The organism is Flavobacterium psychraerolatum (assembly GCF_025960985.1).
GTDB lineage: Bacteria > Bacteroidota > Bacteroidia > Flavobacteriales > Flavobacteriaceae > Flavobacterium.
This window is the reverse complement of the sequence record NZ_JAOQMX010000006.1, coordinates 1-115,343: the sequence shown is the minus strand read 5'-3', so window position 1 is coordinate 115,343 and position 115,343 is coordinate 1. Positions and strand designations below refer to the sequence as shown.

General features: G+C 34.0%; 101 protein-coding genes, 1 tRNA gene and 3 pseudogenes (1 of these 105 running past the window's edge). 62 read left to right on the top strand and 43 right to left on the bottom strand.

Annotated elements, in window-relative coordinates; genetic code table 11:
• Positions 1–10 (top strand): annotated as a pseudogene (locus M2326_RS17625) (IS30 family transposase) (its annotated part extends 111 nt beyond the left edge of the window); the annotation flags it as partial.
• 120 nt (positions 11–130) lie between these two features.
• Here M2326_RS17625 and M2326_RS04305 read toward each other — a convergent pair.
• The 4 genes from M2326_RS04305 to M2326_RS04290 all read right to left on the bottom strand — a co-directional run bounded on the left by M2326_RS04305 (position 131) and on the right by M2326_RS04290 (position 2,901).
• On the bottom strand, positions 131–607 hold the full coding sequence (locus tag M2326_RS04305) for a Dps family protein (RefSeq protein WP_264618320.1): 477 nt from the start codon (positions 605–607) through the stop codon (positions 131–133).
• 236 nt (positions 608–843) lie between these two features.
• Positions 844–1,344 carry a hypothetical protein gene (locus M2326_RS04300; RefSeq protein WP_264618319.1) on the bottom strand — a complete coding sequence of 167 codons (501 nt, stop codon included), beginning with the start codon at positions 1,342–1,344 and terminating at the stop codon, positions 844–846.
• Positions 1,345–1,355: 11 nt separating this feature from the next.
• Positions 1,356–2,060 (bottom strand): 2,3-bisphosphoglycerate-dependent phosphoglycerate mutase, encoded by a 705-nt coding sequence (locus M2326_RS04295; RefSeq protein WP_264618318.1) that lies wholly within the window; start codon positions 2,058–2,060, stop codon positions 1,356–1,358.
• Positions 2,061–2,094: 34 nt separating this feature from the next.
• Entirely contained in the window at positions 2,095–2,901 is an 807-nt protein-coding gene (locus M2326_RS04290; protein ID WP_264618317.1) for a DUF1269 domain-containing protein, read from the bottom strand.
• Positions 2,902–3,309: 408 nt separating this feature from the next.
• Between M2326_RS04290 and M2326_RS04285 the strand changes: the two genes are divergently transcribed.
• Complete coding sequence (locus tag M2326_RS04285) at positions 3,310–5,643, top strand: TonB-dependent receptor (protein WP_264618316.1); 2,334 nt, start codon at positions 3,310–3,312, stop codon at positions 5,641–5,643.
• 13 nt (positions 5,644–5,656) lie between these two features.
• Entirely contained in the window at positions 5,657–6,694 is a 1,038-nt protein-coding gene (locus M2326_RS04280) for a PepSY-associated TM helix domain-containing protein (RefSeq protein WP_264618315.1), read from the top strand.
• Between the two features lie 428 nt (positions 6,695–7,122).
• On the opposite strand, the gene M2326_RS04275 is transcribed toward M2326_RS04280, so the two are convergent.
• Positions 7,123–7,509, bottom strand: a complete 387-nt coding sequence (locus M2326_RS04275; protein ID WP_264618314.1) for a hypothetical protein — start codon at positions 7,507–7,509, stop codon at positions 7,123–7,125.
• A 327-nt stretch (positions 7,510–7,836) separates the two neighbouring features.
• Here M2326_RS04275 and M2326_RS04270 point away from each other — a divergent pair, with 327 nt between their 5' ends.
• The 12 genes from M2326_RS04270 (at position 7,837) to M2326_RS04215 (ending at position 21,023) form a co-directional block, all read left to right on the top strand.
• A complete protein-coding gene (locus M2326_RS04270) occupies positions 7,837–8,412 on the top strand; it encodes a hypothetical protein (RefSeq protein WP_264618313.1) in 576 nt (191 codons plus the stop codon).
• Positions 8,413–9,029: 617 nt separating this feature from the next.
• Positions 9,030–10,352, top strand: a complete 1,323-nt coding sequence (locus M2326_RS04265; protein ID WP_264618312.1) for a TolC family protein — start codon at positions 9,030–9,032, stop codon at positions 10,350–10,352.
• An 11-nt stretch (positions 10,353–10,363) separates the two neighbouring features.
• Positions 10,364–11,560: an efflux RND transporter periplasmic adaptor subunit gene (locus M2326_RS04260; RefSeq protein WP_264618311.1), complete on the top strand. Its 1,197-nt coding sequence runs from the start codon at positions 10,364–10,366 to the stop codon at positions 11,558–11,560.
• A gap of 19 nt (positions 11,561–11,579) precedes the next feature.
• Positions 11,580–12,323, top strand: coding sequence for an ABC transporter ATP-binding protein (locus M2326_RS04255; RefSeq protein ID WP_264618310.1), 744 nt, complete (start codon positions 11,580–11,582; stop codon positions 12,321–12,323).
• Between the two features lie 2 nt (positions 12,324–12,325).
• Positions 12,326–13,546 carry an ABC transporter permease gene (locus tag M2326_RS04250; RefSeq protein WP_264618309.1) on the top strand — a complete coding sequence of 407 codons (1,221 nt, stop codon included), beginning with the start codon at positions 12,326–12,328 and terminating at the stop codon, positions 13,544–13,546.
• Between the two features lie 4 nt (positions 13,547–13,550).
• Positions 13,551–14,585: a sensor histidine kinase gene (locus tag M2326_RS04245; protein WP_264618308.1), complete on the top strand. Its 1,035-nt coding sequence runs from the start codon at positions 13,551–13,553 to the stop codon at positions 14,583–14,585.
• A 3-nt stretch (positions 14,586–14,588) separates the two neighbouring features.
• A complete protein-coding gene (locus M2326_RS04240) occupies positions 14,589–15,323 on the top strand; it encodes a LytR/AlgR family response regulator transcription factor (protein ID WP_264618307.1) in 735 nt (244 codons plus the stop codon).
• Between the two features lie 70 nt (positions 15,324–15,393).
• A complete protein-coding gene (locus tag M2326_RS04235; RefSeq protein ID WP_264618306.1) occupies positions 15,394–15,543 on the top strand; it encodes a hypothetical protein in 150 nt (49 codons plus the stop codon).
• A gap of 546 nt (positions 15,544–16,089) precedes the next feature.
• Entirely contained in the window at positions 16,090–16,902 is an 813-nt protein-coding gene (locus tag M2326_RS04230) for an SDR family oxidoreductase (RefSeq protein ID WP_264618305.1), read from the top strand.
• Between the two features lie 54 nt (positions 16,903–16,956).
• On the top strand, positions 16,957–18,114 hold the full coding sequence (gene uxuA, locus M2326_RS04225; protein ID WP_264618304.1) for a mannonate dehydratase: 1,158 nt from the start codon (positions 16,957–16,959) through the stop codon (positions 18,112–18,114).
• A gap of 8 nt (positions 18,115–18,122) precedes the next feature.
• Positions 18,123–19,535 carry a glucuronate isomerase gene (gene uxaC / locus M2326_RS04220; RefSeq protein ID WP_264618303.1) on the top strand — a complete coding sequence of 471 codons (1,413 nt, stop codon included), beginning with the start codon at positions 18,123–18,125 and terminating at the stop codon, positions 19,533–19,535.
• Between the two features lie 42 nt (positions 19,536–19,577).
• Complete coding sequence (locus M2326_RS04215) at positions 19,578–21,023, top strand: MFS transporter (RefSeq protein WP_264618302.1); 1,446 nt, start codon at positions 19,578–19,580, stop codon at positions 21,021–21,023.
• A 438-nt stretch (positions 21,024–21,461) separates the two neighbouring features.
• Here the strand turns inward: M2326_RS04215 and M2326_RS04210 are convergent, their stop codons facing one another.
• Both M2326_RS04210 and M2326_RS04205 read right to left on the bottom strand, forming a co-directional pair.
• Complete coding sequence (locus M2326_RS04210) at positions 21,462–23,042, bottom strand: NADP-dependent glyceraldehyde-3-phosphate dehydrogenase (RefSeq protein WP_264618301.1); 1,581 nt, start codon at positions 23,040–23,042, stop codon at positions 21,462–21,464.
• A gap of 70 nt (positions 23,043–23,112) precedes the next feature.
• Positions 23,113–23,418 (bottom strand): rhodanese-like domain-containing protein, encoded by a 306-nt coding sequence (locus tag M2326_RS04205; protein ID WP_264618300.1) that lies wholly within the window; start codon positions 23,416–23,418, stop codon positions 23,113–23,115.
• 209 nt (positions 23,419–23,627) lie between these two features.
• Between M2326_RS04205 and M2326_RS04200 the strand changes: the two genes are divergently transcribed.
• Positions 23,628–24,260 (top strand): Crp/Fnr family transcriptional regulator, encoded by a 633-nt coding sequence (locus M2326_RS04200; RefSeq protein WP_264618299.1) that lies wholly within the window; start codon positions 23,628–23,630, stop codon positions 24,258–24,260.
• A 62-nt stretch (positions 24,261–24,322) separates the two neighbouring features.
• Positions 24,323–25,108: a sulfite exporter TauE/SafE family protein gene (locus M2326_RS04195; protein WP_264618298.1), complete on the top strand. Its 786-nt coding sequence runs from the start codon at positions 24,323–24,325 to the stop codon at positions 25,106–25,108.
• A gap of 256 nt (positions 25,109–25,364) precedes the next feature.
• Here the strand turns inward: M2326_RS04195 and M2326_RS04190 are convergent, their stop codons facing one another.
• From M2326_RS04190 to M2326_RS04180, 3 genes are all read right to left on the bottom strand, one after another.
• Positions 25,365–25,913, bottom strand: coding sequence for a hypothetical protein (locus M2326_RS04190; RefSeq protein WP_264618297.1), 549 nt, complete (start codon positions 25,911–25,913; stop codon positions 25,365–25,367).
• Positions 25,914–26,002: 89 nt separating this feature from the next.
• Positions 26,003–27,079, bottom strand: coding sequence for a cytochrome d ubiquinol oxidase subunit II (gene cydB, locus M2326_RS04185; protein ID WP_264618296.1), 1,077 nt, complete (start codon positions 27,077–27,079; stop codon positions 26,003–26,005).
• A 70-nt stretch (positions 27,080–27,149) separates the two neighbouring features.
• On the bottom strand, positions 27,150–28,481 hold the full coding sequence (locus tag M2326_RS04180) for a cytochrome ubiquinol oxidase subunit I (protein ID WP_264618295.1): 1,332 nt from the start codon (positions 28,479–28,481) through the stop codon (positions 27,150–27,152).
• 179 nt (positions 28,482–28,660) lie between these two features.
• Between M2326_RS04180 and M2326_RS04175 the strand changes: the two genes are divergently transcribed.
• From M2326_RS04175 to M2326_RS04125, 12 genes are all read left to right on the top strand, one after another.
• A complete protein-coding gene (locus M2326_RS04175) occupies positions 28,661–30,082 on the top strand; it encodes an MBL fold metallo-hydrolase (protein ID WP_264618294.1) in 1,422 nt (473 codons plus the stop codon).
• A gap of 67 nt (positions 30,083–30,149) precedes the next feature.
• The gene (locus M2326_RS17580) at positions 30,150–30,320 is read left to right on the top strand and encodes a DUF2892 domain-containing protein (RefSeq protein WP_413603257.1); all 171 of its coding nucleotides are present in this window, start codon (positions 30,150–30,152) and stop codon (positions 30,318–30,320) included.
• Between the two features lie 272 nt (positions 30,321–30,592).
• The gene (locus M2326_RS04170) at positions 30,593–31,411 is read left to right on the top strand and encodes a TPMT family class I SAM-dependent methyltransferase (RefSeq protein ID WP_264618293.1); all 819 of its coding nucleotides are present in this window, start codon (positions 30,593–30,595) and stop codon (positions 31,409–31,411) included.
• A complete protein-coding gene (locus M2326_RS04165; RefSeq protein ID WP_264618292.1) occupies positions 31,389–31,595 on the top strand; it encodes a hypothetical protein in 207 nt (68 codons plus the stop codon). Before M2326_RS04170 ends, M2326_RS04165 begins: the two co-directional genes overlap by 23 nt.
• Entirely contained in the window at positions 31,588–31,890 is a 303-nt protein-coding gene (gene trxA / locus M2326_RS04160) for a thioredoxin (protein ID WP_264618291.1), read from the top strand. Before M2326_RS04165 ends, trxA begins: the two co-directional genes overlap by 8 nt.
• 246 nt (positions 31,891–32,136) lie before the next feature.
• Positions 32,137–32,730: a TetR/AcrR family transcriptional regulator gene (locus M2326_RS04155; protein WP_264618290.1), complete on the top strand. Its 594-nt coding sequence runs from the start codon at positions 32,137–32,139 to the stop codon at positions 32,728–32,730.
• Entirely contained in the window at positions 32,727–33,980 is a 1,254-nt protein-coding gene (locus M2326_RS04150; RefSeq protein WP_264618289.1) for a TolC family protein, read from the top strand. The genes M2326_RS04155 and M2326_RS04150 overlap by 4 nt, the downstream gene beginning before the upstream one ends.
• 44 nt (positions 33,981–34,024) lie before the next feature.
• The gene (locus tag M2326_RS04145) at positions 34,025–34,897 is read left to right on the top strand and encodes an HlyD family secretion protein (protein WP_264618288.1); all 873 of its coding nucleotides are present in this window, start codon (positions 34,025–34,027) and stop codon (positions 34,895–34,897) included.
• Between the two features lie 264 nt (positions 34,898–35,161).
• Complete coding sequence (locus M2326_RS04140; protein WP_264618287.1) at positions 35,162–36,058, top strand: ABC transporter ATP-binding protein; 897 nt, start codon at positions 35,162–35,164, stop codon at positions 36,056–36,058.
• A gap of 122 nt (positions 36,059–36,180) precedes the next feature.
• Positions 36,181–36,915, top strand: a complete 735-nt coding sequence (locus M2326_RS04135) for an ABC transporter ATP-binding protein (protein WP_264618286.1) — start codon at positions 36,181–36,183, stop codon at positions 36,913–36,915.
• A 161-nt stretch (positions 36,916–37,076) separates the two neighbouring features.
• Positions 37,077–38,183: an ABC transporter permease gene (locus tag M2326_RS04130; protein WP_264618285.1), complete on the top strand. Its 1,107-nt coding sequence runs from the start codon at positions 37,077–37,079 to the stop codon at positions 38,181–38,183.
• Between the two features lie 184 nt (positions 38,184–38,367).
• Positions 38,368–39,492 (top strand): ABC transporter permease, encoded by a 1,125-nt coding sequence (locus M2326_RS04125; RefSeq protein ID WP_264618284.1) that lies wholly within the window; start codon positions 38,368–38,370, stop codon positions 39,490–39,492.
• Here the strand turns inward: M2326_RS04125 and M2326_RS04120 are convergent.
• Positions 39,489–44,033, bottom strand: coding sequence for a PAS domain S-box protein (locus M2326_RS04120; protein ID WP_264618283.1), 4,545 nt, complete (start codon positions 44,031–44,033; stop codon positions 39,489–39,491). The two genes, M2326_RS04125 and M2326_RS04120, sit on opposite strands and share 4 nt — an antisense overlap.
• A gap of 149 nt (positions 44,034–44,182) precedes the next feature.
• Between M2326_RS04120 and M2326_RS04115 the strand changes: the two genes are divergently transcribed.
• The 32 genes from M2326_RS04115 to M2326_RS03960 all read left to right on the top strand — a co-directional run bounded on the left by M2326_RS04115 (position 44,183) and on the right by M2326_RS03960 (position 77,283).
• Positions 44,183–44,638, top strand: a complete 456-nt coding sequence (locus M2326_RS04115; protein WP_264618282.1) for a MarR family winged helix-turn-helix transcriptional regulator — start codon at positions 44,183–44,185, stop codon at positions 44,636–44,638.
• 9 nt (positions 44,639–44,647) lie between these two features.
• Positions 44,648–45,280 (top strand): NAD(P)H-dependent oxidoreductase, encoded by a 633-nt coding sequence (locus M2326_RS04110; RefSeq protein WP_264618281.1) that lies wholly within the window; start codon positions 44,648–44,650, stop codon positions 45,278–45,280.
• A gap of 26 nt (positions 45,281–45,306) precedes the next feature.
• Positions 45,307–45,873: a YceI family protein gene (locus M2326_RS04105; protein WP_264618280.1), complete on the top strand. Its 567-nt coding sequence runs from the start codon at positions 45,307–45,309 to the stop codon at positions 45,871–45,873.
• A gap of 528 nt (positions 45,874–46,401) precedes the next feature.
• The gene (locus tag M2326_RS04100; RefSeq protein ID WP_264618279.1) at positions 46,402–46,968 is read left to right on the top strand and encodes a YceI family protein; all 567 of its coding nucleotides are present in this window, start codon (positions 46,402–46,404) and stop codon (positions 46,966–46,968) included.
• A gap of 329 nt (positions 46,969–47,297) precedes the next feature.
• Complete coding sequence (locus tag M2326_RS04095) at positions 47,298–48,698, top strand: anthranilate synthase component I family protein (RefSeq protein ID WP_264618278.1); 1,401 nt, start codon at positions 47,298–47,300, stop codon at positions 48,696–48,698.
• Positions 48,699–48,767: 69 nt separating this feature from the next.
• The gene (locus tag M2326_RS04090; protein ID WP_264618277.1) at positions 48,768–49,334 is read left to right on the top strand and encodes an anthranilate synthase component II; all 567 of its coding nucleotides are present in this window, start codon (positions 48,768–48,770) and stop codon (positions 49,332–49,334) included.
• Positions 49,335–49,495: 161 nt separating this feature from the next.
• Positions 49,496–50,233: a c-type cytochrome gene (locus M2326_RS04085; RefSeq protein WP_264618276.1), complete on the top strand. Its 738-nt coding sequence runs from the start codon at positions 49,496–49,498 to the stop codon at positions 50,231–50,233.
• Positions 50,234–50,307: 74 nt separating this feature from the next.
• Positions 50,308–51,300 carry an anthranilate phosphoribosyltransferase gene (trpD, locus tag M2326_RS04080; protein WP_264618275.1) on the top strand — a complete coding sequence of 331 codons (993 nt, stop codon included), beginning with the start codon at positions 50,308–50,310 and terminating at the stop codon, positions 51,298–51,300.
• 10 nt (positions 51,301–51,310) lie between these two features.
• A complete protein-coding gene (locus tag M2326_RS04075; RefSeq protein WP_264618274.1) occupies positions 51,311–51,991 on the top strand; it encodes a hypothetical protein in 681 nt (226 codons plus the stop codon).
• Between the two features lie 42 nt (positions 51,992–52,033).
• Complete coding sequence (locus tag M2326_RS04070) at positions 52,034–53,269, top strand: cation:proton antiporter (RefSeq protein WP_264618273.1); 1,236 nt, start codon at positions 52,034–52,036, stop codon at positions 53,267–53,269.
• Positions 53,270–53,345: 76 nt separating this feature from the next.
• Positions 53,346–54,137 carry an indole-3-glycerol phosphate synthase TrpC gene (trpC, locus tag M2326_RS04065; RefSeq protein ID WP_264618272.1) on the top strand — a complete coding sequence of 264 codons (792 nt, stop codon included), beginning with the start codon at positions 53,346–53,348 and terminating at the stop codon, positions 54,135–54,137.
• Positions 54,138–54,224: 87 nt separating this feature from the next.
• Positions 54,225–54,842, top strand: coding sequence for a phosphoribosylanthranilate isomerase (locus M2326_RS04060; protein ID WP_463671342.1), 618 nt, complete (start codon positions 54,225–54,227; stop codon positions 54,840–54,842).
• Positions 54,843–54,880: 38 nt separating this feature from the next.
• On the top strand, positions 54,881–56,065 hold the full coding sequence (gene trpB, locus M2326_RS04055; protein WP_264618270.1) for a tryptophan synthase subunit beta: 1,185 nt from the start codon (positions 54,881–54,883) through the stop codon (positions 56,063–56,065).
• Between the two features lie 135 nt (positions 56,066–56,200).
• Complete coding sequence (locus M2326_RS04050; protein WP_264618269.1) at positions 56,201–56,521, top strand: gamma-glutamylcyclotransferase family protein; 321 nt, start codon at positions 56,201–56,203, stop codon at positions 56,519–56,521.
• A gap of 40 nt (positions 56,522–56,561) precedes the next feature.
• Positions 56,562–57,323: a tryptophan synthase subunit alpha gene (gene trpA, locus M2326_RS04045; protein ID WP_264618268.1), complete on the top strand. Its 762-nt coding sequence runs from the start codon at positions 56,562–56,564 to the stop codon at positions 57,321–57,323.
• A gap of 578 nt (positions 57,324–57,901) precedes the next feature.
• On the top strand, positions 57,902–58,564 hold the full coding sequence (locus M2326_RS04040; RefSeq protein WP_264618267.1) for a hypothetical protein: 663 nt from the start codon (positions 57,902–57,904) through the stop codon (positions 58,562–58,564).
• A gap of 439 nt (positions 58,565–59,003) precedes the next feature.
• The gene (locus tag M2326_RS04035) at positions 59,004–61,328 is read left to right on the top strand and encodes a type IA DNA topoisomerase (RefSeq protein ID WP_264618266.1); all 2,325 of its coding nucleotides are present in this window, start codon (positions 59,004–59,006) and stop codon (positions 61,326–61,328) included.
• Between the two features lie 174 nt (positions 61,329–61,502).
• Complete coding sequence (locus M2326_RS04030) at positions 61,503–62,033, top strand: hypothetical protein (protein ID WP_264618265.1); 531 nt, start codon at positions 61,503–61,505, stop codon at positions 62,031–62,033.
• A 374-nt stretch (positions 62,034–62,407) separates the two neighbouring features.
• Positions 62,408–63,985: a glycoside hydrolase family 10-like protein gene (locus tag M2326_RS04025; protein ID WP_264618264.1), complete on the top strand. Its 1,578-nt coding sequence runs from the start codon at positions 62,408–62,410 to the stop codon at positions 63,983–63,985.
• The gene (locus tag M2326_RS04020) at positions 63,975–65,249 is read left to right on the top strand and encodes an MFS transporter (RefSeq protein WP_264618263.1); all 1,275 of its coding nucleotides are present in this window, start codon (positions 63,975–63,977) and stop codon (positions 65,247–65,249) included. The genes M2326_RS04025 and M2326_RS04020 overlap by 11 nt, the downstream gene beginning before the upstream one ends.
• 28 nt (positions 65,250–65,277) lie before the next feature.
• Positions 65,278–66,876, top strand: coding sequence for a glycoside hydrolase family 3 protein (locus tag M2326_RS04015; RefSeq protein ID WP_264618262.1), 1,599 nt, complete (start codon positions 65,278–65,280; stop codon positions 66,874–66,876).
• A 22-nt stretch (positions 66,877–66,898) separates the two neighbouring features.
• Positions 66,899–68,362 (top strand): Na+/H+ antiporter NhaC, encoded by a 1,464-nt coding sequence (gene nhaC, locus M2326_RS04010; protein ID WP_264618261.1) that lies wholly within the window; start codon positions 66,899–66,901, stop codon positions 68,360–68,362.
• Positions 68,363–68,719: 357 nt separating this feature from the next.
• Complete coding sequence (locus tag M2326_RS04005; RefSeq protein WP_264618260.1) at positions 68,720–69,358, top strand: peroxiredoxin; 639 nt, start codon at positions 68,720–68,722, stop codon at positions 69,356–69,358.
• Between the two features lie 190 nt (positions 69,359–69,548).
• Positions 69,549–69,857, top strand: a complete 309-nt coding sequence (locus M2326_RS04000; protein WP_264618259.1) for a thioredoxin family protein — start codon at positions 69,549–69,551, stop codon at positions 69,855–69,857.
• A gap of 147 nt (positions 69,858–70,004) precedes the next feature.
• Complete coding sequence (locus M2326_RS03995; RefSeq protein ID WP_264618258.1) at positions 70,005–70,262, top strand: DUF6952 family protein; 258 nt, start codon at positions 70,005–70,007, stop codon at positions 70,260–70,262.
• 120 nt (positions 70,263–70,382) lie between these two features.
• Entirely contained in the window at positions 70,383–70,880 is a 498-nt protein-coding gene (gene tpx / locus M2326_RS03990; RefSeq protein ID WP_264618257.1) for a thiol peroxidase, read from the top strand.
• Positions 70,881–70,890: 10 nt separating this feature from the next.
• Positions 70,891–71,265, top strand: a complete 375-nt coding sequence (locus M2326_RS03985) for a diacylglycerol kinase family protein (RefSeq protein WP_264618256.1) — start codon at positions 70,891–70,893, stop codon at positions 71,263–71,265.
• A gap of 18 nt (positions 71,266–71,283) precedes the next feature.
• The gene (locus M2326_RS03980) at positions 71,284–73,722 is read left to right on the top strand and encodes a DNA translocase FtsK (protein WP_264618255.1); all 2,439 of its coding nucleotides are present in this window, start codon (positions 71,284–71,286) and stop codon (positions 73,720–73,722) included.
• Between the two features lie 49 nt (positions 73,723–73,771).
• Entirely contained in the window at positions 73,772–74,416 is a 645-nt protein-coding gene (gene lolA1, locus M2326_RS03975; protein ID WP_264618322.1) for an outer membrane lipoprotein periplasmic chaperone LolA1, read from the top strand.
• 9 nt (positions 74,417–74,425) lie between these two features.
• A complete protein-coding gene (locus M2326_RS03970) occupies positions 74,426–75,907 on the top strand; it encodes an LptF/LptG family permease (protein WP_264618254.1) in 1,482 nt (493 codons plus the stop codon).
• On the top strand, positions 75,894–77,027 hold the full coding sequence (gene ribB, locus M2326_RS03965; RefSeq protein WP_264618253.1) for a 3,4-dihydroxy-2-butanone-4-phosphate synthase: 1,134 nt from the start codon (positions 75,894–75,896) through the stop codon (positions 77,025–77,027). Before M2326_RS03970 ends, ribB begins: the two co-directional genes overlap by 14 nt.
• A 168-nt stretch (positions 77,028–77,195) precedes the next feature.
• Positions 77,196–77,283 (top strand) — tRNA-Ser (locus M2326_RS03960).
• Positions 77,284–77,543: 260 nt separating this feature from the next.
• Here M2326_RS03960 and M2326_RS03955 read toward each other — a convergent pair.
• Positions 77,544–78,197, bottom strand: a pseudogene (locus M2326_RS03955) (ISAon1 family transposase).
• A 361-nt stretch (positions 78,198–78,558) separates the two neighbouring features.
• A complete protein-coding gene (locus M2326_RS17620; RefSeq protein ID WP_463671341.1) occupies positions 78,559–78,801 on the bottom strand; it encodes an ISAon1 family transposase N-terminal region protein in 243 nt (80 codons plus the stop codon).
• Positions 78,802–78,855: 54 nt separating this feature from the next.
• Here M2326_RS17620 and M2326_RS03945 point away from each other — a divergent pair.
• A pseudogene (locus M2326_RS03945) lies at positions 78,856–79,748 on the top strand (IS1595 family transposase).
• A 90-nt stretch (positions 79,749–79,838) separates the two neighbouring features.
• Here the strand turns inward: M2326_RS03945 and M2326_RS03940 are convergent.
• The 30 genes from M2326_RS03940 to M2326_RS03795 form a co-directional block, all read right to left on the bottom strand.
• Positions 79,839–80,042 carry a hypothetical protein gene (locus tag M2326_RS03940; RefSeq protein ID WP_264618252.1) on the bottom strand — a complete coding sequence of 68 codons (204 nt, stop codon included), beginning with the start codon at positions 80,040–80,042 and terminating at the stop codon, positions 79,839–79,841.
• Between the two features lie 18 nt (positions 80,043–80,060).
• On the bottom strand, positions 80,061–81,434 hold the full coding sequence (locus M2326_RS03935) for an exopolysaccharide biosynthesis polyprenyl glycosylphosphotransferase (protein WP_264618251.1): 1,374 nt from the start codon (positions 81,432–81,434) through the stop codon (positions 80,061–80,063).
• 492 nt (positions 81,435–81,926) lie between these two features.
• Complete coding sequence (locus M2326_RS03930) at positions 81,927–84,233, bottom strand: polysaccharide biosynthesis tyrosine autokinase (protein WP_264618250.1); 2,307 nt, start codon at positions 84,231–84,233, stop codon at positions 81,927–81,929.
• Positions 84,234–84,235: 2 nt separating this feature from the next.
• Entirely contained in the window at positions 84,236–85,003 is a 768-nt protein-coding gene (locus M2326_RS03925; protein ID WP_264618249.1) for a polysaccharide biosynthesis/export family protein, read from the bottom strand.
• Positions 85,004–85,082: 79 nt separating this feature from the next.
• On the bottom strand, positions 85,083–85,829 hold the full coding sequence (locus M2326_RS03920) for a glycosyltransferase family 2 protein (RefSeq protein WP_264618248.1): 747 nt from the start codon (positions 85,827–85,829) through the stop codon (positions 85,083–85,085).
• 226 nt (positions 85,830–86,055) lie between these two features.
• Positions 86,056–87,000, bottom strand: a complete 945-nt coding sequence (locus M2326_RS03915; RefSeq protein ID WP_264618247.1) for a UDP-glucuronic acid decarboxylase family protein — start codon at positions 86,998–87,000, stop codon at positions 86,056–86,058.
• A gap of 11 nt (positions 87,001–87,011) precedes the next feature.
• Positions 87,012–87,833: a glycosyltransferase family 2 protein gene (locus M2326_RS03910; protein WP_264618246.1), complete on the bottom strand. Its 822-nt coding sequence runs from the start codon at positions 87,831–87,833 to the stop codon at positions 87,012–87,014.
• Positions 87,826–88,371 (bottom strand): DapH/DapD/GlmU-related protein, encoded by a 546-nt coding sequence (locus M2326_RS03905; RefSeq protein WP_264618245.1) that lies wholly within the window; start codon positions 88,369–88,371, stop codon positions 87,826–87,828. The genes M2326_RS03910 and M2326_RS03905 overlap by 8 nt, the downstream gene beginning before the upstream one ends.
• Before the next feature lie 2 nt (positions 88,372–88,373).
• Entirely contained in the window at positions 88,374–89,489 is a 1,116-nt protein-coding gene (locus M2326_RS03900) for a glycosyltransferase (RefSeq protein WP_264618244.1), read from the bottom strand.
• A gap of 10 nt (positions 89,490–89,499) precedes the next feature.
• The gene (gene glf, locus M2326_RS03895; RefSeq protein ID WP_264618243.1) at positions 89,500–90,606 is read right to left on the bottom strand and encodes a UDP-galactopyranose mutase; all 1,107 of its coding nucleotides are present in this window, start codon (positions 90,604–90,606) and stop codon (positions 89,500–89,502) included.
• Between the two features lie 4 nt (positions 90,607–90,610).
• Positions 90,611–91,684, bottom strand: coding sequence for a glycosyltransferase (locus tag M2326_RS03890; protein WP_264618242.1), 1,074 nt, complete (start codon positions 91,682–91,684; stop codon positions 90,611–90,613).
• Positions 91,681–92,853: a glycosyltransferase gene (locus M2326_RS03885; protein WP_264618241.1), complete on the bottom strand. Its 1,173-nt coding sequence runs from the start codon at positions 92,851–92,853 to the stop codon at positions 91,681–91,683. Before M2326_RS03885 ends, M2326_RS03890 begins: the two co-directional genes overlap by 4 nt.
• 72 nt (positions 92,854–92,925) lie before the next feature.
• Positions 92,926–94,254 carry a hypothetical protein gene (locus M2326_RS03880; protein ID WP_264618240.1) on the bottom strand — a complete coding sequence of 443 codons (1,329 nt, stop codon included), beginning with the start codon at positions 94,252–94,254 and terminating at the stop codon, positions 92,926–92,928.
• A complete protein-coding gene (locus M2326_RS03875; RefSeq protein ID WP_264618239.1) occupies positions 94,251–95,510 on the bottom strand; it encodes a glycosyltransferase family 4 protein in 1,260 nt (419 codons plus the stop codon). Before M2326_RS03875 ends, M2326_RS03880 begins: the two co-directional genes overlap by 4 nt.
• A gap of 2 nt (positions 95,511–95,512) precedes the next feature.
• Complete coding sequence (locus M2326_RS03870) at positions 95,513–96,589, bottom strand: hypothetical protein (protein ID WP_264618238.1); 1,077 nt, start codon at positions 96,587–96,589, stop codon at positions 95,513–95,515.
• 140 nt (positions 96,590–96,729) lie between these two features.
• A complete protein-coding gene (locus tag M2326_RS03865) occupies positions 96,730–97,749 on the bottom strand; it encodes a glycosyltransferase family 4 protein (RefSeq protein ID WP_264618237.1) in 1,020 nt (339 codons plus the stop codon).
• A gap of 1 nt (position 97,750) precedes the next feature.
• Positions 97,751–98,809 carry an acyltransferase family protein gene (locus M2326_RS03860; RefSeq protein WP_264618236.1) on the bottom strand — a complete coding sequence of 353 codons (1,059 nt, stop codon included), beginning with the start codon at positions 98,807–98,809 and terminating at the stop codon, positions 97,751–97,753.
• A 6-nt stretch (positions 98,810–98,815) separates the two neighbouring features.
• Positions 98,816–99,904 carry a glycosyltransferase family protein gene (locus M2326_RS03855; protein ID WP_264618235.1) on the bottom strand — a complete coding sequence of 363 codons (1,089 nt, stop codon included), beginning with the start codon at positions 99,902–99,904 and terminating at the stop codon, positions 98,816–98,818.
• Positions 99,905–100,169: 265 nt separating this feature from the next.
• A complete protein-coding gene (locus M2326_RS03850) occupies positions 100,170–101,144 on the bottom strand; it encodes a hypothetical protein (protein WP_264618234.1) in 975 nt (324 codons plus the stop codon).
• 16 nt (positions 101,145–101,160) lie between these two features.
• Positions 101,161–102,153: an alpha-1,3-mannosyltransferase family protein gene (locus M2326_RS03845; protein WP_264618233.1), complete on the bottom strand. Its 993-nt coding sequence runs from the start codon at positions 102,151–102,153 to the stop codon at positions 101,161–101,163.
• A gap of 144 nt (positions 102,154–102,297) precedes the next feature.
• Positions 102,298–103,341 (bottom strand): acyltransferase family protein, encoded by a 1,044-nt coding sequence (locus tag M2326_RS03840; RefSeq protein WP_264618232.1) that lies wholly within the window; start codon positions 103,339–103,341, stop codon positions 102,298–102,300.
• A gap of 18 nt (positions 103,342–103,359) precedes the next feature.
• A complete protein-coding gene (locus tag M2326_RS03835) occupies positions 103,360–104,160 on the bottom strand; it encodes a glycosyltransferase family 2 protein (protein WP_264618231.1) in 801 nt (266 codons plus the stop codon).
• Positions 104,161–104,179: 19 nt separating this feature from the next.
• Positions 104,180–105,472 (bottom strand): lipopolysaccharide biosynthesis protein, encoded by a 1,293-nt coding sequence (locus M2326_RS03830; protein ID WP_264618230.1) that lies wholly within the window; start codon positions 105,470–105,472, stop codon positions 104,180–104,182.
• Between the two features lie 48 nt (positions 105,473–105,520).
• Positions 105,521–106,933: a UDP-glucose 6-dehydrogenase gene (locus tag M2326_RS03825; RefSeq protein WP_413603256.1), complete on the bottom strand. Its 1,413-nt coding sequence runs from the start codon at positions 106,931–106,933 to the stop codon at positions 105,521–105,523.
• A gap of 25 nt (positions 106,934–106,958) precedes the next feature.
• Positions 106,959–108,083: a GDP-mannose 4,6-dehydratase gene (gene gmd, locus M2326_RS03820; RefSeq protein ID WP_264618229.1), complete on the bottom strand. Its 1,125-nt coding sequence runs from the start codon at positions 108,081–108,083 to the stop codon at positions 106,959–106,961.
• Positions 108,084–108,546: 463 nt separating this feature from the next.
• Positions 108,547–109,503, bottom strand: coding sequence for a GDP-L-fucose synthase family protein (locus M2326_RS03815; protein WP_264618228.1), 957 nt, complete (start codon positions 109,501–109,503; stop codon positions 108,547–108,549).
• 714 nt (positions 109,504–110,217) lie between these two features.
• Positions 110,218–110,424 (bottom strand): helix-turn-helix domain-containing protein, encoded by a 207-nt coding sequence (locus tag M2326_RS03810; protein ID WP_264618227.1) that lies wholly within the window; start codon positions 110,422–110,424, stop codon positions 110,218–110,220.
• A gap of 289 nt (positions 110,425–110,713) precedes the next feature.
• Positions 110,714–112,957: a hypothetical protein gene (locus tag M2326_RS03805; protein ID WP_264618226.1), complete on the bottom strand. Its 2,244-nt coding sequence runs from the start codon at positions 112,955–112,957 to the stop codon at positions 110,714–110,716.
• Entirely contained in the window at positions 112,954–113,700 is a 747-nt protein-coding gene (locus M2326_RS03800) for a hypothetical protein (RefSeq protein WP_264618225.1), read from the bottom strand. The genes M2326_RS03805 and M2326_RS03800 overlap by 4 nt, the downstream gene beginning before the upstream one ends.
• A 12-nt stretch (positions 113,701–113,712) precedes the next feature.
• Entirely contained in the window at positions 113,713–114,216 is a 504-nt protein-coding gene (locus M2326_RS03795; protein ID WP_264618224.1) for a T9SS type A sorting domain-containing protein, read from the bottom strand.
• Positions 114,217–115,343 lie beyond the last annotated feature (1,127 nt).

Here is a 115,343-nt window from a genome sequence, read left to right as displayed (position 1 = left end):
ATGTGCATAAGGTTGCATTTGTTAATTGAATCCACCAATTATACCACTGTTGAATATCAAAAAACCCAAACAGAGTACATCCATTTGGGTTTAAAAATAACCATTATTAGTAAGCATTAAGGCAGCCTTATTATTTTAAATGAGAACGCAACATCCAAGCTGTTTTTTCATGATGCTCCATTAATCCTGTAATATAATCGCTAATTCCATCAGCCATCATTTTGTCGGCAATCGGTTTTATCTGTTCTCTGATAAAAATTATAATGCTTTCGTGATCTTCTAATAATTCAGCGAATATACTTTGACTATCATTCTTTCCCTTTGTTTCTTCCGTAAGATGTGTCAATTCTAAATATTTCTTCAAAGTGGCAGGTACAAAATGACCTAATGCACGTATTCTTTCGGCTACGGTATCAACAGTCTCTTGTTGTTCTTGATATAACGTTTCTAAATATAAGTGTACGGAGTGAAAATCAGCTCCTTCAATGTTCCAATGGAAATTAAGTGTTTTTGAATACAATATAAATTCATCTGCCAATATCTTTGACAATTGGTCTGCTATTGCTTGTCTGTTTTCAGTTGAAATTCCGATGTTTGGAGTTTTCATTATTTTTCGTTTTAAATTTATAATTACTTAAAGGTAATGCACATCTAAAACCTGTAAAATGACTTAGGTCAGTATCCTCTATTTTATGATTTTTTTATAGAAATAATTATACACAACCTACCATAAAAACCCTTATTAAGTAGTGCGCACTGAATTAATCACCAGAGTTATATTCTATTATTACGGTAGATACCATTGCCTGTAAGATTAAAATTGGTATTATTATAAATATTAATTTATTTTATATTGTCTTTAAAAAAATCATTTAAAGAAGTTCCCATTTCATCCATATCGTGTTGGAACTCTCTCTCAAATTGAACTTCTTTATCTTTGGCAGCTTGGTCCATTTCTTGAACGTTTTCTTTCAATTCTTTTCCTTTTAAATCTAATTTTTCTTTTAATTCTTTATTCTTTTGCTCTAATTTATCTAGATTTTCACTCAATTTTGTTTTTCCTTCTTTGTCTGCTGTTGCTATTTTTGTTCTAAGCTCTTTAATCTGATAATTATAACTTTTGATCGTTAATTTTGATGACGCTTCAAACTTTTGCCAATCTTCACTCACGGTTTCTTTCGCATCTGTACCAGTATTCATTGCTCCTTTTTCTAAATCTTTATTCATCTCTGTCACATCAGCTTTGACAGCTTCTGCATCTTCTTTATTTTTTTTCCCACAACTTATTACAATTGTTCCAGCTAAAAGGGTGATTATGGCTAAGGATAAAATTTTTATTTTCATAATATATCGTATTAAATATTACTTTTTTGTTCTAATTTGTATTGTTTTTTCAAAATCATATTAGTGTCAAATTCGTACACTTGGAGCACTCCTGTTCCAACATTTACTTTGGGAATGGCAGAAGAGCTAATATTCTCAATATGTGCCATTAATCCTCTGATTGAATTTCCATGTGCAGCCACCAATACGGTTTTCCCTTTGACCAATTGTGGTACAATCACTTCAAAAAAATATTGTACTACACGCACTTCTGTATCTTCTAAGGACTCACTAGCTGGCAAGTATTTCTTATTGACATTCTTGTATAAAGGATCAAATTTTGGGTGCCTTTGATCTGTGATTGGCAAGATTGGAGGCGGAGTGCTAAATCCTCTTCGCACCTTTAAAAATAATTCTTCGCCAACGGCTGACTTTACCTCCTCTTTATTTAATCCTTGCCATGCACCATAATTCCGCTCATTGAGTTTCCAACTTTTGATGAAATCGATGTGCATCAGATTGGCATTTTCCAAAATAATTAATCCTGTCCGGATGGCTCTTTTTAAAAAAGAAGAATAACAAATATCAATAGAAATATGATGCTCCTTAATAATTTCACCCGCTTTATTTGCCTCCTCTATTCCTTCGAGAGCAAGGTCAACATCAGTCCAGCCTGTAAATATATTGGCTACATTCCATAAGCTTTTTCCATGTCTTACCAGTATGAGTTTGCCCATTTAATATTGGTTTAATATTAGATTAATCTGTAATTTATAGTACCAAATCACCTAGTAAGTGCGCTAATTTTTCTTGTTGCTTTTTTAACCTTCTTTTTATTCTGTTTATTTTGGCTTTGGCAAATGCATCTTCTATAGCGTTTTCATAATCTTCCAGACGGGATTTCAGCTTTTTAATTCTAGTTTTTGTTTGCTCTTCTACTTCTTTTAAAGTCGATTTCCTTTTTTCTTCAAAATCTGTAATTTTTGATTTTCTTTTTTCTTTTAAATCTGCAATCTTAGTTTTTATTTTAGTTTTTTCCTCGGCAGTAGCTTTTCGTAGTTTTGCACGCTGTCTTTCAATTTTAACTTCGAGATCTTCGATATGGTCATCAATATAATCGTCAAATTCAATTCCAGCCTCACTTCGTATAATCTCAGAGGCAAACGGTTTTAGCGCATCATCAATAAAGATAGTACTGTCTTCTCCTACCTCGGCAATTATTGCTATGGTTCCTACAACCATTTTATTGCTCACGCGTTCTACAAGTTCGTTTTCAAAATCATGACGGCTCACATCCCAAGCTGCTCCTGCAACTATACCTGTGTACATACCCACAAAAAAACCTATTGGACCAGCAAAAGCACCAAGCAGACCTCCAAGTGCCATACCTGTCAATGTTCTCCAACCTTCACCTTCTTCTTTATAGAACAAAACTTCGTAGAGATCATGGTCTTTTTTACGAATCATCATGTGTTCATAGAGTGTTATATCTCCATATCCATCCAATTCTTTTATTTTGTGTAAAGCTGCTATTGCATTTTCTTCTTCTGTAAACGGAATCACTATTATGTTTGCCATGATTGTTGATATTAAATATTACTTTTTTTTATAAATCACTTATTAAAACATTGATAAACAACTATTATTCAGTAGTTACTATTATTTTTTAGATAATAAAATAGCATGTTTCCAAACTTTCAATAACAAAAGTAGGTCGTAATAATGATTGTCACACTGACCTAGATCAGCCTCACAAAAAAGAAAAATTTAATGCGTATCTCATTAAAATTAGGACGATAAAGATTGAAGTAAAAATCCTCTTTCCTTTTCCATTTTTTTGGATTCGAAATGCATTATACAGTTAATCAATCTATAAAACTTACTAAAAAAAACAGTAAATAAAAAATGATAAAAAATACTATTTATTATTAGTCTAAATTAAAATAATTTCTATTTTTGCAAAATAAACATATAAATTATTTCAAAATGAACTTTAAATTATTAATTATAATACTTAGTTTATCTAGCACTTTTGCTTATTCTCAAACAAATTTGAGAGGTACTGTCAAAGATGAAAAGGGAAATCTATTAACTGGTGTTACAGTGGTATTAAGTGCCACCCAAGGAACAATAACAGATGCTTATGGTATATATAGTATTACAATTTTACAAAAAGGAAAATATACAATTAAAACCTCTTTCAATGGATTAAATCCACAATCTAAAACGATCAATGTTCTAGACCAGAAAGAAATAGTTATTGATTTTATGTTATCGCGCTCAAACCAAGAATTGAATGAAGTTGTAATTACTTCTAACAGAATGCGTGAAACAATAGACGAAGTACCCTCTTCAGTTTCCGTAATACCATTAAAGCAAATTGAAAATTTAGCTCAAACAAGTAATTCTGTTGCCGATGTATTAATGGAGATTCCTGGTATGGCGTTAAGTTCAAATCAAACGAGTAGTACAGGACAAACATTAAGAGGAAGAAACATGCTTATTTTAATTGACGGTATTCCCCAATCTACTCCGCTACGTTCAGGTGGAAGAGATGTAAATACTATTGATCCAAGTAGTTTAGAAAGAATTGAAATAATTAAGGGAGCTACTGCTATTTATGGAAATGGTGCCGATGGTGGAATTGTAAACTACATTACAAAAAAACCGAATACAACAAAAAAATTTGAAAGTACAACCTCAATAGGATCAGAAGGTTCACTGGTAGGCATTGCAAATACTGTAGGATCAAAAATAACACAAAATTTCTCAGGTAAACTTAATAAATTAGGATATGTTGTAAGTGGAACCTTTAGACAAATAGGTGTATATAAAGATGCTAACGGACTAGTGATTTCACCAAGTTATGGTTTAGGTGAAACCAGTCAATATACTTTATTCGGTAAAGCAAACTATGACATTAATGAGAAACAACAAATTGAATTAATGTACAATTATTTCAGTAGTAATCAAGATTCTAAATATACACCACAGGTTGGAGTTTATGGAGAAAGTCCAACTATAGGAATTTTAGGAGAGCAAATTGGTGTAGATCAAGGAAATAAATACAACCACAATGCACAGCTAACTTATAAATATGATGCAATTTTTGGTAAAACCGATTTTAGGTTGAATTTATACATGCAAGATTTTAAGACAATATACGGTTATTCTGATACTTTTTATGATCCTAACTTAGGTTATGATGGTGGTCAATCATTGATTGTTTCTTCTAAAAGAGGAGCGCGATTTAATTTTTCATCTCCCTACTCTTTTGGTAAGGTCGAAGGAAATGTACTTTATGGGATAGATATTTTAAATGATAAAACTTCTCAAGATTTAGTAGATGGAAGAAAGTGGACACCAGACATGAAAATGACCAACTTTGCTCCTTATGCACAAGTAAAAACACTTTACAAAAACGTTGTGCTAAAAGCAGGAATTCGATTTGAAAATATAAATATTGATATTCCAAATTATACTACAATCACCACATACAACTTGGGAGAAACTACCCCAAATGGCGGTGGTATTGCTATAAATGGTGGTACTTTAGATTACAATGCTACTACATTTAATGCCGGTTTACGTTATAATAAATGGTACTTTTTCAAACCTTTCGTTAGTTTTTCACAAAGTTTTTCAATAGCAGATTTAGGAAGAACACTTCGTTCTGCAACAGAAAATACGGTAAATAATATTAATTCAAAATCTGTTATTGCTAATAATTACGAAGTTGGTTTTAATAGCCATATTGGCAAAATTAATTTGAGTGGAGCATACTTTATTAGTACTTCTGATTTGGGTTCTACCTATAGTGAAACAGCGAGTGGTACTTTTATCATTCTCCGCCAACCAGAAAAAGTATATGGATACGAGCTTTCTTTTGATACAAAATTAACTAGATATGTAACTTTTGGAACTTCTATATCGCATACCGAAGGTAAGTTAGATAGTAAAGACAATGGAAATTATGATACATATATGGGAGGAGATAGAATTCCGCCAGTAAAATTAGTTTCATTTCTATCTTACAATTGGGATCGCAAATTTGATGCTCGCTTATCTATGATATATAGTGGGAATAGAGACCGATTTAATGCGCCTTATAGCTATGGAAGAGGCCCAGTAAACAATTTTACTACTGTAAATTTATCTACAAATTATCATATTACGCCATCTACTAAACTTAGTTTAGGAATTCGAAACTTATTAAACAAAGATTACTACACCTTGACATCACAATGGAATGCAAGGAGTTCAAATTATGTAAAGGCAAATGGAGCCCAGTTTAATGTTACACTAACTGCAAACTTATAAATCATTGAAGACTATGAATAACAGAATCCTATTACGATATCATTCTTTTTTAGGTCTTATTGCAGGAGTTTTTTTGTTTACTTTGGGTATTACGGGTTCTGTTTTAGTCTTTTCAGAAGATATTGATCTTTTGCTCTTTGATAAATATACAGCTACCATAAGTACTAATGAACTTCAGTTAGACAAGGCTATTAGTGAAGTTCAGAAAAATTTTCCTGGTTGGAGTACAAGAATTATCAATTTTGAAAGAGGGAAAATAATACAATTTGATTTAAGAAAACTTGATGTTAAGCAATATGTATTCTTGAATCCCATTTCAGGAAAAATAACAGCCGTTATTGACGCAAATAGTCAATTGACAAAGTGGCTTTTAAAATTTCACTATTCTTTACAAATAGGTATACTAGGAAAAATATTTATGTTTTTAGCGGGCATTGCTTTTTTCTTATCCTTAATTACAGGAATCGTTATTTATCGAAAAGTTATATTGAAAACACTGTTGTTCCAGAAAAAATTAAATAGAAGTAGTAAACAACGCTACTACTCTACTTTGCATCGCTATGTGGGTGTTTGGGCATTAATGTTAAATCTGCTCATTGTTCTTACAGGAATTATATTGTCATTTAATGTTGTTGCCTCAGGTTTACAAGAAACTTCGAAACCTACTGTTCCACTAATTAGAATATCAATCGAAAAGGTATTAGAAAAAGTCAAAAAAGAGTATCCAGATTTCACAGCCACATATATTAAACTTCCGTCTTCTGAAGATGGAAAAGTTATTTTGAATGGAAGATTTGCTGGAGATTCTTTTTATTTAAGTAAGTATTACAATAAAATTGCAATCGAATTCAAAACAGGCAAAATAGTGTCTGTCAGTAAAATTTCTGAATCTGATTTTATAAGTAAACTATTGAGCAGTATTTTACCAATTCATTCTGGTCATTATGGAAATTGGTTTATCAAAATAATCTATTGTTTCATTGGTCTTTCTGGACCTTTTTTATCAATAACAGGGTATTTTATATGGCTGAAAAGAAAAAAGGTAGTTTGATACAATTACTTTATCTATCGGTTAATTATTTTCATATATTTCTACTGTCAACAAGTCTCCCAGACTTAAATAGTTTTTAAAACTTTATTTTACAATATAAAAATGGAATATTTAATGCAGAATAAAATTATGGTAATCCTATTATATGAATTTAGGTCAATTGTTTTGGAATTATACAATTGTTTTACATAGGTCACACTGACCTAGATCAGCCTCACAAAAAAGAAAAATTTAATTTAATGCAGCATCTCGACAGTACTGCTGCATGGGGAATTATAGCGAACATACCCAATCGATTGAATAATATCACCATTAGAGCTCATAAATACAAACAGTATTCTTACTTGAAAAGGTTGACTACTAAATTAAAAATGGTAGTCAACCTTTTTTTTCTTCATTTTCGAAAAATAAAATACTTATTTTTTGAATTACATGTACTTTTCAAGGAATCTAAAAAACTCTTTTTTGAGTTCAGCATAAATATGTCTTTGGGTTTCTATTTTATCTCTAAATTCCAGATGTTCTTTTGTTGATTGAATATCTAAACCATCCTCATTTAAGGCACTTTGTCCAGCGATACGCTCCTCATGCTTTTCGATAATTTCTTGTAGATCCTCGATTACACCACCGTGCAACACAAATTCATTTTGATAATGCTCTAATTGAGCCAAAACATCCTTGTCTGTCCAGCGTGTCACGAGTTCACTTAATTTATTATTGAAGCACAGTAATTCATCTTTCCAAAAGGTTAGTTCCCCATTCCATTGTTCGTGTTCAAAGTGCATATTGGGGTTGTATAAAACTTCTTTTTCCATGATCTAGGTTTTAATTTACTATTTATCAAAAGTATCTCAATATTGCATTGTTGCAAATGACCTAGGTCAGCTATGAAATAGTAGTTTACGCTTTTGGAACTTGAAAAGATAGGGATCACGAAATGATGGGTACTGACTACCAACTAAATATGATAGTATTGAAACGGATAGTTTTGCACTTGCTTGGAAATATTGATTACAATTAAGAGGGTATTTATGGTTACCATTGCATAGCAATCACCAAATTGATTTGTCTCATGTGGGTACGAAATAAAATAATAAAAATAGCATATGATTTGCTATCTTCACTTCGAATAAATAAATACCATGTCCAAAATAAAAATAAACACATTTGGTGAAGGAATAGAAATCAGAAAACTGCATTTGGATTCCGAAACTTATTACAATTGGATAGCTATTGCAAAGAGGAAAAATCGTCCTTTGACAGATTTATTACTAGATCCCTTTTTTTATCACCAAGTTAAGGATGCAAGGTTTAAAGGCTTAAATGATATCAAAGCTACTCTAGTAACCGGTATGCAGAATACCACAAAAAGTCAGATTGAAATTTGGCACAACCGCAAAAAAGTATTAAAAATACAATCACATGAGTTATTCAATGAAATTGTATTGTTCCCATTATTTAAATTAGCCAAGAGTCAAAATTTCATTGACCATGATCTCGAAAATGGAATTTATGTAGTTCAAAAAACAATTGGACTGCTTCGCTTAGAACAATTTTCAACGGATACCCAGCAATTGAAGATGGACGATTTTACATTTTCTGTTTCTGAATGGGAGAATTCCAAATTTTTGACCGAAATAAAATATAAAAACCAAACATTAAATACTGTAAAAACCGACACTACGATTATAAATCAAACGGCTTTTGAGATCCAATAGATTGTGTATGACTTTTTACTTTTCGAAAAACTAAACCTTGAAAAAATATTCTAATGCTACTTATTTTATCAAATAGTGCTGTAACTATTGTCTGTTTTCATAATTAGGACAACCAAAGCATTCTACATTCAACTCAAATTGATAGGTTGCCGAAAGTTCATAAATACCTCCCGATTTTCCTATTTTTGAAGTACTAAAATCATGTGATAACCCAAATTTAAAATGTTCATACTGCAGTCCTCCAAAAACATTGACTGAGGTTATGAGATGACTATTACCCTATTTCCTCCATGGATTGGCAGCTGTAGAAACTCCAAACTATAGCGTTTTAAACATCAACTTACAACCAAAATCGAGTCGGTTGTACGATCCTTGGTTCCTATAATTAGCAGAGATTAAAAACTTGGTATCGTACGGAAAACCTCAACCGTAAACTGAAATTTAATCTATTTTCGAAAAAAACAAAATAGGCGATCTGATTTAACCACGACCAAAGTCCAATTTCTCATCGATAAATAAAGGCTAAACATATAGGGAAAGACCGCAAACATCTATTGCAATTTTAGTTAGGCTTCTGTTTTATGTTCTTTGCTGCATAGAAAACAAACTTTATCTGCATGAAACTATACCTAACACTATTGAGTCTCTTTTTTTTACAACTAAATTTTGCTCAGGTGATACCATCTCCAAAAATATGGACCTTGAACGATTGCATTACTTATGCGATTGAAAATAATATTACCATTAAAGAAGCCGCATTGAGTCGTAGCAGTTCTCAAGTGGACTATGAAAAATCAAAATCGTCTCGCCTACCCAACTTGTTTGGAACAGCAGTGCAAAATTTCTCGAATGGTAACGCCATCGATCCAATTACTAGTGCTTTTGTATCCAATCAAATAAACAGTACCAATTTTGGAATCAATAGCGCAATGACCCTCTACCAAGGTAACACAATAAACAATCAAATTAAGCAAAATGAACTGTTGCTCAATCAAAGTATTTTGCAAGAAGAGGTCGAAAAAAACAATATCGTTTTGAATTTATTAGAAACCTACCTGCAAGCCCTTTACAGCAAAGAAAGTATCGACATCGCACAAAATAATTTGACCGCCTCCCAAAAAGAGGTTTTGAGAGCCAAATCTAGACTTGATGCAGGATCCATTGCGATCAACGACTATACTGAAGCGCAAAGTCAAGCGGCTACAAACAAATATACTTTGATCACTGCCAAGAACACTTATCAACAATACATCATTAGCTTGAAACAATTGCTGGAATTGGGACCCAACGAAACTATGGAAATCGCAACGGTGACCGACTCGATTTTACGATCAGACAGTGAACAAAATAAAGCATCAGTTTATGAAAATGCTATAATTTTTTTGCCTGAGTTAGGCGTTAGCAGCCTCAATATAGCCGTAAATGAGAAAAAATTGGATATTGCAAAAGGTGCTTATCTACCCACCTTATCATTAACCAGTAGCTTAGGGACGGGATATACAAGTACAAATCTAAGTTCCTATTCTGATCAATTGAACCTGAATTTCAACCAGAGAGTGGGTGTATCACTTAGTGTTCCAATTTTTAATCGAAATGCTACCAAAGCCGCTGTAAAAACAGCAACAATCAATATTGAAAAGGCAAAATTACAAAAGCAAACTACCGAAAAAGCGGTGTATAAGAAAATAGAAACAGCCTATCAAAATGCAATGTCGGCTCAAGAACAAATTGCAGCGGCCGAAGCGGCACAAACAGCAGCAGAATCTTCTTTTAAATTGGCACAAAAAAAGTACAAATTAGGCGCACTGAGTACCACCGATTTGGTCATCAGTCAAAATACGTACACCAATGCACAACAAACCTTTTTACAAGCAAAATACTTACAAATTTTATACAATCAATTACTAGAATTTTACCAAGGAAACGAAATTAAACTTTAATCTACACGAACATGAATAAAAAGAAACTAATAATAAGCAGCCTATTAGTACTAGTAGCAGCTGTGATTGCCTTCATCTTTATAAAAAATGATAAGGCCGTTCTGATCGAAGCCAAAACTACTGCTGCAACAACTGGTACTGTAACTACCATGATTACTGCAACAGGAACAATTGAACCCATAACACAAGTTGAGGTAGGGACACAGGTATCTGGTGTGGTCGAAAAAATATACGTTGACTACAATAGCCCTGTAAAAGAAGGTCAGCTTATTGCAGAATTAGACAAGACGAATTTGAAAGCCGCTCTCACACAAGCACAAGCCGCTTATGACAATGCGCTTGGACAACGCACCTATTTGCAATCTGTTTTTTCGAGACAAAAAACATTGTATGACAACAAGGTGATTAGTAGAGTCGATTATGACGAAGCCTTCTATAACTTACAAACAGCCAAAAGTACGGTAACAGAGAAATTATCGGCTTTGCAACAATCCAAAACCAATTTGAGTTACGCCAATATTTACTCACCAATTGACGGTGTTATTCTATCAAAAGCAATTGACGAAGGGCAAACCGTGGCAGCAAGCTTTAGCACACCTACCCTATTTACTATTGCACAAGATTTAAAAGAAATGCAAGTGGAGGCCGATGTGGACGAAGCCGATATTGGAGATGTAAAAGTGGGACAAAGAGTAACATTTACTGTTGATGCCTATCAAGGACAAATTTTTAATGGTAAAGTGACACAAGTACGACTTGACCCTACTGTAACCTCAAATGTAGTTACTTATACCGTTGTCATAAAAGCCGAGAATCCAGATTTGAAATTAAAACCTGGATTGACTGCAACAATTTCTATCTACACCTTGGAGCTTAGCAATATCCTAACCACAGAGGCAAAAGCAATCAACTATTCCCCAGCAGATGAAACTTTGATGGCCTATTACAGACAACAAAATATAGCTCCCAAGCCCCAAAATAAAAACACAACAGCCAAGGGTACCGATCAAGTATGGGTTTATGGAGCCAACGGCGAAATTACTCAAAAACAAGTAACCTTGGGGGCAAATGATGGTGTTCATGTTCAAATTATATCAGGCGTTCAACTGGGTGACAAGCTGTTGTATAGTTTGAAAAAAAGTGTGGTAGCTGATGGTCAAAAAGATGCCGCAGGCGAAAGTCCGTTTATGCAAAAACGATCTAGGTAAGTAAAAAAAATAACACACTATGAGCAAAGACATTATAAAAATCGAAAACCTAAAACGCGAATTCACCATGGGTACCGAAACGGTTCATGCCCTCAAAGGCATATCGTTTACAATTCAGGAAGGAGAATTTGTGACCATTATGGGATCTAGTGGTTCTGGAAAAAGTACCATGTTAAACATTTTAGGTTGTTTGGACCAACCCACATCAGGATTGTATCAAATTGATGGTGTTCAAGTAAAGAATTTAAGTCGAAATGAATTGGCTACCATTCGAAATGAAAAAATAGGATTCATTTTTCAGTCCTATAATTTACTAGCTCGAACCTCAGCAATCGAAAATGTAGAATTGCCCTTGCTGTACAACAGTAAAGTCTCAACATCAGAACGCAGAGAACGCGCAATAAAGGCGCTACAAATGGTAGGTCTTGGTGATCGAATACACCATACTCCTTCTCAATTATCTGGAGGTCAACAACAACGAGTAGCCATTGCCAGATCACTGGTTAACAACCCCGTTATGATTCTTGCAGATGAGGCCACAGGAAACCTAGACACCCGCACCTCATACGAAATTATGTCGTTGTTTCAGGATTTAAACAAACAAGGTATCACCATTACATTTGTAACACATGAGCCAGATATCGCAGCATTTAGCAATCGTACAATTGTTTTGAAAGACGGAAACGTTATTCAAGATTTCCAAAATAAAAATGTCTTATCTGCTGCAGAGCAATTAGCCAAGTTACCACCCGAAAAGCATTAATTATGAGACTACTAAATTTATTCAAAATCGCTCTCAAAGCCATTGTACTCAACAAGGTTCGAACATTGTTGACCATGCTCGGTATCATTATTGGTGTAGCATCTGTAATCGCAATGTTGGCAATTGGAGAAGGATCGAAAGAAAGTATTCGTACTACAATATCCAACATGGGGTCGAATATGATCACCGTTAAACCAGGAGCTGATGAACGTGGAGGTGTTCGCCAAGAAGGAAGCACTATGGAGACCCTCACACTCAAAGATTATCTTGCCATAAAAGAACAATCAACTTTGTTGAGCAATATCACACCACTAGTAAACAGTAGCGGACAAGTGATTAATGGATCCAAAAACTGGCCATCTACCATTTATGGTATCAATACCGAGTACCTAGCCATAAAAACAACGGATTTAAAAAGCGGAAGTATGTTCACAGAGGATGAAGTGCAAACTGCTGCAAAAGTAGTCTTGTTAGGACAAACCGTGGTTGACAATGCCTTTGGAGAAGGAGTTGATCCCGTAGGTCAAATGATCCGCTTTAACAAAATTCCGTTTAAAGTAATAGGTGTACTCGAGGAAAAAGGAGAAAACACATTTGGACAAGATCAAGATGATGTGGTGATAGCGCCTTATACTACGGTACAAAAACGTATCTTGGCAATCGATTATATCAACCAAGTTGTGGCCTCTGCCATTAGTGAAGACGATGCGCCTGCTGCCGTAATACAGGTCACAGACATCCTACGTACACAACACAAACTTACCGAAAATGAAGATAACGACTTTGATGTAAAATCAATGGAAGAATTAATTTCAACCTTTAGTTCAACTAGTGAGATGCTAACGTTACTACTTGTTGCAGTAGCAAGTATCTCCTTGCTTATTGGAGGTATAGGGATTATGAATATTATGTACGTTTCGGTCAAAGAACGAACCAAAGAAATCGGTTTGCGTATGGCCGTAGGCGGTAAAGGATCGGATATTTTGATGCAATTTTTGATCGAAGCCGTTCTAATTAGTATTACAGGTGGACTACTTGGGGTTATTTTAGGTCTTGGAACAACCGTATTTATCGAAAAATTCTTAAATTGGCCCACTAGTGTGGCTTTATACTCTATCGTTGTTTCCTTTTTGGTATGTGCCGTTACCGGAATATTCTTCGGCTATTATCCTGCAAAAAAAGCTGCTGCTTTAGATCCCATAACCGCCTTACGATACGAATAAAATCATGTACAAGAACAACAAAATAAACATCTTTTCGCACCTACTAATTTGGTTTATCCTTTTTAGTATGCCCTATGTACTATCTCTTGGCAAGTCATCTGATTTGATTAGAACAATTGCTCATTTTTGGATTCCGATAGGGTTTTATGCTGTTATATTCTACCTCAATTATTTTGTGATTATCGATCGGTTTCTTTTTACTCGACGTACATTAGTATTTATTGGTGTCAATATGCTACTTATTACTTTTTTTATAATTTTAAAAGATCAAATAGATGATTCATTTTATCGTGAATTAATAAAAAAAAATGAATTTAATAAATCCGAAGGACCACCTTTTAGAATGTTTATGTATATTCAGATGCTATCTTATCTGGCTCCTTTGTTATTTGCAATAGCTATCAAAACTACCCAACGCTACATTAAAACTGAGGCAGATCACCAAGAAGCTGCGCAGTTCAAATTACAATCAGAGCTACAACATTTGCACTACCAGCTTCAGCCACATTTCTTTTTTAATTCTTTGAATAACATCTATTCTATGGTGGATATTTCACCAGATGAAGCCAAAAAAGCGATACATAGTTTAAGCAAATTAATGCGTTATATGTTGTATGAAACCAATTCTGAACTCGTTCCTTTGTCCAAAGAAACTGATTTTTTGAAGAAGTACATTGATCTTATGAAACTTCGGGTTTCCGAAAAAACGTCTGTATCATACCAATTCCCTACCGAAGCAAACTCGATTCAAGTCGCTCCTTTGCTTTTTATTTCTTTAATCGAAAACGCCTTTAAACATGGTGTCTCTGCTAATAAAGAAAGTCACATTAAAATTCAAATGACAACGCACCAAAAAACAATTTTATTTAGTATCGAAAACCAGAATTTCCCTAAACAATCGGATGATAAAAGTGGTTCAGGTATAGGCTTGACAAATCTTGAGCAGCGTTTGAAATTATTATACCCCAACAAACACACATTCAATACTTTAATAAAAGACGACTTATTTATCGTACAACTAGAAATCGAAACAACTTAGAAAATGAATAATCTAAAAATTAGCTGTATGATCGTAGATGACGAACCTATGGCGCTCAATTTGGTCGAAAGTTATGTAAACAAAACACCTTTTTTGGTACTCAAAAAAAAGTGCTCAAATGCAATTGATGCACTAGAATTTATAAAAGAAGAAACCGTTGATCTTTTATTTTTGGATATTCAGATGCCCGATCTAAGTGGAATAGAATTTTCAAAAATGATTCCGAAAACCACTAGGATTATATTCACTACCGCCTTTGATCAATATGCGCTTGAAGGTTTTAAGGTAGAAGCGCTTGACTATTTATTGAAGCCGTTTGACTATGCCGAGTTTTTGGCTGCAGCCAAAAAAGCAAGCACTTGGTTTTCCATGATAAACGGATCTAAATTAGCAGCAGCATCCGTCTCTGAGGAAAAAGAATTCTTGTTTGTCAAAAGTGAATACAAGCAGTTGCGCATTACACTTGCCGATGTATTGTATTTTGAAGGTTTAAAGGACTATATCAAAATTTGGTTGGTCAATAATCCTAAACCTATTTTAACGCTCATGAGTCTCAAATCATTGCAGGAAGAACTCCCAGAGAACACTTTTATGAGAGTACATCGTTCTTTTATTATCGCTTTGAAACATATTGAAGTGGTCGAAAGAAGTCAAATCATCATCAATAACCAACGAATTACGATTGCAGAACAATACAAACCTGGTTTTTTAGAATATATTAATTCAAATTCACTCTAAACGGATTTTATGTAGAACAAAAACCATCGGATTAATTCGTTCAGAACAACTACAAATTAGCGAGCAAAAATTGAATAGGAATGATTTTACTTTTACAACTGCCGAATGGGAAAGTGCTACATTCGAAACCGAAATAAAATATAAAAAACAAACATTGAATCCTGTAAAAACTGACACAAAAATTACACATCAAAGTGCTTTTGAAGTAATGTCATATTAGTTGATTAGAATACCCTCTTATTATATTGTATTGTATCATTCCCTACTATAAATTATAACCTCATATTATCTAATTTGTGGCACTATGATTAATTTCTTGTTAGATGAAAATCAACTCTTAATTTAGTAACATTATCCTTTTTATAAATTAAAAAAGGATTGTCAGGCTAGTATAACTTTGCGAATCCAAAACATACTCGCGGGTATTTAATTTCTAAATTAAGTCTACTAGAACTTACTCGACAATACCTATACATAGATCTCCTTTTCTATTTAAATAAAAGTTAGGATACCTTATTAAACACTAATAAGTACCTCAACCAATAGTAATTACTATTATCAAGTACTTAAAGCCAAATTATTGTAATATCTTTAAAAATTGAGTTTTTTTATTTCATATACCATAATTTACCTAACTTTTTACATATATTCGCAACAACCGTGTGCGTACACATAATAAGTAATTATTATAATTTTTATTTTAAAATGATGAATAATAATAGTAATACAAAAAAGTGCAATCAATTGAATACAAAAAACAATCACTATGAATAAAACATTCGATCTCAACGGAAAAATAGCATTGGTCACCGGCGGCGGTGGCGTTTTGGGTGGAAATATGGCACAAGCATTGGCACAAAATGGAGCAATCGTAGGCGTTATGGGTAGAACTCCCGAAAAACTTGATCAAATGGTTGCTACCATTCAAGCAAACGGAGGGCAAGCATTTGCAATTGTTACCGATGTTTTGAACGAAAGTGATTTAGAAAAAGCAAAACAGCATATCGTTACTACTTATGGCAAACTAGACATTCTTATCAATGCTGCTGGCGGAAATATGCCTGGTGCAACCATAATGCCTGATCAAGATTTCTTTAATGCAAAACAAGAAGATTTACAAAAAGTACTAGATCTAAATGTCATGGGAACAATGCTTCCATCAAAAGTTTTTGCTGAATTGTTTGCCAACCAAAAAAATGGCGTAATCATAAATATCTCATCGGCTGCAGCAGATCGTCCTCTGACTCGTGTTGTAGGCTACTCCGCATCCAAGGCAGCAATTGATAATTTTACCCGTTGGATGGCGGTTGAAATGGCTACAAAATACGGCGAAGGAATCCGCGTAAATGCCATTGCTCCCGGTTTTTTTATTGGCGAACAAAACAAGGCGCTCCTACTTGCTCCTGACGGAAGTCTAACTTCCCGAGGTGAAACAATTATCTCAAAAACCCCAATGGGACGTTTTGGGAATCCTGAAGACCTTAACGGTACATTAATATGGTTGTGCAGCGAAGCATCCAAATTTGTTACCGGCATAGTCGTACACGTGGATGGAGGTTTTGGAGCTAAAAGCATCTAATCAAATTAAAAGTGGAATTGAAAATAGAGGTTATCATTAAACATAAATAACACAATGGAACAAACATGGAGATGGTACGGACCAAATGACCCCGTAAAATTATCAGATGCAAGACAAGCTGGTGCTACCGGAATTGTTACTGCTTTACATCATATCAAAAACGGACAAGTATGGGAAGTGGATGAAATCATGAAACGCAAAAACGAAGTCGAAGCTGCTGGATTGACTTTGTCTGTGGTAGAAAGTATTCCCGTTCATGAAGACATCAAAAAACAATCTGGAGATTATTTAAAATATATAGAGAACTACAAGCAAAGTATCAAAAACTTAGCAACTTGTGGAATTGATATCGTTTGTTATAATTTTATGCCTGTTTTGGATTGGTCAAGAACTGACTTGTCGTACGAAGTAGAAGATGGTTCCAAAGCATTGCGTTTTGATGTAAATGAATTTGCCGCTTTTGAATTGTTTATTCTAAAAAGACCAGGAGCAGAAGAAACGTATACCGAAGCTCAAAAAGTAAAAGCTAAAGCTACTTTCGAAAAACTGACAGATGCTGATAAAATTAAATTACAACAAAATATTATCGCAGGTTTACCTGGTGCAGAAGAATCCTATTCTGTAGAAGACTTCTTGAAAGTGCTACAAGGATATGATGGAATTGATGCAGCCAAATTAAAAGAAAATTTATACTATTTTTTACGCGAAATCATCCCTGTGGCGGAGAGTGCCGGTGTAAAAATGGCCATACACCCTGATGATCCACCCTACCCTATTTTAGGTTTACCAAGAGTGGTAAGTACCGAAGCGGATTTGAAACAATTATTAGAAGCTATTGATTCTCCTTCCAACGGATTCACAATGTGTACGGGTTCGTACGGAGTTATTGCTGAGAATGACCTACCCGGAATTGTAGACCGTCATGGTGCTAAAATGAACTTTATCCATTTGAGAAGTACACAACGCGATGCTGAAGGGAATTTCTATGAAGCCAATCATCTAGAAGGTGACGTTGATATGTACGAAGTGGTAAAATCAATTATCAAAAAAGAAAAAGAAACTGGCCGAATTATTCCGATGCGTCCCGATCACGGACACCAGATGTTGGATGATTTGAACAAAAAAACAAACCCAGGTTATTCAGGAATTGGTCGCTTACGTGGTCTTGCTGAATTACGTGGTCTTGAAGTAGGAATTAAAAGAAGTTTATAAAAATAATTATGTCACAAACATTCATCACCGAAGATTTTTTACTGCATAATGAGGTTGCCAAAAAGTTGTACCATGAATACGCTAAACAGCAACCCATTTATGATTATCACAATCATTTATCCCCAAAGGACATAGCCGAAGATCGTCAGTTTGAAAACATTACCCAATTGTGGATCGAAGGCGATCACTATAAATATAGAGCTATGCGTGCCAATGGTATTGACGAAAAATACATCACTGGTGATGCTTCCGATTTGGAAAAATTCAAAAAATATGCCGAAACCCTTCCCTACACTTTAAGGAATCCGTTATATCAATGGACACATTTAGAACTAAAAAATTATTTTGGAATTACCGAATTACTAAACGCCGAATCTGCCGAAAGAATTTTTCATACTTGCAACGAGCTTTTAAAAACACCTGAATATAGTGTTCGAAATTTATTGCTGAAAATGAATGTCAAAATGGTGGGAACTACAGATGATCCTACAGATAATTTAGCCTACCACAAACAATTAAAAGAAGAAGGTTTTGGAATCGCTGTTCTACCAACATTCAGACCTGATAAAGCTACTGAAATCGAGAAAGGACAAGCTTTTGTAGATTGGATTTATAAATTAGAAGCGGTCGTTGGGTATTCGATTCAAAATTATTTGACCTTGGTAAAAGCGATAGCAGAACGTCACGATTATTTTCATGAAGTGGGTAGTCGCATATCCGATCACGGACATTCTAATTATTATGGAGCCGATTTCTCAGAAGAAGAAGTCGACACTATTTTCAAAAAAGGATTGCAATTGGAATCATTAACTTCTTTGGAAATCGAAAAATACAAATCGGCATTACTCAACAAAATTGCGACTATGAACCACAGTAAATCGTGGGTGCAGCAATTTCACGTAGGTACCATTCGAAACAACAATGCCAAAATGATGGAGGCTTTAGGACCAGACCAAGGATTCGATTCTATCGGAGACCAAATTATGGCCGAAAACATGAGTCGCTTTTTTGGTCGATTAAGCATCGAAAACGCCTTGGCCAAAACGATTGTCTACAACCTCAACCCTCGTGACAACGAAATGATTGCAGCAATGGTAGCCAACTTTAACGATGGTTCTGTCGCTGGAAAAATGCAATACGGTGCCGCTTGGTGGTTCTTGGACCAAAAAGACGGCATGGAAAAACAATTAAACGTCCTTTCTAACTTTGGGTTACTAGGTCGTTTTGTCGGAATGTTGACCGATTCTAGAAGCTTTCTATCGTTCCCGCGTCACGAATATTTCCGACGCATTCTGTGTAATGTTTTGGGTGAAGAAGTCGAAAAAGGAGAACTACCAAATGATATGCAACTCATCGGTAATCTCGTAACCAACATCTGCAGTCAAAATGCAGTCCAGTATTTTAATTTTTCAAAAGAATAATTTCTTTTAAAAATTGTAAACTATTAAATTAAAAAAAAAATTATGATTAACCAAAACCAAAACGTTGGAAAGTACCGCTGGTCCATTTGTGGATTGCTGTTTTTTGCAACCACCATCAATTACCTTGACCGACAAGTACTATCCTTGACATGGAGCGATTTTATTGCTCCCGAATTTCATTGGACCAATAATGATTACGGAAACATAACAGCCTTGTTTTCTATATTTTACGCTGTATCTTTATTATTTGCAGGACGATTTGTAGATTGGCTAGATACCAAAAAAGGATTTCTATGGGCAATTGGTATCTGGTCTATAGGTGCTTGTTTGCACGCCTTTTGCGGAATTGCAACTTCTGGAATCATCACTGGTAATTGGTTTGTGAGTTTTGGTGGTGCCAAAGAAATCATTGAAAATATCAACGATACCGGAATGGTAATCAATGTGAGTGTTACCCTATTTATCTTTGCCCGTTTTGTGTTAGCCTTAGGTGAAGCCGGAAATTTCCCTGCTTCCATCAAAACAACAGCCGAATATTTTCCTAAAAAAGACAGGGCCTTCTCTACCAGTATTTTCAATGCTGGAGCAACAGTAGGAGCTTTGGCAGCACCCATTACAATTCCGTTTATCGCCAAAGCTTATGGGTGGGAAATGGCTTTTATCATCATTGGAGCCTTAGGTTTTGGATGGATGGGATTTTGGATTTTCATGTATGACAAACCCGAAAAACATCCAAAAGTAACTGCTGCCGAATTAGAATACATTCAACAAGACGATATTGCAGCTAGCAAACTAGAGGGATACATACCTGAGACAACCGCAAAAGTATCCCTGAAACAATGCTTAAAATACAGACAAACTTGGGCGTTTGCCTTTGGTAAGTTCATGACCGATGGTGTGTGGTGGTTCTTTTTATACTGGACACCTGCTTATTTGAGTTCTGTTTATGGCATGAATTCAACTGATGCTGCTTTCCCATTATTTGTATTATATATGATTACTTTACTTTCTATTGTTGGAGGATGGTTACCTACCTATTTTGTAGAAAAAAAAGGAATGGATCCGTATGCTGGTAGAATGCGATCCATGTTAATTTTCGCCTTTTTCCCATTATTAGCATTAATTGCACAGCCATTAGGACACATTACCTACTGGATACCCGTTATCATCATTGGTATCGCAGGAGCGGCTCACCAAGCGTGGTCTGCCAATATATTTACCACTGTTGGTGATATGTTTCCCAAAAAAGCCATTGCAACCATCACCGGAATTGGTGGTTTGGCCGGAGGAGTAGGTTCTACTATAATCAACAAAAGCTCGGGACTTTTATTTGATTATGCAACCGTAACCGAAATGGATTTCATGGGCTTTCACGGCATCGAAGCAGGATATTTTATCATTTTCTCTGCTTGTGCCGTTTGTTATTTAGTCGGTTGGTCTGTGATGAAAATCTTAGTTCCAAAATATGCTCCTATCACTGATTTATAATCTACTTGGGCTTACCAATTTATTAAAAAGGTATTAATTATTACAATCGTATTATTAGCTCCTTTTATCTTCCGTTGGACTTACTCTCTGTAGCAGTAGATAGTGTTAGAAATAGACATCCTCATTTTATCAAATACTGATCCTGAAATTTTAATTTTATTAGTCTGAACATTTATAGTAGAGGTGTAAACTATGAGAAACAGTAAAATAAGTTTTTCATAAATTAAAGCGCTTGTTATTTTTTTTAAAGTATTCAATCTACAGCTATACTATTGGTTAATTAAAAATTGATTCATAATTAGTTAAGAAAAAAACATAAATAGCATGACTAATTTTAAAGAAAGAGATCAAGTGTAAAATATAAAAATTAGGACATAAAAAAACCTCCTTACTATAATAATAATAAGGAGGTACCAGAAATGGATATAGAATATTTAATTACAAAATGTAATCGGTATTAATGAAATTAGATTCTTTACTATCTAGTAATTCTTGTAAAATAGCATTATTATAACTATTATCTTTTGAAGCTACAAAAGTTCTAATAGAGAAAGAACGCAACGCATCATGAATACTTAATGTTCCTACAGCAGAATCCTTACGACCTGTAAAAGGGAAAACATCTGGTCCTCTTTGACAAGAACTATTCAAATTCACTCGGCTTACTAAATTTACTAAGGAATCTATAAGTGGCGCTATCGTTTTGGCATTTTTCCCAAACAAACTTACTTGTTGTCCATAATTTGATTCTGCCATATCTTTTAAAGGCTCTTGAATATCTTTAAAGGTCATAATAGGCACAACGGGTCCAAATTGTTCTTCCTTATACACTCTCATTTCTTTATTGATAGGAAATAAGACGGCAGGAAAGATATAATTGTCTGAATGTTGACCTCCTTTTGCATTAATTATTTTTGCCCCTTTGCTAGTTGCATCATCAATTAATTCTTGAATATATGCAGGTTTTTCTTTTTCAGGAAGAGGTGTCAAAGAAACTCCTTTTTCCCAAGGATTACCAAAAACTAAATTATCTACTTTTTCAGAGAAACGCTTGTTGAACTCTTCTGCAATCGATTCATGAACATACAATACTTTTAATGCTGTACAACGTTGTCCGTTAAAAGACAATGTTCCTGCAAGACATTCGCTAATGGCTAAATCTAAATCTGCTTCGGGTAAAATAATTGCTGGGTTTTTTGCTTCTAATCCTAATACCAAACGCAAACGGTTTTTATTAGGGTGTTGATCTTGTAAAGCAATAGCCGACTTACTGTTACCAATCAATGCTAATATATCCACTTTACCTGATTGCATTACTGGAGCAGCTACTTCTCTACCTCTACCGTATAATATATTGATAGCTCCTTTTGGAAAACTATTTCTAAACGCTTCTAATAATGGAGAAATTAACAATACGCCATGTTTAGCAGGCTTAAAAATTACAGGGTTTCCCATAATCAAAGCTGGAATCAACAAAGAGAAAGTCTCATTCAATGGATAATTGTAAGGCCCTAGACACAATACTACTCCAAGCGGACTTCTACGTACCATAGCGTTTACACCTTGTACTTTGGAAAAATGTGCGCTACGACTGTTCAATTCTTTGTAACTATCAATGGTATCATTAATGTACTCAACTGTTCTATCAAATTCTTTTTCAGAATCTCCAAGTGATTTTCCAATTTCCCACATAAGCAACTTCACCACTTCCGTACGCGTTTCTTTCATTTGTTTCACAAAATTCTGCATACATTTGATACGATCTACTACTTTCATAGTTGGCCATTTACCTTGACCGTGATCAAAAGCAGCCGCGGCAGCATCAACAGCTTCATGCGCTTCTTTCTCTCCCATAAACGGAATAGATCCTAATAAGGTAGGTCCATAAACAGCCGTTGAAGATATGGTAGAAAAAACCGCTGTAGTTTGTCCTGTCCATTTTTTTAATTCACCATTGACTAAATAAGTGTCTTGGTTTAAAATTTCTTTAATTTGATATTCTTCTGGAATTGCGTTCATCTTTTTTTGTTGTTTTTTGTAGTGTTTATATAAAACTAAAAAAAGAGGAATTACCCTCTTTTTTTAATACTTATTCAATTTCTCCATTCCACTCTAGCATTCCGCCAAGCAGATTGTATGCGTATTCAAATCCCAATTCATTCATTATTTCACAAGCTTTTCCGCTTCTTGCTCCTGAACGACAATACACATAATACTTTTTATTTTTGTCCAATGCCTCTATTTCTGTAATAAAGTCTTGACCTCTATGAATGTCAATGTTAATGGCATTTGGAATCATACCTTCATTAACCTCATCATCAGTTCGTACATCAAGAATTACAACATTCTCGTCTGATTCTAACTGAGCAACCCAATCTTCTTGTGATAAATTCATAATTAGCTGTTTTTCTCAAAAATACAACGTTTTTACAAAATAAAAAACATTTATTTTATGACATTATGAATAACGAAAACGACTTAGTAACTACAAGTCATTACTAATCAACAACTAATAAACTTAAAATTTATATGCGCCTTTTTAATTTTGATACTTAATTATAAAAAAAGTAATAAGTTCATTATATTTGAATAAAATACTTTTAGATGTCTACGTCAATGCAAAATCTCTTCCCTTCCTTTTCAAGTGAACTTCTTCTTTCAGTAGAACATAATGCAACTATAAAGAATATTCCCGCTGGCGAAGTAATCATGAGAACGGGTCAATACATCAAAAATACTGTTTTGGTTACCAAAGGACAAGTCAAAGTCTATCGTGAAGGCGATAACGGCGAAGAATTTTTCATGTATTATTTACAACCTGGTCAAGCTTGTGCCATATCAATGATTTGCGCCACCCGAAACAAAACCAGTCAAATCATGGCCAAAGTAGTCGAGGATGCTGAATTGATTATGATTCCGCTTTCGCTAATGGACCAATGGATGATGGAATACCGTTCTTGGTACGAATTTGTTATCGAAACCTACCGCAGTCGTTTTGAAGAAGTGTTGGAAGTAGTAGACAGCATCGCTTTTAGAGCCATGGACGAACGTTTGGAGTTTTACCTCAAGCGTCACCAAGAAGCTTGCGGTTGTAACATGTTAAAAATATCGCATCAAGAAATTGGTACAGAACTCAACACATCACGTGAAGTAATTTCTCGATTATTAAAAAAAATGGAACAGAGAGGACTAGTAAAATTACACCGCAATAATATCGAACTCATAGCTATTAAGTAATGCAATGTGATAAATGTTACTGTACACCTTTATAATAAATTTGAACTTTGTAAAAAAAACAAATGGAATATTTAGGATACTTTGCATCGATCATAATCGGACTTTCATTAGGGCTCATTGGAGGTGGTGGATCCATTTTAACTATACCTATTTTAGTTTACTTGTTTAAAGTTGATCCTGAGCTAGCTACCAGTTACTCCTTATTTATTGTAGGTGCTACATCCTTATTTGGGGGATATAGCCATTATAAATTAGGAAACCTCAACCTCAAAACAGCAATCTACTTTGCGTTGCCTTCCATTGTTTCCATCTTAATCATCCGTGAAGTTATTTTTCCGCAAATTGCATCGACTCTCTTTACCGTAGCTTCTTACGCAGTATCCAAGAATTTACTCATTATGATTGTATTCTCAATCTTAATGATTGCTGCCGCACTTTCGATGATAAAAGATAAAAATATGATTGTTAATAATCCTAAAACCAACTTTTCACAACTAGCATTGATTGGTTTTCTGGTAGGTATTGTTACTGGATTCTTAGGAGCTGGAGGTGGTTTTTTGATTATTCCTGCTCTACTTTTTTTTGCTAATCTACCTATGAAGCAAGCCGTTGGAACTTCATTACTAATTATTTTTATTAATTCGGCCATTGGTTTCGCAGGTGATTTATACATCGGCACACCCGTAGATTACACTTTTTTACTCGAAATATCTTGCATCGCCTTTATCGGTCTTTTAATTGGTGTTCAACTCTCCAAAAAGATTGATGGTAATAAACTCAAACCAATTTTTGGATGGTTTGTACTTCTAATGGGAGTTTACATCATCACAAAGGAACTTTTCTTTTAGTTAAAATAATTTGCTGCTAAGGTCCTGTCTATTAAAAACCCGAAATTGTGAAGATTCAGCATATCTTTCCATTAATACTAAAAAAAATTGTTTGTTATTTATAAAAACCGCAAGTATTTTAAAACAATTAAAACACTTTAGTCTATCTGAAATTTAAGTCACTTAGATGAGTTCCTTCATAATGAAAAAGCCTCATTTTTTTAAAAAATGAGGCTTTTTTATCTTATTAATTTTGGTATAATGTACTATGCCACTATTATTTCCAAGTAATATTTAAATTTTCAAACTTCCCACTAATTTTTTTAGCAAACTGACCATTAGAATACACATCTAAAGAAAATAGTCTAATCAAGGGAATATCAGTATCAAAATCTTTAAAAGTTATCGTAAATTTCATTGGTATATCTGTATAGACATTTTCAACTCTCACACTTTCATTGGCTAAAGAAACAATATAAGTTTCATGCTGAATACCTTTAGGGTCGATTGCTGCAGCGCCCACAACTTGTAATGCTTTAAGCGCTTCTCCCTGATTCGTAAATAATCCTTCGATTACTAGCATTTTATTTTGCTTATCTCCAATAACCGAATTAATTTGATATCTAATACTTTCAATTTCTGTTTGTATAGTGCTTTGGGTTAAATTTAGAGCCTCTTTATAATATATATTTTCTTTTGTTAAAGCAGAAATTTGTTGCTCCTGAATCACTAATTTTTCTTTTAGTTTTGGTAAATCTATTTGCGCATTAACACTGGTTATTGTAAAGACTGCTATTACTGCAATCGTATTTCTTATTGTTTTCATAATTAAAGTTATTACAATCTATAATTTCATTTTTGTGTTTTTTTTGTAAAGCCTGACTCTTAATTTTTACGAAAAGGTGGACGCTAAAATTAATGTTCACCATATCCAACATCATCCATTTTACCACTAAATACTTTATACTGTATTATAAAATAAGCGATGACCAAAACAAAGGCAACGGCAAACCAATACACGCCAACAGACAGCGCGTAAGGTTCATTGGCAACGTTGTAAATCGTTAAGGATGGATTGACACTATTGGTCGAAGGCAATACCTCTGGAAAAATTGAAGCGGTAGTTGATGTAAATCCACCAACTAGGAAAAGAGTTGAAAATACAAATCCAGTACCATCTTTTTTGAAAGATTTGACCTTGAACAACCCAAACAATCCCACAAACGTAATTAGTGGAAAAATGAAAAGAATGGGGTTTTCGATAAAGTTATGAAAGGGTTCTTTCTCGATAATGTGCCAAACGGAAAGTGAAACAATTACAAGTCCAAGCAAAACAAAGTTCAGTTTGTAGATAACGTCTTTCAACTTTGGATTAAGGTCTGAACTCGTTTTATAAATTATCCAATTGGCTCCGTGAATCATCAAAGCAACTACGCTCACAACACCTAAAAAGAGGGTAAACCAGTCTATAATTCCGAGTTGAGGACTTTGTGGGCTCAAACTGTCGTTCCATAAAGGCAAAAAGAAAAAGTGCGGTTCTTGAGTGGAAACTCCATTGACCACCATGCCTAAATTTACTCCTCGAACAACATTTCCTAACGCCATACCGAAGAATAAGGCTAATAATAAACTCGCGATACCGAAGGCTTTGTCCCAAACGGCTTCCCACATGTGGTGGTGGAACTGCCCACGCAATTCTAAACCGATTGCTCTAAAAATAAGCAACCATAAAATCATAATTAGCGGGAGGTAAAACCCACTAAATGAAGCTGCGTACAAGGTTGGAAAAGCATAAAATAAGATTCCACCTCCTGCAATTAACCAAACTTCATTGGCGTCCCAAAATGGGCCAATAGAGTTGGTAATTGCTTTTTTCTGTTTTTCTGTTTTGGCAAAAAATAAGTGAATAATTCCTGCCCCAAAATCATAGCCATCGAGAACTACATAAGTCCCCAAAATAACGATTAATACTATATACCAAAAGAATTCCATATCAATATGTTTATATCATTAACGATTTTTGATTGGCGATTTCCTCCAATCTGCAATCAAAAATCAGTTTTTATTTTTCTGTAGGTTCCGGCCCTGCATAAATTATTTTACCTACTAGAATAGCAAACAACATTCCGAGTAAGGCGTACAAACCTACAAATCCCATCAAGGTAAACAAGGTATTCCCTGAAGAAACTGTTGGCGAAGCACCATCTGCGGTGCGTAATAAATTATAAACCAACCAAGGCTGACGGCCCAATTCAGCCGTATACCATCCTGTGATATTGGCAATATAAGGAAACGGCATCATGAACATAAATGACCACAACAACCATTTGGTTTGAAACAACTTCCCTCTACTTAATTGAACGATAGCCAACAATGTCATTCCAATAAATAGTGTACCTAATCCTACCATAATATGATAAGCATAATATAGTCCCGAAATATTTGTAGGATGCGTATCTTCTGGATATTGATCGAGACCTTTTACTTCTGTATCCCAGTTTCCGTATGTTAGGAAGCTCAAAACATTGGGAACGGCAATTTTATTATCTAGTTTTTTGTCTTTTACATCGGGTTGTCCAATTAGGACAATCTCTGCTCCTTTTTTTTCGGTATGAAAAATACCCTCCATGGCCGCAAAAGTTACGGGCTGGTGTTTTACTACATTTTTGGCTAGTAAATCTCCTGTTGGCATAGCTACGATTAAACTCGAAATCAATCCAAAAACAACCCCAGTTTTCAAGAATAATTTTCCGTAGGATACGTTACGATTGTTCAATATATAAAAAGCTCCAATTCCAGCAACTACAAACGAGCTCGTCACCATCGATGCAGCTTGATTATGAAAATACGATGGCCAAACCCACACATTGGTAAACAAAGCACTAAAATTTGTAAGGACAAATTTCCCGTTTTCTAGCACCTCATATCCTACAGGATGCTGCATCCAGGAGTGTGTGGCAATGATTAAATACCCACTTGCCCACGAACCCAAGCAAATTAATAATCCGGTGACGAAATGCCAACGATGCCCTAGGATTTTTTCACCAAAGAGAAACATTCCCAAAAAGGAAGATTCCAAAAAGAACGAAAACATTCCTTCCATGGCTAATGTCTGTCCGATGATACCACCTGTAAGTTCTGAAAATTTGGCCCAGTTGGTTCCAAACTGAAACTCCATTGGAATTCCTGTGACCACACCCATAGCAAAATTGATTGCAAAAATACGCATCCAAAAATGGGTTGCTTTGTTATAATGTGGATCATTAGTTTTTAAAAATCTCCATTTAAAATAGACCACGATTAACGAGAGTCCCATTGTAAGCTGCGGAAATAAGTAGTGAAAAGTTATGGTAAACGCAAATTGCATTCGGTCGTAAAAGAGCATTTCTTCCATTGGAAAGTTTTTTATTTATGCTGCAAATTTAGCCTTTAGAGTTAAAAAACCCTACTTAAACAACTCCTAAATTTCATTTATTTTCACTTTAAAAAGTATTTAAGCTTATGTAACATTAGTCACTATAATCCTGAAAATCATGCTGTATCTTTGTTGTAACAATTCTAAAAAACAATACAATGCAAATTGAACAAATATATACCGGTTGTTTAGCGCAAGGAGCTTATTACATCACCTCAAATGGAGAAGCGGCAATCATTGACCCGTTAAGAGAAACACAACCCTACCTTGATCGTCTAGAGCGTGATAAAGTAACTTTGAAATATGTTTTCGAAACTCATTTTCATGCAGACTTTGTATCTGGGCATGTAGATTTGAGCAAAAAAACAGGGGCTCCTATTGTTTATGGTCCCAATGCAAATCCAGAATTTGAAGCTATTATTGCTACTGACGGTCAAGAATTCAAAATAGGTGATATCACCATCAAAGTAGTGCATACACCAGGTCATACGATGGAAAGTAGTACTTATTTACTATTGGATAAAAATGGAAAAGAACATGCTATATTTTCAGGTGACACCTTATTTATTGGCGATGTAGGTCGTCCCGATTTGGCCCAAAAAGCCGCTTCGATGACACAAGAAGAATTGGCTGGAATTCTTTTTCACTCCTTACGTGATAAAATCATGACTTTGCCAGACGATGTAATTGTTTATCCTGCACACGGAGCCGGAAGTGCCTGCGGAAAAAATATGAGCAAAGAAACTATTTCGACCATTGGTAACCAAAAAGAAACCAATTATGCGTTGAGAGCCAACATGACAGAAGCCGAATTCATCAAAGAAGTTACCGATGGCTTACTACCTCCTCCTGCTTATTTTGGAATGAATGTAGCCATGAACAAACAAGGATACGAGAGTTTTGACTCTGTACTTAATAACGGAATGCAAGCCATCAACGTAGCCGATTTTGAAGCTATTGTAGACAATACCGATGCTTTGATACTGGACAGTCGTGATAGCCAAAATTTTTCAGAAGGCTATATCCCACAATCTATAAATATTGGTATTGACGGAAGCTTTGCGCTTTGGGTTGGTGAATTGATCATCGACGTTAAACAACCAATTATCTTAGTTACAGATGCCGGAAGAGAAGAAGAAACCGTTACCCGTTTGAGTCGCGTAGGTTTTGACAATTTACTTGGACATCTTGAAGGAGGATTTGAAGCTTGGAAAAAAGCAGATAAAGAAATTGATACCGTACACAGAATTACAGCCAATACATTTGAAAAAGAAGTCAAAATAGGCAAAAGCAAAGTAATTGATATTCGTAAAGAGAGCGAATACAAAGCTGAACATCTCGAAGATGCTTACTTGCGACCATTGGCAAGTATCAATGACTGGATTGAAAATATCAACCCAAAAGAACATTTTTACCTGCATTGTGGTGGTGGTTACCGTTCTATGATCGCCGCTTCCATTTTACAAGCTCGTGGTTTCAGAAATTTTACCGAAATTCAAGGTGGTTTTGCAGCAATTGCCAAAACAGAATTACCAAAAACTGATTTTGTATGCCAATCTAAGGTATTTAAAAACAATTAAAATAAATGATTGTACTTACCTCTTTAGAAAAAAATTATCATAAAAAAGCAGTTGAACTACCGACAAAATTATTCAAATCACTATAGCAGTAGTACTTGTAGGATTGTATTTCACCAATGAAATCACTACTATAATCACATTTTTTTTATTAAGCTTGTCTAGAATATTTATGCTCTATAACTTCATCAGTTTTTGTCTGCTTAATACGTCATTCAAAATAAACACAGATAAGAACTAAAATTAGACAAGCAGTAATAAAGGGATGATCTTACAATGAAACTTTTTTGTGTATTAAAGCATATTTTATTTATTTACGAAGGACAATGTATTTCTCTATAATTACTTTTAGTACTTATAATTTATTCTAATTCGAAAAAAATCTGTTCATGGAAACTCTCTTTTATGTAAATTTGATATTTATCTTATTATTCTCAAAAGTAAATTTCTTGCATCATCGAAAAATCGATTAATTAATATAAAATCATATTGCTAACCAACAACTAGAATATCATGAGTAAAACATTAGACCAAAAATATTGGGATACACAATATAAAACAAATTGTACTGGTTGGGATTTGGGATGTATTTCTCCTCCTATAAAAACTATTATAGACAAACTTGAGGATAAAAATATAGCTGTTTTAATTCCAGGTTGTGGAAATACTTATGAAGCCGAATACCTTTTACAACAAGGATTTACCAATATTACAGTTATTGATATAGCACCTACATTGGTTTCCATGCTTCAATTAAAATTTGCAAATAATGATAATATCACTATCGTATTAGGGGATTTTTACAGTCATCAAGGACAATACGATTTGATTTTGGAGCAAACTTTTTTCTGTGCACTTGCACCCCATTTACGACAACATTATGTCTTTATCATGCACCAATTATTAATTCCTAATGGAACTTTATCGGGGTTACTTTTCAATAAAACATTCGAATCGGGTCCACCGTTTGGTGGCAACAAAAAAGAATACGAATTGTTGTTTAAAAATGCATTTAATATCACTTCTTTGGAGATTTCCTGTAATTCGGTTCTACCAAGATCAGAAAGTGAATTGGCTTTTACTTTCGTAAAAGATAATACTGTTACGGTCAAATTGTACGAACTCGAAAATACAACAGGTACAGAGGAAATTAAGAGTATCAAAGAAAACATATCTCAAATAAATACAGTTTTAAATGTCAGTATAAGCACCAATGGAACGACTATTCTACTAGTCACGGAAAAGGAAATTCCACTTTTGGATTTACAGTTTGCCCTCCCGAATCACGTAAAATTAAAAATTGCAACTTATGAAAAATGTACTCTTTACTAATTGGCATGCCATGCGCTGGATTCGTCTTGCCATCTCTGCTTTTATGATATTACAAGCTATTCAGCATCACGAAATATTTTTTGGATTTATAGGTGCTTTTTTCCTATTTCAAGCCGGTTTCAATAGCGGTTGTAGCTTAAACGGATGTACAGTACCAACATATAAAAATAATAAAAATGAGTAATTTTAAAACAATCATCAATTCAGAGAAACCTGTGTTAGTCGATTTTTTTGCTACTTGGTGTGGTCCTTGTAAAATTTTAGGTCCAATATTGAAAGAAGTAAAGGACAATTTAGGTGATGGAATTTCGATAATAAAAATTGATGTAGACAAAAACCAACCACTAGCAACTCAATATCAAGTGAGAGGTGTTCCCACGATGATTTTATTCCAAAACGGAAAACAATTATGGAGGCAATCAGGTGTTTTACAAAAAAATGAAATTATGAAAATTATAGTAGAGAATAGTAATAAATAATGAAAATATAATTACATCTATAGTAATATTGGTAGGTATCTTAGAAAGCTAGTATATTTACTACTTGTAGGTTATTAATCTGGAAGTTGAGTCTTCAATTAAAATTACTTAAATCAATCTATAAGGAGTTAAATTAATAACTGAACTAATAATCAATATATTTGTAAAAGAAGAAAAAAGCAAGACCAATTGCTTTTTTTTTCTACCTTTACTAACCAAATGGTTAAACCGAATAGTTAATTTAAAATGACAACAGAAGAAAAAATATTTGAAGCTGCCAAAATAATCTTCCATAAAAAAGGATTTGCTGGCGCACGCATGCAAGAAATAGCAGATGAAGCTGGCATCAACAAAGCCATGCTACACTACTGTTTTAAAAACAAGCAAGTACTGTTTGAAGCCGTTTTCAAGAAAGCATTTGGTCAACTAGCACCACAAATCAATCAAATATTTACCTCAGAGAAAAGCTTGTTTGACAAGATTACCGACTTTACTCAAAATTACATTTCATTTATAATCGAAAATCCCTTTTTACCTGCCTTTATCATTCAGGAAATGAATAGCAATCCTGAATTTGTTATGTCATTTATGAATACCGATAATAGACCAAATCCAACCATTTTAATCGCGCAAATTGAACGTGAAATTAAAGCGGGCATCATTAACCCCATTCCACCCAAACAACTTTTACTTACTATATTCTCATTAACCATTTTTCCTTTTGCAGCGCACATGTTAGTCAAAAGCATGTTGCATCTTTCTCCTGAAGAGTTCCTTCAAATGATGGAAGAACGCAAAACGACCATTGCACAACAAATTATTAATTCGATAAAAAAATGAAAAAAACACTCCTCCTTTACCTGTTCATTTTTCCGTTTTTCTCTTTCGGACAACAAATTTTAACGTTGGAAAACTGTTACGTTTTGGCTACTAAAAATTATCCAACGGCCAAACAGAATGATTTACTTTCGAAAAAAACATCTTTGGAAATCGAAGCCTTAAACACTGGAAAAAGGCCTAAAATTGATTTGAATGCGCAGGCAACTTATCAATCAGAGGTTACACAATTGCCAATCAAAATTCCCAACCTGACCGTTACACCGCCCAACAAAGACCAATACAAAGCAACCTTGGACGTGCAGCAATTGATTTACAACGGTGGCTTGATTCAGGCCAATACCGACATCAAAAATGCACAAACCAAAACCCAACAGCAACAACTAGAAGTGAGTTTGTACCAACTAAAACCAAGAATCAATCAATTGTATTTTTCGGTTTTACTATTGCAGGAGAAATATCAAATTCTAAAAGCCAAGCAAGACCAACTTTTGATAAAAATCAAAGAGATCAAAACGGGAGTTAAATTTGGTGCACTTCTTCCTACCTCTGAACAAGTGGTAGAAGCCGAAAATTTAAAAATAAAACAACAATTGATTGAGATTGATTTTGACCGAAAAAAAGGACTCGAAAACCTAGCATCACTCACCTACTCGACAATTGATAAAAACACCCAACTGGCTTCTCCTTCAATAAAAATAAATAGTGTAGCCGAAAATAATCGTCCCGAATTGAAATTATTCGATTTCCAGACAGAACAACTAACGGCTGCCAAAAACGGAATTACAAAAAGCAACTTACCCAAAGTAAATGCTTTTGGACAAGCAGGCTACGGAAACCCTGGTTTGAATATGCTTGATAACTCTTTTCAGCCATTTTATATTGTGGGTGTAAAAGCCAATTGGAATGTTTTTGACTGGAACAAATCCAAAACCGAGAAACTAGCATTGACCGTTTCTGAGTCCATTATTGCTACCGAAAAAGAGACTTTTCTACTCAATACGCAATTGCAATTGCAAGAAATCGATTCAGATAGCAACAAACTAGCAGCGATTATCGAAACGGATAAAGAAATTATTCTATTACGAGAATCCATCCTAAAAACCACCGATGCGCAATTGCGAAATGGTGTCATAACTAGTGCCGATTACATTACCGAAATCACCAATCTATTCGAAGCAAAAACACTTCAAAAAACGCATGAAATTCAGCTCGCACTAGCACAAGCCAATTATAAATTAGTAAAAGGATAAAATCCCCATACCTCCGCCGCAGCGGGGAATAAAACAAAAACAAAATGAAAAAAATATTAACAATACTAGCTTTCGTAAGTATATTTTCGTGTTCCAAAAAAGAAGAGGAAGCCGATGCTTTCGGGAATTTTGAAGCGACTGAAGTTACGATTTCGGCAGAAGCTAACGGGCAAATTAATTACCTCAACCTAGAAGAAGGTGCTATTCTAGAAGCCAACGCCATTGTAGGCCAAATTGACACCACACAACTCTACTTTAGCAAGCAACAATTGCGAGCATCTATTGCGATGATCAACTCCAAATCGGCCAATGTATTGTCTCAAAACAGCATTTTGCAACAACAACTGAACACTACCAAAATTGAGCAAAAGCGAATCCAAAATATGTTTAACGAAAATGCCGCTACCCAAAGGCAAGTAGACGAAATCAATGGTCGTGTTAAAGTTTTGCTGGAGCAAATGAAAAGTATTGGAACCCAAAATGCACCAATAGCCAACGAAACTAAATCTGTGGCGGTACAAATTGAAAAAATCAATGACCAAATTGAAAAAAGTAAAATCATAAACCCGATAAAAGGAACGGTTTTGGCAAAATATGCCGAAGCAAAAGAAATTACCGCTTTTGGAAAACCGATCTATAAAATCGCCGATTTATCCGAAATGAATTTACGCGTATATTTTAGCGAAACCCAATTATCAGCGATAAAAGTTGGTCAGGAAGTTACCGTTTCTATAGATGAAAAGGAAGGCACAAAACCATACAAAGGGAAAATTTCATGGATTTCGTCATCAGCAGAATTTACCCCAAAAATCATCCAAACCAAAGAAGAAAGAGTGAATTTGGTTTATGCCGCAAAAGTAATCGTTAAAAATGATGGTAGTTTGAAAATCGGAATGCCAGCGGAGGTTAAGCTTTAAGATTTTTGATTAACGATTGTCGATTAACGATTTTTGAAGTTGACTTTTGAAGTTGATTTTGAAGTTGATTTTTGAACTATTTCAATTAACGATTGATGATTAACGATTGATGATTAACGATTAACGATTTTTGATTTAAAAAGAACATCGAACAAAATCCTTGATTATCGACAAAATTGATTTTTGAACTTGACTTTTGAACTTGACTTTTGAATTTGATTTTTGAAATTGATTTTTTACCTTATAATTCATAACTATAAAGAAATGAGCATTTCTGTCCAAAACATATCCAAATCCTACAACACAATCAAGGCAATTGATTCGGTTTCTTTTGAAGTTAATTCAGGGGAATTGTTTGGATTGATTGGTCCCGATGGAGCAGGGAAAACAACCCTTTTTAGGATTCTAACCACACTTTTGATCGCTGATGAAGGCAAAGCCAGTGTCGACAATTGGGATGTGATCGATGATTACAAAACTATTCGGAATTCTGTTGGATACATGCCGGGTAAATTTTCGTTGTACCAAGATTTGACCGTAGAAGAAAACTTGACGTTTTTTGCCACGATTTTCGGAACAACAATCGAAGAAAACTACGAATTAATCGAAGATATTTACATTCAAATCGAACCTTTCAAAAAACGAAGAGCAGGTGCTTTATCGGGTGGGATGAAACAAAAACTAGCGTTGTGTTGCGCCTTGATTCATGCTCCAAAAGTATTATTCTTGGACGAACCTACCACAGGAGTTGACCCTGTTTCCCGTAAAGAATTTTGGCAAATGCTCAAACGTTTACAGCAAAAGGGAATTACGATTTTGGTTTCTACTCCCTACATGGACGAAGCTTCACTTTGTGATAGAATTGCATTAATTCAAAAAGGAAAAGTGTTGAAAATAGATACACCACAAGCCATTACGGCCAAATACGAAAAAGTAATTTATGATATTCAATCCAAAAACACACACGGACTCATTCATGATTTAAAAAATCATCCAAGTCATTATAGTGTGTACGCTTTTGGAGAATTCATTCATTACATTGACAAAAAAGCGGATTTCAATCCAGAGAATTTAAAGCTTTATTTAGAAAGTAAAAATCATAGTGACGTCATTATAAAAAAGGCAGTAACAACCATTGAAGATGTGTTTATGGACCTGTAAAATAGTTATAAGTTATAAAATAGGAGTTATGAGTTGCTTCATTTCTACAAATTTAAAATTCGTGACATAATTCAAAGAAAATCAATTCGTGCTAATTAGTGAAATTCGTGGCTAAAAACAAAATGAAACAAGAAAAAATCATACAAGTCGAAAACCTTACCAAGCAATTTGGAGACTTCACAGCGGTCAAAGGAATCACTTTTGACGTTTATAAAGGCGAAATTTTCGGGTTTCTAGGTGCTAATGGTGCAGGAAAAACCACGGCTATGAAAATGCTAATCGGAATTTCAAAACCAACTTCTGGCAGTGCGGTTGTGGCTGGTTTGGATGTAGCAACGCAAGCCGATTTGGTCAAAAGAAACATTGGCTATATGAGTCAAAAATTTTCTTTGTATGACGATTTGACTATCAAAGAAAATATTACTTTTTTTGGCGGAATATATGGTTTGTCCCGCAAACAAATCAAAGCAAAAACAGAACAATTGGTTGCCGAATTACAAATGGAAACCGTAGCTGATAATTTGGTCGCATCATTACCATTGGGTTGGAAACAAAAATTATCGTTCTCGGTTGCTTTACTCCACGAACCTAAAATCGTTTTTCTAGACGAACCCACAGGTGGAGTTGACCCAATTACAAGACGACAGTTTTGGGAAATGATTTACACCCAAGCCCACAAAGGCACTACCATATTTGTAACCACGCATTATATGGACGAAGCCGAATATTGTGACCGAGTGTCCATCATGGTAGACGGCGTTATCGAAGCACTGGATTCACCAAAAAAACTAAAGGAACAATTCAAAGTCGATTCTATGAATGATGTGTTTTTGAAATTGGCGAGGAATATAGAGTAATCCCCCTAGCCCCCGAAGGGGGAACTACCTATATTGTAGCTATAGATACTTTAACAAAATGTGTGTTTTTTGCAGTTAAATAAAATAGTGAAAAGATTAAAAAATCAGTTTATCGGGTTCACAACTTGAAACTTTAAACCTGAAACTTTAAATAAACATAAATGAAAAGATTTATCGGTTTTATAAAAAAAGAATTCTATCACATTTTTCGTGACAAGCGTTCTATGTTTATACTTTTCGGAATGCCCATTGCGCAAATTATGCTGTTTGGATTCGCAATTACTAATGAAATCAACAACGTCAAAATCGCTATTCTAGACAAGTCAAAAGATACCGAAACGCAACAAATTATCCAAAAAATAAGCAATTCTAGTTATTTTAATATTGAGCAAGAAATAGCCACCGAATCACAAATCGAAGCAGTGTTTAAAAAGGGAAAAGTCAAAGCGGTTTTAGTTTTCGAAAAAGACTTTATCAAAAATTTGCAAACCCTCAAAAACGGAAAAGTACAAGTCATTACCGATGCCACCGATCCCAATATGGCCAACACTATATCCAATTATATCAGTTCTATTTTGCAAAATTATATTCAAGAAAAAAATCAAATTGCCAAGCCAATTTACCAAATTCAAACGCAAACACAACTGTTTTACAATCCCGCTATGAAAAGCGTTTTTACCTTTGTACCCGGAGTAATGACCGTAATCTTGATGCTCGTTTCTGCCATGATGACCTCTATATCCATCACACGTGAAAAAGAACTGGGAACCATGGAAATCCTATTAGTTTCGCCACTCAAACCCATTCAGGTAATCATCGGCAAGGTATTTCCATATATCTTTTTGTCCATCATCAACGCAACAATTATCTTGCTATTGGGCTTTTTTGTATTCGAAATGCCCATCGAAGGAAGCTTATTTTTACTAGCAATCGAGACTGTTTTATTCATAGTTTGCGCCTTGGCATTGGGGATTTTAATCTCGACTTTGGCAGACTCACAACAAACCGCCATGATGATGTCGCTCTTTGGCCTTATGCTGCCCGTCATACTACTTTCGGGCTTCATCTTCCCCATTTCGTCAATGCCGTTGCCGCTTCAAGTCATCAGCAACATCATACCCGCCAAATGGTTTATTATCATCATCAAAGCCATTATGCTCAAAGGTGCTAGTTTTACCCTAATCTGGAAAGAAACCCTAATCTTAATCGGAATGACACTTTTATACATAGGACTAAGTATCAAAAAATACAAAATTCGATTGGAATGATTATTTCTTGGAGCTATTTCCTGCTTTCCATTGCAATCTTTTGTTTTTTAAAGAAAAAAACAAAAGGATTTTCATTACAATCAGGGCTAGGCTATCAGTAAAAATAGTACCTCTTTTAAAATTAGTCCCCATCAGTATTCATATGAAATTAAAATTTGCGCCTTTGCGCCTTAGCGGTAAAATCATGAAAACAATCCTCTTCATCATACAAAAAGAATTCAAGCAAATCTTCAGAAATAAAGGGATGTTGCCCATCATTTTCATTTTGCCCTTAATGCAATTGGTAATATTATCGAATGCAGCGAGTTTTGAAGTCAAAAACATCAAATTCTCATATGTGGACCACGACCACTCGGCTGCCTCACGCGAACTAGTCAGTAAATTTGAAGCTTCCAACTATTTCAATATAATTACCGCTTTTCAGTCCAAAAAAGAAGCGAATCTCGAAATGCAAAAAGGCAAAGTAGATGTCATTCTCGAAATTCCGATTGCGTTTGAGAGCAATTTAATCAAGCAGCAAACCACGAGTCTCTCGGTGAGCATCAATGCTATTGACGGCGCAGCGGCGGGAGTTTCCAACGTTTACATTACCCAAATTATTTCAGGTTTCAATCAATCCATTCAAACCAAATTACAAACGTACAACCAAGGAATCGTAGTACAACCTGAGAGAATAACCACTATTCCTTCCTTTTGGTATAACAAAACATTGAACTACAAAACCTTTATGGTTCCAGGTATTTTAGTTTTATTGGTAACGATGCTCTCCTTGTTTCTATCATCTATGAATATTGTTCGGGAAAAAGAAGTGGGAACCTTAGAGCAAATAAATGTAACACCCATCAAAAAATACCAGTTCATTATTGGCAAATTATTTCCGTTTTGGGTTTTAGGATTGGTAATTTTAACAGTTGGATTAATTATTGCCAAAGTAATTTTTAACGTACCAATTCTGGGAAATATTTTCTTGGTTTATGGGTTTACAGCAATTTACCTCATCTTGATTTTGGGCATCGGATTGTTTATTTCGAACCATACCGAAACCCAACAGCAAGCCATGTTTATTGCGTGGTTTTTCACTGTGATTTTCATCCTTATGAGCGGTTTATTCACACCTATTGAAAGCATGCCTACTTGGGCTCAAAACATTACGCTATTGAATCCTATACGGTATTTTGTAGAAGTTATCAGGATGGTGATGCTCAAAGGAGCTGGTTTCAATGACATAAAAATACAACTAACTATAATCGCTTTTTATGCTTTTATCATCAACGGTTTTGCAGTTTGGAGTTATAAGAAAATTAATTAAACACTACACCATTTCAAAATCACTCCCTCCAAATCTTTAAAAATAATAGGTTTGGATAAGTAATCATCCATGCCTACTTGAAAGCATTTTTCCTTTTCTCCTTCTAATATTCCGGCGGTCAAAGCAATAATTGGAACTTTTGAATAACCTTCCATTTTTCTGATTTCTGTTGTAGCTTCATAACCATTTTTCACTGGCATTTGTATGTCCATAAAAATTACATCAATAGGTATCTCTTTGCATTTCTTTATTCCTAATTCGCCGTTTAAAGCTTCGTGGATTTCACAGTTGGGAATGATTTTTTTGATTAAAGTTTTAGCCAAAAGCATATTAATCTTATTGTCTTCAACGAGTAATATTCTTTTAAAATTTAAAAGGTTTATTCCAGTCTTTGGAGTGATAGTTTCATGACCTAAAGTCAAAATTTCTTTTTGATAAACTTTCTTAAATTGAACAGTAAAATAGAACTCACTCCCTTCTCCTGTCTTAGATTTAAGTTCTAAACGGCTTCCCATTAAGTCTAGTAATTGGTTCGAAATACTTAAGCCCAATCCTGTACCTCCAAACTTCCTACTTGTTGAATTATCTTCTTGAACAAACGATTGAAAAATCTTAAGATTACTATTTGATTTTATTCCAATTCCAGTATCTTTTACAGAGAAGAGAATTTGTACATAGCCTATTTTTTGTGATGGCACTTCTTTAATCGATAATTTCACTTGACCGTTTTCGGTAAACTTCAATGCATTACCTACCAAATTAACCAATACTTGCTTTAATTTGATAGCATCTGTAAACACAAGGGTTGGAATCTTCTTATCAAATTTACTTTTTAACTCTATTTTTTTTTGAACTGCTTGATGTTTAAATAGATCAATAGTCTTATGGCATAGTTCTGCTAGATCCACCTGTTCCATATCTAACTCAACAGTACCCGATTCAATTTTAGAAAAATCAAGTACATCATTCACTATTCGCATTAAGCTATTCGCAGATTCATTTACAGTATTGATATATTTTGCTTGAATTTCTTTGGTATTTGCCTCTCGTAACAAAGAAGAAAAACCAATAATTCCATTTAACGGTGTGCGTATTTCATGACTCATATTGGCCAAGAATTGTGTTTTTGCTTTATTTGCAAACTCTGCTTGTTCCTTGGCTTTCTTAAGTGCAATTTGCAACATTCTTTGCTCTGTGATATCAATGATACTAAAAACAAGTTCAATGATTTTCCCTAACTCATCCCATAAAGGAAATGCATTTACCATAACCCAAATTATATTTTTACTTTTAGGTTTCTGGATTCCAACTGTTAAATTTTTAATCGGTTGGTTTGTTTTCAATATTTGATTGACCAAATGGCTATCTTCTAGAATACCATTCCTATTCTCATCAAAAAATTTTAAACCTTCAATAATTTCTTTTAATTCAACCTTATTTTCCGGATTTATACTTAACAATTCCATGAGTTTACTATTACTCGTAATAATAGATTTATCTGGGCGATAAACTATAATTGCTGCTTCAAGATTGCTCAATAATCCTCTGTATCTCTTTTTACTCCTTAATAATGAGTCTTCTGTTTTTTTGGATGCAGTAATATCTCTTGATAAACATATAAAAAGTGTTTCATGGAACTCTTTCCCTTCTAATTTTGAGAGTGACAGTTCGAACCAGTGTATGCCTGATTCCAATTCTAACCAATACTTTTGCCCAGTTGATATCCCTTTTTCATACGTTTCCTTCATCGCAGTTTCTATAATTTCAGTAGCATGAATGGGTAATACATCTTGATATAATTTATCTATAAAATGTTCTGAGGGTACTGTAAGCAAATGATCACTATGTGAATGATAACTTTTAATTATCCCATCTCCTCTTATTTCAAAGAATAAATCTGGTAGTGCATCAAAAATACCGTTCAATCTTATATTAACTTTTTTAATTTCTTCCTCCGTTTTTTTGATTTCCGTGATTTCCATCATAGACCCCACAATCTTGATAGCAGTACCACTTTCATCTCTTATAACTACATCTCTTTCATAAAAAACACCGTAGCTCCCATCATTTTTCAAAAATCTAAATTCTGCTGCCCAATAACTCAAATTTTGATTGAGTATAGCTTCAAATGAATTGATTACTTTTTCTCTATCATCTGGATGTAGCCTAGAACGCCACAATCTTTGATTTTCTATAGGTCCAAAACTATCATCATAAAAACCTAAAATTTCATTATAGCTTTTATTATGCCAACTAGTACCATTTATCAAATCTAACTCAAAAACAATATCGTTTGTTGTTGCAGCAATCTTTTCAAATCGTTCATTTGATCTTCTTAAATTTTGCTCACTAATTTTGTGAATTGTAATATCAGTCATTGTACCTATATAGCCCACTACTTTTCCACTAGTATCTCTTTCGGCTACGGCAGTCCCCAAAACCCAGATTATATTTTGATTTGGCTGTACAAATCTAAATTCAATAGTTTGTTCCAAACCTGTACGAATTAGCTCGTCCCAAAGCACTTGCAAATTAGTACGATCCCCTTCATGTACAGCATGAAACCAACCTTGTTCAATAATTTCGGCATGACTCAACCCCAAAATTCTAACTGTATTCGAATTGACAAACGTTATATTACCATAATAATCAGAACGAAATATTCCAACTGGAGACACCTCTGCTAGAGTGTGATACCTTCGTTCACTCTCCTTCAGTTCCCTTTCCGTTTTATTTCTTAATTTTTCTTTTTTCAACAATTCTAATGCAAAACCAACATCTCCTGCAGCTTCTTTTAATAAATCTTCTTCTTCTTTGTCAAAAAAGTAAATCTCGTCTGAAAAAAACATAAAAAGTCCTGTAGTGATCTCGAATTGTTTTAATGGAACTATCATCACAGAACGGAAACCTCGCTTTAAAGGCTCAACTTTCCAAGGAGCAATAGCAAGATCTGCTGCAATATCATTACAGATTACAAGACGACCTGCTTTTAAGTCCTCACAAATAGTGCCTGAGCAGGATGGAATATCATCAATTGCCATATGTGACTTTAATATTTCTAGATATCCATCATCACTACCAGCTGACATAACAGGAATAAACTTAGTACTAACCTCTTCTAAAACAGCAATACACGCCATTTTAAACTTCCCTTGATTAACTGCAATTTCACATGCTTCTTTAAATAAAGTAGCCTCATCTGTTGTTTGCACAATCATTTGGTTGATTTGACTTATAAATAAATAAAGTCTGCTTAGCTTTAGAATTTTTTCTTTCGCGATAACTTTTTCAGTGATGTCAGTGATTACTCCATGACAAACAACAGTACCTTCTGCTTCTAAAACGGGTAATGAGTTTACTTCATGCCAAATCAATCCTTTTTGTGGATGAATATATCGGTATTCGTGTTTGAGAGAAATTAGTTTTGCTTTTGCGTTCAATGTTTTGGTCATTATTCCTTCAATATCATCTGGATGAACTTGATTGAAAATTAAGTTAGGATCAATAATTATTTCTTCAAAACTAAAACCACATATGTTATTAATAGCACTACTAGCATATGGAAAACTAAGTGAACCATCTATATTGAGCCTCATTGAGAAAATCATTCCCGGTGATGTAGAGGCTATTTTCATAATCTTATCACGCTCTAAGGTCAAAGCAGCGTTTGTCTTTATTTTTTCGGTAACATCTCTCATATTGATAATCACTCCTTTTATAGCAGGATCATTCAATTTATTAACAAAAGAACCTTCAAGCCAAATATAATGGCCTTCTTTATGTTTAACTTGAATTAATACAGAAATCAATAAGTTTGGCGTATTGACAATTTCTTCAATTTTTTCTTTCCAATAATCTAAATAATCGGGATGAACATAATCCACAACAGGAATCTTTTTTCGTTCATCATTACTCCAACCCGTTATTTTTTTTGCTGCAGCACTACGAAAAATAACATTTTGATCTTTATCTAGAATCGAAATGATCTCGTCATTGTACTCTACTAATGCTCTAAATCTTTTATTATCAAAATTCAATAGACTTTCATTCTCTTTCTTAATTGTAATATCATTGAATAAAACTGATATTCCGTCTGGGGATGGATAAATATGATTTACAAACCATAAACCATAGGTTGGATAGTATTGTTCTAGACATACATATTCTTGATTTTGTAACGATTGATGATAAGCATCATAAAAAGAAAACTCTTTAGCAGATGGAAAAACGTCCCAAATACATTTCCCTATTACTTCTCTCGGATTTAATCCTAATAATTCTGCTGCCTTTTGATTCATATACGTGTAACACCAATTGACATCTAATGCAATATAAGGATCTGTAATGCGATCAAAAAAAGAATTTTTAAGGTCCTCAACAATAGTTACCGTTTGTTGATCAAAATCAGAATTTAGGATTAAATTATCACTTTCCAAGCGTGAAATCACCAATTTTAAGGCAGCGATTTCGTTTTTCAATTCTTCATAAGTAGGCTTTTGTCCTTTCATAGTCTCATATATAGACGATACTGAATATCTCATTTAGTAACAAGTTAAATATAGTCAATCTTTTAAATACAGTCACTATTGTTTTCAAAAAGTTCCATATAAAATGTTAAAATTCAAAACATTTGTATATACAACTAAAATAAGTGATATATTTGTACCTACAAACATCAAAGGAATTAGCGATGAAAATTGAAGACATAACAAAAACAACAGGAAAACTAAATGATACAACCAAAATCATTTTGAATATTCTATACACAGAGAAAGTTATTTCGGAGCAATTCACAGAAATCTTAAAACCATATGAACTGTCTAGCGAACAATATAATGTTTTAAGAATATTGAGAGGACAAAAAGGAAAACCCGCCAATATGTTTCTTATTCAAGAACGTATGGTTGCCAAAACGAGTAACACGACTAGATTGGTTGACAAACTTTTATTGAAAGCATTTGTTACACGACAAGTTTGCCCAGAAAACAGACGGAAAATTGAGGTTTTGATTACACAAAAAGGATTAGACACGCTGACTGAATTGGAACCAAAAGTAAAAGTGCATGAAGAAACTTTTACAAATAATCTTACTGTTGAAGAATTACAGCAATTAAATTATTTATTAGAAAAATACCGAAATATATAAATACAAATTATGAGTACATTTTTAGAAAATCAAAATTGGAGATACGCTACAAAGAAATTTGATGCTACAAAAAAAATAACCACTGAAGACTTAAACTTCCTTAAAGAAGCGATTCGATTGAGCTCCTCTTCTTATGGATTACAACCTTACAAAGTATTTGTCATCGATAATCCTGAATTAAGAGCAAAAATCCAACCAGTGGCTTGGGGACAAAGTCAGATTATTGATGCCTCACACCTTCTTGTATTTGCAAACGTTACTAGTATATCTGAAGAGGAAATTGATAGTTACATAAAAAATATCTCCACAACAAGAAGCTTACCGCTTGATACCATCGTAGGACTTGGAGACTTCATGAAGTCTAAAATTCTAACATTATCAGAAGAAACAAAAAATATTTGGTCTGCAAAACAAGTGTACCTTGCAATGGGGAATTTACTTAATGCGGCAGCAGAAAAACAAATTGATGTAACACCAATGGAAGGATTTGCTCCAGAACAAGTAAATGAAATTCTTGGTTTGAATGAACTGGGCTTAAACGCGACACTGATAGCAACAATTGGTTACAGACATACTGAAGATGATACTCAGCATTACAAAAAAGTTAGAAAATCACACGAAGAATTATTTATAACTCTATAATTATTATTACTTAAAATTAAACAAAAATGAAAAATCTAAAATCAATTGCATTATCTCTAGTAGTTTTATTCTCTACTGCAACTATCAACGCACAAGCCAAAAAAATCGATGTTTCTAAAAGTAATATCAGCTGGGTTGGTAAAAAAGTTACTGGAAAGCACAACGGAGTTGTTAACTTTAAAGATGGTTTAATTATTTTGAAAGCAAACAAAGTAGTTGGTGGAAAATTCACAGTAGACATGACCTCACTAACAGCAACAGATCTAACGGGTGAATACCAAGCTAAATTAAATGGTCACTTAAAATCAGAAGACTTTTTTGCAACTGATAAATTTACAACTTCTACATTGGTAATCAAAAAAATAGCTGCTACTAGTAAAGATGTTTATGCTGTAACAGCTGATTTGACTATAAAAGGGAAAACAAATCCTGTAACTTTTGATTTGATTGTAAAAGGAAATACAGCATCTGCAAAATTTAATGTGGACAGAACCAAATACGACATTAAATATGGTTCTGGAAGCTTTTTTGACAACTTAGGAGACAAAGCGATTTCTAATGAATTTGAATTAGCAGTAGATTTGAAATTCTAATCCTTTTCAAAACAATAACATGATTTTGTCATTACAATACATAGCGTTTTGATGCCGCCAATATATTTAATCGATTAAAATCAATACTATTTTACAATTTATATTTGACTCTAACCCCAACAGTTTCTGTTGGGGTTATTTTGTTTAAAAAAACATATCTATCTCATTACATAATCATTAAGATTATTCAACCTCCTATTTTTATTATTATTTCTCGTAAAAACTAGCGTTTTAATTGTAACTTTGAGAGAAGAACGTTTTATTCGATGCATAATATCATATTAATTAGTACTATTCAGTAGAAGTATTCATACTGTAATTACAGGATTGGGTGCTTTGCGTGAAACATAGAAGAGAAAAGCAAGGAAACAAGTATAGCCGATAGCGAAACTTATTGAAGACTTATAAAGAGATGAGGGCAACCCATTTTTTTTTAGTCCCGATCGCTATCAGAAACCCAAAAGTCTAACGTTCTATTTTTTATTTGCATCTAAGTAAAAACTATTAATAATCAAAAACAACCTCACTATGAAAAATTTAAAACTACTATCACTGGCACTACTTGTCATTTTCTCGTTTACTACTGTCGAAGCACAAAACAAGAAAATAGATGTAACAAAAAGTAATATTATTTGGACGGGTAAAAAGATAACCGGACAACATGAAGGAACTATTAAATTTAAAGATGGTAGCATCATTTTTAAAGATAACAAAGTGATTGGCGGAAATTTTGTTGCAGACATGACAAGCTTAAACAACACAGATCAAACTGGAAGCTCGAAAGCAAAACTAGAAGGTCATTTGAAATCGGATGACTTCTTTGGAGTTTACAACTTTGACACTGCGCTTCTAGTTTTTAAAACTGTGACAGACAAAGGAAACAACATGTACACCATTATTGCAAATTTGACCATTAAAGGACAGACACATCCTATCATTTTTGATTTGGCTTTGAACGGCAATACAGCTACCGCAAATTTGAGTGTAGACCGAACTAAATATGACATCCGATATGGTTCCGGAAGCTTTTTTGACGATTTGGGAGATAAAACAATTTATGATGAATTTGAACTTAAAGTAAATTTGGTGTTTTAAATAGTAATTCTGATTCAATTGTTAATTTTATATACTATCATAGAGGACGTTATTTTGCTTCCAATTCAAATGAAAAAAATTCGCAAAATTTTCACACTTTATTATTTGAAAAATCAAAATTCATTTATATATTTGTAATAAGAAAAACAATTATGATCGCAATTACAAACAATACTTGGTGGTGGAACAATTTACGTCAGTCGTCGTGAACAAAGCTCCTATAGTATTTAGTAAACTATACATATAAAAAGGCTTGTCATCACGACAAGCCTTTTTTACGTTAATTTCATTACTGTTTTTACAACTATTAATCTTTAAATTTTTTTCTATTGAAACCTTTTAATCTCAAAACTCACTATAAGCAAATTTTAGCCGATACGATAACTCCTGTTAGCGTATATTTAAAAATTAGAGATAAATTTCCCAATAGTCTTTTACTAGAAAGTAGTGACTATCACGGAAATGACAATAGCTTCTCTTATATCTGTTGCAATCCGATCGCTACGTTTAAGATTGAAAACGAAACGATTTACAAAAATTATCCTGATGGAACTACAGAAACTATCGCTATTGACGCTACAACTGATATTCCGCACATTATTCAGGAATTTTCGGGGCAGTTCAAATCTGATAAAAATGATTTTAAATTCATAAATAATGGTTTGTTTGGCTATCTATCCTATGATGCAGTACGATATTTTGAAAAAGTAACGATTTCGAAAAAAGAAAATAGTAATACTATTCCTGATGTATATTATGCCGTTTATCAAAACATTATTGCGATAAACCATTTTAAAAATCAGGCCTATATATTTTGTCACAGCTTGGACGGTCGTAACAATATTCCGGAATTGGAACAATTGTTACAAACTCGCAACCTAGCTACTTATAGTTTTTCTAGAGACGGCGAAGGATATTCCAACTTGACGGATGACGAATTCAAACAAAATGTTGCCTTGGCTAAGAAACATTGCTTCCGCGGTGATGTATTTCAATTGGTTTTGTCGCGCCGTTTTACACAAGGGTTCAAAGGGGATGAATTTAATGTCTATAGAGCGTTAAGAAGTATCAATCCTTCTCCTTACCTTTTCTTTTTCGATTATGGAGATTTCAAAATTTTTGGTTCTTCACCCGAAGCTCAAATTATTGTAAAAGACCGTAAAGCCGAAATTCATCCAATCGCAGGGACCTTCAAGCGTACTGGTGACGATGAGAAAGATGCGGTATTGGCTAAACAATTGTCTGAAGATAAAAAAGAAATTAGTGAACATGTAATGCTTGTCGATTTGGCTCGAAATGACCTAAGTCGCCACGGACATGACGTGAAGGTAGACCGTTACAGAGAAGTACAGTTCTTCTCTCATGTGATTCATTTAGTTTCTAAAGTTACAGGCCATTTACACGAAAGTGCTACTTCTATGCAAGTAGTCGCTGATACGTTTCCAGCTGGAACATTGAGCGGTGCACCAAAACACAGGGCGATGCAATTGATTGAAGAGTACGAAAAAACAAATCGTAATTTTTATGGTGGGGCAATTGGTTTTATGGATTTTGAAGGAAACTTTAACCATGCCATTATGATTCGTACGTTCTTGAGTAAAAACCACGAACTACATTCGCAAGCCGGTGCCGGAATTGTAGCAAGCTCTGACGAAGAAAGTGAAATGCAAGAAGTATATAATAAACTAAGAGCCTTGAATACGGCTTTAGATTTGGCAGAAACAATATAGAATAGTAGTCAGTTTTGAATATTCAGTCGCAGCAGACCGACTCTAAAGTCTTAAATAAAAAACAATAAAATGAAAAAAATACTAGTTATAGACAATTACGATAGTTTCACTTACAACTTAGTGCATTATCTTGAAGATTTGAATTGTGAGGTTACCGTTTATCGTAATGACGAATTTGATATAGACGAAATTGCACATTTTGATAAAATAGTCTTATCGCCAGGTCCTGGAATTCCAGATGAAGCAGGATTACTAAAAGCAGTAATTGCAAAATACGGTCCTACCAAAAGTATTTTTGGAGTGTGTCTTGGTCAACAAGCCATTGGTGAAGTTTATGGTGGAACGTTATCCAATCTTGATAAAGTATATCATGGTGTAGCTACGAATATAAAAACGGTAGTGGATGACGAAATTTTATTTAAAGGGCTTGAAAAAGATATTGAAGTGGGGCGTTACCACTCATGGGTTGTAGACCCTACCCTACCAGAGGTTCTAGAGGCTACATCATTTGATGAAAATGGACAAGTGATGTCTTTGCGCCACAAGACGTATGATGTAAGAGGCGTACAATTTCACCCAGAAAGTGTTTTAACACCCAACGGAAAAAAAATGTTAGAAAATTGGGTAAACTCATAGTCATCAGTATTTAGCCTTATTACTTTGTAACTTAATACCTTAATGGCAAAAAAAATAATAAAATGAAATTTTCAATAATTCGTTTTTTTATACTTATCATATTTGTTTTTAGCTTCTTTTCTTGTCAACAAAAAAAGGAACAAAAAACAAATGAGACAATTATGTCTCAAACAGAAGCTACCCTAGATTTAGTCGCTTTATTTGAACAAAACAAACAAGGCAAAGACACTATTATCACTGTAGTTGACGACCCCGTTTATCACAAAACCAAAAAATACAAAGCTATTAATGCTGCATATTTAGTGCAAAATGAAACTAATCTTTCAAAAATTGACATACAAAATACCAAAATAGTATTTGAATGCAAAGACGGCTACAAACCTGAAATGCCTTTAGAATTATTTCTAAAAGCAAAGCCTTATATCGCATTTCAAGATATAGAGGCACCCGAAGGAGCAAATTGGGAATCTATTTTGAAAAATGGGATTCAAATGGATGCTGCTCCTTTTTATTTAATTTATCCTAGTATTTCAACAAAAGATCAGCAATACAAGTGGCCTTATAATTTGATAAAAATAATGTTGGAACCACTAGATAAAACCAAAGTTGCTTTATTCCCAAAAAACAGTAAAAAAGCAGTAACGGGATATGAGTTGTTTGAAAAAAACTGTATTACTTGTCACGCCCTAAATGGCATTGGTGGAACTATGGGACCAGAATTGAATTATCCCAAAAGTGTGACCGACTATTGGATTGAAAAGCAATTAGTAGAATACATCATTAATCCAGCTGCTTTTCGACATAATGTAAAAATGCCCACCCTAGGAATTACAAATCATGATGCGAAAGAAATTGTAGTATATTTAAAATACATGTCTAAATATAAAAAAGCAGACTAATGTAGAAATACTTTTAAAAGAGCTAAAAATAAAACTTTGTGCCTTAGCGCCTAAAAGGCAAAATATCAAAAAAAATGAAAAATACATTAAATCGATTAATCAATCACGAAATACTATCCAAAGAAGAAGCCAAAAATATTTTGGTAAATATCTCTAATGGTAGTTATAATACAAGTCAAATAGCCGCATTTTTAACTGTTTATATGATGCGAAGCGTTACCATCGATGAGTTGGCAGGTTTTAGAGAAGCATTACTAGAACTTTGCGTTCGGGTAGATTTATCGGACTTTAACACAATCGATTTATGCGGAACAGGTGGCGACGGCAAAGACACTTTCAATATTTCGACCTTAGCTTCTTTTGTTACAGCTGGTGCCGGTGTCAAAGTGGCAAAACATGGGAATTATGGTGTATCGTCAATATCTGGTTCGAGCAATGTGATGGAAAAATTGGGAATAAAATTTAGTAGCGATAAAGATTACTTAAAAAAATCAATTGACCAAGCTGGAATTTGCATATTACATGCACCTCTTTTTCACCCTGCGATGAAAAACGTAGGTCCTATTCGAAAAGAACTAGCCGTAAAAACTTTCTTTAATATGTTGGGGCCAATGGTAAACCCTTCTTTTCCTCAAAATCAATTGGTGGGTGTTTTTAATCTAGAACTAGCGAGAATGTATGGCTATTTATACCAAAATACAAATGCAAACTTCACTATCCTACATGCCCTGGATGGGTATGATGAAGTATCTTTGACATGCCCAACCAAATTTATCACCCATACCAAAGAAGGTATTTTGAACCCTTCTGATTTCGGGGTGAGCTTACTAAAACAATCCGAAATTGCAGGTGGAACAACTATTGACGAATCTGCGCAACTGTTTACAGACATCATTTCTGGTAGCGGAAACGAAGCTCAAAACAATGTTGTCTGTGCCAATGCAGCCATGGCAATTGCTACTGTTACAGGTTGCACGCCACTAGAAGGATTTGAAAAAGCCAAAGAGAGTTTGCTTTCTGGAAAAGGATTGAATGCTTTGAAAAAGCTACAGGAATTGAGTCTTTAAATTATAAATTATGGCTTTTGAATTAGACAAAGTAGTTCCCTGGGGACGCAGTTTAGCAGAATACATCCAACTATTTAACTTAACTAATTCTGATTTAGATAAAAAAATTATTAGTTTTGGTGATGGGCCTGCAAGTTTTAATTCGGAGATGTATGCACTTAATAAGACGATCATATCATTAGACCCACTCTATCAATTTACAAAAAATAGTATCGAAGATAGGATCTCAGAAACCAAAGTTGCCGTTATGGAACAAATGAAAGCCAATCAGGATAATTACATTTGGACAACCATAAAAAACACAGAAGAACTAGAGCAAATCCGGATGCAAGCTATGAGTACTTTTATCAAGGATTTTGAAGTAGGAAAAAGGCAACGACGATATATAAATCACGAGTTACCAAATCCAACAAATTACATGGATTTGGAATTTGAGTTAGGTTTAAGTTCTCATTTTTTAATACTGTATTCACAACTTGGTTTGGATTTTCATTTAAAAGCAATTTCAGAAATGCTCCGAATATCCAAAGAAATTAGAATATTCCCAATACTCGATTTGAACGGAGGAGTACCTGATATTTTGTATGAAATTATAAAACATTTCAATAATGATTTCTGTATTAGAATAGATACTTGTGAATATGAATTTCAAAAAAATGGTAATAGAATGCTGGTTATACTACATAAATAACAAAAACAACAATAATAATACAATTAAACATACAGTCAAAAAATGGAGTTATTCCCGCTTATATCCTTACTTATCGTTTTATCGGCAAGTTTTGCATACATTAATTTTAGGTACTTAAAACTCCCTAACGCCATTGGGTTAATGCTCGTTTCTTTATTATTTTCTCTAGGGATTATTGGCATAAGTTTCATCTTTCCGTCTTTAAAAGAAAATGTAGCCGAAATACTTAACGGAATTAATTTCAGTGAATTACTGCTTGAGGTGATGTTGAGTTTTATGCTTTTCGCAGGAGCAATTCATATTAAATTCAAAGATTTAAAAGCTGAAAAATTGAGTATTATGCTCTTTTCTACGCTCAGTGTAATCATCAGTACCTTTATTGTTGGTTACAGTAGTTTTTGGTTGTTGAATGCTTTTAATCTAGAGGTAAACCTTATCCAGTGTTTACTTTTTGGAGCCTTAATTTCTCCAACAGACCCTATTGCGGTCTTGAGTATTTTGAAAACAGCAGGAGTCACCAAGTCACTAGAAACAAAAATTGCAGGAGAGTCACTCTTTAATGATGGTGTTGCCGTAGTTGTTTTTATTACCATTCTACAACTTGCAAAGCCCAATGCAGATGTCTCTATACTAAGCATCGCAACTGTTTTTGGCCAAGAAGCTATAGGCGGAATCATACTTGGTGGAATTGTAGGCTGGATTGGTTATAAATTGATTGCCAGTATTGATAGCTATAACGTAGAGGTTTTAATCACACTAGCTATAGTAATGGGTGGTTATTCTTTAGCACATTACACCCATGTCTCTGGTCCTTTGGCTATGGTTATAGCTGGTCTTATTACTGGAAACCAAGGAAAAAGATTAGGAATGTCTGATATCACTGCAGAGTATGTAGATAAATTTTGGGAATTGGCAGACGAAATTTTAAATGCCTTATTATTTGTCTTAATTGGTCTTGAACTTCTGGTTATCAATACAGATAAAACCATTTTAATAATTGGTTTGATTCTAATTTTTATTGTGTTGGTAACCCGTTATGTATCTGTTTTAATCCCTTCCCTTTTTATTCGATTAAAAGAAGAAATTAGTCCCAAAACAGTATTGATATTAACTTGGGGCGGATTAAGAGGTGGAATTTCTATTGCTTTAGCTTTGTCAATACCAACCGAACTAGGAAAAGACGTCTGGGTAACAATTACCTACGTTATTGTTTGTTTTTCTATCTTAATTCAAGGGCTCACAATTGGTAAATTCGTAAATTTGCTTAAAAATAAATAGTTTAAAGTTCTGGGTAATGGTTGTTTGATTATAAATAAATCAACCTTTAACTATTTTAAATCTTAAATTAAAAACAATGAATATTCTAGATAAAATTATTTTCGATAAAAAGAAAGAAGTAGTTCTCAAAAAATCAATCATTCCGGTTTCACAATTAGAAGCTTCTGTATTTTTTTCGAAAGAAACCATTTCGCTAAGCCAAAATTTAAAGAACAGTAATTCGGGAATTATAGCAGAACACAAACGCCGCTCTCCATCCAAATCAGTCATCAACCAAGGGTTTACGGTAGAAGAAGTGGTAAAAGGATATGAAAAAGCAGGTGCTTGCGGAATTTCTGTTTTAACTGATGGAAAGTATTTTGGTGGGTCACTCGATGATTTATTATTGGCCAGAGCATCCGTAAATATTCCGCTATTGCGAAAAGAATTTGTTGTCGACGAATACCAAATTCTTGAAGCCAAAGCACATGGAGCCGATTTGATTTTACTTATCGCAGCAGTTCTTACCCGTGACGAAATAAAAGCTTTATCAGAATTTGCTAAAAGCCTTGGATTAGAAGTGTTACTAGAAGTCCACAACCTAGAGGAATTAGAGAAATCAATAATGCCGTCTTTAAACATGATAGGCGTTAATAATAGAAACCTAAAAACATTTGAGGTTAATTTGGATTTCAGTAAACAATTGGCCGATAAGATTCCAAATGAGTTCGTAAAAGTTTCCGAAAGTGGTATCAGCTCGATTGAAGCTATTACTGAATTAAAGCCTTACGGATATAAAGGGTTTTTAATTGGTGAAAATTTCATGAAAACCGATGATGCCGGAAAAGCAGCAACAGAGTTTATAGATGAGCTTATGGCTATTGGATAATAGCCTTCTATTCTGACTATAATAAAAATATTTTTAGCAAAGGGCAGTTTGTCAAAAGCTAAAAGCCAACAGTTAAAAGCCATGAAAATAAAAATAAAAATCTGCGGTATGAAATACCCTGACAATATACTCGAAGTAGCTGCGCTCCTACCCGATTATATGGGATTTATCTTTTGGGAACGGTCAGCACGTTATTTTGATGGTGTGATTCCAAAATTACCTCAGAGCATTAAGAAAACCGGTGTATTCGTAAATGAAACCATCGAGGGGATTTTACATAAAGTTGCCCTCCATGATTTACAAGCCATACAATTGCACGGAAAAGAATCTGTAGATTTTTGTACCGAATTACAAAGCAAATTACAAAACAAGATAGAAGTAATTAAAGTTTTTTCTATCTTAGACGACTTCAACTTCGAAGTACTAAAACCTTATGAATCAATATGTGACTACTTCCTTTTTGATACCAAAGGAAAGCTTCCTGGCGGAAACGGTACCACATTTGACTGGAAAGTACTCGAAAGTTACCCTTCTAGTAAACCTTTTTTTCTAAGTGGAGGAATTGGTTTGGACGAATTAGAAGCTGCAAATGAAATAATGAAAATCAATTTACCACTATACGCCATTGACGTAAACAGTAAATTTGAAATAGAACCAGGATTAAAAAACATAGAGGCATTACAAAATCTCTCAACAATAAAGTAAAGTTGCGATTTATCGCGTCACTTAACACAAACAAGAAAATGACATCATATAATGTAGACGAAAAAGGATATTATGGCGAATTTGGTGGTGCTTACATCCCCGAAATGTTATATCCAAACGTAGAAGAATTGCGTCAAAACTACCTTAAAATTACGGCTGAACCTGATTTTCAAGCAGAGTTTGACCAATTGCTTAAGGATTACGTAGGACGCCCTACTCCTTTGTTTCACGCAAAGCGATTATCCGAAAAATACAATGCCAAGATTTACCTCAAAAGAGAAGATCTTAACCACACCGGTGCACACAAAATCAACAATACTATTGGTCAAATTCTAGTCGCCAAGAAACTAGGTAAACACCGTATCATTGCAGAAACAGGAGCAGGTCAGCACGGCGTTGCAACAGCAACCGTATGTGCATTAATGGGCTTGAAGTGCATTGTATATATGGGCGAAATTGACATCAAACGTCAAGCACCAAACGTAGCCCGTATGAAAATGTTGGGGGCCGAAGTACGCCCTGCATTATCAGGTTCTCGTACTTTGAAAGACGCTACTAACGAAGCCATTCGCGACTGGATCAATAATCCAGTAGATACACATTACATCATAGGATCGGCAATTGGACCCCATCCATACCCAGACATGGTAACGCGTTTTCAAAGCATCGTTTCCGAAGAAATCAAATGGCAACTAAAAGAAAAAGAAGGACGTGAAAACCCCGATTATGTAGTCGCTTGTATTGGTGGCGGGAGTAATGCAGCTGGTACATATTACCACTTTTTGCATGAACCAGAAGTAGGTATTATAGCAGTAGAAGCCGCTGGAAAGGGAGTAAATAGTGGTCACAGTGCAGCTACCAGCAAACTAGGAAAAGTAGGTGTTATTCACGGTTGCAAAACTTTATTAATGCAATCACTAGACGGACAAATCACAGAGCCCTACTCCATTTCAGCAGGATTAGACTACCCCGGAGTTGGCCCAATGCACGCGCATTTGGCAACCACAGGACGTGGTGAATTCTACTCCATGACCGATGACGAAGCAATGAAGGCAGGATATGAATTATCCCAACTAGAAGGAATCATTCCTGCAATAGAGTCTTCACATGCCTTGGCAGTATTAAAAGAAAAAAAATTCAAACCCGAAGACATTGTAGTCATTTGCCTTTCGGGGCGTGGTGACAAAGATTTGGACACCTATATCGATTATTTTAAATTATAGTTGGGCGTTCCCGCAAAAAAAGCGGGCGGGCTGTACGCTATATCTTTTTTGGGGCAAAAAAAGCCCCAAAAAAGGATACCGCTTCCATCCCTAACGCAGACACAAAACATTTGATTTTACATTAAAAAATTCATCATGGCAAAATTATTCGCATACGGATCACTACAAGAAACTGATGTTCAGCAAACAATTTTCGGTCGTACCTTAAAAGGAGATGCCGATTCCTTAATTGGATATACTGTTACCAAAATCGAAATCGAAGAAGAATTTGGAATGGCATCCTATCCAATCATTACCTCTACCGAAAAACTTCAAGATATTATCGTAGGTTTACTTTACGAAATAACTGATGATGAATTGCTACAAGCAGACACCTATGAAGGAGTACATTACAAACGCATGGAAGTGTTATTGGAATCCAATCAAATTGCATGGACTTTTACCGCAACCAACTAAACCTAATTGCAACCACTCCCTATTGGACAAATAAAACACCATGAACAGAATACAACAAAAATTACAAGAAGATAAAAAAATACTATCCATCTACTTTTCAGCTGGGTACCCACATCTTACCGATACCGTTTCTATAATAGAAGATTTAGAAAAAAATGGTATTGATTTAATCGAAATAGGCTTACCCTTTAGTGACCCTTTGGCCGATGGACCAACCATCCAAGAAAGTTCTACCAAAGCATTACAAAATGGTATGACCACCGATGTACTTTTTAATCAATTAAAAGACATTCGTAAAACAGTATCAATTCCGTTAATCATCATGGGGTATTTCAATCCAATGATGCAATATGGTGTAGAAGCTTTTTGTGCCAAATGTGCCGAAATAGGAATAGATGGATTGATTATCCCCGATTTACCAGTAGATGTGTACGCAAATGAATATCAAGCTGTTTTTGAAAAATACGGTTTGTTTAATGTATTGCTAATCACTCCACAAACAGGAGACGAGCGCATCCGTTTTATTGATAGTGTTTCAACCGGGTTTATCTATATGGTAAGCTCTGCAAGTGTCACAGGATCACAATCAGGATTTGGTAGTACACAAGAAGACTACTTCAAACGCATTGCCGACATGAATCTCAAAAACCAACAAATTGTAGGTTTCGGAATTAACAATGCAGCAACCTTCAATCAAGCGACTCAATATGCCAAAGGAGCGATTATTGGAAGCGCCTTCATCAAACACTTAACCGAAGAAGGAACTGGTAAAATCTCAGATTTTGTGAAAGCAATTCGATAGAGTTTATTTTTTTTATAAAATTTAGTAAGCGTTTAATCTCGATTTAAAAGGAGATTAAACGCTTTTTTTTATGTTTGAAATGAATTATAAGGGTATCAAAATCGATATTCGATTTTATGCGAAAAGTATTCGGTAAAAATTACTTATTGCTTAACTTGACTACAATTTTTCTTATTTTTGAACCATCGCAAAAATATGCTATCATAAAAATCGCAAAACTTGTTTTGTGTTGTGAAAATAAATAATTAAAAACCAACTCCGTTATTAGAAGTCTTCATCTATCTAATAGAGATAATTAGGATTGCTGTGATAAGTCTCCTAACTCCCTACCCCTTTCCAATTATTACAGTATATATCAACTTATTAGACAACATACGAAACTTTGGAACCATGCCCGAAAAATTGTCTCGTCCTAAAATAAATAGTATTTGGATGTTCCGTGAAGTCATAGGTATTTCTGTGAAATATAGGATATCTAAACATACATATTATATGTATAATACTTCAATTATTTATTTATATTTAAGTCAAATAAAAGGAGATTTTTTCACAGACTGACGTTAGTAAAAATTAAAACTATGAAATTAAAATATTTAATGATTGCATCAAGTATTTGTTTATTTACAAGTTGTTCTTCAAGCAAAAAAATCACATCTAAATACAAAACAATGAATCTTTCGGAATTAGAAAACAAGAAAGATAGTATCGACAAACAACTAAGTTATTCAAAGTTAGCATTTTATCTTGAAAACATAAAAGTAGGAAAAAGTAGATATTCTTTGGCTGCACAAAAAGACAAAAATCTCTTATGGATTATGCATGAATCGCCCAACTATGAAAACCTAAAAGAAATATGGCAGGAAGCTGTTGAAGAATATATCGCTTTTGAAAATGAATATTCACCCCAAATAAAGAAACATAGAAGTTTAAATTATAAAAACAAAGAGAAATCTTTAAGCAACAGAAATGAATATAATAAAATATATTTACCACTCCTAAATGAGTTAAAACATAGAGAATATGAAAAATACATTTATTATGAAAAAAACTTCTCTGACAAACTTGCAAACATGTGGTATGATGGTGGATCCTACTTATTAAACTTTTACAAATCTAAAAACTTGGAGGTTCCCACAGTCTGGTTAAACGATAAAGATATATTTGGAATTGAAAATTTCTCCAACTACAATGAATTAAGGAAGCATTTAAAATATATTAATAAAGCGATCTCAACTAAATAATTTTAGCTAACCCCGCTAGCGCAAGCGTCCCGCTTGTGCTAGCAAAGTTTATCGACAACCGAACTTAAAAAAATGCAATTCGCGTACAACCAGTTTTTTTAGGACTAGACACGAATTTATAAAATAAAGCATCCCAATATAATCACACCTGTGAAGTTATACTCTAAAAATTTCTAATTTAAAAACCAGATGCCCGTACTTAAGTAATAACTAATACTACTAAATTACTTAAGATCAATATAAATCGAAGATAAACGATCTCTTTTTTGATTAAACGTAGTAAAATATAGAAACCTATTTCTACTTATTATATCTGGCTAACAAGTATATTAAAAAGTATCCCGATTAGTATGTTCAAAACATTATCCAAAACCTATTAATTCTGTTTCGATACCAATTTCTAAATCCTTAATTTGCACCCTCAAAACAGAAGGAATAAATGAAGGTTTGTATTGCTGAAAAGCCCAGTGTAGCTCGAGAAATTGCGTCCGTTTTAGGAGCCAATACCAAACATGATGGATATTTTGAAGGTAATGGCTATGCGGTAACCTATACTTTTGGTCACCTTTGTACTTTGAAAGAACCCAACGATTACAAACCATACTGGAAAAGTTGGGATTTGAATAACCTACCAATGCTGCCCGATAAATTCGAAACCAAAGTTGTGGAGAATTCGGGAATTCAAAAGCAATTTCGCATCATAAAAAGCTTATTTGACAAAGCCGATTTGGTCATCAACTGCGGGGATGCTGGACAAGAAGGAGAATTGATTCAGCGTTGGGTCTTGAACGAAGCCAATTATAAAGGTGAAGTGCAACGTTTGTGGATTTCTTCCTTGACAACCGAAGCGATCAAAGAAGGTTTTGACAATTTAAAACCTTCTTCTAATTACGATAATTTATACTACGCAGGATTTTCTCGAGCCATTGGTGACTGGTTATTGGGTATGAATGCTACTCGATTGTACACTGTAAAACATGGCGGTTACAAGCAGGTACTTTCCATTGGACGTGTACAAACTCCCACATTGGCAATGGTAGTCGATCGTTGGAAAGAAATTGAAAATTTTAAACCACAACCCTATTGGGAATTGCAAACCTTATATAGAGAAACCCTTTTCAGTTACGAAGAAGGTCGCTTTTTAAAAAAAGAAGATGGAGAACTCTTGTCCAACAGAGTCAAAGAAAGTGAGTTCGAAATTGTTTCTATTGAAAAAAAGAATGGAAACGAATTTGCACCAAAATTGTTTGATTTAACTGGTTTACAAGTATATTGCAATACCAAATTTGGGTTTTCGGCTGAGGAAACCTTAAAGATTACACAGACCTTATACGAACAAAAGGTAGTCACCTACCCCAGAGTAGACACCACGTTTTTACCAAATGATATTTACCCAAAAGTACCTGGGATTTTACAAAAACTGACTAATTATGCTGCGTTAACCCAACCTCTGTTGGGTAAGAAAATCAAAAAATCGGCTAAGGTTTTTAATGATAAAAAAGTTACAGATCACCACGCTATAATTCCAACTGGAATACAATCCAATTTGCAACACAACCAGCAATTGGTGTATGATATTATTACTAAGCGTTTTATTGCTGTTTTTTATGATGATTGTTTGGTAGCCAACACAACCGTTATAGGAAAAGCAGCTGATGTACACTTTAAAACTACGGGTAAAGTAATACTAAAAAAAGGATTTCGTGTTGTATTTGAGACTTCGGCTACGCCCACCAAAACTAAAGAAAAAGAAGCAGATTTATTACCTGATTTCGTTATAGGCGAAAAAGGACCGCATCAACCTTCTTTTTTAGAAAAAGAAACAAAACCACCCAATCAATTTACAGAAGCAACATTACTTCGCGCTATGGAAACGGCTGGAAAACAAGTCGATGATGAGGATTTACGCGAATTAATGAAAGAAAACGGAATTGGAAGGCCGTCCACAAGAGCGAATATTATTGAAACACTTTTTAAACGTCAATATATTGTTCGAAATAAAAAACAGGTGCTACCTACTCCAACTGGAATCCAATTGATTGATACGATTCAGAATGATTTAATCAAATCAGCGGAATTAACGGGCTCTTGGGAAAAGCAATTAAAAGATATAGAAAAAGGAACTTTCTCTGCCGCAGCATTTATTAAAAACATGAAACAAATGGTCGATGCCTTGGTCTATGAGGTGCGAAGCGAGACCATACGTGCCAATATTTCACATGCTGGACAGGTTGAAAAAGTGAAAGCAGTTGTTGAGAAAAAGAAAACGGCTGGCATCACGGCAGAAGTATGCCCCAAATGCAAAAAAAATACTTTAATTAAAGGTAAATTGGCTTATGGTTGTGCTAATTACAGTACTGGTTGCAAATTTGTTCTCCCTTTTACTTTCGCAGAAAAGAAAATTTCTGAAAATCAATATTTACGATTGTTACAAAAAGGGTCTACCGTAAACCTAAAAGATTTTAAAACAGAGTCTGGAACTGTCGAAGGCTTACTGCGTTTGGATGAAAATTATATTCTCAAATTAGAACCAAAAAAAGGAGCAACTCCTACTCCCACAACAGAGAAGAAAACGAGTTCGCCTGACTTACCTTGTCCTAAATGTCAAAAAGGAATCGTTTTAAAAGGTAAAACTGCTTATGGTTGTAGCAACTATAAACTAGGTTGTAATTTTAAAGTACTATTTGATGTCATTAGAGAAAAATTAAAAGATCAGAAACCAAGTAAAGAACTTGTATATCAAATTTTGAAAGATAATTTATAATATCAACCCATAAAATGCACAAAAATCAAAAAGTATTTAGATCGATCTTCTTTGTGTTTTTCATTTTGGTTCCTTAATTTTGCTAAAACACAATCAATCTCGTTTTTATCCTTAAAAAAAGACAATTACAACTTTTTAGTAATCAAAATACTAACCAGATTAAAAAAATTTAGCATGAAAAGATTAATTATACTACTTTGTTTGACTTTATTTATATCCTGTAAATCAAAAAAAGTAGTTACTACCCAAATCCCTATTGACAAAACAATAAATGAAACCGAAGAGGTTGCACAAGATACACTTGTAGAGGACGAAAAAGATAAGGTAGAATTTGTAAAACTATATCCTGCAGCAGTTAATTCATCTCAAAAAAGGAAAGCTTATGAATTAGGAAAGCGAATCTTGATGACTTGTAATACATCAAAATTCAAACCTTATACTACTAGTGAAGCGACTACTTCGGTAATTAACAACATTACCATTGAAAAATTATCTTCTATATGCAATCGCTACCGTAAGTTTTATGGAACTTTTAATGACATCGAATTGGTAGAGGTTTTGAAAAATCCAAAAACTAAAATATCTGTATATCGCTATAAAGCATTGTATTCGAAAAAAGTAGCCAACAAAGAACTCCGAGTAACGATGAATGCTGCCAACAAGGTTTCATCTATACAAACAATGGATTGGAAAAATGACTTTTAAGAATTTTTTCCAGCTAATCATTCTCAAACAATATTGAAACAACGGTTTCCATTAATTTATTAAAATCATCATGTCACCCAGACAGCACAGGATATTATTTAACCTATAATCAATAGCTATCTTACAAAGACAAAGCATTTCCAAAAGCATAGAAAAAAAACTCTTTACCTATGAATAATAAATCTATGTGGATAGTAAAAATACTTAGACAGTTAGCAGGAAACGAATAAAATAAATAGTCCTAAAAATCAGTTTCAAACTCCTTCTTTTGGCAAAGAAATTGTATGTATTTATTTAGAGAATAATATTTCGATTTAAACTCATAAACTACTCTAAAAAAACTATTTTTGATTTTGATAAAAAACAACCAAAAAATGAACCAGAATGTTTCAATAGCTGTACTTTTTTTCTTTTTTACAGCCCTATTTTCAACGACTTACGCACAACAAAATCCCATGCACCCTAAAAATGAATTTAGAGCAGTATGGATTGCAACTGTAGTTAACATAGATTGGCCAAAAACTAGCACAGATGCAGTATCGAAGCAAAAATCAGATTATATTGAAATTCTTAACGCATATAAAAAACTAAACTACAACGTAGTTATCGTTCAAGTTCGTAGTGTAGGAGATGCTTTTTATCCCTCTAAATTTGCTCCTTGGTCTCGCTATTTGACTGGAAAAGAAGGAAAAGCACCAGACCCATACTACGATCCATTGGAATGGATGATTGAACAAGCACATAAAAGAGGGTTTGAATTTCATGCTTGGTTTAACCCTTTTAGAGCAACATTTGACTTAAAAAAAGAAACATTGAGTCCGAATCATGATATGATCAAACATCCCGAATGGATGATTAAGTACGGAGAAAAATATTATTACAACCCAGGGCTACCAGAAGTACAAAATCAACTAGTGTCTGTGATTGAAGAGGTCGTAAAAAACTACGATATTGATGCTGTTCATTTTGATGATTACTTTTATCCATACAAAATTTCTGGACTTGATTTTAACGATTCAGCAGCATACAAAAAATATGGAAATGGACTATCATTAGCCGACTGGAGACGTTTAAACACCAATAACTATGTTAAATGTACCAGCTACGCAATTAAAAAAATAAAACCATGGGTACAATTCGGAATTAGTCCATTTGGAGTGTGGCGTAATAAATCGGTAGATCCAAAAGGGTCAGATACGCAATCTGGGCAAACTAACTATGATGATTTATTTGCAGATCCAATGGCTTGGATGGAATACAAATGGGTAGATTATATTTTGCCACAACTGTATTGGAGTATCGAACATAAAACAGCTTCGTATTCCAAATTATTGAAATGGTGGTCTGAAAACTCGAATGGAAATGCAGCTGTTTACATTGGAAATAGCTCATACAAAATTAACACCGATTCAGATAAAAAATGGACTAATCCATATGAGATTCCGAATCAAATTAACTTGAATAGAAGCTATAAAAACATTCAAGGTAATGGTTTTTTTAGTGCTAAATGGTTTTTAAACAACAATAAACAGGTAACAGACATATTATCCCAAAATCAATATAAGTACCCTGCTTTGCCAAATGTAGTACCAGGGTTTAGGTATAAAGTTGAGGACGTTCCTGAAGTTTGGGATATTACCACAGACAGCCTAATTGCAGATGTGATTTTGAAATTTCCTGAATATGATAAAATGAGGTATGTAGTAGTTTACGGAGCCAAAAACTGCACTAAAATTGATGTATCAGATCCTGCAAATATTATTGACAAAATAGCAATAACAGAGCGAAAAGGTTCGATAAGTATTAGTTTACCAAAAATATATTTGGATAAACACAACAGCTGTGCCATAACTTACATAGATTATTATGGAAATGAAAGTTCAGCAACAATCCTTTCGACTACTAAAAACTTAAAAATGATACTCAATCAAATCACACCAGATGAAGAATAATAAACCTTGGTATTGGATACCTGTTCTTAATTTTGCATCGGGCCTACCTTATGCTATTATTATTTCAGTTTCGGTAATCATGTATAAAAATCTGGGAATCAGTAATGAAGACATAGGTATATACACTAGTTTATTATACTTACCATGGGTAATAAAACCACTATGGAGTCCATTTATTGATTTGTATTCAACTAAGAGAAAATGGTTTTTATCCATGCAATTCTTGATTTCGATCGCCTTTATTATAGTAGGTTTCACCATACCAATGAGCAATTTTTTTATTATTAGCTTAGCCTTCTTTTGGATGGCAGCTTTTGCATCTGCTTCCAATGATGTAGCTAGTGATGGATTTTACATGATTGCCTTAGAGAAGGATGAACAGTCCTTCTTCCTTGGGATTAGAAGTACTTTTTACCGACTTTCGATGTTAACCGGAAACGGATTGATCGTAATTATTGGTGGCTATCTAGAACAGGAATACGGTGACAAACAAAAGGCATGGTCCTACACCATGATTATCGTCGGGTTAATCATGACTATTTTAACAGTTTACAACTTTTTTGCAACACCAAAAACTGAAATTTCACAATCAAGAGAAACAATCAATACTGCATCAAACAAAAGTTTTATAGTAGTTTTCGCGTCCTTTTTCAAAAAGAAACAAATAAGTCTCGTGTTGGCTTTTATCTTGCTTTTTCGCTTGGGAGAATCGCAGTTACTAAAAATGCTAACACCATTCTTGATTGACGATATTACTGTAGGTGGACTGGGGTTAACAACTCAAGACGTGGGAATTATATACGGAACATTTGGTGTATTATCATTAACCATCGGTGGTATTCTAGGCGGAATCGCTATTTCCAAAGATGGTCTTGGTAAATGGATGCTACCTATGATTTTGGCTATGCACTTACCAATTATTGGGTTTATTTTGTTGGCGCACTTCCACCCCGCTTCAATTTATTATATTTATGCTACAGTAATTGCCGAGCAATTTGGTTATGGTTTTGGCTTCGCTGCATTTATGATGTACTTAATTTACGTTGCCGATGGCGAATCAAAAACATCACATTATGCATTAGCAACTGGTTTCATGGCTCTAGGAATGATGTTACCTGGAATGTTAAGCGGATTTATTCAGGAATATTTGGGGTACGGAAACTTTTTTATCTGGGTATTCTTAGCCACAATTCCTGGTTTAATTTTGTCGAGATTCTTGATTTACCCAAAGGATTTCGGTAAGAAGACGCAGGAAAAGAGTTAGAGTTTAAATACAATATTCAGCTTTGATTATGACATTAGAACAAAAAACAGGACAATTCTTTTTCCCTGCAGTATTCATCAACGATACTGAAGAAAACATACAAGCAACAGAAAAATTAATTCGGGAACTACATATAGGTGGACTTACTTTTTTTCACTCTCGAGCAAGTGCAGCTACCAATTATGAGAGTAAAAAACCTATTGTGTACAATGACAATAGTTACGAACGTCTAAAAGCCTTAATTATTCGGTACCAAAAAAGTGCTTCTACTCCTCTTTTGATGAGTATTGATGCTGAATGGGGTTTGGCCATGCGTGTCGAAAAAACACCACAATATCCTTACGCAATTACCTTAGGGGCATTACCCGAAACACAAGCACATTTGGCGTATGAGGTAGGAAAACAAATTGGACTAGATTTAAAATCAGCTGGTATCCATTATAATTTGGCTCCTTTGGCCGACATCAATAACAACCCAAATAATCCAGTAATTGGATACCGTTCATTTGGCGAAAACAAAGAAAAAGTAGCTCGGTTTGCCCTCGAATATTTAAAAGGCCTAAATGAAATAGGCGTACTAGGATGCTTAAAGCATTTCCCAGGTCATGGTAACACTAGCGTAGATTCGCATTTGGGATTACCTATTCTTGAACAAAATTTGATAGAATTATTAGACAATGAACTCTATCCATTTATCGAAGGAATAAAAAATAATGTCGATTCAATCATGATTGGTCATCTAGCAGTTCCTGCTTTAAATGAGGGTAAAAGTACCTCTGCCACACTTTCGAAACCAATAATTGAAGATCTTTTACGAAACCAACTACAATACAAAGGATTAGTCATTTCCGATGCCTTAAACATGCACAGTGTTTCTAAATTGTATGCTACCAAAGGGGAATTGGAATGGGAAGCCTTTAATGCAGGAAACGATGTACTTTGTTTTGCCGAAAATGTACTCGAAGGTATTCAAGCCATCACGAAAAAAGCTTCATCAGAACGCATTAACGCTAGTTACAATCGCATCATGGCTTGCAAGAAAAAAGTAGGGCTATTGGATACAAAAATCATAACCGAAAGATCACTTGATTTCGAAACAGCCTCTCAATTAAATAAGAAAATTGCACAAAGCTGCATTACAACAATAAAAGATAACAACAACTATCAATTAATTCTGGAGGCATCTAGTAATGAAAAACTAGCCGTTTTAAGCATTTACAAATCCATTGAAAACGTTTTTTCAACAATAATTACCTGTACACTTCCCGCACAATCTTTTTCACTAGAGAATGGAGCGGCTATTGAGAATAGTGATTTTATAAAAAAAATTAGTACTTTAGACACTATTATTATTGCTTTGTTTGTCCCAAAAGCCAAACCAATGCAAAAATTCGAACTCGAAGAAACAGTATTAGAAACATTAAAAAACCTGTTCGAAACAAAAAAATGTATCTTGTATCTCTTTGGTAATCCATATGCTTTACAGGTTATTCCAAACTTACCATTAGCAGAAGGAATCGTTCAAGCCTACCAAGATTTTGATGAATTTCAAGAAGTAGCAGCACAATCATTAATCAATAACACAAAAAATAAAGGAAGCTTACCTGTCACCATTAAAGGCATTTAGTACCATTACCAATACAAAATATATGCAAACAAAAATACATAGAAACAAAGAGTTATCAATAGGAGAAGCATTAATTCCCGTGCTTGCTATCGTAATTTTACTAGGCTATAATGTTTATGTTTTTGGAGACGAAGCCCTTAGCGGTAGTAACCAATTTATCTTATTAATAGGTGGTGCCGTTGCAGCTATTGTTGGATTTATCAACAAAGTGACCTACGAAAAAATGATGGAAGAAGTTGCAAACAATATAAAATCTACCGTTGGAGCTATTTTAATTCTATTAATGGTAGGTGCGCTAGCTGGAACTTGGCTGGTGAGTGGTATCATACCGACCATGATTTATTATGGACTTCAAATTTTAAGTCCTGCAATCTTCTTACCTGCCACATTAATTATCTGTTCCATCATATCTATCGCTACTGGTAGTTCTTGGACCACCAGTGCAACCGTAGGTATTGCACTTATTGGTGTAGGAGGTGCACTTGGCTTTGACCTTGGAATGGTTGCAGGAGCTGTCATTTCTGGCGCTTATTTTGGAGACAAATTATCCCCCATGTCAGACACCACCAACCTTGCTCCCGCCATGGCTGGAACCGATTTATTTACACACATACGCTACATGGTCTTGACCACAATACCTACCTACACCGTTACCCTAATCATTTTCATCATCATGGGACTTTCAGTAGAGAGTAAAGGAGATGTCAATATAGACTCCCTTCTACATGATATCGAGGGTACCTTCAACGTCTCCCTTTGGTTATTTGCAGTACCCATTATAGTAATTGGATTGATTATTAAAAAAACAGAACCTTTAATTGCCCTATTAGCAGGGACGTTACTAGCTGCCCTTTTTGCTATTATCTTCCAACCTCACATCATCAATCAAATTGCAGGTGTACAAGAGATGACATTTGAATCTGGATACAAAGGAATTATGAATGCGATTACTCGTGATGTCGTAATCCCAACAGAGAATAAAACATTGGCCGATTTATTCACCTCTGGTGGTATGCAAAAAATGCTGGGTACCGTTTGGTTAATCCTTTGCGCAATGGTTTTTGGTGGAATTATGGATGCTATCGGAGCTTTAGCTCGTATCAGTCAATCTTTATTAAAGATGGCTCACACCACCTTTGGCCTTTTCGCTTCTACAGTTGGTAGTTGTTTGGCCATCAATATCACCGCATCAGATCAATATCTATCAATCGTTGTACCCGGAAAGATGTTTGCAAAAGCCTACAAAGAAAAAGGTCTAGCACCAGAAAATCTAAGCCGTACCCTAGAAGATGCTGGAACCGTAACCTCAGTATTAATTCCATGGAATACCTGCGGAGCCTACCATTCGAGTACGCTAGGAGTAGCAACTGTAGACTACCTTCCATACGCCATTTTTAATATACTAAGTCCTTTTACCACCTTGATATTTGCAGCGTTCCAAATCAAAATAAAAATGTTACTAGAACCGAAACCATCAATTGAATAAGTGATTGTAACCATTTTGGCGTGCCACCACCCCCAAAAAAAGGGCTCCTATTGCAACCGCATAGTAGCCCTTTTTTGGTGCTGCTGTCGGGTGATCCATGCTACTTCGGTAGCTTATTCCTCCCCCTCACGCGTGGCCTTTATTAATATTAAATTAATATTAAATTACAAACTTAAGGTTGCTTAACTGCAACAGCTATTACTACAACCTACTATATAATAGCAACTTAAAACGTCAATCGTAACGCAGTATAATCAAATACTATCAATATATAAATTTTTATAATTGCAATTGATTACAAACAAGTAGTAATATCCACTACTTTTGTATCAGAAAAACAATTAAAAAATAAATATTATGTCTTTAGTAGGAAAAAAATTTCCAAGTATTGCAGTTGATGCTATCTCAGAAATGGGTGATAACTTAAAAATCAACATTTTTGAAGAAGCTACCAAAAACAATAAAAAAGTAATTTTGTTCTGGTATCCAAAAGATTTTACTTTTGTTTGCCCAACAGAATTACACGCTTTTCAAGCTGCATTACCTGAATTTGAAAAAAGAAATACTATCGTTATCGGTGCCTCATGTGATACTAACGAAGTTCATTTTGCATGGTTGAATACAGCAAAAAATAACGGTGGAATCGAAGGGGTTACTTACCCAATCTTAGCAGATACAAACCGTAATTTATCTACAATATTAGATATCTTAGACATCGAATCTACTGAGTACAGCGAGGAAACAGATTCATTAATGATTGAAGGTTCAAACGTAACATACAGAGCAACATATTTAATTGATGAAACTGGAAAAATTTTCCACGAAAGTGTAAACGATATGCCATTAGGTCGTAACGTAAACGAGTACATCCGTATGATTGATGCCTACACACACATACAAGAAAAAGGTGAAGTTTGTCCTGCAAACTGGGAAGCTGGTAAAGAAGCAATGTCTGCTGATAGAAACAGTACAGCTGCATACTTGAGCGCAAACTAATTTCAATTTTGAAGATACTAAGATTCTAAGTTCCAAAGTCACTATGATTTTAAACTTAAATCTACCCTTCCACATTACAATTTATACTAATTAAGTAAAAAGAATCTAAGTTGCTAAGTCATAATAATTCGAAAGAATTTAAAAGAATCTTAGCAACTCAGATACTTAGTTACTTAGCAACTCAAAAAATATGTTAATAGAATTAAACGAAGATACATTAGCCAACTTAGTGGCTGAAAATAATAAAGTTGTAGTACAATTTTCTGCATCATGGTGTGGTAACTGCCGTATTATGAAGCCAAAATTCAAAAAACTAGCAAACGAAAATGAAGCCATCACGTTTGCAATTGTTGATGCAGAAAACTTTCCAGAATCGAGAAAACTAGCCAATGTAAGCAACTTGCCTACTTTCGCCACTTTTGTAAATGGAAAATTGGTAAACGAAACACAAACCAATAAACAAGAAGTTTTGATTGAATTGGTAAACGAGATTATTTAAATTATTATTGATTGCAGATTAACGAATGATGATTTTAATTTAAAATCAAAAAATTTAGATTAACCATTCCGTTTTCAATCTAAATTCAATAATCATTACTCTCAAATCGTTAATCCCAAATTAAAATTCCCTAATCCTAAATCGACAATGAAACTACCAGTTATAAAACATCTTACTCAATTTATTGAACAAAACGATCAAGACTACATCATCGAAACCATTGAAGTCCTAGAAGCTATGACTGAAATTAGTTCGCTAAAAGATGAAGAATTAGACGTAATTGGAGAATTGATTTCCAATATGTATGGCGCCTTAGAAGTGCAAAAATTAATCCAAAGCGGAACAGACCAAAAAGAAGCTTTGAATACATTCATGAAGCGCGTAATGGGATCTATAGATAAATAATCAATCCCTACAATGGCTTTTACAAAGAAACGCATACTATTTTTAGGTGCGTTTTTTTTGTTTTAAAACCTAAATCTTAAATAATTTTCATACTTTTGAAGCTCAATAAAAATAAAAATTATGGCTTCAATTACATTAAAAGGGAATGCAATAAACACGAACGGTGAATTACCAAAAGTGGGTTCAAAATTAGCAGATTTCAAATTAGTTCAAAATGACCTTTCGGTTGCCTCTTTGAGTAATTTTGCTGGTAAAAAATTAGTTTTAAATATTTTTCCAAGCGTAGATACAGGTACTTGCGCTGCCTCTGTTAGAAAATTTAACGAAAAAGCTGCTGGATTAAATAATACTACTGTATTATGCATCTCTAGAGATTTACCATTTGCACAACAACGTTTTTGTGGTGCTGAAGGATTAACAGATGTAGTTAACTTATCTGATTTCGTTGATGGAAGTTTTGGTACTACAAACGGATTAAAAATCGTAGATGGCCCCTTAGCTGGTTTACTATCAAGAGTACTTATTGTTGTAGATGTAGATGGAACTATCCTTTACACAGAACAAGTAGGAGATATCGTTGATGAACCTAATTACGAAGCTGCTTTAGCAGTACTTTAATCTGATTTTAATGGAGTTTCAAAAAGACAATACCTTCGTAACAGGAAGATTAAAAAGTGTTACTTATGCTGTGAAGGGAGCTATCAAATTAATCACTACCGAACATAGTGTAATGGTTCAATTTTCTACTGGTATTTTATTAACTGTTGCAGGTTTTTATTTTGGCATTACTGCTACCGAATGGCTTTTTCAAACTTTAGCAATCGGATTAGTACTTAGTATTGAAGGCCTAAATACTGCAATCGAAAAAATTGCCGACTTCATTCATCCCGATTATCATGAACGAATAGGTTTCATCAAAGACATTGCTGCAGGCTCTGTTTTTTTTGCAGCCTGTACTGCAATAATTATTGGTTTAATTATATATCTGCCCCTATTTTTATAGACAATCGTAAAATCCCTAATGGCAAAATCAAGAAAAGAAACTTTAGACAAGAAGAACAATTCTGAAACTAAAGAAACAACCTCATGGAAACTGAATAGACAGCACAAATTTGTTTTGGGCTGTCTTTTTCTATTATTCTCCATCGCTTTATTACTCGCATTTATTTCCTTTTATATCTATGGCCAAGAAGACCAAAGTGCTGTAAATGAATTAACAAACCGTTCTGAAACAGTGCAAAATTGGCTAGGTAAGTTTGGCGCCTTTTTATCAAATTTAATTGTTTACCAAGGTTTTGGACTAGCCTCCTTTATCTTTGTTCGATTATTTATGCTTACAGGAGCTTATTTAGTATTAGGAATGAAAGTTAGTAAGCTAAAGAATACTTGGTTTTGGGACTTATTTGCCCTGATCGTCCTTTCAATTTTATTTAGCTTTATAGCTACTTCATTACCTGAACTAGGGGGCGTTGTAGGTTACGAACTTAATCTTTTTCTACAAGACTATATTGGGAAAACAGGTACACTTCTTACATTGCTTTTTGGATTAATTATTTATCTAATATTCAAACTAAAATTATCACCAGAAAGAATTCAATCTTTTTTCGAAAACAAAAAAAATGAACTTAAAGCGAGCTTGGCCTCTGCGGAAGTAGAAAAAAATAAGGAAGCTTATAACTTGGAGGAGTATGCTGTTGAACAAGAGGATTTAAAAGTAGAAGAAATGGTTTTAACCACAAAACCTTCTCAATTTGAAATTAAAAAGGAAGAGTTAAAACCAACCATAAAAAATTCTTCAGAGATTAATCTAAATACGGCTACACCACCACCATTCCCTAAAAAAGCAACCGATGAACCTCTTGCTCCTGCCGATTCTTTTGTTATTGAATCTGCTCCAGAAGAAGATATCATTGAAGAAAATTTAGCATCAAAAATGGTTTCCGACTTTGGGCAATTTGACCCTACTTTGGATTTATCCAATTACAAATTCCCTACAATAGATTTATTAAAAGAATATTCTACAGGCGGAATCACTATCAACCAAGAAGAATTAGAAGACAATAAAAATAGAATTGTGGATACACTCCGCAATTATAAAATCGAAATTGCACAAATTAAAGCTACCGTTGGACCATCGGTAACATTATATGAAATAGTTCCAGAAGCAGGTATTCGAATTTCTAAAATTAAAAGCTTAGAGGATGATATAGCTTTATCTCTATCTGCATTAGGAATTAGAATCATTGCTCCTATCCCTGGAAAAGGTACAATTGGTATTGAGGTACCAAACAAAACCCCAACCATGGTCTCTATGAAATCTGTAATTGGATCGGCAAAATTCCAAGAAGCAGAAATGGAATTACCTATCGCATTAGGAAAAACCATCTCCAACGAAACCTTTGTAGTTGATTTAGCCAAAATGCCCCATTTACTAATGGCAGGAGCTACTGGACAAGGTAAATCTGTTGGATTAAATGCAGTATTGACCTCATTATTATACAAAAAACATCCAGCCGAAGTAAAATTTGTATTGGTCGATCCAAAAAAAGTAGAGCTTACGCTTTTCAACAAAATAGAAAGACATTATTTAGCCAAACTTCCAGATTCTGAAGATGCCATTATCACAGATAACACTAAAGTAGTTAATACTCTGAATTCCCTTTGTGTCGAAATGGATAACCGCTACTCTTTACTAAAAGATGCTATGGTTCGAAATATCAAAGAATACAATGATAAATTCAAAGCTAGAAAATTAAATCCAGAGAATGGACATCGCTTTTTACCCTACATCATTCTAGTTGTCGATGAATTTGCCGATTTGATTATGACAGCCGGAAAAGAAGTTGAAATTCCGATTGCTCGTTTAGCACAATTAGCTCGTGCGATTGGTATTCACCTGATTATCGCAACACAACGACCATCTGTTAATGTTATTACAGGATTAATTAAAGCGAATTTCCCTGCTCGTATCGCCTTTCGAGTAACCTCAAAAATTGACTCTAGAACAATTTTGGATACTCAAGGTGCCGATCAATTAATTGGTCGAGGAGATTTACTTTATACAAATGGTAATGATGTAGTACGTGTACAATGTGCTTTTATAGACACACCTGAGGTAGAAAAAATAACTGATTTTATAGGTTCACAAAAGGCTTATGCAACAGCTTACTTGCTTCCAGAATTTGTTGGAGAAGAAACTGGCATTAATCTTGATATGGATATATCTGAAAGAGATATTCTGTTTAGAGAAGCAGCCGAAGTCATTGTTACCGCTCAACAAGGATCTGCTTCCTTGTTACAGAGAAAATTAAAACTTGGATATAATCGTGCTGGTCGATTAATCGATCAACTAGAAGCGGCAGGTATTGTTGGCCCGTTTGAAGGTAGTAAAGCCCGTATGGTCAATGTACAAGATTTGTCCTCTCTTGATCAATTTTTAAACAATGAAAAAAACAGTTAAAACTATGCAAATCAAGATTAAAAACCTAAAAAGCAACTCATTTACTACTATGACCAAAAGAATCATTCCTATAGTTTTTGCTCTCTTTATTAGTTTTTCAAGTCATGCACAAGATGCAAAAGCAAAATCACTATTAGACCAAGTAACCAGTAAAGTAAAAAGTTACTCTAATATTGCTATTGATTTTAAATATACCTTGAATAATGCAAAGGAAAATATCAACCAAGATAGTAAAGGTAATGTAACTATGAAAGGCAATCAATACGTATTGAATTTTATGGGAATCACTAAAATTTTTGATGGAAAGAAAACATACACTATTGTACCAGAAGATGAAGAAGTAACTATTTCGAGCTATAACGAAAAAGATGACAGCGCCATTACTCCCTCAAAAATGCTAACATTCTTCAATAGCGGATACCGTTATAATATGAACGTACTTCAAGATGTTAGAGGTAGAAAAATTCAGTACATCAAATTGGTACCTACCAGCACCCGTGATCAACGCAAAGAAATTCTTTTGGGTATTGATGTAAAAACGAAACATATTTACAACCTAATCGAAATTGGTAAAAATGGAACAAAAACAACATTAACCGTAAATTCTTTTAAAACCAATCAACCTTTATCAAAAAATCAATTTACCTTTGCACAAAGTAAATATCCAAATTACTACATCAATAAATTAGATTAAACAAGGTTAGTGAAAATACTTGACAGATACTTATTAAAAACATTCCTGACTACATTTGCTACGGTATTTGTAATCCTCTTTTTCATATTCATTCTTCAAACCATTTGGTTATTCATTGCAGAATTAGCAGGTAAAGATTTAGATATCGGAATGGTACTTAAATTCTTAATATTTTCTATGCCTAGAATTGTACCTTTGGTACTACCTCTATCGATTTTATTAGCATCGATCATGACTTTTGGTAATCTTGCCGAAAATTATGAATTTGCAGCTATGAAATCAGCAGGGATTTCGCTGCAGAGGGCTATTATTCCTTTAACTATCTTTATTACCCTCTTGAGTTTTGTAGCTTTCCTCTTTGCTAATAATGTAATCCCATATGCAGAATATAAGTTTATTAACTTTCGAAAAAATATTGCTCAAGTACAACCAGCGCTTGCCATCACCGAAGGACAATTTAGTGATGTAGGCTTTTATAACATAAAAGTCAATAAAAAATCAGGAGATAACGGCAACACATTAACTGGTATTACCATTCATAAAAAGTCAACCAATGGTGACGGTAGTAAAACGGTAATCAAAGCCAAAGACGGTAAATTAATTAGTAGTAAAGAATCCAGTATTTTAAAATTAGAATTAAATAATGGTAATTATTACGAAGATGTAATGCCAAAAAAATACGAGGATAGAGAAAAACTACCATTTGCAAAAAGTTCCTTTAAAAAATACACTATCAATATTGATTTATCCGAACTTAATAAAGTCGATGTCGATGAAGAAAACATATCCAACACCAATACCATGTTGACGGTAAATGAGTTGAATTATACTTTAGATTCTTTACAAAAAAATATCAAAACTGAAATCGTTTCATTTTCAGATAATATCAATGTTCAAACTGGTTTCTCTGCTTTTGTAAACAATCAAGCAATAAAAAAAGATACCTTAAAAAAACTAAAAGAATTACCCAAAGATCTTTTAAGTATATTTAAAAATCAAGAAAAACAAGCTATTTTAAGCGCTGCAACTAGTAATCTTGTAAGTACGGGATACAATATTGATGCTACAAAACTAAATTTGGAGAACAAACAAAAAACAATTAACAACCACTATTTAGCATTATACGATAAATTTGTAATTGCTTTTGCTTGTTTCTTAATGTTCTTTATTGGGGCACCATTGGGAGCTATTATTCGAAAAGGAGGACTTGGATTACCCATTGTATTTGCCGTATTTATATTTATCTCATTTCACTTTATCAATACTTTTGGAAAGCGAATCTCCCAGGAGGATGGTTTATCTCCTTTTTTAGGAGCATGGATGTCATCTTTTGTTCTAGCACCATTGGCCATACTTTTAACATATAGAGCAACTAATGATATCGGACTGATAAACATGGACATTATCTTCACTCCTATTCAAAAATTATTTAAAAAAATTCTCAAAAAATTCTCAAAAAACAAAAATAAATTCCACCATGGATTCAAATAAAATAGTACTTAATACCATAGAAGAAGCAATCGAAGATATTCGCCAAGGTAAAATCATATTGGTTGTCGATGATGAAAATAGAGAAAATGAAGGTGATTTTTTGGCTGCAGCCGAAAAAGTAACCCCAGAAATGATCAACTTCATGGCTACTCACGGTCGTGGATTAATCTGTACTCCCTTGACCGAAAGTCGTTGCAAAGAATTAGGATTACATGCTATGGTTACCAATAACACAGACCCAATGGAAACCGCATTTACAGTTTCTGTTGATTTAAAAGGACATGGTGTTACTACCGGAATTTCTGCTGGCGATCGAGCTAGAACTGTTTTGGCTTTAACAGAACCAGGAACAAAGCCACACGATTTGGCACGTCCAGGACATATCTTCCCCTTAATTGCCAAAGAAGGCGGAGTATTAAGAAGAACTGGACATACTGAAGCTGCTATTGATTTTGCTAGATTAGCAGGTTTCCAACCTGCAGGTGTGATTGTAGAAGTGATGAATGAAGATGGAACTATGGCACGTTTACCGCAATTGGTAAAAATCGCTAAAAGATTTGACATTAAAGTTGTTTCAATCGAAGCGTTAGTTGCCTACAGAATGCAACACGATAGCCTGGTAGTTAAAAAAGAAGATTTTGATATCAAAACCCGTTTTGGGACATTTCGTTTAAGAGCATACGAACAAATCACCAACAAACAAATTCATATTGCCTTAACAAAAGGAAATTGGAACTTAGGAGAACCTATCCTAACAAGAATACACTCTTCTCAAGTTAATAACGACTTATTAGGTACTTTGACAAACAATGCAGACCAACAATTGGATGCCATGTTCAAAGCGATTAACGAGCACGGTAAAGGAGCCGTGATTTTCATCAATCAAGATATGCAGGCATTGAATTTACTTAACCGTATCAATGAATTAAAAGCAATTCAAGCGGGAGGCGAAATGAAAGCACCAAAAATTATTATAGATAGTAAAGATTACGGAATTGGAGCTCAAATATTACACGATATTGATATTTCTAAAATTCGTTTGGTATCCAATTCAGAACAAGAAAAACGCGTTGGAATGGTTGGATATGGTCTCGAAATTACTGAATATGTAAAATACTAAGGTTCTAAAAGCAAATTTAAAAAAAATAATTTAATAGCTAATACAAAGGAAATGAAATGATTAAAAAATACTTTTAAAAGAAGCTTACATTTTTATCAAAATAGTTTTTGAAAACCAAAAAAGCTCCTTACATTTGCAGTCGCAACTAGACAATGGTTGCAACAGACTGGAGAAATGGCAGAGCGGTCGAATGCGGCAGTCTTGAAAACTGTTGACTGTAACAGGTCCGGGGGTTCGAATCCCTCTTTCTCCGCCAGACCAAGTTTCAAAAGAAACTTTATGAATCAAAAGCCTCTAAATGCTAGCATTTAGAGGCTTTTCTCTTTTATGTGAGATGTCAAAATACACCTATAATGTCAAAGTACAGGATCATATCGAAAACCTGTGGAGTGGAACAAATTAAGCATATATATTAGTTAGTCTAAACAGGAAGTATTCTATATTTCTAACACCTCTGAATTTTGATCTCAATGCTTTTATTTTGGCATTAATGATTATTCACATTTTATATTTTAATTAATAGGAGTTCATGAATTTCATTTCTGCAGAGGCATTAGTACTTCTATTGTCAAAATAATTTAATATGGTCTGATAATGATTTGTAATTGTACGAGAGATTGTGCCGAAAGATTTAAATTCGGATTGATCTTCTTTTTCATGCCATTTGGCTAATTTTGCAAATCCAATGATTTTGTCCGGAATTTTTTCAAAGATAGTACGCAAATATTGTGCTAAATCGTATGCTTTTAAAATGTCTGGATATAATTCAAACAATAAAGTGGCACGTTGAGTTTGGTTTTACGTCCATCTTGATTTGTTTTTATGTTAGAAATAACGACTTCTAGCTAGTAATTGCTTAAGTGTATCTCCATTTGAAAGTATTTGAGATTCGAAATTTGATTTGCTTTATTTTGCTTTTTCAATAGCATTATTTTCTTGATCAATAGCTACCCAACGAAATTTAATCCTGATTTCCTGTAAAGCCTCTGTAGTTAGTTTTTGAACATGAAATCGATCTGTAACACGAGTTGCATTAGGAAAGCATTTTTTGGTAATCAAATTCATATTTCCCGCCATGTCTAAAGTTATTTCTTGAACTAGATTTCGTTGTTTAAGAGTAATTTTTTCTGTAACTGCAATAACTGTATCATCTTTATTTCCTGCAATCATAGCTACAATAGTCCCCTTTCTTCATTTTCCAGATTTGTTAGTTAAAATAGTATAGAGTTCGCCATTTGAAAGGGACGTTTCATCTATTGATAGGTTCATTCCGATGTTTTGCGGAAAAATAAGCCATTTTTCTGCATGTTTTATTTGATCCCAAGCTCTAAAATCACTTAAAAAGTCTTTGTATTGACACTGGAGGTTTCTACCAGAAACTCCATAGAAAGAAGCAATAGTATTACAATCATTTGGGCTAGAATCTATTGATCACTTTTAAAAAAGACGCAAACTCCTGTGTTACGCGAGTTCCGTCTGCTACTAAATTCCAATCTCTAAAAACAATTTTACCTGTGTCTTCATTAAGCCATCATCTACGAGTGATATGAAGATACACTTTATAACCACGGATAGGGAAATCCTGGACTGTTATTTCATCGAAGAATCCTTTTGAGCTTAATTTGTTTTGACGATATTCTTTTGGTAGTGAATTAATCTCTTTTAGATAAAGATGGAGGGCTTCATTTTCCTTTTTATAAAAAGTAAGTTCAAAATAGTTTATTATTACCTCTGGTAGTAATAATTTTAGGATTTCATTAAAAGAATCTTGCATTGGGATAAGATTTTAAAATACAAATATCCTTATTTAAATATTTCCCCACAACTTTTGTTCTTGATCCGACAAAACCTTATAGATTTTGCTGAACGGTTTAAAACAGATGAAAACTGCAAGGAATATTTAGCAAATTATAAATGGGAACAAGGGTTAATTTGTTTAAAATGTAAGCATACAAAGAGTTAAATCCGTAAAGATTTTTCCAGAATTTGTAATATTTGTAGTCATACAGAAACTGCAGCGGCAAATACTTTATTTCATAAGTTTAAGTTTGGTTTACGTAAAGCCTTTTTTATATGTTTTGAAATGTCAACCAAAACTAAAAGTTTATCTGCTAGCTATATGGGAGTTCACTTTGGAGTTACAGAAAAAACAGCACATTTATTTATGCATAAAGTTAGAGAAGCTATGAAGTCTAGTGAGAATCATCCAATGGATGGAACCGTTCATGTTGATGAATTTATTATTGGTGGAAAGGAAAAAGGCAAAGTAGGAAGGAGTTATGACAGCAAAAAGAAAAAGATTGTAACCGCGCAGTAGAATTAACAGATAAGGGGAAAGTTAAAAGGATTTATGCCTTAAAAATTAATAATTATTCAGCCCAAGAATTAGAGACAATATTTAACAAGCACATTGAGAAAAGTGCAAAAATAACTACAGATAAATGGAAAGGCTATCGTCCTTTATTTGAGCATTACAATATCACACAAATAGAAAGTAATAATAGTATGAAATTTATGGCATTACACGCGACAATACATCAAGTAAAATCATGGATTAGAACAACATACTCTTCAGTAAGTGATTTTAATAAAAACAGGTATCTTGATGAATTTTGCTATCGAATTAATCGTTCTCAAAGCAAAGACACAATATTCAATAATTTAATAGTACGAATGGTTAAGTCGGATAAAATATATCAGTCTAAAATCATATGTTCGTAACTACTGACCTCAATTAAATTAATCTTTATTTATTCAAACAATATTACTAATTTGAATTAATTATAAGATTATTTATTTTAAAATGAGATTTTAATTTTCGGAATTAAATTCTTGATGATTTACAATTTTCAACTCTTTTGATTTCATGATTTTATCATTCAATTTTAAAATCCTATCCAGCTGTTTACGCTGTACTTTATACTTGATGTAGTATTTGTACAATTCTTTTCCAACAAAGAATGAGGATAAAGAAGCTCCTGTAATAACTCCTACTAAATAATATGTAATATTCATAAATTCTAATTTTTAAATTTAAAACGCATTATCATCACCTTTTAATGTCACAATTATGGTCATAAAACAAATTTTGAGATCTGTAATTAAACTCCAACGCTGAACGTATGAAATGTCTGTTCTTACACGTCTTTTCATATCCGAAACTGTTTTTGTTTCCCCTCTAAGTCCAGAAATCTGAGCAAGTCCTGTAATACCTGGTTTTACGAAATGACGTACCATAAAGTTATGAATATGGTCATTATAATCTGTGGTATGTTTGATCATATGTGGACGTGGACCTACAATACTCATACTTCCTAAGAAAACATTAAAAAACTGAGGCATCTCGTCTAAACTTGTTCGACGAATAAATTTTCCAATAGGTGTGGTCCGAGAATCTCCCTTTTGAGCTTGTTTACTTTCATCACCTGCATTTATGTACATGCTTCGAAATTTATAACACCAAAAAGGCTCGTTTTTCTTACCCGTTCTTAATTGTTTAAACAATACAGGGCCTTCACTCTGTTTTTTAATTATAATTGCTAAAAGTGGGTATAGCCATGATAGTATAAATACAATAACTAAAGTACTAAAAACTAGATCAAATATTCTTTTAATCAATCTATTATTAGCGTTTTGTAAAGGTTCATAACGTGGTTTTATAACATGAAAATTATTTAAATGACTAACACTAAAATGTGCTTTTGACATAGTAGAAAAATCAGGAATAAATTTCAAACGCATACAATGCTTATCACCAAGCTCAAAAAAGTAATTTAAATCAATTATAAAATTAGGTTTTGTAACGATATATAATTCATCTATTTTTTCTTCAGATGCACTATTAATAGCATTGGTAAGTGCTAAACTAAAATCTTCTTTGGATTTATAATTGACGGACGAGTTCTCATTTAATATACCAATAAAATCGATAAAGTAAGCATTGGTTTCCAACTGAGCTGCTAATTCAATGCTAGTTTTATTGAAGCCCCAAATAGCAACTGTATATCTTTTATCAACCCAACTTTTAATTTTTACAATTACAACAGTAAACAATATTCTAGACACTAAGAAGTAGAACGTCAAAAAACACAATTGAAACAAACTAGCATTACTAATGATAATATAAAATATATCATCATGAAAAAAGAAGATATAACTCTGCCATAAAATTACTTGTGTTAAAAAGGCACGCCAACTATTACCATAAAACTCTTCTAAATTAAAAAGAGAAGAAACACGATATAATCTAAAATAAGTTATTGAAAACAACCAGCTTAGAATTGTAATAGGAATCATTTTATTGATAACCAAGCTACTCCAACCTAAATCAACTTTAAGTGCAAATTTCAAAAAAATGATGGTACCAATGACCATAGCAAGCATGTCTACTATTAGACAACAAATCATAAAAGTAAATTTATGTCTATTTCGCATTTTTTAATTTGATTAATATATTATTAAATATTTTATAAGCAACTGCTCCCACCAAACTCCCTCCTATTCAATAGTAAACATCCATATTGTATGAAGTTTTATTTTTAAGTAGAAATTGCCCACCTTCACCAATTAGCACTTTTGGGACCGTTGTTCCTAAATTTCAACTAAAGACAAAAAAACTATTTTTTTTCCACTTCATAGGATTCTTACAAAAAAAATTAAACTCCCTGTAAAAAACTAATGAAACAAATAGCACTACAATTCTTATATTGTAATTCATATTACTCCAATGTTTAAGCCAAACTGTTCTCTGGTCTAATGTTTGGATCGGGTAGCCAAGAATAAAAAAAAACTACCCTATAACTAAAAACAATACTATTTGCACTGTTTTTATTGACTTCATATACTATTTCAGTATACCTAAATCATTTTCTTTCACTGCTAACTGTTAGCTTTAAATAATCATGATCTTTTAAACCAAGATTTTTTGACTTTTTCGTCTTTATAGGTGTATGCATAATCATAACCATACCCCATATTTCTCTTCATTCCGTTAATAACGATTCCTACATTTTTTAATTGACCTTTTTTGATAAAGCTTGCCAATTGACTAACTGTTTTCTTATCTGTGTAATTTGATCTCGCAACATAAACCGTTACATCCGCCAAAGCACTAAAATTGAAGGTATCCGATACTAATTGAACAGGAGCAGAATCAATTATGATAAAATCATAGTTTTGTTTCGCTTCAGTCAATAAAAGTTCAAAATTAGTATTGGTTAGCAATTGTGATGGATTGGGTGGGATTTGACCGGAAAATAACACATCTAAATTATCCGAAAAATTTGTTTTTTTTATCAAAAAACTTTTCCAATTTTCGTTTTTATCTGTTAAGAAATTTGTCAGACCAGCAATACCTTTATCCACGTTAAAATATTCATGCAACTGTGGGTTTCTTAAATCAGCACCAATTAACAATACCTTTTTATTGAGATTACTTATCGTGATCGCATTGTGAAAAGCACTAAATGATTTTCCTTCTCCTTGTATCGATGAACAAAACAAAACTACATTTCCGTCTTTCTGTCCTTTTTGAGGTAACAAATAACTAATATTAGAAAATAAGGTACGAGTCGCCTCGGCAATTACAGATCTTGAAGTGGCTGAGTTATCCAATTTTTCAGAAACATCTATTTTTGGTATGGTTCCCAAAAAGGGTACTTCTGAAATCTCTTTTGGTAAGTCTTCCTCTGAATGAATTTTAGAATCCATCATAAGGCTTAAATAAGTAATACCGAAAGCTAGGATGAAACCAAATAAGACAGCACCCAACATAAACACTTTCCTCTTCGGATAGGTATCACCATAATTGGTTTGAGGAGAGTCCAAAATACTTAAATTTGACTCAAGTATAGCTCCATTCAATAACGTCTCTTCTTTTTTCTGTAACAAAGACAAATAAGTCTCTTCTTTCAAGGCCAAGTTTTTATTTATATTCCCCAAATCCTTGTCTTTTGTCGGAATACTTCTCGCCTGTGCTGCAGCTGTATTCTTCTCCACATTATTGGCTGCATTGGTTTGCCTTAAATAGCTCAAATAATCATTTAATGAACTAATGATAGCTTGTTTTTGAACCCTTAATCTAGCCGCCATTGCCAAATAAGCTGGATTATTTTTTTGTGCTCGTTGCAATAGAATTTCACTTTCTAATAAACTTGCGTTGTAGCTTACCAACTGATTGTTAATTGCTGGCGCTTGCAAATTGTAATCCGTACCCAATGGTGTGTTCCCGCTAGTACGTTGCACATCTCTCAATGCCGAATGCGTTAAAGCAATTTCACGCTGGTTCAAAGAAGCAGCTGCTGAAGTGGTACTTTTTTCTATGGTTTTTGTCGCAATAAAGTCCTCTAAAACATAAATATTATTGTCACGTAAATAACTTTCTTTTACACGCTGAATAGAATCTTTCTCTCTAGCAAAAACTGCAATACGTTCGTTTAAGAAAGCCAATGTTTTGGTATAATTCTTTTGTTTATTAATGACAATTGTTTTGTCTAAATCGGAAATTACTTTATTCAAAATTTTAGTCGAAAGGTATGGATTGGTTCCTCTATAGCTTAGGGCCAAATTGTTATTCGGACTTTCAAAAGATTCAATTCCCAAAGTAGTTTTTAACTCTTTCACAGCCAATTCAATTGATTCTATTGCTACCACATACTCTTTGTCGAAATAAAGAGCCACTTGACTTTTAGCTTTGGGAGTCAATTCGATAGTAAAAGGCAATCCTGCTACTACACGAGTAGTATGATGCCCATGCAACAGGTAATTTTTCTCTGTAGCTAAATCATGTACTTTAAATCCCTCTTGTACAATTTGAACCTCATATTGTTTTTGTGGTAACGGATCTTTCGACCCCACAACTTTGATAAGCAACGGATTATCAAGTACTACTTTATTCTGCAAATACCCCTTTTCATAGTAGTTGATATTCAAAGATAGATCGTTTACAATTTTGCCTAAGAAATTGTTTGAAGTGATCAACCCTTTCTCTTCTTCCAGACCATCTTCTTTTTCTTTTTGCAAATTGATGGTTGTTACAATCTGTGCATCTTTCTCCTTCTTTTTATCAATATTAATCAAAGCTGCCGTTTCATAAGAAGGGGAAACAGATTCTAAATAAAAATAGGCTGCACCTAAACTTAATAACAAACAAATGGCAAAAAGAGGCCAATACTTTAAATATTTTAAAAGTTCTTTTTTAAAATCCATGATTAATTTTTTCGAATTAAGAAAAACAAGGTTATAAAGGTAGTAATATAGGTTATAAGCTGTAAAGGATTAGTTACGATTCGACCGCTATTGAGTTTTGCTGTATTCGGTGTAACTAAAATTATATCATTTTGCCTAATACGGAAATCTGGATCGGACATCCAAGAAGCAGTAGTCAAGTCAATATGGTAAATGGATCGTACACCATTAGTCTCTCTAATCAATTGAATATCCTTACGATGACCTGAATAGGTTAAATCTCCTGCTAATCCAATTGCAGTCAGCAAACCAATAGATTGCTCTGTAAAACTCACCACTCCCGGTTTGTTTACTTCTCCCAAAATAGTAAATTTATTGTTCATTACACGCACTTGGACGGTTGGATTTATTAAATATCCTTCGTTAATCAAGGTTTGTTTAATCTTCATCTCTGCTTCAGAAGTGGTTAAACCTCCTACTCCCATTTCGTTCAAAATAGGCAACATAATTTGACCTTTCGGATTTACCAAATAGCCAACAGGTTGTGTTGTTTCTGTCGACCCTCCTACTGCACTTGATGATTGAATATTAAAAGGTGCTGCTACAATTGGATTCAAATCACTAACATCTACTCTTAAAATATCATTTGGCTGAATTTTGGAAGTTGTGTAAACCAAAGCGGTATTGTCATATTCATCTAGATCTTGTACATATAACATTTTCTTTTTGGATCCGCAGGATTGTAGCACTAAAACTAACAGTAATAGAATCGAAATAGGGAGTTTTTTCATGGTAATGTGAATTATAAAATCTGTATTTAGGTTAAGTTTTTTATTATAATATTATACTCAAAGCTTATTCATGAGAATGTTATCGTAGGATATATTGTTTTAAGGCCAATGATTTTTTCTGTAACACTACACGTAAGGCAGATAAACCATGATACTTATATATGTTATAATCTTCTTTCAATACTTCAAAGGCACGTTGTGCATCTGTACTCATACCACCCATGCGCATTTTCACGATGTACTGGTTTACATAACTCATTTTGATTTTGTATTTATACAAATAGCGAAGTAAAAACTCCGTATCCGAAGCAATTTTAAAATCCAAATTGTACAATCCGTATTGATCTACTACTGTTTTTTTCAAATACACTGTCGGATGCAAAGGCAACCAACCCGATTTAATACGGTCGATGCTGAAGGTGCCTCCTATTCGATTGCGAATCAAACGTTCTTGTACATCATTGGAAACATAGACTCCATCACCGTATACCCCTTCAATAGTGCTATCTTTTTCAAATTGTGCTACAATTTTACTAATGGCAGTGCGGTCATAAAATTCATCATCAGAATGCATTAATCCAATCGCATCACCAGTCGCCAATGCGATTCCTTTATTGATGGCATCATACATCCCTTTGTCTGGTTCGGACACATAGGTAGTAATCTGATTTCCAAAGGAACGGATTACTTCTTGCGTGCCGTCAGTCGAATTACCATCGATCACAATGTATTCAATGTTTTTGTAATCCTGGTCCAGCACACTCTGAATGGCTTTTGCCATCGTTGCTTTTCGATTGTAACAAACTGTAATAACACTTATTCGCATGTGTACCTGCTATTTGGATTATTTTTTTAACTTACTTTATGATGAAATCTCAGCAAAAGAAACGAAAAATTTTAATAATAACATACTATTTCCATATAGAACGCTAATTCTCGATGAACGGCTTCTTTTTGTTTATTTCGAAAAGGTAAATGCTATTAAGAGGAATAGAAATAAAAAAAGTAAGAGTACTTTATTTTAAACTAAAGTACTCCTACCTAATAGACTATTATTTCTTCATCAATAAACTATCAAAATAGTTGATGGTTGTTTGCAAACCTTCATGTAATTGAATTTTTGGTTCCCAACCTTCCAACTTGGCTTTTGCTAAGGTAATGTCCGGTTGTCTTTGTTTTGGATCGTCTTGTGGCAAGTCCATATGAATTATTTTTGACTTTGAACCCGTCAACTTGATCACTGCTTGTGCCAGTTCCAACATCGTAAATTCATTTGGATTACCCAAATTCACAGGACCTAAAAACGCTGGCTCTGATGCCATCATACGAATCATTCCTTCTACTAAGTCATCTACATATTGAAACGAACGGGTTTGCAATCCATCGCCAAAAATAGTAATGTCTTTCCCTTCCAAGGCTTGTACGATAAAGTTAGATACTACTCTACCATCCGCAGGATTCATGTTTGGCCCGTAAGTATTGAAAATTCTAATAATTTTGATGGCTACATCATTTTGATTGTGGTAGTCCATAAACAAAGTCTCTGCGCAACGCTTTCCTTCATCATAGCATGAACGGATTCCAATTGGATTTACATGCCCCCAATAACTCTCTGGCTGTGGGTGTACCAACGGATCCCCGTATACCTCGCTTGTACTCGCTTGTAGTACCTTTGCTTTTACTCTTTTTGCCAATCCCAATACATTAATCGCTCCCATAACCGAAGTCTTGATGGTTTTAATCGGGTTGTATTGGTAGTGCACTGGTGAAGCGGGACAAGCTAAGTTGTAAATTTCGTCTACCTCTGCATAAAAAGGCTCCGTGATATCATGACGTACCATCTCAAAATAAGGATGATCCAACAATTCAATGATATTTGATTTGGCTCCTGTAAAATAATTGTCCAAGCAAATAATTTCGTTTCCTTCGTTTAACAAACGTTTACACAAATGTGATCCTACAAAACCTGCTCCTCCTGTTACTAATATTTTTTTCATGATTTATTTTTTTATTTTTTATTTTTTAATAATGCTACTTTGGTCTGAATTTGAAAAAAGTAATGGGATTTAAAACGCGCCAAATAAAAGCCTTCCTTACCGTCTAAGAATCCCAATTTCAAGAAGTAAGCACCCAAAAAGTAAACCGCAGGCAGTAATCCCGTGGTCAATAGGCCATACTTAATTTTTTGGTTTAAAGACAATTGTTCATTACTGCCCGATTGCAGTTGCAAAAATCGTTGTGCTTCCCAACTCGAATAGGCATTGTGTTTGGCAATATAGTGGTCTAAGTCTTTAAAATCCTTGTGTGCTACTTTTGCCTCGATGACACCCACATTCCCTTCAATGATTGGATGTTCATGTACCTCCATATCCAAATGGCTCCACAAATCTTCATCAATTTTTTCATAGGCGCCTTTACTTCTTTTAAATAAAGCTGATTTCTTAAAACCGTAGCCGTAGCGCAATTGTTTCCCCATGAAAAAATTCTCAAATTGAATGGTGTATCCATTAAAATTTGGATCTAAAGTTTTCACCGCAATTTCGTCTACAAAAGCATCGGTGACAAATTCATCTGCATCTAGAAACAGTACCCAGTCGTATTTGATTGTTGCGTTTTGCAATGCCCAATTACGCTTTTTAGGAAACTTACCATTCCATTCAAATTGCAAGACCTCTGCTCCTTTGGCTATAGCAATCTCTTTGGTTTTATCAGTGCTGCAAGAATCCACCACAATGATTTGATCAAAACGAATTAATTTATCCAAACAAGAGGGTAAATTTAGCTCTTCGTTTTTTACCGATACGATAACGGTGATTGGTATCTTATTCAATAGTTCTTAATTTTAAAAATTTAGCAGGATTACCACCTACAATAGTATTTTTAGTTACATTTTTAGTAACTAAACTGCAAGCTCCTATAATAGCATTTTCTTCTATAGTTACTCCAGGCATAATAAAAGCACGTGCTCCTATAAATACATTTTTATGAATAGTAATTTTGTTTGTAATTAAATTGAACTCAGGTTTATTAAAAGCATGTGTACCTGTACAAAGATATACTTCTTGGCCTACAGTTGCATTTTCATGAATTTCAATTATGCCTAATGTGTAAGCATTGGTGCGGTCACCCAAGCAAGCGCGATCGTGTAGAATTAAATTCCATGGTATTTGAATACGAGCTCTTTGATGCACAAAGGGTTTTCCATATATTTTACAACCAAAAACCTTCAACCAAAACAATCGCCAAGCATTAGCCGGCTTAGGAGTCCAAGAACAAAAAAGCAACCATATATATTCCCAAGCTAACATTTTAACTCTCTGAGATACTGACCAAGGTGAATCAAAAGGTGAATTTTGTAAATATTCCATATTTAAATATTTAGTAATACTCTGAAATCTGAAATATATTCTTTGGAAACTATTTTAGATGAAAATTTATTTTTCCCATATTCAAACGTATTTGAACCATAATCTACACCCATCTGGATATCTCTTGCTATTTTTACAATATTTGCAGCCCAGGATTCAGCATCTCCCGCTTTGCAGAAAAAACCTGTGCTTCCTTCTTCGTTCAGAGGTATATTTGCTGGTAAATCAGAAATTAACTGTGCCCTACCAATACGCATGCATTCGAGTACAACCATATTCAATGTTTCTCCATAAATTGACGGTAAAACGATAACGTCATGCTCACCGATTTCTTTATCTAATATATCTCTTTCATATATAGGTCCTGAAATTTGTATACTATTATTTAAATCATTTTCAACAACAAAATCTGACAATTTCCTAATGTAATTCATATTGCTACCGCCCTCTTCTGTTAATGGTCCTACAGTTTTTAAACAAATATCAGGAAAAGTATCTAAAGCTTTTTTAAACCCAAAAAACAGGGATTCCAAACCTTTGTCTGCGGAAAAACGACCTACATATAAAAATCTAATTTTTTTCTCTTGTTTACGTTCTACTGCACTTACATAATTTTTAAAATCTACGCAATTGTAAACAGTTTTAAATTTATCGCTTAAACTAGGCATCATTTGTATTGCTTCATTGCAAACACTATCTGATCCAAAATAGATTCTATTAAAATTCTTAAATAAATTTAAGTATTTTTTTGGATCACGATGAACTGTGTGCGTTTTAACTTTAGCAACTTTAAAAAATGAGAATAAAAACCCATGCCATAAGTGTGTACTTAATACATCTGCATACTCCATTTTTTTTAAAACTCTAAAAAAATAAGGTAAACCAGCAAAAAAATTTAAAATCAAATTAGCCTTTCTTGTAGCTCCTTTTACCCTAATATATTTAACACCATTACTTACTTCGATATCATTATATCCCTCAAAAGTCGGAGAGTAAACTGTTACTTCGTTTCCTAAATCATTAAATTCATTAACTAGCTGACCTAGTAAAGAATTAACTCCACCCCCTTTTTTTGATGGAAAAGGTAATTCATGACCCAAAACAATATTTATTTTCATTTCTACTATTTTATTTTAATATATCTTCACTTTTCTTTAAAGCGGAAGCAATCACTTGGTGCATATCATAATATTTATATTCCGCTAGGCGTCCCCCAAAGATAACAGCTGTCTCTTCTTTTGCCAAATCCTTATATTTATTAAATAAATCATTATTAATACTATCGTTAATAGGATAATAAGGCTCCTTCCCCTCTTCCCACTCTTGAGAATATTCTTTTGTAATTATAGTCTTCTTCTGACTACCAAATTCAAAATGTTTATGCTCAATAATACGCGTATACGGAGTTTCTGTATCGGTATAATTAATCACAGCGTTACCTTGAAAATTGTCCTTATCTAAAGTTTCAGTTTCAAATTTTAAACTACGGTAATTTAACTTTCCGAATCTAAAGCCAAAATACTCATCAATTCTACCTGTAAAAACTATTTTATCTGCTTTTGAGTTCCAATAGTCCTGATTTTCAAAATAATCCACTTCTATATTAGTTTCGATACCTTCAAGTAATGCATCTACCAATTTGTTATAACCACCAATTGGAATCCCTTGGTATTTATCATTAAAATAATTATTATCAAAAGTGAATCTAACAGGTAAACGTTTAATTATAAATGCTGGAAGATCTGTAGCTTTACGTCCCCATTGTTTTTCAGTATATCCTTTAATTAACTTATAGTAAACATCTGTACCAACTAGTGATAAAGCTTGTTCTTCAAGATTGCTAGGCTCTGAAATATTTAAGCCTTCAATCTGCTCTTTAATTTTACTTTTAGCTTCATCCGGTGTTTTAACGCCCCATAATTGATAGAAAGTATTCATGTTAAAAGGTAAATTAAACAATTCACCTTTGTAATTTGCAACAGGACTGTTGGTGTAACGATTAAATTCTACGAGATTATTTACATAATCCCATATTTTTTTATCATTGGTATGAAAAATATGAGCTCCATACTTATGCACGTTGATATCTTCCTTTTTTTCACAATATACATTACCACCTAAGTGATTTCTTTTATCGATAACCAAACAAGTTTTTCCCTTCTTCTTTGCTTCATGTGCAAAGACAGAACCAAACAAACCAGAACCCACTATTAAATAATCATACTTTTTAGCCATATTTTTAAATATTTGTATATAAATTGTAAAATTTTTCTATAACTTGTTTAATCTCATATTTTTCTCGAACTAGATTTTTTGCATTTACTCCCATCTCCGCCAAACTTGTAGTAGGTGTGACCAAAATGTCAAGTAATGTTGATTTCAAATTTAAGACAGATAGATCTATCCACCACCCACAATTGAATAGTTCTAAATCTTCCCAAGGAGTTCCTTTAGTTGTCAATACAGGTACACCAACTGCAAGCGCCTCTACTACTACGATTCCAAAATTCTCACTGTGTGTAGGCAATACCATTATATCAGCTGATTTAATAAATTCCCATTTTTTCTCACCGTACTGTGGACCGACAAAATGAACATTAAGTAAATCATTTGACGACTGCTTCAATTCATCGATATAGGATTGATCGCCATTTCCTGCAATCTCTAAACTCCAATGAGTAGTGTCTAATTTTCTCCAAGCTTCGAGCAATAATTCAATTCCTTTTTTAGGATGAATACGTGAGATGAAAATTATCTTTTTGGATCCATACTCAACCTTAACCTCTTTTATTTCAGATGTATCTATAAAATTAGGAATAATGACTAAAGGATTAGAAAATCCCAAGGCCTTAATACTTTTTTCCTCCATTGCGGCAGTGGCATGCAAATAATCAGCATTTTGAATCGCTTTTTTTTGGTACAAAGCCATCGCCAATTTTTTCTTCCATGGATTATGGTTGATAATCCAAGGCTCCAACATACCATGTGGAGATAAAATTACTTTAATATTTAATTGTTGCGCTACTTTTTGAAAACCCCAATTTTGAGGGCTCCAAATACCATTGATATGAACAATGTCGGGCTTCTCCTCTTCAAGATAGTTACGAAACTCCTTCAACAACGAATACCAACGTATAACACGACTGTCAAAAAAACGTACTGGTACTCCATCGATAGCAATGGGGTGATCTGATTTTCCTGTTGCTATACTCAATGTGCAGCTATCTTTCAAAGCAGCACTCAGTAAGCGCATGTATTCTGTAGTACCACCACCATGTTGGTCAATACTGGCTATATAGTGTATTATTTTCATTTCGTTTCCAATATTTCCTGGTATGCGATTTCGATTGCGTCCATAAATTCTTCAGCACTAAATAATTTGGATCGCAAAACTGAAGCTGCTATTGCTAGGTTCTCCTGCTCTGGACTTAGTTGTAGCACATTTTCTACTACTTGGGCTGCTTTTTTTTTCCAATTAAGTAATTCTTCTGTATTACTAGGTCTTTTAGCTACATAAAAACCTTCATGACCAGCAACTTCTTTCATCGGATCTTCATTGGTTGTAATGACCAAAGTTCCAGATGCCATGGCTTCCACGATTGGCCAACCAAAACCTTCATATAAAGAAGGAAATACCATTACTGAAGCTGCTTGGTAAAAAAGTTGCAACTGCTTATCATCAATATTTGAGATGAAATGAATCCTGTTGGTTGCAGCAGATGCACTTGCAAATGTTTTTAATTGCTCAGACGGTACTTCTCCAATCAATAATAACGGGATTTGACCTGCAAAATCTTGATTCCACTGGTCATAAATTTCAAGCACTCCCATTTTGTTTTTATAAAATGCATTTCCTCCAACATGTAAAAGAAAACCCTGAGATAAATCGATATTAAATTGACTCGAAAGCTGTATTCTTACCTCTTGAACATTATCGGCTGGACTAAAATTTTGATTTAATCCATTGTAAACAACTCTTGCTGTTTTTGGTTTTTTATCTAAAAAAGAAAGCAAATCGGTCTGCGTTTTTTTAGAAATACAAATAAAATTCTCTGCTTGACGGTAACCCCAGCGAATAAAACTTTGATAATAGGTACCTGTTTTAGCTGTTTTACTTTCAGCTAACATGCCTAATGCAGCTTGCTGTGCTAAAAAGTCGTGACAATGTACTACATGTGGTCTATTTGAAACTAATGGAACCCAAGGACCTAAAGCATTATCGGCAAAAACAAACAGTGTATTCTTGTCGGTACTTAAAAGCCTAATTTTTACTTGAATTGGGAAGACAACAAATTGATCTAGGTATCCAAACCATTTTTCTAGCTTCGGTTTATTTAGAGCCCATTTAAAAAAGAAAGGTTTTGGACTCCAAGCTTTAATTTCATGCCCTTTGCTATGCATTCCATTTACTATCATCTGAGCAAATCGAGGCATACTTTGATAGCGTAAAAAAGAAGGATGGGTAAAAAGTACTATTTTCATTTTATTGATTTAATTCATGCTAAAAAAAATACAACTCTTTTATTAGGTCACTATGTGTTAAAATTTTAACCTCTAGCTGATTGGATCTTCTATCTCTGAAATTTTGTTATCCGTATTTAGACAGGCCAATACCAAACCGGCAACTATGACTCCATAGCCTAATACTGTCGGCTGTGCCCATTGCCCTTGAACTAATGCAACGCAAGCCGTCCCACAAAGGACAAAAGGCAATAACTTCTTTTCTTTTGGTAACTTAAAAGATTGAACAGCAATACTTATTGCAAGTACAATACGAATTATGATCAACATACCGCCAAAAATTATTCCTTGTTCACCTCCTAATCTACCGAACTCATTTTCAGCAATTAGAAAACTTACCTTACCTGATAACATCTGTGCACCCGCATTTGTACCCATTCCTAGATTACCTACAAATAGCGGCTGATTCAACAAATCAATTACGGGACCAAAGAACTCATTGACCATACGTAACAATATAGAATTGGCAAATCCACCTCCAGCTGTTTGGCCATTAGCTGTGTCAACACGATCCATAAAAACATTTGTTCCAAGACTAAATATGCTAGAATACTGCTGTAAAAGCACTATAATAAAAGAGAAAACAACAGTTATGACTAATAACTTTACTACCATTTTAACACTAGTAACAGAGGCGATAATAGCAAATAAGCCTACAATGGCTACGGCAACAACTGCACCACGACTAATTGTTAAAGGTAATGCAATGACTAAGGCAATGGTACTCGCAATAAGTAATGGTTTATAAATTGCTTCTTTTGATAACCAAAAATAAAAAACAAAAACAGAAACAAATGCATAAAAAACGGATAAACCTGTAGTGAACGAAAATGTTCCTGGTGGTCTACTGTATCCCATCGCACCAGAAAAACCTGCACTACCTTCCCCTCCAATCCCTACATTAATAAAAGCTGATTGTGGACTTGAAAATTGAAAATACACAATTAATGTCATTACCAAATTCATGACTAAAAGTACACGTCCCAATTGAATTACATCTTTCTTTGAAAATACAGCCCCAATAATAAATATGAGGGTAAAATGAAGTAACATAATTCGTGCTCCATATAGGGCTACAAAAAGATTAGCATGCCCAAAAGTAAGTGTTATTGCCAAACTAAAAACTGTACTTAGCAAAGCTATTACAATATAACCATTCATAAACTTAACACCTAAATATAATGCACGGACAATTACATAAATAGCTATTGGATCACGAACAATCAAAAGTGGTGTTGCTAAACTGGGTAAGATCCATTTACGCAAAGCCCCTTCAAATATCCATAATAGAAAATACAGCCAAATGGCAATTTTTAATTCTTTATAATTTGGTGTCCCGCCTTTGTCTGTACTTGATTTCATCTGTTTACCTTTGAATCTATTTTTATTAAAGACAATGCATCAGCCATCTCTTGGCCATAAACCGACCAAGGACGGCTCGCGGCTTTGGTTTGTGCCGCCAATCCCATTTGTTCTAATAAGGTAGGCTTTGCCAATATCTTTTCTAAGGTTTCTTTTATTGCTATTGAAGATGCTGTAGGAACAATCCATCCTTCTACCCCATCTACTATCAAATCTGGTCCTGCAGTTCGCTCCGTAGTTATTATGGGAATCCCTTGTGACATTGCTTCTGTTAATACCAAACCAAAACCTTCAAAAAGCGATGGAAAAACAAACACATCATGTTCGCGCATGCATTCCAATACCTCATGATGTGATAAGGTAGGTATCCAATGGTGCTTTGATAAGGCTGTATTTAAAACCTCGCAATTTGCGACTGATTTTTGTCCTACAACTGTCAATTCGACTTGCTCTTCTAGACCTTCAACTGCATCAAATAAATATGAAATCCCTTTTCGTTGTGATACACCACCAATAAATAAAACTTTTAATTTTCTATTTACTAATGGCTGGTATTTTTTAACGTTTTTGACATCAGGAAAACCATAAGGAATTACCTTAATTTCCGCTAAAACACCTGGATAATCAGCCAACGTTTTTTTTGTAAAACTACTGGCCACAAATATAATATCAGCTAATGCCAACTCCTGGTCCTTATTGGCAAGCTTAGCAGGAGAATCATTGAATCCTGTAATAGTCACTGCCCATTCAGGGTTTATGTCAAATTCTTCTTGCATCAATAATCGAGCACTTTTCCAGTATCCAATTGGTAAGTCATATATACAACTTACTCCCAATTGCTTCGCTTTTGTAAAGGATGCTAAAGCACCATCTTCATAAGCATATACCCCTTCGAGCCCCTTCTTTTTTAAACTAGCCAAATTACTGGCCACCCATTTATCATGACGATGATATACTTTATCAAAACAAAAAACACCCGTTTCATGCGTTTCCAGAAATGATAGTTTAAGCCTGGAAGAAATGATCCGACCAAATTCGTAAAAAGATTTCGATTTGGTATAAGGTTGCCAAGAAGGATCCAATGTGCGACGTTTTAAATCTTTCAACTTTGGATAGGTACTCAATCGGTACACAATTTGCCCAGGAAAGATGGCAATTGCTGTAAATAAATTGAATAGCAAATTATTTTTAATTAAACCCGAAACTAGATTTTTTACATTTGCGTTCAGACTAGGATGCGATACTAGAACCTTCATATTTAAGATATTAATTTCACAAATTCATTTGCAATAGCGTTCAAATTAAACGCATTACCAACGGTAGGTGTTAAATTTAAATTATTTTTTTCATATTTAATGATATGCGGATGCAACTGTAACGCAATTCTAGGTGTCCATTCTCTAGCCACACTTATCGACTTCAGATTATGCTCTTTGTAGGCAGCAAAGATTCCGCTTTTTTCTGTCTGGAAATAAGGCGTCGTTGATATACCAAACTCACTATTGACTAATACTTGTGAAATAACCTCTTCAGATTGTTTGCCCATCACTTCATAAACAATACGATAATGATCCAAAACTGGAAGTACATTGTTTAACTCTGGACCATTCAAACCAATGAACACCACCTTGATTGGCTTGCTAAAAGATTGTTTCATTTTTACAATATCATCAAAAAAATCATGCAGTGGAGCGCCAACATGAATCGTTCCAAACAGCACAATTTGTAGATAATTAATCTGTTCTTCTTTAATTGCTGTCAAGGGTATGTTACTAAAAATAGGCAGAATACTAGCCTCAATACTATGGCATTTTAACATTAATTGGTACAATTGACTTTGTGTTGTAACCACAGCTGGATGGATACGTGATATCGTGGTCTTGACAATATACTGCTGCAATTTACCTATAAATTGGTGTGGTATCGAAGCTTCCTTATCGATACCCAACCATAATTCATGCATCATAAAGTGCCACTGGTGCTTCCCTTTTAACTTTTTTAAAGAAGTTGGCAACCAAAACGGTAGTCCCTTTGGATTAAAACTGTAAGGCACAAATTGTAATGAAATCCAATCAGGTTCGAAACTAGTTACGATATTTTGTGTAATTTCGAAAACATCTTTTTTAGTTACATCAGCTGGTATTCGATGCGCAGTGATATCCACGTTACCCGATTTTTGCTTTTCAGTTGCAACCGAATGGATATGGAAGTCACACAAAGCAACGAGCTGAACTGCATGTCCTAAACGTACTAATTCTGCACATAATTGTCTTGAATAATCTCCTACACCATCGTTTCCTGGTTCTGCCGCGCCACAAAAAAAGAGTATCTTCATATTATTTTTTTTCCAAACTGTTTTCTAATCTATCACTTTCTTCAATGCTAACTGTTCTACAAATTAGATAGCATTCATTGACGATATATTATTTTCTTTTAATTTCAACTGATTTATCAAAATTATTATAAACTGAAAAATTAGTGTTTTAAACTATTTCTAATTAATTCAAAATACTGTTCAGATACAGCTATTTCAGTATGAGCCTGCAAGTGATTATTTGCTGCTGCCAAAATAGTATCTTGCAATTCTACGTTATCCAATAGCTCCATAGTTGTTTGAACTAACGAAGGTACTGAATTTCGCTCAAAGACAACTCCGGCTTTACCCACAGCATCTGGTAAACCGCCTCCATTGGAGACGATAGGTATACAGCCACAAGCTATTCCCTCTAGCGCAACAATTCCAAAAGGTTCCTCCCAACGTGAGGGTACTAATAGATATTTATGCTCATTCAATTCCTTAACGATTTCTTCAGCTCCTAAAAAACCTAGAAAACGAATATCCTCTTGCAAATTATACTTTATAGCCAAGGCCTTCAAACTCTGCATTTCTGGTCCATCACCTATAATCGTGAGTGAATATTTATTACCTCTGAGGGTATGCAATTGATTTAATAATTCAATCCCCATATCTCCCCCCTTGTCGGATACTAAGCGCCCTACGAAAATAAAATCTGATTTTTTATTGGTATCCGTTTGTTTAAAATTGGAAGAATCATACGGGTTCCCAATCACTAATGCGTTCTTAAAAGTAACATTTTTGATTTTCTCACTGCAGGCTACTACCCTATTGTAATCTCCTAACAATCCTTTCTTCAAACGGTTTTGAATTTTATCTTCAGCATTTGGGCCGGTAATCCATGTTTGTAACCCAACTAATTTTGGTTTACGTATCAAAAAATTAGGCCAACTTAATCCAAAGGTAGGATTGTTTTCGAATACGACATCACACCATTTTAACAATTTGATCACTTCTACTACTGATGGATCTCTAACTACTTGAAAAGGAAATTTTTTATTCCCTTCTTCATTAGTCCTAGTTACTACAATTACGCTCACATCGTTCCTACTGTGAAAGTTGTTGGCAAACATTAGTGATATGCTTTCTATTCCGCCAATGTTGGGATAAAATGCATGACTGAATAAAAGTATTTTCATATTACTTATTGATTGATATAAAATTATATCGATTAAATATTTTCTCAAATAATGTAGTCCATAGTATCCTGTATTTATTGAAAAAGTATCCAAACACTACTGAAAAGAATAATGAAACTAAAATTGATACATAAAATTGTAGCTGCATGTCACCTGCATTATTCAATACTACTTTGCATAATTGCAAAATTGGATAATGCAAGACATATATTGGAAATGTAAAATCTGCAACAGTTCTAAACTGCTTTACAAATTTGTCTGAAATAGTCATTTGTAAATTTGTTGGGAATAAAAATATAGTAACTGCAAATAAAATTCCCGAAATTAAATCTGTACAAAATTGATTTGCAAAATATAGAGGTTTATAACCTATAACATATGGCAAAGGTTCTAATGCGACATAAGAAGCGAATGTAAAAAAAAGAAATAATAAAAAAGTAAAACTATTTTTAAACCTTGCAAGCTTGTCATCATATATAAAAGCCAAATAACCTGCAATCCAAATTGGAAACATAAGTAATATCTTTGGACCTGCAAATAAGCAAGCTAATATAGTAAATAGTACTTTCTTCTTTTTATCCTTTGTGTAGAGATAAACACCAAATATTAAATAGAAAAAGAATTCAAAACTGACAGACCATAAAACTACATTTATTCTAGGAGCACTTGAGAAAAGCCACAATTCATTCATAAACGTAGCCGTAATCAAATACCGAACAACACTAATGACATCTACATGAATATTTTTGAGAGCAATATAATTTAGAATCATTTCGATAATAAATGAAATAACTAAGGCCGGCAAAACCATGGAATACAGACGACTTAATCTAGCAACTGCATATTGCTGGGCTCCTCTATTATTACTTTTAGTCGTGAAGCCAATCACATAACCTGATAGAACAAAAAATAGGACAACAGCAAAATGACGCATATTTGACACAATCAATCGATCTCCTTCTATGTCGCCAAAAAACATCATCACCGCATGGCCATATACAACAAGTAATGCAGCAAATATTCTAACAAAGTCTAGAAATAAACTTTTTTTGGTATCCATATTCTATTATTTAATGATGAGGGATTGTGAAAATTCTAATGCAATATTATCTAAATTTCTTGCTTTATAATTTGACAAATTAAGAAAGTCAATAGCACCACCTTTGTACTCAATAAAATCGTTGAATTCAACGTTTATATTTTCTGCATCCGTCCATGGTTTTGCAATACTAATAATAGGTAGTTGGTGATCGCGATACGCTGCTACCACGCCACTTTTATCTGAAATTTTGAAAGGTGTTGTAGAAATACCGTAACTGCTGCTGCACAATACATTGGAAATTATCTCTTCGCTACAACTACCCAATATATCATAAGGTATTTGATTTTTTTCCAAGCTTGCTGTCCAAGATTTTAATTCATCCCCATTACGGCCGACAAAAATAAATTTGGTTGTTTGCTCTTCATAGGAAATAGTATTTTTTAAATCAACAATAAAATCCTCAATAGGAGCACCATTATGTATCGTAGCAAAAACAACAAAAACCATACAGTTTATAGGCTTTTCGATAGCTGCAGTGACGGCCACATTACCAAATAGCGGTAAATACTGTGCCCTGATATTTATTGTACTTAAATAATACTGGTACACTTTTGCCTGTGTATGTACTATTTTTGGATTTACTTTTTTGGCAAGTTTTCGAATGATTTCTTTTTGCAAAAGCCCTACGCATTTCTTCTTGTACGTGGTTTCCTTTTCTAATCCTATCCACAGCTCATGAAACATAATGTGCCACTCGTGTGTACCTTTAAGTTTATGTAAAAATTTTGGCAACCAATACGGGACCCCCTTAGGATGAAAGCTGTACGGCACAAATTGTAGGGAGATCCAATCAGGCTGAAAAGAATCAATCGTATTTTGTGTCCAATTCCTTCGTTCTTCAAGGCCTGCAGATAAAGGAATTCGTTCTGTAAGTACTTTGATTCCCTCTATATTCTGAAATTCTTTAGCATAAGATTCTATATATAAATCACATAGTGACAAAATCATTACATCATGGCCAGACTGAATTAATGCACCACACAAACGACGTGTGTAATCACCTACTCCGTCACTGCCAAGTTCTACTGAACCACATAAAAAAAGTATTTTCATAATGTATTAAAATAAATAAGTACAAATTTTTATACCGTTTTCTCTAATTAAGTGATTTGCAATCAATCTATTTATAACTTTCAAGCTTTATGAATTACTAGATTAACATAAAAAAATTATAATCTTAAAATTGTAGTAATGTGGTTATTACTTTAAAATAGGTACAAGAAACTATAAGTAGTATTATCTACCATTATTTTTAGTTAAGATGAACATAACTCTGTACTGCCTAAAATAATGTTTTATCTTTTCTTTCGAAATTTATTTAATTCACATTATAAAATCTACCAATTAATTTTGCCAGTTTTATACTTAATATTTTTCGTCTACTTTCAAATCTTGAATGTGCCAAAATAGGTGCTTCGGTATGCATCCAGTACGCGACATCTTCTTTTCTTGGTGGTTTGGCGTGTACCGCTCGCAAAAAATGATTTGCTTTCCAAGGTTTTGGACTGCCTAACGCATGATACATCGCTATATTGCCAGCACCAAACCCCATTCCCTCTTTACCAATAAAACTTATAACACCCTTATACGTTTCAATAGCAGCATTCAATGCATCTTGGTCTGACTTATCAAAAATTTGAAATCCTTTCCTTTCCGTGATAGTACCTACAATGGTTGCATCTGAAAAAATGGATTTTTCCAAACCTCCAATATCATCTGCCATATTCTCTTGAATTTGACGCCAAATAATTAAAAAAGAAATATCTTTTTTGAGAAGACCTATAAAACCTCCATTAACATAAATTTGATTCTTGAAAGATAAATCAAGGTCGTATTTGGCAAAATACTCCCTCCAACCTACTCTGCGTGGATGAAATTCTTGAAGAGGAGAATTTACGTCTTCACAAACTGCTACACCGCATTTTACCCACTCTTCAAAACAGGCCCATGACTCATCGACCACTATATCTGGATCAAAGTAAAAAAGAGCTTCTTCGTCCTGAGCTACTCCTTCCCATAATTCCAACATAAAGTCAGGTTTGTAATTGGTCAGGCTATAAGTCGTTGTTAGAGGAACAAATACCATTTCAATTCCATCAATGGGACATAACACTATGGCTTTATCCCATTTACCTAGAATTACCTTTTTTCCCTTTAATGCCCATTCAGGTAAGGCTCCCCTGTACCCAACGTAGATAGTACCTCGGAATCCATTTTTATACAAAGAATTTGAAAGTGTGGCCACACCAAAATGGTAGTGTCCTTCAAAAAGAGTACAAATTGCTGCCTTCATAAATTATAATTGCTTTTTAGCGATTTAAATGTCGTTTGATACGTTTGATATGCTTTTTAAAACTAGAAATTAAGAGCAAATCTGCCATTTCAATTTTAAAATAATCTCTCATTCGTTTATTGTCTGTATGACTGGAGAACATAAGTTCATCAATTGGTTCAGCTCCCAATGCGCCACGACCACTATAATGTAAATGGCTTATGTGTGGTTTTGCTATTCCAGTAGCTAAGTTGTAGCTATTTTTGCTCTCGACTGACAAAGTATTGTACCAGCCATTAAAAGAGTCTGTCGGCCTTTTTTGCACTCCTTGAATAGCTTGTATGAGGTCCAAACTGTTCTTATAATCTCCAGACCAAGAACTCAGCCAGTTGTGCGGCGATTTGCATAGATTGAGTACTTTCCAATTTCCAAGTAGAGCTGCAATATGTAGTAATGATTGGTCGTGCTTTTTAGGAATACTTGGATGCTGATGAAACCAAGCTACAGCAGCATTCATATCGCCAATCATTTTATCATTTTTCTTGACTAATAAATGACCAGCTGTAATAGCCGTACTTAAACTTCCCATTCCAAAGATTTCTTCTATTTTTTGAGGATCATCATAGTTATAAATACCTTGAGTCGTATATTCTTCATCGGCGTGTACTAGATCATGATTTGCTGAGTAGTCAAACAATCGTTCCCAATCCATCAAGGCTACAATATCATTGTCTGTATAAATAAATTCATCCCAGTCAGAAAACCAAGCTAAAAAACGATACAAAAATCCCATTGGGCAATCAGTCAAAACCGTCCTCAAATTATTTATAAAGTCCTTAGCTTCCTCCGGAAAATCATCTATCGTCAAAAACTCAACCTCCTTCAAAATATATTTTGAATTAACAGCTTCTCCTCCAAAATGTATTAAGCGAATTGGCAAGCTACAGCCACTTTTTCTTATAGAATAAATAAGATTCTCTGCATACCATTGACTTTTTAAGTTGGCTACCAAAACAATACCTTTTTTCATATTTCTATTTATAAATCAAAAATCCTGGGTGTTTTTTCTCTGACCGGTATACTTTGTGAAAAAAAAAGTCTTACTGAATCAACTTTATAAAACTTAAATGCTAACATAAAAGATAAAAATGGCTATACAATTCTAGCATAGCACTTACATTGATATCGAAAAGTTTTTTATAAAATTTTTAACTTTAGCATCAAAAGAATTGGTTAATGGCTTCCATAATATATTTTTTAACCAAACATCAAATACATAATTAATAGGAATACATAAAAGAATCACTAAACTAATATAAGCATAAGGTTGACGAATACCAATATGATAAAATAGTAAATACATCGGCATATGTATTACATAAATTGGATATGATAATTTACCTAAGTAATCTAAAAAAAAAATTAAATTATCTGAAATATAATTTTTAAAATATAGTGCAATTCCGCATACTACAATGACCAAAAAGACTGTAAGAACACTTAACGAATCTTTAAAAATTATATTTTGATAATTTACAATTAGTAAACAGAATATTAATAATGGTAAAGTACTAATAGGTTTATTTTTAGCCGAAATAATTAGTCCTATCAAAAATGGCCAAGCCCATATCAAATTACTATAAACATATAAAACATCATAATCTAGAAATGTAAACGCTAACATAGACAAAATCGTCATAATAACAATATATCGAAGTCGCAATGGCATTAAAAGTGGCACCATAAGATATAAAAATGCCTCTACTCCTATAGACCATAATGGACCATTATAAGTTATCGTTATGGAAGCAATTCCTTGCAATAGTAAAACATTGCTAATACTTGTTAAAATTCCTGCAGAAGCCATATTAGAATTAGGTAATGAATATGGACTACCTAGGTAGTACTGCACAAAAATAGTAAACAAGACTGCTGCAAAGTACAAGGGATATATCCTTAAAAAACGACGTTTAATGAATTCTTGTTTTTTTTGAGCGTATGAAAACCCGATTGATATGCCTGAAATGAGTAAAAATCCTACAACAGCAGTTTTCCCTCCAAGGTCATAAATAAATTTACAAGGCATTAATTTGTGTCCAAATATTTGATCGTATAAATGTCCATACATTACTATAAATGCTAATACAAAGCGAGTGATGGCCAAGATTGCCCAAGTAGATTCAGAAAAAGTTGGCTTAGTATTTAAGAGATTATTCATTAGCTTTATTCCAAGTAATTACTTCCTTCTTATTATAGATTTTACAATATTTTTGATACTCTTTTTAGAATTTGTAATAGCTCTAGATTTTATATTACTAAATCTCCTTTTTTCCAATTCATCAAAATATAAATAATCATCAACAAAAGCGGGGAATTCCATACTCAATATATCATTCCTCTCCCTATGCATGTTTTCAAAATGCAATGTATTACAAGTTAAGCCATCTGCACTGCAAAGCGCCATCTTTATCTTTAAATGAATATGAGATGCATTGTATTTGCAAACTGCTAGTATGATAAAATGCCAATCAGCACCGTACTTAATTGTTTCATCATACAATCCTATTAGTTCGTGCAAACTTTTTTTAATAAATACAGCTTGATGACTTATCATACCATATCTCAAAAATCCAAAACTAAGTTTATCCGGAAAAATGCTCTCCGTAAAAACTACTCCTTTACTTTCTCTGTCTACATCTCCATAAATAAGATCTTCCTTATAAGGTTTATTTTCGAACACTTGTTTCAATACTTCAACATTGTGCAATACATCACCAGCATTAAGCATTAACAAATACTCACCGCAAGCTTGAGCTATTCCTTTATTCATGGCATTATAAATACCTTTATCAGCTTCGCTTACGGCATATGAAAAGTAATTTGCGTTCTCTTTAATATAATCATTACTTCCATCAGTTGAACCTCCGTCAATTATAATATGCTCAAATTCTTGCCAGCTTTGATTGATAACTGAATTGACAGTATTTTTCAATCCTTCGACATCATTATAATTAATCGTAATTATTGACAATTTCATTTTTTTTCCTTTTAGTGCGTTATTCGCTTATTTGTCTTAACTTATAAAAACTAAAACTATAAATCATAATTAAGAAAATACATTCATACAAAATATTATAATATAAAATTCCTTTTAGAGTGGATAAGTTCCAAATAAAAAAAGCAACCGTTACCGTGCTTATATTCATACAAATCACCAAAATAGGATTGATAAAATGACCTCTACTGCCAACTAAGCTACTTGTCATTGAAGCTATTAAACCAATGCAATTAGATAATAATATTAAAAACAATTCAGTAGAAAGTCCACTATAGGAAGCTCCTAAAACCCACAATAATTGTTTGGGAAAAAGAAACACTAATAGCATTACTCCGCATGAAAAAACAACTAATAGGATTTGAAAAAATAAAAATAATTTTACAATCTTTCGTTTGTGATTTGCTAATCTAGAAAAACGTGGTATAAATAGCGTTGACAATAAATTCGTAAATAAACCAATCAATATTGTAAATCTTCCTAATGCACCGATACTGGCTAATTCATTTGAATTTCCGAAGATAGATAAAACCCATATAACTATTTGTCCAGAAAAAGCAAAAAAGATAATATTGGGTAAAATTCTAGCAACTACTTTTAGAATCTCTTTTCGAACAATGGGATCTGGTTTTTGATCGGTATTAACAAATTTCGCATTAATTTTTTTCAATTTATGATTACCATATATTCTTGGAAGTCCAGAAGCCAGCAAAATGATGAAGGTCCATGGGAAAATAAAAATAGTAAAAATTGTTAAGGCCAAGCGCCCTATACCCACAGTAATTTGATTCTTTTGAAGGCTACTGATATCTTGGTGTAACTTGGGAGTAATCTCTAAGAGAGAATCTGATAAATCAGCATAAAAAGCAGGAATTAGAGACAAAACAATTAAAATTGCAGTCAACCAACTTGCTTTATTCAACAACAAAAGATAAATGATGATTGGAACGGCAATGATTAAAGTTATCACAGCAAATTTTCGGCGAAGATCTAATCCAGTAGCTAGAACAGTACCTAGCTTATCTGGATCTTTCCAAACCTTACCACTAATAGACATCACACCATTAGAGATACCACCATCTGTTAAAACAAGTAGGGTTCCAGCCATGGTATTAGCCAAAGTATAATAAGCGTATTCCTGCACCGGTAACAAACGAACAATCAAAATGCCTGTAATAAAACCAATTCCCTTCAATAAAATTTCGGTACTACCTACTAGAGAGACTAATTTTAACATACTTAATCCTCTTTCATAATGTTTGTGCGTCCTTAACCTATTTAAGGGATTATTCATAGGTGTTTGCTTTTTTCATGTTTACTATTACCATTTAACAGTGGTAATTTATCCTTTTCCAATTGATTTTACTTCAAAACCAATTTTGGTTAAACTAGGTACATCCAAAATATTACGTCCATCAAACACAAAAGCAGGTTTATACATGTTGGTGTAAATCGTTGCCCAGTCGTAGGTCTTAAATTCATCCCACTCTGTTAAAACAGCAATTGCATGCGCTTGATCCAAGGCTTCCATTGGATTTGTGTACACTACGATTTGTTTTAATTTCGACTGAATTCTAGCTTCAGATTCGCCATTCAGTTCCCAAATGTATTTCATGTCTTGTTTTACCTTCGCTTCTGAAACCTTAGGGTCGTATACATGAATTTCGGCTCCGTCTTCGATTAAATGTTCTGCTACAGAGATAGCAGCTGATTCACGTGTATCGTTAGTGTCTTTTTTAAAGGCCCATCCCAAGAAGGTGATCTTTTTGTCGCTAACGGTATTAAAAAGTGATGTAATTATCTTTTTTGCAAAACGTCTTTTTTGGTAGTCGTTCAAAATTATCACTTGCTCCCAATAGTTCGCTACCTCGGGTAAATTAAAGTGACGACACAAATACACTAAATTCAAAATGTCTTTTTGAAAGCAAGAACCTCCAAAACCAACTGATGATTTTAAAAATTTAGGACCAATTCGGCTGTCAGTACCAATAGCATTCGCAACCTCATCTACATCTGCCTCTGTCACTTCACACAAAGCAGACAAAGCATTGATAGACGATATACGCTGCGCTAAAAAGGCATTTGCGGTTAATTTTGACAATTCAGACGACCAAACATTGGTTGTTAAAATTTGTTTTGGCGATAACCAATGTGCATACACATCAACTAAAGACTGAATAGCGGCTAATCCTTTTTCTGTTTGTTTTCCACCGATCAATACACGGTCTGCATTAAATAGATCGTCAATCGCAGTTCCTTCAGCAAGAAATTCAGGATTTGAAAGTACTTCAAAATGTACGCCATTTCCTGTGCTGTCCAAAATGGTTTGTAAGGTTTGTGCCGTACGTACGGGTAAAGTTGATTTTTCAACAATGATTTTATCGTTTTTAGCGATTCTAGCAATTTGTCTTGCGCAAAGCTCTACAAATTTTAAATCGGCTGCCATCCCCTTACCTTCACCATAGGTTTTAGTTGGGGTATTTACCGCGATAAAAATCATATCGGCTGCATCAATGGCTGCATCTACTTCGGTTGAGAAAAACAAATTGCGACCTCTCGCTTCGCGCACTACGTCTGCAAGTCCTGGTTCGTAAACCGGAAGCTTGTCTAAATCTTCTTCGTTCCAAGCAGCAATTCGCACTTCGTTCAAATCGACCACCGTAACTTTAATTTCTGGACACTTCAAGGCAATTACCGACATGGTAGGACCGCCAACATAACCAGCACCCAAACAACATATATTTTTTACTTTCATAATCAAATTTTCGTTTTACCTTAATTTATTCGAAATAGTTCAAGGTTTGGTAGCCTCCTTCTTTCAAATACTGGTCTTTTTTCATCAAAGCAACATCGGATTTCATCATGTCTTTAACTAAATCCGCTAAATCGTATTGGCATTCCCATCCTAGCTTTGTTTTGGCTTTGGTTGGATCACCAATTAATAAATCAACCTCTGTAGGTCTGAAGTACTTTGGATCTACTGCTAGTATTTCTTTTCCGATTTCCAATTGGTAGTCTGGATTGTTACAGGCTTTTACAAAACCTTTTTCTTCCACTCCTTCTCCTTTGAATTCCAATTCGATTCCTACTTCAGCAAAGCTCATGCGTACAAACTCACGCACTGGTGTAGTGGTTCCTGTAGCAATCACCCAGTCTTCCGCTTCTTCTGCCTGTAGGATCATCCACATCATGCGTACATAATCTTTGGCATGTCCCCAGTCACGTTTTGCATCAAGATTTCCTAAATAAAATTTATCTTGTAATCCTAAAGCAATTCTAGACGTCGCTCTAGTAATTTTTCTGGTTACGAAAGTTTCCCCTCTAATTGGTGATTCGTGGTTGAATAATATTCCGTTACATGCATACATTCCATACGCTTCTCTGTAGTTTACTGTAATCCAGAAAGCATACATTTTGGCTACTGCATACGGAGAACGTGGGTAAAAAGGCGTTGTTTCTGATTGTGGTACTTCTTGTACTTTACCATACAACTCAGATGTAGAAGCTTGGTAAATACGTGTTTTCTTTTCTAAACCCAACAAACGCACTGCATCCAAAATACGCAATGTTCCTAAGCCATCAGCATTACCAGTATATTCTGGTGTTTCAAAAGAAACCGCTACATGACTCATCGCAGCCAAATTGTAAATTTCGTCTGGTTGAATTTCTTGAATCAAACGAGTTAAATTGGTACTATCGGTCATATCACCATAGTGCAGAATAAAGTTTCTGTTTTCTACATGTGGATCTTGGTATAAATGATCAATTCTGTCGGTGTTAAAAAGTGACGAACGTCTCTTAAGACCGTGAACAATATATCCTTTTTTTAATAAAAATTCACTTAAGTAAGCTCCGTCTTGACCAGTAACTCCCGTAATAAATGCTGTTTTTTGTGTTGGATTCATAAGTTATTTGTTATGCACGATGGCGTTTTTTTTTTAGTGTTTTGTCTCTGAGGTCGGTATTCAGTCGCAGTCTCAGTTTTCAGTGATTGTCGATGTGGTTGTCGCAGTTTCCTGGCTCAGTTTTCGGTCGCAGTCGCAGTTTTCAGTGATTGTCGATGTGGCTGGCGCAGTTTCCTGGCTCAGTTTTCGGTCGCAGTCGCAGTTTTCAGTGATTGTCGATGTGGCTGGCGCAGTTTCCTGGCTCAGTTTTCGGTCGCAGTCGCAGTTTTCAGTGATTGTCGATGTGGTTGTCGCAGTTTTCGGTTGCGTATTTCAGTTTTCTTGTGATTTTGGATTTAGATTGCAGTTATTTGGCTGTTCTCTATATTCTTTTCCTTCTAACTTCTTCCCTTTAACTTATTACCTCTTCCCTCTAACTTATTACTTCTGACCTCTAACTTCTTTCCTCTTCCCTCGACTTGTTTTATTTGTAATCGATTTGTTTGAAATTGTCTATGTTTTCCAAAAACCAATTGTATGTTTTTTGTATTCCTTGCTCTAATTGTACTTGGTGTTTCCAGCCTAAGGCGTGCATTTTGGATACATCCATTAATTTTCTTGGTGTACCGTCTGGTTTGCTGTCGTCCCAAACGATTTCGCCGGTGTGACCTACGATTTTTTGAATGGTGGTCGCTAGCTCTTTGATGGTTAAATCTTCACCTGTTCCTACATTGTATAAATAATCGGGTAATTTGTTTTCTAAAGCGAAAACTACTGCGGCAGCCATGTCATCTACAAATAAAAATTCGCGCATTGGCGTTCCTGAACCCCATAGCACGACTGCTGCATTTTGATTGTGTTTGGCCTCATGAAACTTACGGATCATAGCGGGTAACACATGTGAACTTTTTAAATCGAAATTATCGTGTGTACCGTATAAATTGGTTGGCATCAAGCTTACAAAATCTTTTTGAAATTGATTGCGGATCGCTTGACACAATTTTACACCTGAAATTTTGGCTAAAGCATACCATTCGTTTGTTGGCTCCAATGAGTCGGTTAACAAATAGTCTTCTTTTAAAGGTTGTGGTGCTAGTTTTGGATAGATGCAAGAACTTCCCAAGAAAATAAACTTGGAGACATCAGTGCGGTGTGCCGCATCAATTAAGTTATTTTGAATTTGCATGTTCTCCATTAAAAATTGGTACGGAAAATCATTATTGGCTAAAATCCCTCCTACTTTGGCCGCCGCATCAATGATGATTTCTGGCTTTGTGGTCGCTATAAAATCGTTTACGGCCTGTTGGTTACGTAAATCTACCTCTTTACTTGATGCTCCCACCAAATTGGAATAACCTTTGGCTTCTAAATTACGCCAAATGGCACTTCCTACCATTCCGTTATGGCCTGCGATATAAATTTTAGCTGCTTTGTTTGTCATCTAAGAGAAAATCTTTAATTAATTAAAAAATGAAACATTTTATAGCCAAAATTACAGGCTATTTGTTCGTTTGTGATACGGGTTCCCCCTTGTCAGTTACAGAATAACCAAATCAAGAGATAAACAAAAAATCAGTAAAAGCATCGCTTTATACTGAATACTAAACCATTAAGTCATTTTTAGTTCACTACAACCATAGTGACTGCATGTAATAATATTAAATCGCATAACTCGCACAAAATTAGGCTGTGAACAATAAATTCGCCCTTTAATTCGGTAATAAAAATTCCTTATTAAGGACAATAAAACATAAAATCTATGTTCTTTTAACGAGAAATTAAATTTTTATTGTTCACCTATACCCTACAATATTAACTTATCTTTAAGCCTACGTTCCGTACTTGTTATTTCAAATAAACTATTGCATCTGCTAATTTTTCGTAATTCATTTTAAACAAAAATCCACAGAAACAATGAATTCTTAGGTGTATTACATTTATGAAATCCATATATTAAAAACTACCATTAAATCACCTATTGGCATTTTCTACAATAATTTTCAGCTAATGATATAAGCACATAGAAAGGGAGATTTAATAAAATAGCAATTCCTATGTAATATGGCATTGAAGCGATTCTTATAGATCATATAAAAGTTATTCAATACTTCAGACATAGCAAATAATAGGATTAAGCAAAAAAACAGGAACAATACTAGTTAAACCCTAACAATTCACTCTTTTTCATCCCTAAAACCTTAGCTAATTTATCCAATTTAGAAATTTTTAAATCGACAGCACCAGTTTCCACTTTTAGATAAAGTTGCACCGACATTTCCATTTGAATAGCTACATATTCAACCGTATGTCTTTTCTTTTCTCGACTTTCCTTAATTTTTAAATAGATACTAGCTGTACTCATTTTTTTTAAGTTGATTCTTTTGAATTACAAAAATCAGTCAAACTTATACAAGCGAAATGACTAAGAAAAATTTATCTGTTCAAAGACATTCAAAATCCGATAAAGCACTACTACCTGAGAGACATTTTGCTAATTCGATCCATAATGCAATTACAGTTAAATCGATTTTTGGTTTTAAAAAAAACAAAATTAAACTACTATATATAGCCATAGTAACACCTATAGTTATAATATAAGAAAGGTTCAGATGAAAAACATCTGAACCTTTAATTATAAACAATAGTATTTGTTACTGCGTCACTAAAATTTGTGGATATGGATCAGGTACAGCATCTATGATCACATTCGGTACTTCATTATGAACCGTCACCATAAATTTGTTGTATTCAGGGTGAGCTACTAAGTTAGTATTCATAAACAATGAATTATCAGGTTTTGCATCGGCTCTATTTTTATGAAAAGCATCACCAACTATGGTTGAATTTAAAACCGTTTGGGAATTATCATTTCCCGAAACAACGTTTGAAAACTTAACATTATCCATGAAGTTACACCCATCTGCCCAAAGCTGTACAAAATTATGTGTTGCGATATTTGGAGTATTACCTGAAAAATCACAATTATACAATGAAATATCACCGCCTCGAATAACATATTCTCCGTGGTTGTTGGTGAAAGTGCAATTAGCCATAATTGGATAGCTAGTACTACCATTTTCATAAGCCACTTCATTATTATCAAACTTACAGTTTACCCAAGTTAATAAATTATTTCCACGCATAGCTTTTGTAGACATACCAATGCCACAATTTATAAATTGAGCATTGTACCAAATAGTTTTATCAATATAACCTGGAGAAGCATTTGAATCTGATCCAATAAAAGGTTTAGGGTTTTGATATAATCCAATTCCACAATTTACAAAGCTTACATTGTCCCAAAAACAGTTATCAGTTCCGCCCATTTTATACAAATGAACACCTATAGCTTGATTTCTAAATACTACAAATTTGGGAGATACATAAGTTGTTCCTGTAAAATCTTCTGGAAAAAACTGCCCTTTAGAACCTCCTTGTAGTGTTAAATTAGCTAAATAATACCTGGACCCTATATAACTTGCACCATCGAAAACCTTATCAACCATTGTTATCAAAGGAAAGTCATCAGTCAAACCACAAATAACTGTTTTACCAGTCCCTGCTCCAATAATACCTTCATCATTACTACCTACTATTAATGTTGAACCAATATAAAACACACCCTCGGGCAATTCTGCAATTTTATTTGTATTTATTAAATTCTGAATATAAGAAGCACTATCGGGTTTCCCTACTCTATTAGCCTTCCAATTAGCTCCTAAAGGATCAGGTAGATCTTCCCAATTTGGTCTAGCCCATGGAGTTTTTTTAGTTCCTACATAACTATTAATAATATTAGAAGGATTGGCTAGTGCAGTGGGTTGTAATTTACCATCAAGATAAACATCTGAAGCATGATCTGAATCATAGTTCCTTTGCGCCTCTACACTAAAACCCGTCACAGCTCCTGTACTTCTAATATACGTTTTATAACTCCCAATGTTAAATACATTTGCATTAGGAGAGACTTTACTGTCGATCTTACTACCAATACCATTACCAACTAGTACCAGTTTATTAGCTTGTATGTTAAATCCACCTGTAGGTATATTTGAATAGTCAGCACCACCCAACTCAGTAATAGCTAAATCACCCATATTTGTAGCGTAAAACATAGATTTATTACCAATGCTATTCCCTTGTGAGTTCCACATTTCTGCATCAACACCAATCCAATTAGAAGATTGTAAATTATCCAGTACAATAGCATCCCCATTAGGAGTAAGAAGATTAGACCATACGTGTGTATTACCAAAGCTTGGTGTGGTATTATTTCCTTTTATAAAGATACCTGCTACACCTTGTAAATAACCACCACCCGTTTGAATCTTTATAAACTTATTATTTCTATAATACCCTGAAGTACTAAAATCAAAATATATATAACTATTAATAAAGTTAATGAATTCGCAGTTCTCAATTTTAGCTCCCACATCAGCGGTAATACCTGTAAATGAAAAAGTTTTAAATAGACAATTAGTGATTGGTGAACCTGCTCCAAGATGAAGAGTACTACCTTCAACATGCATGTTTATCAAACTAACGTTCGAACTTCCACCTGCAATCGTAATTTTTGAGGTCCATGATAAAGTTGGGTGTCCGTAAATGTGTTGATTGCTATGCATTGTAATTTCTACTCCTTCATAACTTCCTTTATCTAATCTAATAGAACCATATTGGTCCAATGCTTTTTGAATATTAGCCTTTTCTGATAGCGGCAAAAAATGCGCTGCAAAATAGGCCTTCTCTTCAATTTGATTTAAGTCAAGTTTTTGTGCTGCTTTAGAGGGTTGCGATGCCTTAATTGGCTCCTGTTTTTTATTCTGCGCATACTGGTAGTTTTGTGCAAAGCTAACCGTACTACAAAATAATAGGATGTTTATTAATTTTCTCATTGTCCTGAAATTATATAATCATTATCTCCTGTTTTTCTCAAAAACCCAAAGGTCACGTTGGTTGCTGCACTTGAAAAGCTAGCACTTCCACTGTTTTTATAGTTCAAAATTACTCCTGAAGCTGCTTGTATGTTTAAAACTGCTCCATTGTGTGCTTCTAGATTTACGGTATCTCCTATCACCATACTCGAAAAATCAGAAGGTAAGGTAAGTGTTGCTGAAGTAGTACAAGCAATAGTATTGTTTACATCAGCCGCTGCAAAACTCCTTGAGGCTGTTACCGACATCACGGAAGCCCTATAAGGTGTTGCTACTGTTGTTGTAGCTGCTCCAACTAATCGGTCCGCTGTTTTGGCATGTAAGGCATAAGGTACGCTCAACAATTGGGTTACTCCTACGATGCTATAATTAGAACCTCCTGCTGGATCAACCTGCGTTTCTATAAAATAAGGTCCGTTTTGCCAAGCAATACTGCTAAAACTCCCGGTTACAATATTTCCTGTTCCAATCTCCAAAGAAACAAGTCCGTTGTTGTTGGTATTTGGTGAATGTGTTTCTTGATACACTATAGCTCCTGAAGCAGAAGTTTGATGCACGAGTACACGTAGACTAATCCTAGAGTTAACTACCAAACTGTTGTCTTGTGTTCTAATTATCGCTTGGTAACTCATTTTCTCTGGTGATTGCGCTTGTACAGATAGTGCAACTGTCACCAATAATAGTAGGGTAAGTATTGATTTCATTTGTGGGGGTTTTTAGTTTTTTACTATTTTGAATGTTTTCGTATGATCATTGTCTACTACAACTTGCAATAGATAGACTGCCGAGCTAAGATCGCTCACATTAATTTGGGTTTCTTCTGTTTTGATGCTGTTTTGTTTTAATATTCTTCCATGCGTATCGTACAGTTGGTACGAACTCTGCGTTTTGTCAATTACTACTCCCGTCATGTTTATAGATACATAATCTGTAGTTGGATTCGGGAAAATTACGATTTCTGCACTTGGATAAACATTTGATGGAACTAACAAAGTAGCTGAAACTTCATTGTGCTGTACCCCTTGTGCTAGCCCATAAATAGACTCACCAACATAGGTATAAAATACTTGTCCGATGGAATACGCTACGCTTCCAGAACTACTTTCAGCATTACTACCTGAAGTAATGATATTTTCCATAACATCACCGCTATTGTTTTGGCCGAAACCTGCAAAAGAACCGAACAAGATCGGTAGCAGCATCATTGTACAATATTTCATTTTTAGATTTTTCAACTTGCTGAGATTTTTAATTGTTTATAAATTAATTCTAGTACAAACATAATCACGCAAATCAATTAATTCGATAAAACAGAATAAAATATCGATTAAATACATTAATTAACTAATTTATTAATAAAAAACTTATATATAAATTATATTATTAAAATTATATTTTCTTGCAAACCCATATCACAACAACTATGCCATTAAAATGATTTTAGATTATAATATAATTTATTTTCTCAAATGTAATAACTTAAGTATGAATTACTTTTGACAAAGAAATGATGATTTATTCAAAATAATACAGTTACTAATCCGATTTACCTAATTCCTAAAATAGCATCAATTAATTCAGAATCTCATAGTGTAACCAGCTTTCAATTAGAATATTCTTAAGGGGTAAATTGGAAGTTATAGAATAGAGGTTAAAAGCGACGACACCCAATTAAACTATTTCATATTCGTGTTTTATAGCTTACAATATCATTGTCAAAATCATCTTGCTTTCAATTCAAGCATTGTCGTAACCACACTATACATCACAACTGCGCGCAATTGGTCAAGATTATAGGTATTTATTTTATATAGGTATAATATATAGTGAGAACAACTAATTGAAAATTTGATTTTAAATCGTAAACAGTCCACTTGTCCATCAGAGCTAGTCGAAGACTTTTGCGCAAATGAAACAACCAAATAAAAATTCGATTGCAAAACTTGATTACTCAACTTGTCCGTCTGGGCTTGTCGAAGGCTTTTACATAATAATGACAACCAAATAAAAAACTACTGCAAAACTTGATCATTCAACTTGTCCGTCAGAGCTTGTCGAAGACCTACAAACAAATCCAATAAAAAATTTAAATACTTCTACTCTCAATTCGAGCGCAGTCGAGAAACAACTTATACATCTCGACTACGCTCGATGAGACAAAAATCATATTAGTTTATAGTACATCGGTATTTAATCTAGCGAAGACATCAAAGTAAAACTTAAACATAAGACTTGAGCACTTAACTTGTCCGTCTGAGCTTGTCGAAGACTTTCCCTTAATAATGATAACCAAATGAAAATCTGACTGTAAAACTTGATTACTCAACTTGTCCGTCTGAGCTTGTCG

Excerpts from the sequence above, each read along its gene's own strand:
- M2326_RS04305 (WP_264618320.1), bottom strand. The coding sequence starts at position 607 with ATGAAAACTCCAAACATCGGAATTTCAACTGAAAACAGACAAGCAATA.
- M2326_RS04300 (WP_264618319.1), bottom strand. The coding sequence starts at position 1,344 with ATGAAAATAAAAATTTTATCCTTAGCCATAATCACCCTTTTAGCTGGA.
- M2326_RS04295 (WP_264618318.1), bottom strand. The coding sequence starts at position 2,060 with ATGGGCAAACTCATACTGGTAAGACATGGAAAAAGCTTATGGAATGTA.
- M2326_RS04290 (WP_264618317.1), bottom strand. The coding sequence starts at position 2,901 with ATGGCAAACATAATAGTGATTCCGTTTACAGAAGAAGAAAATGCAATA.
- M2326_RS04285 (WP_264618316.1), top strand. The coding sequence starts at position 3,310 with ATGAACTTTAAATTATTAATTATAATACTTAGTTTATCTAGCACTTTT.
- M2326_RS04280 (WP_264618315.1), top strand. The coding sequence starts at position 5,657 with ATGAATAACAGAATCCTATTACGATATCATTCTTTTTTAGGTCTTATT.
- M2326_RS04275 (WP_264618314.1), bottom strand. The coding sequence starts at position 7,509 with ATGGAAAAAGAAGTTTTATACAACCCCAATATGCACTTTGAACACGAA.
- M2326_RS04270 (WP_264618313.1), top strand. The coding sequence starts at position 7,837 with ATGTCCAAAATAAAAATAAACACATTTGGTGAAGGAATAGAAATCAGA.
- M2326_RS04265 (WP_264618312.1), top strand. The coding sequence starts at position 9,030 with ATGAAACTATACCTAACACTATTGAGTCTCTTTTTTTTACAACTAAAT.
- M2326_RS04260 (WP_264618311.1), top strand. The coding sequence starts at position 10,364 with ATGAATAAAAAGAAACTAATAATAAGCAGCCTATTAGTACTAGTAGCA.
- M2326_RS04255 (WP_264618310.1), top strand. The coding sequence starts at position 11,580 with ATGAGCAAAGACATTATAAAAATCGAAAACCTAAAACGCGAATTCACC.
- M2326_RS04250 (WP_264618309.1), top strand. The coding sequence starts at position 12,326 with ATGAGACTACTAAATTTATTCAAAATCGCTCTCAAAGCCATTGTACTC.
- M2326_RS04245 (WP_264618308.1), top strand. The coding sequence starts at position 13,551 with ATGTACAAGAACAACAAAATAAACATCTTTTCGCACCTACTAATTTGG.
- M2326_RS04240 (WP_264618307.1), top strand. The coding sequence starts at position 14,589 with ATGAATAATCTAAAAATTAGCTGTATGATCGTAGATGACGAACCTATG.
- M2326_RS04230 (WP_264618305.1), top strand. The coding sequence starts at position 16,090 with ATGAATAAAACATTCGATCTCAACGGAAAAATAGCATTGGTCACCGGC.
- uxuA (WP_264618304.1), top strand. The coding sequence starts at position 16,957 with ATGGAACAAACATGGAGATGGTACGGACCAAATGACCCCGTAAAATTA.
- uxaC (WP_264618303.1), top strand. The coding sequence starts at position 18,123 with ATGTCACAAACATTCATCACCGAAGATTTTTTACTGCATAATGAGGTT.
- M2326_RS04215 (WP_264618302.1), top strand. The coding sequence starts at position 19,578 with ATGATTAACCAAAACCAAAACGTTGGAAAGTACCGCTGGTCCATTTGT.
- M2326_RS04210 (WP_264618301.1), bottom strand. The coding sequence starts at position 23,042 with ATGAACGCAATTCCAGAAGAATATCAAATTAAAGAAATTTTAAACCAA.
- M2326_RS04205 (WP_264618300.1), bottom strand. The coding sequence starts at position 23,418 with ATGAATTTATCACAAGAAGATTGGGTTGCTCAGTTAGAATCAGACGAG.
- M2326_RS04200 (WP_264618299.1), top strand. The coding sequence starts at position 23,628 with ATGTCTACGTCAATGCAAAATCTCTTCCCTTCCTTTTCAAGTGAACTT.
- M2326_RS04195 (WP_264618298.1), top strand. The coding sequence starts at position 24,323 with ATGGAATATTTAGGATACTTTGCATCGATCATAATCGGACTTTCATTA.
- M2326_RS04190 (WP_264618297.1), bottom strand. The coding sequence starts at position 25,913 with ATGAAAACAATAAGAAATACGATTGCAGTAATAGCAGTCTTTACAATA.
- cydB (WP_264618296.1), bottom strand. The coding sequence starts at position 27,079 with ATGGAATTCTTTTGGTATATAGTATTAATCGTTATTTTGGGGACTTAT.
- M2326_RS04180 (WP_264618295.1), bottom strand. The coding sequence starts at position 28,481 with ATGGAAGAAATGCTCTTTTACGACCGAATGCAATTTGCGTTTACCATA.
- M2326_RS04175 (WP_264618294.1), top strand. The coding sequence starts at position 28,661 with ATGCAAATTGAACAAATATATACCGGTTGTTTAGCGCAAGGAGCTTAT.
- M2326_RS04170 (WP_264618293.1), top strand. The coding sequence starts at position 30,593 with ATGAGTAAAACATTAGACCAAAAATATTGGGATACACAATATAAAACA.
- M2326_RS04165 (WP_264618292.1), top strand. The coding sequence starts at position 31,389 with ATGAAAAATGTACTCTTTACTAATTGGCATGCCATGCGCTGGATTCGT.
- trxA (WP_264618291.1), top strand. The coding sequence starts at position 31,588 with ATGAGTAATTTTAAAACAATCATCAATTCAGAGAAACCTGTGTTAGTC.
- M2326_RS04155 (WP_264618290.1), top strand. The coding sequence starts at position 32,137 with ATGACAACAGAAGAAAAAATATTTGAAGCTGCCAAAATAATCTTCCAT.
- M2326_RS04150 (WP_264618289.1), top strand. The coding sequence starts at position 32,727 with ATGAAAAAAACACTCCTCCTTTACCTGTTCATTTTTCCGTTTTTCTCT.
- M2326_RS04145 (WP_264618288.1), top strand. The coding sequence starts at position 34,025 with ATGAAAAAAATATTAACAATACTAGCTTTCGTAAGTATATTTTCGTGT.
- M2326_RS04140 (WP_264618287.1), top strand. The coding sequence starts at position 35,162 with ATGAGCATTTCTGTCCAAAACATATCCAAATCCTACAACACAATCAAG.
- M2326_RS04135 (WP_264618286.1), top strand. The coding sequence starts at position 36,181 with ATGAAACAAGAAAAAATCATACAAGTCGAAAACCTTACCAAGCAATTT.
- M2326_RS04130 (WP_264618285.1), top strand. The coding sequence starts at position 37,077 with ATGAAAAGATTTATCGGTTTTATAAAAAAAGAATTCTATCACATTTTT.
- M2326_RS04125 (WP_264618284.1), top strand. The coding sequence starts at position 38,368 with ATGAAAACAATCCTCTTCATCATACAAAAAGAATTCAAGCAAATCTTC.
- M2326_RS04120 (WP_264618283.1), bottom strand. The coding sequence starts at position 44,033 with ATGAGATATTCAGTATCGTCTATATATGAGACTATGAAAGGACAAAAG.
- M2326_RS04115 (WP_264618282.1), top strand. The coding sequence starts at position 44,183 with ATGAAAATTGAAGACATAACAAAAACAACAGGAAAACTAAATGATACA.
- M2326_RS04110 (WP_264618281.1), top strand. The coding sequence starts at position 44,648 with ATGAGTACATTTTTAGAAAATCAAAATTGGAGATACGCTACAAAGAAA.
- M2326_RS04105 (WP_264618280.1), top strand. The coding sequence starts at position 45,307 with ATGAAAAATCTAAAATCAATTGCATTATCTCTAGTAGTTTTATTCTCT.
- M2326_RS04100 (WP_264618279.1), top strand. The coding sequence starts at position 46,402 with ATGAAAAATTTAAAACTACTATCACTGGCACTACTTGTCATTTTCTCG.
- M2326_RS04090 (WP_264618277.1), top strand. The coding sequence starts at position 48,768 with ATGAAAAAAATACTAGTTATAGACAATTACGATAGTTTCACTTACAAC.
- M2326_RS04085 (WP_264618276.1), top strand. The coding sequence starts at position 49,496 with ATGTCTCAAACAGAAGCTACCCTAGATTTAGTCGCTTTATTTGAACAA.
- trpD (WP_264618275.1), top strand. The coding sequence starts at position 50,308 with ATGAAAAATACATTAAATCGATTAATCAATCACGAAATACTATCCAAA.
- M2326_RS04075 (WP_264618274.1), top strand. The coding sequence starts at position 51,311 with ATGGCTTTTGAATTAGACAAAGTAGTTCCCTGGGGACGCAGTTTAGCA.
- M2326_RS04070 (WP_264618273.1), top strand. The coding sequence starts at position 52,034 with ATGGAGTTATTCCCGCTTATATCCTTACTTATCGTTTTATCGGCAAGT.
- trpC (WP_264618272.1), top strand. The coding sequence starts at position 53,346 with ATGAATATTCTAGATAAAATTATTTTCGATAAAAAGAAAGAAGTAGTT.
- trpB (WP_264618270.1), top strand. The coding sequence starts at position 54,881 with ATGACATCATATAATGTAGACGAAAAAGGATATTATGGCGAATTTGGT.
- M2326_RS04050 (WP_264618269.1), top strand. The coding sequence starts at position 56,201 with ATGGCAAAATTATTCGCATACGGATCACTACAAGAAACTGATGTTCAG.
- trpA (WP_264618268.1), top strand. The coding sequence starts at position 56,562 with ATGAACAGAATACAACAAAAATTACAAGAAGATAAAAAAATACTATCC.
- M2326_RS04040 (WP_264618267.1), top strand. The coding sequence starts at position 57,902 with ATGAAATTAAAATATTTAATGATTGCATCAAGTATTTGTTTATTTACA.
- M2326_RS04035 (WP_264618266.1), top strand. The coding sequence starts at position 59,004 with ATGAAGGTTTGTATTGCTGAAAAGCCCAGTGTAGCTCGAGAAATTGCG.
- M2326_RS04030 (WP_264618265.1), top strand. The coding sequence starts at position 61,503 with ATGAAAAGATTAATTATACTACTTTGTTTGACTTTATTTATATCCTGT.
- M2326_RS04025 (WP_264618264.1), top strand. The coding sequence starts at position 62,408 with ATGAACCAGAATGTTTCAATAGCTGTACTTTTTTTCTTTTTTACAGCC.
- M2326_RS04020 (WP_264618263.1), top strand. The coding sequence starts at position 63,975 with ATGAAGAATAATAAACCTTGGTATTGGATACCTGTTCTTAATTTTGCA.
- M2326_RS04015 (WP_264618262.1), top strand. The coding sequence starts at position 65,278 with ATGACATTAGAACAAAAAACAGGACAATTCTTTTTCCCTGCAGTATTC.
- nhaC (WP_264618261.1), top strand. The coding sequence starts at position 66,899 with ATGCAAACAAAAATACATAGAAACAAAGAGTTATCAATAGGAGAAGCA.
- M2326_RS04005 (WP_264618260.1), top strand. The coding sequence starts at position 68,720 with ATGTCTTTAGTAGGAAAAAAATTTCCAAGTATTGCAGTTGATGCTATC.
- M2326_RS04000 (WP_264618259.1), top strand. The coding sequence starts at position 69,549 with ATGTTAATAGAATTAAACGAAGATACATTAGCCAACTTAGTGGCTGAA.
- M2326_RS03995 (WP_264618258.1), top strand. The coding sequence starts at position 70,005 with ATGAAACTACCAGTTATAAAACATCTTACTCAATTTATTGAACAAAAC.
- tpx (WP_264618257.1), top strand. The coding sequence starts at position 70,383 with ATGGCTTCAATTACATTAAAAGGGAATGCAATAAACACGAACGGTGAA.
- M2326_RS03985 (WP_264618256.1), top strand. The coding sequence starts at position 70,891 with ATGGAGTTTCAAAAAGACAATACCTTCGTAACAGGAAGATTAAAAAGT.
- M2326_RS03980 (WP_264618255.1), top strand. The coding sequence starts at position 71,284 with ATGGCAAAATCAAGAAAAGAAACTTTAGACAAGAAGAACAATTCTGAA.
- lolA1 (WP_264618322.1), top strand. The coding sequence starts at position 73,772 with ATGACCAAAAGAATCATTCCTATAGTTTTTGCTCTCTTTATTAGTTTT.
- ribB (WP_264618253.1), top strand. The coding sequence starts at position 75,894 with ATGGATTCAAATAAAATAGTACTTAATACCATAGAAGAAGCAATCGAA.
- M2326_RS17620 (WP_463671341.1), bottom strand. The coding sequence starts at position 78,801 with ATGCAAGATTCTTTTAATGAAATCCTAAAATTATTACTACCAGAGGTA.
- M2326_RS03940 (WP_264618252.1), bottom strand. The coding sequence starts at position 80,042 with ATGAATATTACATATTATTTAGTAGGAGTTATTACAGGAGCTTCTTTA.
- M2326_RS03935 (WP_264618251.1), bottom strand. The coding sequence starts at position 81,434 with ATGATTTGTTGTCTAATAGTAGACATGCTTGCTATGGTCATTGGTACC.
- M2326_RS03930 (WP_264618250.1), bottom strand. The coding sequence starts at position 84,233 with ATGGATTTTAAAAAAGAACTTTTAAAATATTTAAAGTATTGGCCTCTT.
- M2326_RS03925 (WP_264618249.1), bottom strand. The coding sequence starts at position 85,003 with ATGAAAAAACTCCCTATTTCGATTCTATTACTGTTAGTTTTAGTGCTA.
- M2326_RS03920 (WP_264618248.1), bottom strand. The coding sequence starts at position 85,829 with ATGCGAATAAGTGTTATTACAGTTTGTTACAATCGAAAAGCAACGATG.
- M2326_RS03915 (WP_264618247.1), bottom strand. The coding sequence starts at position 87,000 with ATGAAAAAAATATTAGTAACAGGAGGAGCAGGTTTTGTAGGATCACAT.
- M2326_RS03905 (WP_264618245.1), bottom strand. The coding sequence starts at position 88,371 with ATGGAATATTTACAAAATTCACCTTTTGATTCACCTTGGTCAGTATCT.
- M2326_RS03900 (WP_264618244.1), bottom strand. The coding sequence starts at position 89,489 with ATGAAAATAAATATTGTTTTGGGTCATGAATTACCTTTTCCATCAAAA.
- glf (WP_264618243.1), bottom strand. The coding sequence starts at position 90,606 with ATGGCTAAAAAGTATGATTATTTAATAGTGGGTTCTGGTTTGTTTGGT.
- M2326_RS03890 (WP_264618242.1), bottom strand. The coding sequence starts at position 91,684 with ATGAAAATAATACACTATATAGCCAGTATTGACCAACATGGTGGTGGT.
- M2326_RS03885 (WP_264618241.1), bottom strand. The coding sequence starts at position 92,853 with ATGAAAATAGTACTTTTTACCCATCCTTCTTTTTTACGCTATCAAAGT.
- M2326_RS03880 (WP_264618240.1), bottom strand. The coding sequence starts at position 94,254 with ATGAAATCAAGTACAGACAAAGGCGGGACACCAAATTATAAAGAATTA.
- M2326_RS03875 (WP_264618239.1), bottom strand. The coding sequence starts at position 95,510 with ATGAAGGTTCTAGTATCGCATCCTAGTCTGAACGCAAATGTAAAAAAT.
- M2326_RS03870 (WP_264618238.1), bottom strand. The coding sequence starts at position 96,589 with ATGAAGATACTCTTTTTTTGTGGCGCGGCAGAACCAGGAAACGATGGT.
- M2326_RS03865 (WP_264618237.1), bottom strand. The coding sequence starts at position 97,749 with ATGAAAATACTTTTATTCAGTCATGCATTTTATCCCAACATTGGCGGA.
- M2326_RS03860 (WP_264618236.1), bottom strand. The coding sequence starts at position 98,809 with ATGGATACCAAAAAAAGTTTATTTCTAGACTTTGTTAGAATATTTGCT.
- M2326_RS03855 (WP_264618235.1), bottom strand. The coding sequence starts at position 99,904 with ATGAAAATACTTTTTTTATGTGGTTCAGTAGAACTTGGCAGTGACGGA.
- M2326_RS03850 (WP_264618234.1), bottom strand. The coding sequence starts at position 101,144 with ATGAAGGCAGCAATTTGTACTCTTTTTGAAGGACACTACCATTTTGGT.
- M2326_RS03845 (WP_264618233.1), bottom strand. The coding sequence starts at position 102,153 with ATGAAAAAAGGTATTGTTTTGGTAGCCAACTTAAAAAGTCAATGGTAT.
- M2326_RS03840 (WP_264618232.1), bottom strand. The coding sequence starts at position 103,341 with ATGAATAATCTCTTAAATACTAAGCCAACTTTTTCTGAATCTACTTGG.
- M2326_RS03835 (WP_264618231.1), bottom strand. The coding sequence starts at position 104,160 with ATGAAATTGTCAATAATTACGATTAATTATAATGATGTCGAAGGATTG.
- M2326_RS03830 (WP_264618230.1), bottom strand. The coding sequence starts at position 105,472 with ATGAATAATCCCTTAAATAGGTTAAGGACGCACAAACATTATGAAAGA.
- M2326_RS03825 (WP_413603256.1), bottom strand. The coding sequence starts at position 106,933 with ATGAAAGTAAAAAATATATGTTGTTTGGGTGCTGGTTATGTTGGCGGT.
- gmd (WP_264618229.1), bottom strand. The coding sequence starts at position 108,083 with ATGAATCCAACACAAAAAACAGCATTTATTACGGGAGTTACTGGTCAA.
- M2326_RS03815 (WP_264618228.1), bottom strand. The coding sequence starts at position 109,503 with ATGACAAACAAAGCAGCTAAAATTTATATCGCAGGCCATAACGGAATG.
- M2326_RS03810 (WP_264618227.1), bottom strand. The coding sequence starts at position 110,424 with ATGAGTACAGCTAGTATCTATTTAAAAATTAAGGAAAGTCGAGAAAAG.
- M2326_RS03805 (WP_264618226.1), bottom strand. The coding sequence starts at position 112,957 with ATGAGAAAATTAATAAACATCCTATTATTTTGTAGTACGGTTAGCTTT.
- M2326_RS03800 (WP_264618225.1), bottom strand. The coding sequence starts at position 113,700 with ATGAAATCAATACTTACCCTACTATTATTGGTGACAGTTGCACTATCT.
- M2326_RS03795 (WP_264618224.1), bottom strand. The coding sequence starts at position 114,216 with ATGAAATATTGTACAATGATGCTGCTACCGATCTTGTTCGGTTCTTTT.